Origin of the sequence: Clostridium pasteurianum BC1 (assembly GCF_000389635.1) — a bacterium.
GTDB classification, from domain to species: Bacteria; Bacillota; Clostridia; order Clostridiales; family Clostridiaceae; genus Clostridium_I; species Clostridium_I pasteurianum_A.
Genome location: NC_021182.1, coordinates 3,400,924 through 3,516,266, shown reverse-complemented (window position 1 = coordinate 3,516,266; position 115,343 = coordinate 3,400,924). Strand labels below are relative to the sequence as shown.

Here is a 115,343-nt window from a genome sequence, read left to right as displayed (position 1 = left end):
TAAAGAAGGAGAAATTATTAGTTTAAATGAGGCTTTTCAAAAGTATAATCTTATGTTGCTTGAACCTGGTAATATAACTCGTAAATATATTGATAAATATTTTTGTGATAATAATATAATTATAAAACCTGAGATAGAAATAAGTAGTATGGATTTTTTAATTGAATTTGCAAAAATAGGTTTGGGAATTACTGTGGTAATAAAAAATTTTATTGAGAAAGAACTTGAAACTGGAGAATTAATAGAAATTCCTATTAAACCAGCAATACCTGAGAGAACTATAGGTATTGTTTCTCATAAGAAATTACCTTTGTCTATTGCTGCACAGACTTTTGTAGATTTCTGTTTAAAATAGATTTTAACTAATAGTGCATATAGAGTTTTTCAAATACTAGATTATCTTTTTTATTTATTTTTGATATACTATTTGTCATATAACTAATTTTCATTTGGGGGATTATTAATGAATATTCAAATCTTTGGTGTAAAAAAATGCTTTGATACTAAAAAAGCTGAGAGATATTTTAAAGAAAGAAAAATAAAGTATCAGTTTATAGATTTAAATGAAAAAGCTTTAAGTAAAAGGGAATTGCAAAGTGTACGGGCTTCTGTGGATATTAATGAATTGATTAATATAAAGGCTAAAGAATACAAAAGCCTAAATGTAGAGCAGATAAGAAATAATAATGTAAAAGAGGAAATTCTTCTGAATAATCCTAAATTATATAAGACTCCAATAGTACGTAATGGAAAACAAGCTACAGTAGGTTATGTACCAGAAGTATGGAAAGCTTGGGAATAGGAGAGTAATATGGATTTTAAATTTTTTAAGGTAGAAATATTTATACCAGAAGAATATGTGGAGAGATTAAGAGAAAGCTTAAATAACATAGGAGCACTGACTATAGGTGGTAATTATGATAATTGTATGGCTGTATCTAAAGTTACAGGTTATTGGCGACCTTTAAAAGGGGCTAATCCATTCAATGGTGAAGAAGGAAAGTTATCAAAGGCAGAAGAGTGTAAAGTTGAATTTTCTTGTAAGAATGAAATTTTAAAAGAAGTTGTAGCAGTAATAAAGAGAGTACATCCTTATGAAGTACCAGTTATAAATGTAGTCCCCAATTTTATAGAATAAGTTGTGATTTTCTGGATTAATTATCAAATTAAAGGTTAATTAAAAGAGAATAGTTATATTAAAATTTTAGGAGGAGTTATATTGTCAACGAAAAAAATATTATCAAGATTTTTATTTTGGGTTGCAGCTGCAATGATTTTTAATATTGGAATTTATTTATTTATGGGACAAGTAAAGGCACTTGAATTCTTAGGTGGATATGTAATTGAACAAAGTCTTAGTATGGATAATTTATTCTTATTTTTAATAATTTTTTCTAGCTTTGGAGTTAAAGTTGAATATCAAAGACGTATATTAAACTATGGAATATTTGGTGCAATTATATTAAGATTAATATTTATTATATTAGGTGTAGCTATAGTAGATAAGTTTCACTGGATATTATATGTATTTGGTATTGTACTTATTATAAGTGGTATAAAGATGATATTGAAAAAAGAAGAAGACAATCAAATTGATTTTAAGGAAAGTAAGTTGATAAGAGTACTAAATAAAATTATACCTGTTAAAAATAATATTGAAGGAGAAAAATTCTTTGTAAAAGAGAAAGGTATACTCTACGCTACCCCATTATTTGCAATATTATTTTTCATAGAAGGATCAGATATATTATTTGCTATCGATTCAATACCTGCTATTTTTTCAATATCTACAGATACATTTATAGTATATAGTTCAAATATTTTTGCCATATTAGGACTTAGAAATTTGTACTTTTTACTTGAGAAACTGCAGGAATCCTTTAAATATGTTAAATATGGTGTTGCAGTAATACTTACTTTTACTGGCATAAAATTATCCATATTGTTTTTCCATATTGAAATATCCATATTAATATCAATACTTGCTATTGTGGGAATTCTGGCAATAAGTATACTGGCATCTGTATTTACTAAAGAAAATGGAGCTTTTGAATAACAAAGGTTATCTTCTGAATATATTTTGTTTCAAAACAGAAATAAGATTTTTTACCCAATATTAATACTAATAAAATCATTTAAGTATATGAATTTTATTAGTATTTTTTATTTTGAATAGTAAAAATTATTTTTTACAAAAGTGTTAATATTTTTTTAAATTATTGCTAATTAATTCTTGACAGAAACTTCTAAGTGTTTTATACTTTACCATAAATAACAAATATGTTTACTTGGTATTAAATATTTATAGGGGGTTATTTTATGTCAGAAAGATTTTCTTCTAAAGGAAGTGGATGGTCTGATCTAGTTAAAAAGGAAGATTGGTGGGCAGTATGGATTGGCTTAGCTTTTGTAGTACTTGCAATTATTCTTTGGTTATTTGGAAGTTCAATTAAAATATTTACTGCCAAGATTCCTAAATGGACTAATTTTGGGACTCTATTTTCTGCATTGGGAAACAATAGTGTTTCTATTCTTCTATTATTCTTAATTTTTCTAGTTCTATTTACCATTGCGATTTTATTTTTGAATTACAAATTTATTGATTTCTTACCAGGATTTATAGTTATATTTATATTAGGAGTTATAATTAATTCCTTCAGTGCGTGGCAGTGGGCACAAAATTATAATTTGGAAGCACCACTTGTGGCTTTAGCTGTAGGACTTATAATCAGTAATGTATTTTCAATTCCAAAGTGGCTTGAAACTGCACTTAGAACTGAACTTTATGTGAAAGTAGGAATTGTTTTATTAGGTGCTACATTACCAATTACTCTAATAATACAGGCTGGTCCCACTGCTTTTTTGCAAGCAACAGTAATTGCCATTTCTACATTTTTGATAATTTATTTTGTGGCTACAAAAGGTCTTGGATCAGATAAACGATTTGCTGCTACATTGGGAGCTGGTGGATCTATTTGTGGAGTTTCTGCGGCTATTGCCGTTGGTGGAGCCATAAAATCAAAAAAAGAAGAGGTTTCTGTATCTATTTCAATTGTAGTAATTTGGGCTGTATTCATGATTTTTGCCCTATCAATATTTATAAAAATAGCAGGTATTCCAGCTGGACCAGCTGGGGCATGGATTGGTACTTTTGAATTTGCAGATGCAGCAGGAGTTACAGCTGCAAGTGCTATTGGTGATAAAGCACTTACTACTTTTACTTTAATGAAAGTAATAGGTCGTGATATGTTTATTGGAATTTGGTGCTTTGTTTTATCCATAATTTCAATTACAAAATGGGAAAAAAGAGAAGAAGGTACAAAACCAGATGCGGCAGAGATCTGGCACAGATTTCCTAAATTTGTTCTAGGTTTCTTTATTGCATCCATTTTGCTTACAATTCTTCTTGCCAGTGTTTTACCAAACACAGCAACTGTAATCAATAAAAATGTTATAGCACCTATTAAAGAAATAAGAACATGGGCGTTTACCTTCTGCTTTTTATCAATAATAATTCTGTCTTTTTTACCTACAAGTTTCCAATTATCATGAGTATTCTGTAAAATTTCTACCATAGTAGCAATTCTTTTTAATCTAGTGCTTAAAAAATCACCCAAATTTTCAATTGATTCAGCTGTTATTTTGTTTGTATTAAGTATTGTATTTAACGGCGGTTCTTCGCTAGGTTGCCATTCTCTCTTTTCAAAGAAACAGAATATGAAACAAACATTTTGTACACATACATTATTATCATTAATCAAAGATACTCCCTCATTTCACATAGTAATTACTTATTATAGTACATCAATTTTATTGTCAATGCATCAAATATAGTTATATTATTCTAGTTTTTAGCTGAGTCAATATATAAATGTATATATTCTATTTATAGTATTAATTTGATATAATTAAAACAAAATGCATTTTTATTAGTACTTTAGTATAATTATGTATTTAATTTTATGCTATTAAAAATGCAATAAATTACTATAAATAATTAATTTATAATTTTCATAGTATGATTTTAATAACAAAATTATATATTTTCAAATTACCATTTTCATAAATGCTTATTAAGTTTATAATATATAGTTGTTACAATTAAAAATTCAAATTATTATTAGTGAAGTAAATCTATATAATAAAGGACATAATAATTTATAATAGGTAACAACTGTAACATGGCCTCTTTTAAGGGGGTTCATAACAGCGGTACATCCATGGGATAATTAATCTAAGCTTAGTGAGTGTATAAGCTCTCACTAAGTAAGGCTTATTGATAGTATTATTTGACATAGAATAGGAAATACAGGGGGGTTTTACATGTTTAGTGGAATTAACGATATTAACATTCATAATGCTAATATTTTAAGTCAGGCATTACCTTATATTCAAAAGTATAGTGGAAAGACTGTGGTAATAAAATATGGTGGAAATGCAATGATAAACGAAGATTTAAAAAATACAGTTATTAGAGATATAGTTCTTTTAAATTGTGTGGGAATTAAAGTTGTAGTTGTACATGGCGGAGGACCTGAAATAAATGAGTATTTATCAAAAATAGGTAAGAAAAGTGAATTTGTAAACGGACTTAGAGTTACAGATGAAGAAACTATGGAGATAGTACAAACGGTACTTGCAGGAAAGGTTAACAAGGATATAGTATCATTAATTGATAAAAATGGTGGTAAGGCAGTGGGATTATGTGGAATTGATGCTAATCTTTTAAAAGCAAGAAAAATAGAATTGCAAAATGGAATTGATATTGGCTACGTGGGAGAAATAGTTGATGTAAATGATTCTATTATACAACATTGTTTAAATGGAGGTTACATACCGGTTATTTCTACAGTGGCTTTGGGTCAGGAAGATGGAAAGCCCTATAATGTGAATGCAGATTTAGCTGCTGCAAAGATAAGTACTAAGTTGAAGGCAGAAAAATTTATTTTAATTACAGATGTACCTGGAGTATTAATGGATCCAAATGATGAAAGTACACTTATTTCAGAACTTAAAGTTGAAAAGATACCCCAATTAATTAACGATAAAATTATTTGTGGAGGGATGATTCCTAAAATTGATTGTTGTGTTGAAGCAGTTAATGGTGGAGTTAAAAGAACGCATATAATAGATGGAAGAGTACCTCATTCACTTCTGTTAGAGATATTTTCTCATGAAGGTATAGGAACAATGATATCGTGAACATAATAGAAAATAACAAGTAAATATTTTCACTTGTTTTATACCCAACTGATTATTGGCTCAAAATAAAGGAGTATCAAAAGCATCTTATTCAAATTAGAATTAGATGCTTTTTTATTGTTGTAATATTTTGAAAATATATTCAATATAATGAATAAAATAGAATTATAGAAATACAAAGTATTAAAAATAAAATTTTCAATCTATTTAATAAAGTATAATTTTATCAAAAACAATAAATAATAATATAGACAATAAATGAAAAGAGAGGTTTATTAGAAGATGGTCAGGGAAAATGAAAACTTTATTGACTTCATTGATTACACTAAGGAAAAAGATTACATGATGAATTTAATAACATATGCAATATCGCCTACAATAGCTGGGTATAAGCCATCTTCTATAATTACCATATCGAACAATTATAAAGGTATGTATGATTTATGGTATAAATATGGGGATGAATATATAAATAACATAAATTTAAAGGTATTTGAAATTACAAGAAAAGAGAAGCTTATCATATTGTTATTTTACAATGAAAAATTGTTGGCAGAAACTTTATTTCGTGAGGATAATATGGAGCTTTTGATGAAATTTGGGTATTCCAATATAATGTCTTTAGATATGTGTTTACAACTATTGAAATATAGGTATGAGGGGATAGCTTGCCCTCATGAAGTAGGGATTTTTTTAGGAATACCTGCTAAGGATGTAGAAGCCTTTATAAATTGTAATGGGAAACAATGTGTATTATGCGGATATTGGAAGGTTTATCATGATAGAGAAAAGGCTCTTAAAATCTTTGAAAATTATGACAGAACAAAAGAGAATGTTGTAAAACTATTAAAGAAAAAAATTGAACCAATTAAAATGATTGAAATGCTAGTTGATGAAATATCAGTAAAGGTATAGGTAAAACAAAATTTATTTTATATTTTCTCACTTTTGTTTATATGATTGAGGTGTCACAGTAGTTAGTTACTGGACAAAAATGAACTGCAATTACTTCTATAACTGCAGTTCATTTTTTATTAAGATTCATTTTTTTAGTTTTTTACTTTTATTAGAACAAAAATTACTTTCTGTGCAGTGACCACAACCACAATCACAGCTGCCAGAGGATTTTTTCTTAATACTTCTAATAAACAAAAATAAAGCTGCTGATGCTATAATAATGGCTATAATTATTTCTATTATATTTTGCACAAGATCACCTTCTAATTGGAAGCATCAATAAACTCTAATGAATTTATTAATTTCCACATAATTAAATTTTTTAAATTGATAGTCTGTTTAGCTAATTAAATTCAAAAGAGATAAAAGTTACAACTATATTATAGTATATTACATAAACAAACTACCTATTCTGTATATTATGAAAGACACGATCCAAGCTAGAGAAATTTGATAGACTATTGAAAAGATAGTCATTTTATTTCCATATTCCTTTTTCATAGTTCCTAAAGCTGAAATACAAGGTGGATATAATAATACAAAAACTAAGAATGCATAGGCAGTAACTGGAGTAAATAGTTTAGGAAGTAAGTCTGATAAATTTGCTCCATATAATACTCCCATAGTACTTACTACTACTTCTTTTGCAGCTAATCCACTAATTAATGCAACGGAATTTTGCCATGTTCCAAAACCTAAGGGTTTAAACAAAGGGGCTATTATATGACCTAAGTTAGAAAGAAAACTGTATTGTATATCTACTTTACCGGAAAAACCAAAATTTGATAAAAACCACACTATTACAGAAATTGAAAATATTATTGTGCCGGCTTTTTTTACAAAACCCTTACCTTTTTCCCAGGTATGAAGCAGAAGACTTTTCAATTCGGGTATTTTGTATTCAGGAAGTTCTATTATTAAAGGTTCTTCATCCTTCTTAAATAAAGTACTTTTGAATAATATACCTATTAAAAATGCAATAATAATTCCAAGCAAATACAGTGAACCAATTACAAGTCCTTGATGCTTTGGGAAAAAAGCAGCTGTAAGCAGTGCATAAATAGGTAATCTTGCATTACAAGACATAAGGGGAATCAACAATGCAGTGAGCTTTCTATCTTTTTCACTTTCAAGAGTTCTTGCAGACATTATAGCTGGAACACTGCATCCAAAACCGATAATTACAGGTATAAAAGCTTTACCTGATAGTCCCATCTTTCTCATTATATTATCCATTAAAAAAGCAGTTCTAGCCATGTATCCGCTGTCTTCTAAAATGGATACACAAAAGAATAAGGTAAGTATTATTGGAAGGAATACTATAACGGATCCAACCCCTCCTACTATTCCATCAACTATCAATGAACTGAACCAGGGGCTAGAAGAAGCTAATGCAGAATGAAGCAGTGGAATTAAAGAGTTATTTACCAAACTATCAAGTAAATCCTGAAGTGGTTGTCCAACCCAAGAAAATGTAATCTTAAAAATTAAACATATAATTCCTATAAAAATTGGGTAAGCCAAAACCTTATTTAAAAATATACTGTCTATTTTTTCAGTAGCAGATTTATTTGCTTGTGATGATTGTTTTGTACATTTACTTAGCACAGTTTCAATATAATTGTAGGTTTCTTTTTCAGAGTTAAAATTATAATTATTTTCATCAATGTTTGAAAAATCACTCTTTTTTAATAAATCTATAACTCTATCTATATCTTTATGCTTTGAAGCAACGACAGGTACTACTGTTACATTAAGTTCTTTTGATAATTTTTCATAGTCTATAGAAAAGCCTTTTTTTATAGCTACATCAATCATATTTAAAACTAATATTATAGGTTTTTTAAATTCCTTTAATTGCATTGTAAGATATAAATTTCTATCTAGATTAGAAGCATCTACTATATTTACAATTACGTCCACATTACCATTTAATAAAAAGTTCTTTGAAACTTTTTCTTCATTAGAGTAGGTATCCATAGCATATATACCTGGTAGATCAACTATCTTAATGGATTCATTTAAAAATCCTTCTTTTTTTTCAACGGTTACGCCAGCCCAATTACCCACATATTGGTTTGAACCAGTAAGAAAATTAAATAAGGTAGTTTTGCCTACGTTAGGGTTACCAATAAGTGCGGCAGTTAACATTTTAAGCCTCCCCTAAAGAAATATTTTTTGCATCGTTTTTTCTAATTGCTATATTAAAACCTCTAACACGTATCACAAGAGGATCCCCAAAAGGAGCAGAGGTTTTCATTTTCACTTCAGTGCCTTCAATAAAACCTAAAGCAAATAATCTTTTTGCTAGTCTTTCATCTCCAGTTATTCCTTTTATAATTCCCTTTTCACCAGGTTTTAAATCAAATAAACTCATATCAACAACTCCTCTAAATGAAAATCATTATCAATTATAAATACATATTATCATTATTTTAAATTGTTGTCAATGGCAAATGGGAATAAAAATCATTTAGTATAAATAAAGTTAATAATTATTATCTGCTATTGACAAAATAAATTTTATATTCTATCATTTGAGTTAGTTTGATAATAAAATTAAAGACAAAGAAGAGGAATAGTAGAAATATAAGTTCTTTAAAAGAGAGGGAATGTGAGCTGAAAAATTCCTTAAGGAGCCATTTTGAACCTGCCTTTGAGTTCTGCACTAGTAGGTTGCAGCGGGTAATTACCGTTAAAAATAAGAGTGAGTAGTTTTAATTAATTTATTAATTAGGGTGGTACCGCCGATATAGTCTCGGTCCCTTTTAGGGATTTGGGGCTTTTTTTATTTATTAAGAATTAAAGCTTTTAAGTTAAAGGTTTTTAATAAAGCTATATAAAAACAATATTTATTTACACTAGCACTTTTTTTATTAAAAGTGAAAAGGATTTATATTTAGCTTAGTAAGTGAATAAATACTAAAATATTATGAAATAGATTTAATTAAGGAGGAAAAATTTTATGTCAAAAAATAATAATAAGAGAGTTGAACAAATCACTTCCATGGATGTGGATTTTGCACAGTGGTATACAGATATTGTTAAGAAGGCAGAGCTTGCAGATTATTCCAGTGTTAGAGGGTGTGTTATTCTTAGACCATATGCTTATGCTATCTGGGAAAATATACAGAAATATTTAGATGGCAAGTTCAAAGAAAAAGGTCATGAAAATGTTTATATGCCTATGCTTATTCCTGAAAGTTTACTCCAAAAGGAAAAAGACCATGTAGAGGGTTTTGCACCAGAAGTAGCTTGGGTTACAAAGGGTGGAAATGACGAGCTTACAGAGAAACTATGTGTTCGTCCAACTTCAGAAACATTATTTTGTGAGCACTATGCTAAGATAGTTCAGTCCTACAAGGATCTACCAAAATTATATAATCAATGGTGTTCTGTTGTAAGATGGGAAAAAACTACAAGGCCTTTTTTAAGAACATCTGAATTCCTATGGCAGGAAGGACATACAATACATGCTACAAAGGAAGAAGCGGAAGCAGAGACTATACAAATGCTTAATATTTATGCAGAATTTTGTGAAAATATGCTTGCTATACCAGTAGTTAAGGGTAGAAAAACTGAAAAGGAAAAATTTGCAGGGGCAGAAGCTACTTATACTATTGAATCCTTAATGCATGATGGTAAAGCACTTCAGTCAGGAACATCACATTTCTTTGGTCAAAACTTTGCAAAGGCCTTTGGAATACAATTTGCAGATAAAAATGAAAAACTAGAATATGTAAATCAAACTTCCTGGGGTATGAGTACACGTATAATTGGAGGAATTATTATGGTGCACGGTGATGATGAAGGTTTAAAGATGCCTCCAAGAATAGCACCAACTCAGGTAGTAATAATACCAGTAGCTCAGCATAAGGCTGGAGTTATTGAAAAGGCAACTGAATTAAAAGATAGAATATCTAAAGTAGCTAGAGTTAAGATGGATATTAGTGATAAGACACCAGGATGGAAGTTTAGCGAATATGAAATGAAGGGTATTCCAGTAAGATTAGAAATTGGGCCTAAGGATATAGAGAAAAATCAAGTAGTACTTGTTAGAAGAGATACTAGAGAAAAAATCTTTGTATCAATGGATGAATTGGAAACAAAGATACCAGAACTTTTAGAGGATATACACAATTCTATGCTGACAGCTGCTACAAAGGCAAGAGAGGAAAAGACTAGTACAGCAACTACAATGGAAGAGTTCAATGATAAAGTTGAAAATAAAACTGGATTTGTTAAAGCTATGTGGTGCGGTGACAAAGAATGTGAAGATAAGATAAAGGAAGTTACAGGAGCAACTTCAAGGTGTATACCTTTTGAGCAAGAGGAACTTTCAGGTACTTGTGTATGCTGCGGTAAAAAGGCTAAACACATGGTGTATTGGGGAAGGGCATATTAATATTAATAATTTGATTTATTTAGCGAGGCTTTAAAGTCTCGCTAAGTTTATATATTACAAAGAAATTATCGCTAGTAATATTTATTTTAATAAAATTCAGCCATGTAAGCAGTTTAGTAAATTTTTTATAATAATTAATCGATCAATAAAAAATGTATAGAGATGAATTCTTAGAGCTTACCCCTTAATAGACAATAATAGAATAGGTTAAAATATATTGTTGTTAGGTAAAATATTTTTTATTGAAGCTTATGCTTATATAAAATATGATAAAATATAAAAAGGATATATGATTAAATTGGAGTAAAAATCTAGTATGGTGAACAAAATATAGAAGAAGGGGGAAAGTGCTGCCAAATGGGATTAGCACTTATGAAAGATTATGGATGAAATTAGTACATGGTTAATGGAGCAAAAGATTAATGGGATTATTGAAAGCCTAGGAAAAAACAATATGGAAGGTTACTATGCCAGGGACGAAAGGGAAGTACTAGATATAGTTAAGACACTTGTAAATAAAGGTGAATCTGTCTCTGTGGGTGGCTCCATGACACTGTTTCAAACTGGAATTATTGATTATTTACGTAATGGTGATTTTAAATTTTTAGATAGATATAAGCCAGGCTTAACTCGTGAAGAAATTACTGATATCTTTAAAAAGAGTTTTTTAACTGATACTTATTTTGTAAGCAGTAACGCTATAACGGAAAATGGTGAACTTTATAATGTAGATGGCAATGGAAATAGAGTTGCGGCAATGCTGTATGGCCCGGATAAGGTTATAGTAATTGTGGGTAAGAATAAAATTGTTAAAAATGTGGATGAAGCAATTCAAAGGAATAGAGAATATGCAGCACCTGCCAATGCAAAGAGACTAGACAAAAAAACTCCTTGTACAAGGGTTGGACACTGCATGGATTGTAAGAGTGAAGACAGAATTTGTAATGAATACACTCTTATAAGAAGACAGGGTAAAAAAGGAAGAATAAAAGTAATAATTGTAGGAAAAGAATTAGGTTATTAGATTATGGGGAACATTGATATTGTTACTTATTCATTGCTTGGACAACACATAGATTCCAATGAATATTATGTAGATTCAGAAGCTTTTACAAATGAAGTTATATTAAATGGGAAACCAATTATGAATTCAATTATACTGGATTTTAAAAATTACATTAAAGAAAATAATATAGAAAGTCTAAGAAGTAATGAAGAATATCTCTTGGAGCTTTTGACCTTAGCTATTCTTTGGCAGCTATACAGTGATGATGCCTTTGAATTATCTGAATTACCTAAAAGGATAATTAAAAAATTAGTAGAGCTGAGAAAGCAAGGAGGAAATATTAAAGCTGGAGTAGATTTTATAAGAGGTATACTTTCAACGATTTTTTTATCACCAAATAGCAACTATAAATCCACTATAAATTTATCTTTAAAAAATTTTAAAAGATTTATATCTTGGTTATCAGCCTCAGGAGAGTTTGACGAAGAAGTGAAAAGGTTCGTTAGTTGGGAAAAGTATTTTTCTACTTTAGAATTAAAAAAGTTAGATGAGATTTTTCTTGCCACCGCTGCCTATGTATTGTGGTTTAGTGCAAGAAGTGAAGTTGCAATAGGAAAGTATACACGCAATGTAAACTATTTTCTTAAGAATAAATATCCTAAACATAAATTTAAGGAGGATATTATTCTATGTGGGAGACAAAGGGTGGAGTATCATTTAAATATGGTAGGAGCAGAAATAATGAATAGAGCTTTTAGAAACGACTTTTTGAAAACTAGAATAAAAAAGCTGCTTCTTCCCATATGTATGAGATATAATAATGAAAAAAATTGCAAAGCTAAACATACGGAAGAAGGTTATGTTTGTGGAAGTTGTACTGCTGAATGCAGAGTTAGTAAGCTCACTGAAATGGGTGAAAAACATAGATTTGAGGTCTTAATAATACCACATGGTTCTTCTGCTTTTAGAGAGGAAAAGGTTAAATATGGAGAAATTGGTATTGTCGGAGTTGATTGTGTTCTTAATCTAATGAGTGGTGGCTGGAAAGCAAGGGATTTGAATTTAGTTCCACAATGTGTAATTTTAGATTATTGTGGCTGCAAGAATCATTGGAGTAATGAGGGAATTGTAACAGATATCAATATAGATCAATTAAAGAAAGTATTAGATATTAATTAATAATAGAAAATTATATAAAGAGCGATTAAGTTGCTTTTACTAAGTAAACCTATATGCCCACATGAGGAGTATCAATAGGAGATAGTGTTCTAAAAGTATAACTTTTGGTGATACTATTATTTATATTAATGGTATTGATTATGTTAAGTAATAGAAATAGATGTTGAAACGCTAATATTTAAATTAAGTTTCAGCATCTATTTTAAATATAAGCCTTTTAATATAATATATTATCAATGCTATTATTGGGATAATCACTGTAAGCGGAAGATGGATATATGTTATTGTTAATGTTTGCCCTATATATATGTGCTGAGGGTAATTTTTTGCAATTAGCATAGCAGTAAAAAAAACAACTACACTAAAGGGTAAAGCTAAGTATCTTGTATCCTTTATTTTTACCATCTTAGAAAAACCTAGCATTGAACCATACATAAAAAAACTTACTTTAATAAAGCCTCCAATCATCATAATTAATATTACAAATATATCAACTCTATCAAAGGTTTCACCTATATGCATTAATCTAACAGTCCTTAAAAATGGGAAAAGGCTGTTGGATGCAAAATTTACTCCCAGTACAGATATAAACATTACAGTATTTAATGTTAAAAATATACCCATGAATATAATTGATAATAATGAAATTTTTCTTACTTTTGAGGTCTCTTTAACATATGGAAAAAACATAGCCATTATTAAAGTTTCACCATAGGGAAAGGTTATAAGTTTCCAGCTTTCTTTTATAACAGGTACAATGCCATTATGAAGTATTGGTTTAATATTGTAAAACTTCAGAGTACCTTCTGTTCTGTAAAGAAAAAGCCACTCCAAAATAAAAAAGATTATCCATATATATAAAAACAAATTTGCAGAACGAAACATATTTTCTAAACCCAGATATGCAGCGTATCCGCTGACTAACATAATAGATAATAGAATTATAGTAGAAGATACTTTGGGCATTGATGAAATTAGTATTAGATCAGTAAAATCTCTTGCAACTCGCGCAGCTTCATAGGCAAAGAAAAGTATATAAACAATACTTATAATGTATCCCAGTATTTTCCCAAAAATTTTTGGCATATAGGTTACTATAGTATCTTTAGGATATTTTTTCCATAAACTTGTATATATAATTTGCAACATTATTCCTGGTATTATGTAAATAAGCATTGCTATCCATGCATCCTGTTTAGCTTCTGGCGTTATTAAAAAAAGTATCGCAGTGCCTAAAGGTGCCATAACAATTCCTGCAAACAATTGATATACTGATATTTTTGCTTTCATAGTAACTCATTCCTTTTCATTGTACTATTCTTAATAATAATTTAAAATTAAACTTCATAGAAAAACTATTTTATAGGTTTAGAAATAAGTCCCGGTCTTTTAACGCTGGAATTCACATTTATTTTAACTTTGATGTTAGGGAAAATACTATCCCAATTTTTTTCTATTTTATTCCAATAATTAGGATTATCTCTCTTTATTACTCCACTAAAATCAAATATATCTGATTTAAATTGTTTCTGTGCAGCATATACTGCAAGTTTAGCTTCTTTTGCTATAGCTTCGCTTTGTAAATTGCTAAGCTTATCCATAACCGTGTAGTCTTTCATGGGATCTAAGTTTTCTGTCATTTCACGAATATTCCCTTCCTCATTAATATTTACTTCCATTATAAGAGCACTATCTTTTATTATGGGTTTAATTTTACTTTTAGCAGTTAGTATTTCAAAATTAATAATTTTATTGTCTGGTAAACGTACTAGTATAGTACCTGTTTTAACCTCACCTCGTATCCACTGCATTCCTCTAGTTTGGTACTTATCCATAAAACCTGTCAATTTATCTTTATTAAATACAGCAGTACCTGACAAATTAAAGATATTACTGATAGTGTCTTTTTGTAAATTTATAACTCCTAATATTGGTGCTGATGTTTTATTATATAATGCATTAGCAAAATTTAATCTAGATATTACTGGCATATATCCATAATTACGCTGAAGTTTTATTAAACTTTCAACAACATTTGCTGGAATTTTATTCTCACTAGTAACAGTACTTATTATATCTGAAGCTTTACCCATTGTAACGAGCAAAATGTTATCTTCTCTAGCATCGGTGTGTCTTAGTAAAGAATCAACTAATAAATTTAATCCGGACTTTGCAAGATCATTTCCAATAACAGTATATTTACTATGGCTGAAAAATAAATTTTTCCCAAGTTTAATAGATAATTTGCTGATTGCATCATGTGGTGTATTGCCCACCATATTATAAACTAATACATCTGATGAAATTTGTTGGCCACCTTTATTTTGGCCATTCATAGAACCTGATGAATCACTTTGTGAATTTAAAATTTGAACAGTTGTTAAATATTTGTTATCTTCTGTTAAATCAAAACCAATAGCAAGAACTACAGCTAATTCATTTAGCTCCTTTTTTGCTTCACTGCAGCCCACTAAAGAAATGGTAAAAACAATTATTATTAGGATTGATGTTATTCTTTTCATAGTTCATTCCCTATTTTTTTCTTTAAATTTTTTCTCAATAGGATTAAATGATTTTCTTTTTTTGGATTTTTTACCTGTTATTATACTAGATCGTTTAGTTTTACTCCAAATAGGACGTCTCATAATTAAATCGCCAAATTCACTTTTAACAAATGGAGCTAAAGGTTCCATGTATGGTACCCCAAATGAACGAATAGATATAAGTTTTAATAAAAAAATTATTACACCGGTAATTAGCCCAAGTAATCCTAAGGAACCTCCAAGAAATAAAAAGATAAATCTTGGCAATATAGTTGCTGTATACATGTTTGTGGAGGGTATTGTAAATGCAGCTATAGATGTAGTAGCTATTACTATTACCATGGCTGTACTGGCTAATCCCGCTTGCACTGCTGCCTGACCTAGTATAAGTGCACCTACTGTACTTATTGCTTGACCAACAGCTCTTGGCATTCTTACCCCTGCTTCTCTTACTAGTTCATATACTGTAAGCATTAAAAAACTTTCAAATAAAGAAGAATAGGGTACAGCAGATCGAGCTTTTATAAGACTTATCAAAAGTGACGTTGGAATAACCTCCTGATGAAAGGTTATTATTGCTACAAATAAACCAGGTAATAGTATGGAAAAAGCAAAACCTAAATATCTAATATAGCGATTAAATGTAGCATATATATAACTTACATAAAAATCTTCAGTAGATATAAGGAATTCTGTAAATATTGCTGGAACAGTTAAAACTACAGGAGTTCCATTAGCAAAAATTGCAATCCGACCACCTAACAACTTAGCGACTATAACATCAGGTCTTTCTGTGGAAAAGATAGTTGGAAATTTTGTTATTGGATCATCTTCTATATATTCTTTTATGGTGTTTGTTACAAACAGCGCATCCACATCAATCTGATTTATTCTTTCTTTCAATTCATTAACTATTTTAATATTTACTATATTAGAAAGATACATTATTGCAACATCTGTCTTTGTTTCTCTACCCAGTATAAATTGTTCTATTTTTAGATTTGGACTTTTAATTTTTTCTCTAATTAAGACTATATCTGTAGATATATTTTCTGTAAAACCCTCCCTTGGTCCCCTTATTACAGTTTCAACGACTGGTTCTTCAATATTTCTACTGGGAATATTTTTTAAATCAATTACTATTGCTTTGTCTATTTCATCAATAAATAAAACTACTTTTCCATCTAGAATTTTATTTATAATTTTATCCATAGAAGAAAGTATATCTTTATCATTTATACCCAGTATATATTTAAAATACTCTGGATTTGATATATCATAAGGGGAATATTCATTTCTACTTATTAATTTTTTTATGACTACTTCTTCCATAATATTTATATTAACCATTTTATTTATATAAAAAAAAACTGCTCCATGCTTTGGGTTATTTGCTATTTTTATTTCCCGCATAATTAAATCTGGAAATTTATCTAATATCTTTTTTATATTTTCTACATTTTTATTTAGCTTTACTGAGACCTGTATATTTTTATAATCAAATTCTTCATTGGCCATATACATTTCCCTCTCTTATCAGAATTCTTCTTTCCAGTAATATTTTGTGAATATAAGGCACATTTATTCATAATTTTTAAAATTAGAGTGAAAAAAAGTTTAGGATTGATATTGAAAGATTAAAAGTCATTGAAAAAAATCAAAGCACTATCGAAGATATATTTTTAATTCATATCAAACTAATCTAGTAACTTTAAATGAAACCATAAAAGCTGATAAAGTGGGAGAAGGCGGAAAGGTATTTGCCGTGGCAGCAGAGGAGATAGGTCACTTGGGAGAAAATGCAAAAATAGAGTTAGTAATAAATTAAATTTTTATTACTAACTCCATTTTTAGATGAAAGATGAACATTAACGTTTTTTATACTAGTTATTTAACTTCAGTAGCGTTATTATAGTTTACTTTAAAATTTTCACCCTTTTGCATTAGAATGTGTCCTGAGGAATATTCTTTTCCATCCACAGTAAGTCTTACTTCTTTTACATTAAAGTAGTCCCCAAGAGTATTAACAACACTTGTAAGTACTCCATTTTCTTTTGAAGTTCCAGCATTCATCTCAGTAACAAATTCTTTTGAAAAATCTGCATAGACCACATTCTCATTATAATTTAAATATAATTTATTTATCTTTGTATTATTACTTATTAAAGGTAATGTACCATCTATAAGTGTTTTTCTGAAGTTGGCTTGGAAAATATTTTTTATATCCTCATTAGTTTTTAAATTTACTGTATTCTTTTTATACATAATTGCTACATCGGTATCTGTAATTTTGGGATAATAAAATTTTATAGTTTGAACTACAGGTGAATTTGGTATACTATTTTTTAAAGAAGTAACGATATCAGAACCTGCAGAAGTGAATACAGTTTTTACGAGGCCAATATTAACTACATAATAGTCTTTAATAGTAGAATTATTGTCAGTGGTAGTAACTTCCAAAGCTTTATATTTTCCAGAAGGGGTATCTACAGCTATATCAGTACCAGTTATAGATCTTTTTCTTCCATCTGCGAGAGTCCAACTAGTGCCTTTTTGTAAGGGTTCTTTTAAAATTACTTCATTAACATTGCTTTGTAAAGAGGTTAAATCATCTCTATAATAAAATTCACCTTTTGAAACTATTAAGGTAAGCTGTCCGTCTCCATATTTAAGAACTTGCCCAATGGTAGTACCAGCATTTATACTTCTTAATTGCAGCTTGTTTCCTTTTATAAAATCTACATAAACATCTTTAGAAGCATACTCATTTCCGCTGCCTTTATAGTTTAATCTCATGTTTTCCTTAAAAGGATAGTAATTTTTTATAGTATTGTTTGTCTTTTGTGTAGTATCATTACTAGTGTTATTCTGAGTATTATTATTGATAGTGCTATTGAAATTTGTGTTATTAGCATTATAAGTTATTTTGTTACAACTATTAAATAAAACAGCTGAAACTATAAATATGAGGAAAATGAAAAGGCCAAAAGTAGTTTTATATTTTTTCATGTAGAACTCCCCCAATCTAACATTTATTATATTAATAGTATATCACAATATAGGTATTATAAAAAATGATATAAAGAAAATTCTGAAAATTGGCTTTTATAGAACCACATTTTAAGCATATTATTTCTTTTGTGGTACTATTAAAAATAGCAGAATTCCTTTAGTATTTTATTAAGAACTAATAAGATAGCTAGGAGGAATAACTTTGAAAGTAATTTTTCTTGGAATATTAGCATCATTATTTTTTGCAGTTACTTTTGTACTAAATAGACAAATGAATGTTTCAGGTGGGAGTTGGATCTGGAGTGCTGCATTAAGATATATATTTATGTTGCCAATGCTACTTATTATTGTAGTAGCTAAAAATCAATTCTACAATGTAATGAAGGATATAATAAAGAGACCTGTAAAGTGGGTACTTTGGAGTACTATAGGATTTGGGCTGTTTTATGCTCCACTAACCTTTGCATCTATTTATGGTTCTTCATGGCTTATGGCAGGGACATGGCAAATAACAATAGCAGCAGGAGCTATCTTGTCTCCCTTATTCTTTAGAACTATTCATATTAAAAAGGAAGTATTAAGGATTAGAAATAAAATCCCTAAAAAGTCTTTATTAATGTCTCTACTAATTTTATTTGGCATATTTTTAATGCAGATTCAAAATGCAAAAGATGAATCAATTTTTAAAACTCTCATAGGAATAATACCTGTAATTATAGCAGCTTTTGCATATCCTCTTGGAAATCGTAAGATGATGGAGGTTTGCGGTGACAAATTTAATACATTTCAAAGAGTATTTGGTATGACTTTAGCAAGTATGCCCTTTTGGATAGTATTATCTATCGGTATTTGCAATATCATCAGTTGGTTTAGCAAGTAGTGGACAAATAATATAATCTCTAATTGTTGCACTGTGTTCAGGAGTTGTTGCTACAATATTATTCTTTAAGGCAACAGACATAGTAAAGAATAATATGAGTAAATTAGCTATAGTTGAGGCAACTCAGTCTGGTGAGGTTATATTTACGCTAATTGGAGGATTACTATTGTTTCATGATAAAGTGCCAACTGCTATAGGACTTATAGGAATAGCATTTATAATAATAGGTATGATATTGAATAGTCTTATCTCTATATAAAAAGCATATATTTTATTAAGCTTCAGATTATTGAAAAGATGATATAAAAGGATTTAGAAAATTTATTTTATAGTTAGTTGATTATAATTTATAATAGCCTTAGAAAAATAAAAATACGTTAGCTGTTTATCAAGCTAACGTATTTTTATATAGATAAATATTATTTAATCTTCAGAAAATCTAAAACTACATTTTTAATATCTTTTTTATCACAAACAGTATTGTGTACCTTCGGTTTAGTATCGATATCTCTAATACCCTGTGGTATAGCATAATGTGCTATTTTACTTAATTCTTTTATTAATTCAAATTCATTTACATCATCATATTTCTTATCTATAGAACTCATTACAGCCTTAGGGAATTTAAAAGGACTTGCAGTAGATAATATTACTGTTTTAGTATCATCCTTAGTATTCTCTTTATACTTTTTATATACTGAGTAAGCTACTGCAGTATGAGTATCTATGGCTTCTTTGTGAGTTTTGTAAAGCTCTGTAATAGCCTCACAAGTTTCAGTTTCAGAGGCATATCCAGCATAGAAGTCCTTAAGTTTGTTTTTCATGTCTTCATCTATAGAGTATTCACCTTTAGTTGATAAAGCATCCATTAGAGATTGTATCTTTTCTGGATTTTCACCACTAATAAAATAAAGGAGTCTTTCTAGATTGCTTGAAACTAATATATCCATTGAAGGAGAGTTAGTAACATAGAATTCTCTATTTCTATCGTATTTCCCTGTATTTATGAAATCACATAATACTTTGTTTTTATTTGAAGCGCATATTAATTTATCAAGAGGAAGTCCCATGGATTTAGCAAAATATCCTGCAAGGATGTCTCCAAAATTACCAGTAGGCACTACTACATTTATTTTATCACCTTCACTTATTTCACCTTTTTTATATAAGTCTAAATAGGCTGAAAAATAGTATACCACTTGAGGAATAAGTCTTCCGATATTAATTGAATTTGCAGAAGAGAACATAAAACCTTTTCCGTCAAGTTGCTCTCTCATTTTATTGTCAGTGAAAATTTCTTTAACAGCTTTCTGAGCATCATCAAAATTACCTTTTATAGCAACTACAAAAGTATTATCACCATCATGAGTAGTCATTTGAAGCTCTTGAACTATACTAACACCAACTTCAGGATAAAAAACTATTATCTTTGTGCCTTCTACATTATTAAAACCTTCAAGAGCTGCTTTACCTGTATCTCCAGAAGTTGCAGTAAGAATTAAAACTTCTTTGTCAATACCTTGCTTCTTTACAGAAGTTTTTAATAAATGTGGGAGAATAGATAATGCTACGTCCTTAAAAGCTAGAGTAGGACCGTGGTGGAGTTCAAGAAAGAAATCATCACCAATTTTTTTTACTGGAGCAATTTCCTTAGTATCAAATTTATCATCATAAGCTTTGTCTATGCAGCTTTTAAGCTCTTCTTCAGTGAAATCAGTAAAAAATTTACTCATTACGGTATAAGCTAATTCTTTGTAATTAAGTTTTGAAAATTCCTTTACATTAAAATCTATTTTAGGGATGAAGCTAGGTACAAAGAGACCTCCATCCTCTGCAATTCCTCTTAGTATAGCCTTAGAAGCACTAACGGGATCACCATGTCCTCTTGTACTTTTGTATATTAAATTATCCAAGATGTTTCCTCCTCAATATTTCTTTTTGCATGTCTTAAGGCATCGTAAATAAATAACCAGCCAGTATACTGCACATCTTTTGCTTACTATTTATTTTTAGATACCTAAATAAATTTTTCAACTCTTATTAGATTTTTAATTTCGTCTACTACTTCTAATTTTTTTAGATCTTCAATTGATTTCATAATATTTCCTTCTAAAGTATCATGAGTGATAAACACTATACGTACAATATTATTAGCATCCTTTTCACCCTTTTGAATGAAGGAAGATATACTTACATCATTTTTACCTAATATAGTAGAAATTTGACCTAAAACACCACTTACATCTTTTACTGTAAGTCTTAAATAGTATCTAGAAGTAAATTCTTCTCTAGGAAGTATAGTTTTTTGTAAATCAGCATTTTCAACTAATGAAATTGAACGCAGTGTCATATCATTTCTTAAAATAGATATTATATCACTAGCTACAGCACTACCTGTTGGAAGAGAACCGGCGCCTCTTCCATAGAACATTAAATCGCCTACAGCATTTCCCTTTATGAGAATAGCATTAAATGAATCATTTACGTTTGAAAGAGGATGATTTAATGGAATCATAGTAGGATGTACTCTAAGCTCAAGAGAATTACCCCTTTCTTTTGCAATAGCTAAGAGCTTTATTGTGTAGCCAAATTCCTTTGCATTCTGAATATCATGAGAAGAAATCTTTGAAATACCTTCTCTGTATATATCATTTACATTTACATTTATTCCAAAGGAAAGTGAAGTTAATATTGCAAGCTTATATACAGCATCATAGGATTCAATATCTGATGTAGGATCAGCTTCTGCATATCCTTTTTCCTGAGCTTCTTTAAGAGCTGTTTCAAAGTCCATGCCTTCAAGAGACATTTTAGTAAGAATATAATTAGTAGTTCCATTTATTATCCCTACAATCTCTTCAATTTTATTTGCAGTAAGACTTTCTTCGATACCCTTTAATATAGGAATACCGCCAGCAACACTACCTTCATAATAGAAGAGCACACCTTCCTTTCTGGCAAGATCTAGTAACTCTTTGCCTTGGATTGCAATAAGCTGCTTGTTTGCAGTTACCACATGCTTTTTACTTTTAATAGCTCTTAATATATAATCAGCAGCTGGATCAACGCCACCCATTAATTCAACTATTATTTGTATGCTATTGTCATTTAATATCTCTTCAATATTATCAGTTAATATTTCATTAGGAACTTCTATTCCTCTATCTTTATTTATGTCGTTTACAAGAATTTTAGTTATTTCAATTTCACAGCCAGAACGGCGAATTATTTCTTCAGTATTATTTTTGAATATTTCCCAGACACCTTTACCTACGTTACCTAAACCTAACAAGGCTATTTTAACTTTATTCATAGTATTCTTTTCCCCTTTAATTTATTTATTATTAGCATACTGTTACTTCAGTACCATTACAATCAGGCTGAAGTAGTTTTATCTTCCAGGTAGCTTCTGTAGTTTCTAAATATGATTGCATTTTATTTAAAAAATTAGTGTTGTTCTTATCTAGTACCACCATTAAAGTAGAGCCTGATCCACTGATAAATTCCCCTAAGGAGCCAAGTTCTTTTGCTGTTTCAAAGATATCTTTTAAACCATTTATGGATTCACCTCTGTAAGGCTGGTGTATTTTATCCTGAAAGCATGTTCGTAACTTTTTGAAATCTTTATTATAAAATACAGAAATTAACAAAGCTGCTCTAGAAATATTAAAGACACAATCCTCCTTAGTGTATTCGCTGGGTAAAACTTTTCTACCATTTGAAGTACTCATTTTAAAATCTGGTATTAATGCCGCAAATATAAGATCTTCTGGCGGATCTATTTTAGAATATACCACCTGATTATTTTCTACTAATGAAACATCAAGCCCACCTTCCAGTGCAGCAACTACATTATCTGGATGACCTTCTATTTCCGTAGCTAGATTTAGAATTTCCTGTTTTGACATAATATTATTCATAATATGATTAGCAGCTTTAAGACCAGCGGCAATACAGGTTGCACTGCTGCCAAGACCTCTTGAAAGCGGCACATCAGCTTTTATTACGTTTATATAAAGTCCTTTAAATTTATAATTATACTTATCAAAAGCTTTCACCATACTATTATATATGAGGTTTTCACTTAAAGGGATTGAAGAAGGTTCTCCAGCTTCTAAAAATATTATATCCTTATCAGTTTCTTCAATTTCAAATTCATTATACAGGTTTAATGCCATACCAAATGAATCAAAACCAGGTCCCATATTAGCTGTGCTAGCAGGAACTTTAATTTTAAGCATATTTTCATCTCCTATTCCATTGCAATCAAATCAGCCTTAATAACATTTTCAGTATTTTTTATGTCCTCTAATAATTGTTCAAGTTTTATTTTTAGATTATATGTATCGAAAGTAATGCTTACATTAGCAGTATTATTAATAGGTATATCTTGATTTATTGTAAGAATATTAGCATGATTTTCAGCCATTTTATCAAGTATTCTTGAAAGAGTGCCAGTTTTATGACCAATAAGTAGATAAATGGCAACTTTGTTACTTTTCATGGATTCAGAAACAGAAAATACATAATCCTTATATTTGTAATAAGTACTTCTGCTAATTCCAACAATTTTTACTGCTTCACTTATGTCATGGACTTTTTTTACATTTATGAGATCCTTAACTTGTATTACTTTTTCAAATATATCAGGAAGTACCTTTGTATCTACTAATAAATATTTATTTTTCATAAGTTTTAATAAATACCTCCTACTGCTAAAATAATTATTAGAATATTAATTTCTGTCAAGGCTTAAATAATTATTTTAAATACAGTTTTTATTTTAAATGTCTTTCTATAAAAAACAAGTGTTTCTCTATTAAGGATTCCATTGTTATATTATCATAGCTAAACTTATATTACAATGTTAATAACTAAATTTTAAGTAAGATAAATTTATTTTAAGAATAAATAGCAATTTTATAATTATGTTCTAATTTAATTATCAATAAATTTATCCGATGACTAGCCTCTGTAATATTCCACCGTACTCTGTGAAAGCGACCAAATACAAAATAAATTTTGTTTTGTCTGCTTTTCTAAAGCTGGAGATAACAGCGACACGTCCCTGGATAATTCATCTAAACTCAGTGGGAATACAAACTCCCACTGAGTAAGATTCATTGATATTATGAGTATATTTTAGAAAGGTATTAAAAAATATTAGAAGTCGTTATCCAGGGACGTAGCAACTCTAATACTCCCACTTGAATAAGATGGGAGTATTAGAGTGGGTAGTCATGGGACAAACATCCATAGGTAAAAGATTTATTTAAAAAAGATGGGATATAAATAGCAATTTAAATTACACAGTTCATTGACAATAGATAATATTTAAGCAAAATAGCTATTTTACTAGTGAAGATAATCTATTGCAATATATAGGTATTGTTTTTTATAAATAGTGTATGATATTACCTAAGAAAATGTGAAAAGTAAAATAATGATATAAAAAAATTTTGTTAAATTTATACATACTATTGATAAATATACAAAAAATGGAATATAATATTTTAAATGGGTAAATTTAAGCAAGATTTATTTTGGGTATACTCTATTTTGTATTAAGGAAGTGATAGTTTGTATAGTGACAATAGTTCTATTATTAGGGTAACAGATGACAGTTTAATAAGGGACTCCTTCGAAACGTACGAACAGTTTAAAGAACGTATCGAAGATCTTAAATCAATTAGTATAGGTAAAGCAGAGGTATTAGCTAGTACTTATGACACCCAGTCAGGTATTTGCTACATTAATGTAGAGTTTTATAAATGGAATTCTATAGTCAGAATTAATTGCAGCTATTTATATTTCGTTTTTCAAGATGAAGGAATTGATATTGCTGAAAGCTTTAATGATCGATATACAATAAGAGCTAAATTAAAGGTAAAAGGTGAAAAAGTTTATGTGGATACAGAGAGTATGGAAATATGCATAGAAGATATGGAACTAAAAGTTCAGACTATAAGCTTTTTAAAGGAGCCTTTTGAAACCTATAACGAGTTTAAGGATAAAATAGTAAATATTAAGGACATGCCCCTAGGTAAAGTTACAGTAGAAAGAGAAAATTATGATATAAATACAGGTGTTTTTGAAATAAAAATAGATTTTAACACTTTTAAAGAAGTAAAACTTCCCAATATAAACTTATTCTATATGGTTATAAATAAGGGTGAAGCAGCGGAGTTCTATAAAAATAATAATTCATGTACTCTATATGGCGGACTAAATTATATAAATGGACAAATATATATAGATATTCAAGGAATCTATATACTATGGAAAGAAAATAAAATTAGTGTACATGCTGCATTCTTCGATAATATATTTTTTGATACAGCAGAAGAATACACAAATCAAATAAAAAACTTAAGTTTGTTGTCAGCAGGTAAGGCAAGTTTAAATGTGGATAAATATAATAAAAGTGCGGAAATTTTCCCCATATCTATAGAATGGAAGGACTGGATAATTGAATATGTTTCAAATATAAGAGAAACCTATATTGAATCCAATGTCAGACTTTCAAGGGAGCTCTATGAATCTGGGGATAAATATCTAGTTTATGTAGTATTAAGATACGATAATAATATTATAAATGTAGATAGGATAAAACTGATAAATTTTAATGGGGACATAGAAGTTAAATTTAAGACTATACAAAAATCCATAAGTAATACTGTATTTGAAGAATGTTCACCTATAGTAGATGTTATTGCTTATGATGCCAATAATGATGAAGAGGACTATGCTATTAATGAAAAATTTGAGTTTATTGATGGAATTGCATTAATGAAAGTTAATGGCAGTTATACTTATGTAGATTCTCAGGGAAAAAGATTGGGACTTATAAATGAAAGATTAATGAGATTTATAGATAGTAAAGGAAAATATGGGTACCTGGATAAAGAGAATAGGGTAACTATTATCAAGCCGTATTTTGATTATATAGGGACTTTTAATGATAATCTTGCCAGAATAAATATTAATGATAAATGGGGATATGTAAATGAAGACGGGCAAGTGATTATAGGTCCTACATATGAACTTGCGAGAGATTTTCATGATGGTTTTGCAGCAGTAAAAGTGAAATCTATTATAGGAAACAAGTGGGGATATATAAATAAACTTGGTGAAATAGTTATAAAGCCTAAATTTGATGAAGTAGGAGAATTTTGCAATGGAGTTGCCTATGTAAAAGTTAAAAGTATTTTAAAGGGAATCAAAGAAGGCTTTGTTTATAAAAATGGTGAATTTCATGATTGTTTAAAAATATAAACAGAATTTTAGATTTAACTAAAGTTTTTATTTAAAACATTGTAAATAAAATAATAAAATTAGAAGAGTGCTGTAATCTAGTAAGACTTACAACACTCTTGTTTTATATAATTTGCATCTGTGTAAAAGGCTAATAAATTATCTAGGTAAATTTAAAACTATAGCTTTAGGTCTACTCATTGCTTCAATGCTATAACGTATACCTTGAGTACCCATACCAGAAGATTTAACACCTAAGAAAGGAAAGTGATCAGGACCTCTCTCAGTTTTGTTGTTAATCTGTACAGTACCTACTTCAAGCTTTTTAGCTATATAAAAGGCATCATCAATATTTCTTGTAAATACAGAAGACTGAAGGCCATATTCAGACCTATTTGCAATAGAAATGGCTTCTTCTATATCCTTAATGCGTATTATAGGTAACACTGGTCCAAAGGGTTCTTCCCAAGCAAGTCTCATGTCTGTGGTTACATTGTCAAAGAGGGTAGGGTAAATTAAATTTCCCTCTCTTTTATTTCCCAAGATAAGTTTAGCACCTTTAGCAAGGGCATCATCAATTAAACTCTGCACAAAATCTGCTGCTTTAGAATCAATTAAAGGTGTTATATCAACTCCATCTTCAGGATTTCCAACCTTTAGCTGATTAACTCGTTCTTCTATTAATTTTATTAATTTATCAGCAACTTTATCTATTACTAAAACTCTTTTAACAGCTGTACATCTTTGACCAGAATAACTGTAAGCTCCTGAAACAATGTTTTTAGCAGCTAATTCTAAGTCTGCATCCTCAAGAACTATAGCAGCATCTTTTCCGCCAAGTTCCATCAACATAGGTATCATGTTAGCTTCTTTTGCAATATGTTTGCCTACCTCCGTGCTACCTGTAAAATTAATAAAATTTACATTCTTGTGTGTAACTAAATAGTCGCCAATTTCAGAGCCTCTACCAGTAACTGTATTGAGAACGCCTTTAGGAAGACCTGCCTTATTAAATACTTCTGCTAAATATAATGCACTGATAGCACCTTGTGTAGGTGGTTTTAATACCACACTGTTGCCAGCTATAAGGGCAGGGGCAATTTTTGAAGCAGAAAGATTAACAGGGTAATTAAAAGGAGAAATTGATAAAACAACACCTAAGGGAACTCTTGTAACAAAGGATAATTTGCTTTTATTAAAACCAGGAAAATTATCTCCTCCTATGGTTTCTCCTTCAATATGTTTTCCTTCACTGGCAGTAAATTTTATAAAATCAACAGTTCTCTTAACTTCTGATACAGCTGATTTAGAGTCTTTGGCAATTTCAGCTTGCATTATTTTAGCAATCTCTTCTACATTTTCTTCTAAAAGTTCTGCAGCTTTAAAAAGTACTTCTGCACGTTCATTTATCGGAGTTTCTCCCCATTTAATTTGAGCGGCTTTTGAATTTTCAAGGATGTCATTTACTTCTTCTTGGGAAAGAGATTGAATTTCACCAATTACAGTTTCATCTACAGGCGATTTTAATTGTATGGTTTTTCCACTTTTACTTTTAACCCATTCACCATTAAATAGGCTTTTGTAATTTTTACCTTCCGATATATTTTCAAACATAAACATACCACCTCTCATAATTGTAAATGTTGATCTTACAGCTTTAATTTTATTTTATTATTTTAAGGTATTTATTATTATATAAATTATAAAATTTAATATAATTTATAATATAAATATTTATTATTATATAATAATCATAATAAATAAAACTATTTTTTGCAAGTGATGAATTAAAATTTAGTTTATGTGTTATTGACAAGTATTATAATAAATAAAATATAATATTACAATATTAGAAATATTATCACATAATACATATGAAATAGTGAAATTATACTATAATTTTTTATTATTTAAAAATTAAGGACTTTGTAGAGACAATTGCAACTAAACTATATTTGCAATTGTGGGAAATATTAGATATACTTTTATTATAGGATTAATAAAAGAGGCGATTATTGTGGTTGGTAGTAAAAAAGAGACTAAAAGCCATATTGGCAATTTAGTGAATTCAATAACAAAATATATTTCTAAGGGAAAAGAAGAGGAATTACGTGAGAAGGTATCTAATGCTATAAAAGAAGAAATTTTTTCAAAAGATATAGAGATACGTTTAAATGCAAGGGATTTTTCAAGTATAGGACTTTTAGATAATTCTACAGAAGAGTTAGCTTTTTTGTTTTCAACTATATTTCCTGTACTTATAGATGATAATGGATCAAGATTTAGATTGTATAAACACAAGATAGAGATAGCGTTATCTGGAGAGATGGATGATAGATTCATATATATTCTTTCAGATGGAAGATTAACTTCAGGAGAGTTTAAGTGTTATAGACTCTATGATGACGAGTATGTATATATAGTGAAAAGAATAATTCAAAATATACCTAGATTACGTGAAAGATTAAAATTGACATTAAAGGATTTAGACAAGAGTATTGACGATACTATTACAACTAAAAAGCAATTATCAGAACAGCATTTGGATAAAGCTAAAGAAAATGCTGGTTTGTTGCTGAAAATGCTAGGTAATTAAAAAATATATTGACAACTCTAAAAAATCCTGTATAATTACAGTAAAAGTTACTTTTAATAAATCTATGATCAGAAGTAGTAAATATGAGAGTTTAATTAAAGCGAGTTTGGAAAGGTGAAAGCCAAATATTGTAGCTTATATTGAATGGGTCTGTGAGATGCAATGTGAAATTTTAGTAGCAATAGCCGGTGGTCTACCGTTAAAGAGACAGGGTATCGAAATTTTATTTCTGTATCTGTTAAAGAAAAGTTTTGTAATTAGGTGGCATAGCGAAGGTTAACACTTCGTCCTTAAAAGGATGAAGTGTTTTTTATTTTACATTATTGTATCTATCGGATGACTAATGGCTGCTGCAGCCCCATATTCATAAGTGGGATGTAACAACAGCATGTCATGGGTAATTAGTAATGTATAACTCAAATGCTTACACTTATAATATAAAATTAAAATGGGTGGCACCACGGTCACTTCGTCCCATATTAGAGATGAAGTGACCTTTTTTATTGTTTAATTATTTATTAAAGGAGAAGTGAAAGTTATGTTCAATTTAAATGAAAAGGAATTTTATGAACAGAGAAAACTAGATAAAACCTTTCCTATTACTCTTAAATTTAATGGCGATGAGTTAACTCCAATAGCCTTATATTATAATCTAAAGGGAAGAAAAAAATTCCTTCTTGAAAGTGTTTATTCTGAGAAAGAAATAGGGAGATACTCTTTTATGGGTGTTGACCCTTACATGACAATTAAAAGTTATAAAGATGAAATTACAATATCTAAAGCTGGTAGTATTGAAGTTGTTCACGGGAAAGTGTTGGATTATGTAAAACAGTATGTAAATATAGATTATAATTCCGAAGTTTTCAATATTCCCTTTACAGGAGGGGCCATAGGGTACGTGGGTTATGATGTTGTAAGACAATATGAAAAACTTCCAGATAATAATATAGATGAATTAAAAGTTCCTGAAGCAAACCTCATGTTCTATAAAATCTTTATATGTTACGATCATTTTAAACATGATATAAGTGTTGTTTACAATGTATTTCCAGAGGACAATTCTGACTACAATAAAATAGCAGAAACTCTTGATAATGTAAAGCAAAGCATAATCAGTGGTAATGTATTACATCCTCTTCAAGAAGTGAACTTAAATAAAGAATTTGAATCCAATGTTACAGAGGAAGAATATTGCGAAATTGTAGAAAAGGCAAAGGGATATATAAGAGCAGGGGACATATTTCAAGTTGTTCCATCACAAAGACTAAAATTTAAAAATTCATCTGAACCATTTGATGTATATAGAAGATTGAGGTCTAAAAATCCATCGCCGTATCTTTTTTATATAGATTTTGAAGATTTTCAGATAGCAGGATCTTCCCCAGAAAGTCTTGTTTCTGTAAAAGATAATAGAGTTATAACAAATCCTATAGCAGGAACAAGACCAAGAGGTAAGTCAGCAGAAGAAGATGAGAGACTTAGAAAGGAACTTTTAGAAGATGAGAAGGAAAAAGCAGAACATTTAATGCTTGTGGATCTCGGTAGAAATGATATTGGAAGGATAAGTGAATTTGGTACAGTAAATGTGGATAGATTTATGGAAATAGATTTTTACTCCCATGTTATGCACATAGTTTCCATGGTATCTGGTGAATTGAAAAGAGAATTGAACTGTTTTGATGCTTTAAGTTCCTGCCTGCCTGTGGGAACAGTATCAGGGGCTCCAAAGGTAAGAGCCATGGAAATAATAGATGAACTTGAAAATGTGAGAAGGGGAATCTACGCAGGGGCTGTAGGATATTTTTCTCATAATGGGAATATGGATACCTGTATAGCTATAAGGACTATAGTTTTTAAAGACGATTATGCCTACGTTCAATCTGGTGCAGGTATAGTATATGATTCCGATCCTAAAACAGAATATAGAGAAACTCTTAACAAAGCCATGGCTATGAAAGAGGTGATTTAAGATGATACTTATAATAGATAATTATGATTCTTTTACTTATAATTTATATCAATATGTAGGAGAGATACTTACATCTCGGGAAAATATGGGAAAAATTGCACCTTTGGAAAAATTTACACCCATGGGGTGTGAAGTTAAGGTTGTAAGAAATGATAAAATTAAAGTTGAGGATATAGAGAATATGGATTTAGATGGAATAATACTTTCGCCTGGACCAGGTACTCCGGAAAAAGCTGGAATTTGTGTGGATGTAATAAAAAAGTATGCTGGTAAAATACCAATTTTAGGGATTTGTCTCGGACATCAAGCTATAGGATATGCCTATGGAGGAAATATAGTGAGAGCAGAAAACATAAAGCATGGTAAAACTTCTGATATAAAACACAATGGTGAAGGAATGTTTAAGGGAATAAATAATCCTCTTAAGGTTATGCGTTATCATTCTTTGGTGGTGGATAAGGACACTTTTCCAAAAGAGCTTACTATTACGGCAGAAAGCATGGATGATGGAGTTGTTATGGCGCTTAAACATAATAAATATGATATTTATGGATTGCAATTTCATCCAGAATCAATAATTACGGAACAGGGAAAAACTATGATTAAAAATTTTGTGGAGGGGATATGTAATGTTAAAGGAAGCAATAAAGAAAATAAGTAATAAAGATAACTTAAATGAGGAGGAAGCTTATTCTTCTGTAAATGAAATCATGAAGGGGGAAGCGCTTCCATCACAAATAGGAGCATTTTTAGTAGGACTTAGAATGAAAGGGGAAACCGTTGAAGAAATAACTGGAGCTGCAAGAGCTATGAGAGATAATGCTTCTGTTGTTAAATTGGAGTCTGAATATGTTATAGATACCTGTGGAACTGGTGGAGATGGAAGCAAAACCTTTAATATCTCTACAGCAGTGGCAATAATTGCAGCTGCAGCAGGAGTTAAGGTGGCTAAGCATGGCAATAGAGCGGTTTCCAGCAGCAGCGGCAGTGCTGACGTACTTCAGGAACTTGGCATTAACATAGATGTAGAACCTGAAAAGGCAAAAAAATTAATTGATGAAAAGGGAATGGCATTTTTGTTTGCTCAGAAATATCATTCAGCTATGAAAAATGTGGGACCTGTAAGAAAAGAACTTGGAATAAGAACTGTATTCAATATACTGGGACCACTTACAAATCCAGCCTTTGTAAAGGGTCAGGTACTGGGCGTTTATAGCAAGGAATTAACTCATACTCTTGCAGAGGTGCTTTTGAAATTAGGTAGTGAAAAGGCTATGGTAGTTCATGGTGAAGATGGATTAGATGAAATTACAACTACTACAACTACTTATGTAAGCGAGATTAGAGAGGGTAAGGTTGTTGATTATATTATTGAACCTGAAAAGCTTGGTATACCATTAGCAAAGGTGGAAGATATTAAGGGCTCTTCAGCTAAAGAGAATGCTGGTATAATAATAGATATATTGAAAGGAAAAAGTGGAGCTAAAAGAGATATAGTAGTTTTAAATACCGCAGCAGCACTGTATGTAGGAAAAGTTGCAGAAAACTTGGAACAAGGTATAAAACTCACTGAAGATATTATCGATTCAGGTAAAGCATATAAAAAATTAAATGAACTTGTAGAATACAGTAAAGAGGTGTAAAAATATGATTTTAGATGATATTGTTGCCTACAAAATAAAACAAATAGAAGAAGAGAAAAGAGAATTGCCTCTTAAGGAATTTGAAAATAAAGTTCAAAACGTAATTACTAGAGATTTTAAAGCTGCTTTGAATAAACCTGGAATTAATATAATATCAGAAATAAAGAAAGCATCTCCTTCTAAGGGAATAATAAAGCCAGATTTTGATCCTGTAGCTATAGCAAAGGTCTATGAAAAAATAAGTATAGATGCCATATCAGTACTTACAGAAAAGAAATTTTTCATGGGCAGCGATGAATATATAGGACAGGTTAAAGGTGTTACCTCAAAGCCAGTACTTCGTAAGGATTTTATAGTAGATGAATATCAGATATTTCAGGCGAAAAATATAGGTGCAGATACTATTCTTCTTATAGTTGCAGTGCTTGGAAAAAAATTAAAAAACTTTTATAAACTAGCTAAGGAGCTTGGACTTAATTGTCTTATAGAAGTTCACAGCAGAGAAGAACTGGAGATAGCCTTAGAGGCAGAAGGAGAAATCATAGGAGTTAACAATAGAGATTTAAGGGATTTTACAGTAAATTTAAATACTACTGAAAAGTTTATGAAATATATTCCTAAGGAAACTATTACTGTTTCTGAGAGTGGAATCAAAACTCCAGAAGATATATTGTATTTAAAGTCCATTGGAGTAAATGCAGTACTTATTGGTGAAACCTTCATGAGAAATATAGAGGATATTCAGGCTGTTGAAGATTTTATACTAAAAGCTAAGGGAAAATAATTCACCACAGGGGTGTAAATTTTTCCAGATTGCGAAGCACTGATATAGAAATGGGGGCTTTTATGACTAAGATAAAAATATGTGGATTGAAAAGATTACAGGATATAGAATATGTAAATGAACTTCTGCCTGATTATGTAGGTTTCGTATTTGCTAAAAGTAAAAGACAGGTTCATATGGAAAAGGCTGAAGAGCTTATATCTAAATTAAATACTGGCATAAAAACTGTAGGAGTCTTTGTAAATGAAGATATAAAAAAGGTAAAGGAAATAGCTGAAAACTTAAAATTAGATGTGCTGCAATTTCATGGTTGTGAGGATAAGGAATACTTTTTAGAATTAGATAGATTTACTTTGTGGAAATCCGTATCTATAGAAGCAGAGATAAGCAAAGATAAGGCAGTTAGCAATTATGGAAAAGTTGATCTAATAAACAATAGTGAATATCATAGTAATTCTAAAGGTGCCTTTTATAAATACAAAATAGATGAATATCAAAGTAATTTGGATGGAATTAACAAATATAATATTGAAGCTGTAGTTCTGGATAGCAGCGTTAAGGGTACAGAAGGTGGAACGGGTATTAGTTTTGACTGGAATGTTATTTCTAAACTTAATATTGAGAAAAACTTAATATTAGCAGGTGGATTAAATACAGATAATGTAATTGAAGCCATAAATAAAGTTAAACCCTTTGCTGTTGATGTATCCAGTGGAGTAGAAACAGATGGGGTAAAGGATTTTAATAAAATAAAAACATTTATAGAGAAAGTGAGGAATATTAAATGATTGGAAGATTTGGAAAATTTGGAGGGCAGTATGTGCCAGAAACTATAATGAATGCAGTTGCAGAGTTAGAAGTGGAATATGATAAAGCAAAGAAGGATGAAAATTTTATAAAAGAATTTAGGTACTATTTAAAGGACTATGTGGGAAGAGAGTCACCTCTTTACTATGCTGAAAATTTAACTAAAAAATTTGGAGGAGCCAAAATTTATCTTAAAAGAGAAGATCTTAATCATACAGGAGCACATAAGATTAATAATGCTTTAGGTCAGGTTCTACTTGCAAAGAGAATGGGTAAAAAGAGGGTTATTGCAGAAACAGGAGCAGGACAGCATGGTGTCGCAACAGCAACTATAGCAGCTATGTTTGGATTAGAGTGTGAAATATTTATGGGAGAGGAGGATATAAGAAGACAAGCACTTAACGTGTTTAAGATGAAAATACTAGGGGCAAAGGTTACTGCAGTTACTTCAGGCACTGGAACTCTTAAGGATGCTGTAAATGAGACTATGAGAAATTGGGTTACAAGTGTAGATGATACCTTTTATGTTGTAGGAACAGTTATGGGGCCTCATCCTTATCCAACTATGGTTAGAGATTTTCAAAGGGTTATTGGGGATGAAGCTAAAGAACAAATATTGGAGAAAGAAGGAAGATTACCAGACTATATTATTGCATGTATAGGCGGCGGAAGTAATGCTATGGGCATATTCTATCCTTTTGCAGAAGACAAAGAAGTTAAACTTATAGGAGTAGAAGCAGCTGGAAAGGGAATTGACACAGATGAGCATGCAGCCAGCATAACTAAGGGCTCTGTGGGGGTTATTCACGGAATGATGACTTATGTACTTCAAGATGGTGATGGTCAAATAATTCCAGCTTACTCCATATCAGCTGGGCTAGATTATCCTGGTGTAGGACCAGAGCATGCATATTTCAATGACATAGGAAGAGCAGAGTATGTATCTGCCAATGACAAGGAAGCAGTAGATGCCTTTGTGGAAGTATCAAGGGTAGAAGGTATAATTCCTGCACTGGAAAGCTCTCATGCTTTGGCCTATGCTATGAAGTTTGCACCTACACTTGATAAAGATAAAATAATCATTGTAAATGTATCTGGTAGAGGAGATAAGGATATAAACACTATAGCTAAGGTAATGGGGGTAGAACTATAATGAATAGAATTGAAGCTAAATTCAATGAATTAAAAGATAAAAATGAAAAGGCAATGATTCCCTTTGTAACAGCGGGAGATCCTGATCTTGAAACTACTATTGAACTAGTAAATGCTATGGAAAAGGCAGGAGCAGATATTATTGAACTTGGAGTTCCCTATTCTGATCCTCTTGCAGATGGACCTACAATTCAGGCTTCTTCTCAAAGATCACTTAAAAATGGAACAACTATAGCTAAAATAATGGATACGGTAAAAAAAATACGTTTAAGTACTGAAGTGCCTCTAGTTTATCTGGTATATTATAATTCAGTATTCAATTATGGTATTGAGAGATTTATAAAGGATTGTAATGAAGTTGGTATAGATGGTGTTATAATACCTGATCTTCCTATAGAGGAGAGAAAAGATATACTAACTTTAGGGGATAAATACAATGTTGCTCTTATACCATTAATAGCACCTACATCTAAAGAGAGAATAAAAAATATAGTTAAAAATGCCAGCGGCTTTATATACTGCGTATCAACTAATGGTGTTACAGGGGCTAGAAATGAAATAAAGACTGATTTAAATGAATATATGAGTACTGTGGCTCAATATGCAGAGATACCTAAGGCTTTAGGTTTTGGTATTTCCAGTGCAAAAATGGCAAAGGAATTAAAAGCTTACTGTGATGGAATTATAATTGGAAGTGCCATTGTAAAAAAGGTAGCTGAAGCAAAAGGTAAAGATGAGACAATCAAAAATGTTATGGATTTTGTAAAAGAAGTGAAATCAGTACTTAAAAACAATTGAATAGTAGGAAAAAATGTTACTTGAAGATATAAAATCTTAATGAAATAGAACACATCAGTTTCATTGTGATTTTTAATCATAGTCCAATAGTCTAAGATAACTGCTTTTATTTGGAGCGACAAGGTTATCTTAGACTATTTTTTTATTTTAAATGCATACAGAAAAATATTTATGAAAATGGATATTATAGGTATTGAAGTTTTTGTATGGTGAATAGTTACATAATTTAGAATTATATAAAAATAAAATTGTTAATCAAGTAAAAATAATATTGATAAATTAATAAATATAGTAATTATTTTTTATTAATACTATAGTATTTTACAAAATAACATGATATAATATGAAAAACTACAAGAGTATATCAGAATATATGAAAAGCTATGAAAGATTATATAAATAAATTGATAAAATGAATCATAACATGGTATTTTGTAGCAAATAGTATAATCATGTGTTTAAATTTTAGAAAGCAGGAGGATTATTTTATGAAAAACATGCAAGAGAAATTATTTAACAAATCAAATTTAGTTATTTTAATTTTGGTATTACTAATTACTGCACTATTTGCTGGTTGCACCCCTAATAAAGCGCCTACTTCATCGGACAATGAAATGGTTACGTATACAGATATGGCTGGGAATTCAGTAAAACTGAAAAAAAATGTTGATAGAATCGTTTTATTAAGAAGTAAAGATGTTTATTTGCTGGCATCTCTTCTTGGTGATGACCTTCCAAAGAAACTTGTTGGCTGGGGACCTGATTTGAAAACAGATGATACTGGTGCTTATAATAAATTCTTAGATAAATATCCGCAGCTTGAAAAAACTGCAGTAACAGGTAGTGTTTATGACCAAAGTATTGATCCTGAACAGATATTAAAATTAAAACCTGACGTAGTAATTATTGATAAATCATTTAAGGATTCTCCATATATTTCAAAGTTTAAAGCAGCTGGACTTCCAATAATGTTTACAGATTTACAAAGCGCTCCATTTGATGGTCCACAAAAGAGTTTGGAACTACTGGGTCAAGTGTTAGGTAAAAAGCAAAGAGCTGATGAAATAGTAAAGTATGCTAATGATCGCATAAATAATGTTTTATCAAAAATAGAAAAATCAAATCTTCCGGCTCCATCTGTATATATTGAAAATGGAGGTTCCGGACCAAATGGCAATCAGCTTGGTTCAACTTATGGTGGAACAGGAAATCCTAAACAGTATATATCTTGGGGAGCAGTGTTAAATAAATTAAAAGTTAATAATGTAGCTGATGGTGTGATAGCAGTACAGCAAGGACCAATGAGTGCGGAGGGACTATTAAAAGCAAATCCTGATATAATTGTTATAACTGGTCAGGATTGGGTTATGCCTGGTAGTATGAAAATAGGATTTAATGCAAGTGAGGCTGGTTCTCAGGCATTATTAAAAGGATATTTAAACCGTCCGGGTTGGAATACACTATCTGCTGTAAAAAATAAAAAAGTTTACAGCGTATGGCATAATACTGCACAGATTACTAACTTTGCAGCCATAGAAGCTTTAGCTAAAGATTTTTATCCTGATGAGTTTAAAGATTTAAATCCAGAAAAGGATTTAGAAGAGTTTTATAGCAAATTTATGCCAATAAGATACAGTGGTGTTTGGATGTTAAGTTTAAAATAATAATTAATGTGGAATTTGACTTTTTAAATATATAGTCAAATTCCACATTAATTAAATAAAGCAGTTGGATATGAAACGAATTTTGGGAAATCGGGCACAGAAGAAAATAAGATAGCTACCTTTGAAAGCTGGTGTAAAAATGGTGCAGTAGTAAAATCTTTAGATGAGTTTTTTTCTACACAGGATAATTAAATAATGTGTTATTAAATAACAGGAGGTTTTATTATGACGAATGAAACTACACAAGCAAAAAAAACTTTTAATACTCGTGAACTCTACAACAAAATAATTAGAAAAAGAATATATTTTATAATATGTTCATTAATGATATTATTATCATTTTTTACTATTGATATAATGACAGGGGCTTCCTTACTTTCTATTAAAGAGGTATTATACACTATATTTTTTTCATCCTCCAGTGATTATCAAACTTATGTAATAGTATGGATAATGAGAATGCCTGTTGCTGTAATGGCAGTAATTGTAGGAGCATCTCTTTCAGTTGCAGGTGCTGAAATGCAGACTATTTTAGATAATCCTATGGCAACTCCATATACTTTGGGTATATCGTCTGCAGCTTCTTTTGGTGCTTATTTAGCGATCGTTATTGGAAAGGGGATAATTCCTGTACGTGAGGATTTAATTATTCCAATTAATGCATTTGTATTCTCACTAGCATTATCTTTACTCATTTATTTTATAGCAAGGGTAAAAAAAGGAACTTCTGAAACGATTATTCTTGCTGGAATTTCATTTTCATTTTTATTCAGTTCTCTTGCATCAATTTTAAATTATATTGCAACTGAAGAAAGCCGCCAAAAAATAATTATGTGGTCTTATGGAAGTCTATCAGCATCAAAGTGGTCTACTGTTATTATAGTATTTATAGTATTTATAGTCACTGTGCCATTATTATTAGTAGATTCTTGGAAAATAACTTCTTTAAAATTGGGAGATAGTAAAGCAAAATCTTTAGGTGTAAATGTAGAAAGAATAAGGCTTAAAGTGTTAGTTATTGTGTCTCTTATAGCAGCAACCTCTGTTTGTTTTGTTGGAACTATAGGCTTCATTGGTTTAGCAGGCCCCCATATTGCAAGATCGTTTGTAGGAGAAGATCACAGATATTTTATACCGTGTTCTGCTTTAATAGGAGCTTGTATACTTTCTATTTCTTCTGTACTTAGTAAAGTATTGGTACCAGGTGCAATTATAGATGTTGGATTGATTACAGCTATTATAGGAATGCCATTTTTATTATCAATTGTACTAAGGAGGAAGAACTATTAATGGAACTTGAAGTGAAAAATTTGTCCTTTGGCTATAAGAATAAAAATATACTTAAAGATGTAAATTTAAAGTTTCAGCCAATGATCACAGCCTTAATAGGCCCAAATGGAGCTGGCAAGTCAACGATTATAAAATGTATATCAGGTATTGAGAAACCTAAAGGTGAATTGTTCTTTGATGGAAAAAAAATTCAACGTTCACATAAAGAATTCTGTTCAGAGATTATAAGTTACTTACCTCAAACTTCTTCGGGTGATATTTCTATTACAGTATTAGAAGCAGTTCTTTTAGGTATGATTAATACTTTGTCTATTAAAGTAAGTGATGAACAATTGGATAAAGTTAGAGATATATTGTGTGATTTGGGAATACAAGGCCTAGCAGAGAAGAAGCTTAATGAACTTAGTGGAGGACAGAGGCAAATTGTATTTTTAGCTCAAGCTATAATTAAGGAACCAAAGATTCTTATCTTAGATGAACCCTTGAATAATTTAGATATTCATTATCAATTTGAGATACTTAATTTAATAAGTAGATTATCCAATGAAAGAAAAATAATAACTATAATTGTGATGCATGATCTTAATATGGCGGCAAAATATGCTAAGCGTGTTGTTTTAATAAATGAAGGTGAAGTTTTGGCAAATGATAAGCCTGATAAGGTATTAACTACAGAGATTATCCGTAAAGTATATAATGTAGAATCAGAAATATCCATAGATGATAATGGAATTCTGTCAATTAACTTCATAAATACTTCGAATTATGCACAGGGTGGTAGAAAATAGTTAGCTAGAAAATCTTGTGTCATAATATCTTTATCCCTGCTTGTGCTGAAGATGGCATGATTAGTTAATATGATAATTTCAAAGATTTTTTAAGATACATCTATTATTAATGGAGGTCAAAATTTATGAGAGAATATTATAAAGAACACTGTTATTCTGGGATATACCCTTCAAGGATAATGCACAACATGGGAGTAAGTGGTAAAATATCAGGAGCCATGAATGTCATAAGTGAAATAGCCGATGCAGTTCCTATAATTCATAGTCCCAAAGGATGTGGATTTCATTATAAGTATGTGGCAAGGAGGAGATATTTACCTTCTTATAAAACTCAATGCAGTAATTTAGAGGAAGAAGATATTATTTTTGGAACAGAAAAGAAGCTTAAACAGGCAATCTCAGAAACTATAGATAATTATAATCCTAAAATGATAGCCATTATACCCAGTGTATGTACGGATATATTAGATGTGGAAATGGATAAGTTTATTATAGATGAATTCAGAAAAAAAACGGATTGTAAAATCGTATTTATTAAATCGGAAGTATTCTCACATATTGATAAGTCATCTTCCAAGAAAAACAATAAGGAGAGGATATTACATTGGAAGGAACCTGAAAAGCAGGGTGGAATAAACAAAGGATGTGGTGTAGATGAAGCTATGTCAGCCTTTGTAGATCAGCTTATGGAAAAGCAGCAGGTACAGGATAAAACCGTTAATATTGAAAGCTTTGCCTGGGGTGGAAATGACAATTTAAAAGAAATAATTTTAATTTTAAAAAACATAGGAATAAAAGTAAATACAGTAATGCCAAGCTGTAATACTGAAGATATCATCACAGCACCCAGGGCAAAACTAAATATTGTAAGAAGGATCTCCTGGGCTAAAAAGATGAAGATGGCTTTTGGTACAGAGTATTTTCATGTAAATACCTTTCAGCCCTATCATGGGTTAAAGGGGATTGAAAAATTTTATATGAGCATAGCTGATTGTTTTGATATGGGTTTAGAGGCCAGTAAAATCTTAAAAGACATGGAGCAGCAGGTGTTTACAGAAATAAGTGAAGCTAAAAACTTCATAGGAAAATATATTTTTGCTTTGTATAGTGACTCCTTTTTATCATTGCCATATATTATAGAGGCTTTAACTAACGATTATGGAGTAAAGCTTAAGTATATATGTATAAATATTGATGATAGTAAACTGGAGTATGAAGATGCGGACAAAGATATAGTGGAAAATACAATAATAAATATTAAAAAGGCAGCTAATGATACTGGAAACAATACAATTATTTATATTAATTCTAAAAAAGAGGATTTAAAAAGAATTTTTCAAGATGTGGATATTGTAATTAATGGTATTGAGTTTCTAACTTCTTTTAAGGGGTTAAAGACCGTGGATTTAGGGAAAATGTTTATTCCAATAGATTTTAATAATTTTAAGAATAATGTGTGCAATTTTGCCAGTAAAGTTAAAAGGGGTAAAAGTCAGGAGAGTTTAATACTTTCAAAATTCAATTATGATAGTTTACTGTACCCTACTATTGGGGAAAAAGGATCTGTAACTTCTGAAAAGATGTGGCATAAAATGTGGAATTTGAGGAGATGATTAAAATGCAACCTTCTACAGCATGTAATTTATTTGGTGTATATAGAGGTGCCATAAGCGTTAAGGATTCTTATGTGCTTTTACATACAACCATTGGATGCAATTGGGGTACCTCCATATTTCATATGCCATCTAGGCTGAATGATATAAGACAAGCTTCTACTGTAATATACAATGAGGATGTTGTATTTGGAGGATTAAAAATATTTAAAAAGGCTATTGATAACGTTATAGATATGCATAATCCTAAAGTATTATTTGTTATTTCCGGATGCGTGTCAGGAGTATTAGGTGAAGATTTTGAAGCAGAAATAAAAAAATATTCAGAAAACAGAGAAATTGTATATATAAAAGCTCCTGGATTTGTTCTCAATATGGAAGAAGGTCAAATTGAAGGAATAAAGTCAATGCTGGATTTAATGAAGTATGGACGAAAGAAAGAAAAATCAATAAATCTTATAGGACTGCTATCTGATGATTATATGATAAAAGCTGATATTAACAATATAAGAAAAATGCTTGGAGATAAAATAAACATAAATTCAATAATACCTTTTGATACTATTGAAAATATAAAGAAGGTTATCTGCGCTGAATTAAATGTGGTTTTTAAAGGATTTGAAGCCATAGGAGATTTAATGGAAAAAGAGTTTAATATACCATATATAATTGTTGAATATCCTTATGGGATTGAGACCAGTAAAAATTTTGTGAAGAAAATATTTTCTTTTTTTAATTTAGAATATGAAGATACCTTAAAGGAAAAGGAGCAATTTACCATGTCAGTCCTTAAAAATGTTTATGATTATGTAAGGCATTTATATTCTATACCCTGTGCTGTGTTTGGAGATGCTTTAAGAGCTGCTGCGCTGAGAAGTTTTCTTGAAGATGAACTTGGAATGGACGTACAGGTATATTGTGAACGTGGAAATAAGGATATGAATGAGTTTAGAGAGCTTGTAAAAAATTCTGATGCATCAATATTATTTGGATCATCTTTTGAAAGAGAAATTGCAGAAGAATTTGAAATATCATTCATAAGATACGTATATCCTGTATTTGATTCTATAAGTATTGGAAATAGAGGATATGCAGGTTTTGAAGGTGTAATCAATTTAGTAGAAGATTTAATAAATTCATTTATGACTATGGACTATAGAAGAGAAAGACAGTATATGTAGTGATTTTTTTAATCCGTTGAAACACAGGGCTTCATTGGTATCTTTTTAGAAATAAGTATTAACAATATTGCAAAAAAACAAATATAATTGCTTGAAATAGTGAATAATTTCATTTTGATTTTATTAAAAATGCTTTTTTAGATTAGTGTAAACTGTTTAAGTATTTAAACAATATTTTTAGGAGGAAAATTGATATGCGTAAATTTTTTAGTATTATTTTAGTAGTTTATTTAGGGGTGTTTCTCGTAGGGTGTAGTAATACTTCTGCTAATAAAGGCACCAGTGATTCAAAGACAATACAGAAAAAGGAAGTAATATTAGGTATGACAACTAGTATAGAGGACAGTGGATTATTAGATGTTATAATCCCAGCTTTTGAAAAGGAAAGTGGTTATAAGACCAAAACTGTTTCTGTTGGAACAGGTCAAGCATTAGCCTTAGCTGAAAAAGGTCAAGTTGATGCATTGTTAGTAAATTCACCTGCTGCAGAAAAACAAGTAATAGAGGAGGGAATTATTGTAAATCGTAAATTAGTAATGCATAATGATTTTGTTATTGTAGGATCAGAAAGTGACAAGGCAAAGATAAAGGGAATGAAAGATGCTGTAGCGGCCTTTACAGCTATTGCAAAAACTCAATCTGAATTTGTATCAAGATCAGATGACTCTGGTACTAATAAGTTGGAAAAAAAATTGTGGAGTGATGCTAATGTTAAGCCACAAGGAGCATGGTATATTGAAGCGGGTGCTGGTATGGGGCAAACCTTAAAAATATCTAATGAAAAGCGGGCATATACCTTAGCTGACAGAGCAACCTATTTAAATGATAGAAAAATATTATCACTACCAGTATTGGTTGAAGGGGATAAAAAGCTGTTGAATTTGTACTCAGTATCAGAGATTAATCCCGCAAAATTTTCTAAAGCAAACAGTGAGGGTGCTAAAGCTTTTAGTAATTTCTTGTTGTCAAAAAAAGGTCAAGAATTAATTGCTAATTATGGAAAAGATAAATTTGGAGAAGTACTTTTTTACTCAGATGGTGGTAAATCTGATAAAGATTATGGGATTTAGAAAAAGCTATGGATATGATTATTAGAGGAATTGTTCATGCCTTTGAACTTTTAATAAGTGGTGACAGAGATATTTTAAATATTGTTATGGTTACACTGAAGGTTTCAGGAACAGCCACACTCATAAGTGTGATTATTGGAGTTCCGTTTGGCACTTGGATGGCATTAAAGGAGTTCAAAGGTAAGAATGTATTAAGTAGCTTGGTTAACTTTGGAATGGGATTGCCTCCTGTAGTGGTTGGATTGATAGTAAGTTTAATTTTATGGCGTTATGGCCCTTTAGGAGATATGCAAATTATGTATACAGTACCGGCGATGATTATTGCACAAAGCTTGGTTGCTATTCCAATAATAATAGGATTGAGTTTTGCTGCAATTTTAAATATTAATCCTAAATTACGTTTGCAGTTGATATCTCTTGGAGCAGAACCTTTTCAGGTAAGCATAATTCTTATTAAGGAAGCTAAATTAGGTCTAATGGCAGCGGTTATAGCTGGATTTGGTCGCGTAATTTCAGAGGTTGGGGCATCTATGATGGTTGGAGGTAATATAAAAGGCAAAACCAGAATATTAACAACAGCTATTGTATTAGAAGTTGATAAGGGAGATTATGATATTGCCATAGCGGTTGCACTTATTTTACTACTTATTACCTATATAATAGTAGCGTTATTAACTTTTCTTCAGCATAACGAAAGGAGTAATTATTAATGGAAGAAAGTATATTAAGCATGAAAAATGTTATAGTAAATAGAAAAGCCAGAAAAAATGTGCTTAATATTGATAACTTTTCAATGAAAGCGGGAGAAATTATTGCAGTAGTTGGACCGAATGGGTCTGGGAAAAGCACTCTTTTTCAGGTGATTAATTTATTGATTCCTTGTAATGGAGAATTAAAATTGTTTGGAGAAAGTGTTAAAAATAGCAATAAAATTAAGCTTCGTAGACGGTGTTCCTACGTTTTTCAGGAAATGCTATTGCTGAAGGATACTGTATTCAATAATGTAGCAAAAGCTCTACAGTTTAGAAGACTTTCTAATATTGAAATAAATGAAAGAGTCCATAGGGTTTTAAGAGAGTTTGAATGTGAACATCTTGCTGAAAGACAATCGTATTGTCTTTCAGGTGGAGAAGCACAGCGCGTATGTATTGCACGTGCAATGGTAACAGAGCCTGATCTCTTACTTTTGGATGAACCTTCTGCTTCGTTGGATGCAGGAATGAAAAGTGAAATGATTAGACATATAAAAAAAGTAGCAGAAGAAAAAGGAATAGCTGTTATTTTGGTAAGTCATAATTTCTCAGATGTACTGCACTTTGCGGAAAGGGCAGTAGTTATGTTTGATGGTAAATTTGTTCAGGATGAGATACCAGAAGTTCTTATGAGAAGGCCTGCAAATGAGAAGATAGCAAAATTAGTGGGTATTGACAATATTCTTTCATGCAATATAGATTATGAAAATAATTCTATTAGCCTAGATAATGGAATAAAATTTTCATATCCATATAATATGAAGAAAAATGTAAGAAATTTATGTATACCTGGTGAATGTATAAAGATTTATGATAGTGATTTTTCAACAAATGAAGTTTCTAAGATTGTATTGGAGGGAAGTATTAAAAAGATACTACCAGATATAGGCAGCTATTATGTTATTGTTCAATGTGAAGGGCAAAATATAAATGTGAGGGTTTCTAGGGAGTATATAATTGATAATAATATAAAAGAAGGTAAGTCTGTTAAAATAACTTTTTCATCCTTTGATGTTCATATTATATAATAAAATCAATATAGTAATGTAAAAAAAGTTCAAATAAAATATTACAAATGTTAACTTTTTTTATTAAACTTTTGACTATCCAAAATTTATAGGGGATAATATATATTATTAATTACAAGATAGGAGATGAATGCTATGAATACTAAAATAGGTGTATTAATAGGCAAGAATAACGAAACTACTACTATATATGAATCCGGTATTGTAATGGTTTATGAAAAGAAAGAAAAGGAATGGAATGTAGTAAGTGAAATTATTTTTAATATGAATACAGCAGAAGGAATGCAAGCTGTTCATAAAAAGGTAGAGAAACTTATAGAGAGTTTAGAAGATTGTAAAATTTTTATTGCAAAAAGGGTAGAAGGAGTTCCTTATACTGTATTGAAAAAAGCAGGTTTTACCATAGCAGAAGCAGAAGGAAAGCCTAGTGAATTTTTAGATGAGTTTTTAGAAATTTTTGAGGAAAAGAAAAGAAAGAAGTTAGAAGAGGAAGCTAAAAATATACAAAATACAGAACCAGTAGAGTTAGGTGAACCAGGGAACTATTTTATAGATTTAAAAAAGATTCAAGAGGAGAACCCTGGTATCAGTTCAAAAAAAGTATTGCTTCCATTTTTGAATAACAAAACATTTTATGAACTTAAGGTTTCATGTAGTCATATACCACCTTGGTTTGAAAATGAATTGGGAAATTTAAATATGAAGATGAGTTCCAATAAAATAAATGGAGATATTTATGAAGTAACTATAAGTCATAAGGTTTGCAATGAATAGAAAATAATTTTAAAGTATTAACTGCAAAATAAAAAAACCGTAGATTAAGGTTAAAATCTACTGTTTTTTTTATTGATCATTTTATTTAGGAGGCATTGCCTTTAAAATTCTCTGTGCATTATCGTCAGTTAGATTGTAATTAAGAAATTTTTTATAGAAATTTTTTGTTTCGCTGAGCATATCTAAGTTCTTAAATTTATCTGGTTGTATAGTCTTTGCAGCCCATTGTACTTGAAGTGCTTCTTCTGTGCCATAGCGATTCCATAAGAATGCACCATCTGGATTTAAAAAGACTTTACCATTTTTAACTGCTGAAACATCTTTTAATTTAGGGTCCTGTATAATTTTATCTATGGATTTAATATTTTCGCTTACAATGATGATATCTGGATTCCACTGAAGTATTTGTTCTGGGGAAACTGTTTGTCTATTACCTTTTACGTCTTTTGCCGCATTTATTCCTCCGGCAACGTTAATCCAGTCATTAATTATTGTATTACTACCATCTGCTGCAAAGGGCTCAGCATTGGAAAGATGTAAAACTTTAGGCCTTTGATTCTCTGGTATTTTTGATGTGATATTTTTGATCATGTTTAATTTACTATCAAGATATGTATTGTAAGTTTTAGCTTTTTCAATAGCATCTCCGCCAAGTATTTCTCCAGTCAAAGTAAAGCATTTTTTCATTGATTCAAAATCAGTAAAAGAAAGTTGAACTACAGGTAAACCCATTTTAGAAAGCTTGTCTACATTTTTGTCTGCTGTTGGAATAAATACTATATCAGGCTTTTTACTTACTAATTCTTCTATATTTAAATTAGCTATAACACTGTAAACGGCTTTATCTAAAGTTGGAATTACTTTAAACAACCATGGCCTTGATTGAGGAGTGAATGTAGTAGTAACAATTTTATTTCCAGCTCCAAGTGTCTGTAAAACTTCAAGATGTGCTCCCCATAACTCAGCAATATTGTCTATTTTAGCGGGTATTTCAACTTGTTTTCCAGCTGAATCGGTTATGGTCTTAGGTTTTTGAGTATCTGTTTTTGAAGCGTTTATTGTGGCATTTGTTGCAGTAGTACTTTTACAGGCTGCAAGTGAAATGATTAGTATAAGTACACTTATACTACAAATAATTTTCTTTAGCATTTAAATCATCCTTTCAGGTAATAATTTTTTTTAAGATTTATATTTACATATTTTGTGACTTGAAAAAGTATGAATTTGTTTTATTGATAGATTATGTACTGTGTGCTGAAAAATAAATACTATTATGCATAAAATATAATCCTTTCTATTGTATTTTTGTACAAATCATATCGTTATGTAACATAATTTATTTAATTTATCCATTTTGTAACGTTTTGTATGGTTATATATTATATTATATTGTGTTTTTATTAAAAGTCAATAAATTTTTGGATTTTATTTAAAATATATTAATAAAACAAATAATATTTTGATAAATAATCAAAGAATATATTGCAATTTGGAAAAAGTAATATTATAATTTAATAAAAGTAATATTGTAATTTAATATAAAACAATATATATTCATACATAAATAAATGAATGAATAAATAATTCTATTAGGAGATGATAGTTATGTTTGATCAAATAGCAGTTTTAACAGGAAAAGATGGAGAGACTGGTAGTATATATGAGCCGGGAATGGTGGTAATATATGAGAAAGAAGGAGAAAATTGGATTGTTAAAAATAAAATTATTTTTAATGTAAATACATCTAAGGGAATGGGAGCTGTTCGTGAGAGAATGGTATTGCTTATAGAGAGTTTAGGTAATTGTAGTGTATTTTTAGGAAGAAGAGTGGATGGAATCCCTTATAGTGTTTTGAAAAAGTCGGGATTTACTATTGCAGAAGCAAGTGGTAATCCAGAAGAACTTTTGGATGAGTTGCGTGAAATGATGATAGAAAATAAAGAAAAAGCAGCTAAGAAGAAAAAGGTTGAAGATGTATCAATAGAGCCTGTAGCTTTAGACCAGGAAGGAGCCTATTTTATAAATCTTGAAAGAGTACAAAATAGTAATCCTGGTATTAGTTCAAAAAAAGTACTGTTGCCATTTTTAAGGAATAAGCCTTTTAAGGAAATAAAAATTTTTTGCAGTCATACTCCTCAGTGGCTTGAAGGTGAATTATTAACTTTGAATATGAAACTTGAAGTTAAAGAGTTGGTTAAAGGTGAATTTGAAGTAAGGATATACAATCAAAATCAAGCCTGTGATGAAAAGTCTGTGATCAATAAATAGAAAATATATGTTTTGAAGAACTGAAATTTGTGAAGGAGTCCAGAAAAATTATATTAAAGATAATATAAAAAACACTATGAAATTCATATAATTTTAATTGAGTTCATAGTGTTTTTTACATTATTTATTTTTTACTTATGTACATGCTAAAATATTAGATTTGAAGTCTCTTCACAACTTCACCATTTTCAAGTGAGTCCACAATTTCTTCAACATCATCAGCAGTTACATTACCATACCAAACACCTTCTGGATACACAACAACGATTGGTCCCTGGCTGCATATTCCGAAACAACCTGTATTGTTTACCATTATGTCACCTGATAAATCTCTGCCGTCTAATTCTTCCATAAATTCTCCTACGATGTCAACAGAATTTTTTGAATAACAGAAACCTTGTTGTTTTCCATTTAATCTACAGCTAGTACAAACGAATATGTGATGCTTTGGATTTACCATAATAATTACTCCTTACTATAATTAATAAAATTTATTAATACTAAATGAAATACTACATTCACATTTAGTATTAATGATATTATAACATAGACATAATATTATTAACAATATTATTATTAATATTGTTAATAATATTCCATATTGTTTATAATTCAGCTACTATTTTGCCAGTTTCAGAAATATCATATCCACCCAGACCTTCCAGTTCTGTTTTAAAGTTTTCAGAATTTACAATTTCCATAACAGCTTTGGCAAAAGGTTTATTCAAATCTTCTTTTTTTATAACTAATTCATATCTTTCTGGCTGTAGTGGGATAAAATCAATATTTTTAACCTGAAGTCCAGTTTTTTCATTGCCCAAAGCTAGATCTGCTCCTCCTCTGGATACAGTGCTTGCTACAGCTAAGTGGGAAAAACATTCTCTTGAATAACCTGGTATTGAATTATTGTCGATTCCAAGCAAACGAATATGTTCGTCTAAGAGGATTCTGGTTCCAGATCCTTTTTCTCTATTGATAATAGAAATATCTTGTCTCTTTAAATCTTCCCAACCTTTTATATTTTTAGGATTTCCCTTTGCTACATAAAAACCCTGTATTCTACAGGCTAAGTGAAGTATTATAGTTGGTACTCCAGGAAGCATTCTTCTGACAAAAGGTATATTGTATTCTCCAGAATCACCATCCCAAAGATGAACAGTTGAAATGTGAATTTTTCCAAGATAAAGTGCAAATAGACCATTATAGCAACCGGTATAAGATCTTAAAATACGAGATCCGCGGAGATTGAATTCTAAATAACGGGATAATATATCTAAGATTACGTCTTGACCGCAAATGACGAAATCTCTTGATGAAGTTGATTCGTATAATGGCGGTGAAAGTGTTTCGAGAGATATTTGATTGTCATCTACAGTATTATTAAGTTGATTAACCTGGTTAAACTGTACAGTCTTTGATTTATTTTTATATGCTTCAACATCTTTAAAATCTACTCTAAGTTTCTTTCCAACTTTATATGCATTTAATTCCCCGCGTTTTATCAATTCATATACTGTATTTTTAGCTATCTTTAGTATATCTGCTACTTCTTGTGGGGTTAAAGCTGTATCTTGCAACATTTTTAGTTCTCCTTTCGCAAAACATTAATAGATGTAAAAAAAGTAGTATAAAATATTTGACCAATATTTCAAATAACTTAAGTAATATGTATAATGCTGTACATATTTAGAGTATAACCACTTTTGAATTAATAATAATAAAATATTAAAAACAAAAAATTCATAAATATTAAGATAATTGTAATATAAAATCATTGAAAATACAAATGTTATTGATAAAACCTATAAAACCTATAAAAACTATTAAATAAGATAATTTAAGAATAATAAAAGAAAGGAAGCGCAGTAGATATTTTATAAAACTATTGAAGTATTTTAAATATTAGGATTGTGGTTACTTAATGGAAAGTATACCTAATAAAGATTATTAATGTGTATTTAAAAGGTTAATGTTAAGAAATTATGGAGTGTATGGCAAAAAAAATTTATTTATTGGAGTATTAGATAAAAATAATATTAAATCTTAATAAATAAAAAAATAAGTAAAAAGTAAAGGGTTTAATTGTGTATTTACTTTTTACTATTAGATTTAGGAATGATTTGAGATTAATTATCTATTTAATGCAAAATGCATAATAGCAAATTTATATAATTGTTTTAAAAAGTTACAATAAATATAAAGTTATAATAAGTAATAAAAATCATTATAACGGAATTCAATGTTATTATATAACATAACATAACGATAGTCAACGTTAGAATGCTAAAAAATACTTTAGAATTTGATAGTATTTCGAATTAATGTAATAAAGTCTTTGAAAAATATATCCAATAAACAATTTAGGGATGCAGATCCATAAAAAGATAAAAGTTCTATGAAATCAATATATCATAGAACTTTTATCTTTTTATGTATATTAGGGGAAAATTAATTTTAAATAAAAAAATGGAGGATAAAATAGTAAAAAACTAAATCATCTCTCCTTTAGGAAATAATGTTCTTAAACTGGTTATCTATTTAATGCAAAGGTTGCATAATAGCGATTAAATTTTTAAATTTTATGATAAATGTATGAATTGATACGATTTATCTTAAAATCATTATACATTGGAAGCAAAACATAGTCAACTGGAAAAATAAAAAAATAAATTATATTCTTGGTTACAAATTATATTAAATAATATAGTTTTGCATAAAAAATTTTATATTAAATTTAATTTATCATTTTATGTAAATAAATTTTTCTAATGATGATCCGGGATGTAATTGTTATCATTTTAATATTTTATTATTTATATAAAGAAAATTTGTATAAATTAATAAAAAAAACTATAAAAATATTGACAATTGATAAAAACTAAAATATAATTAGACAAAACAGTACAAAATATATTGTTTTGGAAGGGTGTATTCCAAATGATATTGAATTGTACAAAAGATTTAGGAGGAATGATTAAATGAGACAAGTAGCTATTTATGGAAAAGGTGGAATTGGTAAATCAACTACAACACAAAACTTAACATCAGGTCTTCATGCAATGGGTAAGAAGATAATGGTAGTTGGTTGTGATCCTAAAGCGGATTCAACAAGATTACTTTTAGGAGGACTAGCACAAAAATCAGTTCTTGATACATTAAGAGAAGAAGGAGAAGACGTAGAATTAGATTCCATATTAAAAGATGGATATGGTGGAATCAGATGCGTTGAATCAGGCGGTCCAGAACCAGGAGTTGGATGTGCAGGAAGAGGAATAATAACTTCAATAAACATGCTTGAGCAGCTTGGAGCTTATACAGATGATTTAGACTATGTATTCTACGATGTACTTGGAGACGTTGTTTGTGGTGGATTCGCAATGCCAATCAGAGAAGGAAAAGCTCAGGAAATATATATAGTAGCAAGTGGAGAAATGATGGCTCTATATGCTGCTAACAACATTTCAAAAGGTATCCAAAAATATGCTAAGAGCGGTGGAGTTAGATTAGGTGGTATCATCTGTAACAGTAGAAATGTTGCAAACGAATATGAACTACTTGATGCATTCGCTAAAGAACTTGGAAGTCAGTTAATACATTTCGTACCAAGAAGCCCAATGGTAACAAAAGCTGAGATAAATAAACAAACTGTTATAGAATTTGATCCTACTTGTGATCAAGCTAATGAATACAGAGAATTGGCAAGAAAAATAGATGAAAACAAATTATTTGTAATACCAAATCCAATGACTCAGGAAAGACTTGAAGAAATATTAATGCAATATGGTCTTATGGATCTATAAGATTATTGTATCATTATAATAATGAATTTATTTCTCATAGAAATTTGAGAAACGTATTATATAAAATAATATTCATTTAATTTAAACCACATTATATTAGAAACCATATATAAATAAAAATATTAGATTGATTCTTGATTCATAAATATTAATCAATGAAAATGGAGGTATAGAAATGCCATTAAAGTTATTTAAATGTGATGAAACAATACCTGAAAGAGAAAGACATGTTTATATAAAAGAAGAGGGAGAGGACTTAACTCAATATTTACCTGCATCCAACACTAACACTATTCCTGGAACTTTATCAGAGAGAGGATGTAGTTACTGTGGAGCTAAACTAGTTATCGGTGGTGTTCTTAAAGATACTATTCAATTGGTTCACGGACCTATAGGTTGTACTTATAATACTTGGCACACAAAGAGATATCCAAGTGATAACAATAACTTCCAGTTAAAATACGGATGGTCAACAGATATGAAAGAAGGAAATGTCGTATTTGGAGGTATGAAGAAATTAAAACAATCTATAAATGAAGCTTTTGATGCATTTCCTGAAGTTAAAAGGATGATGGTCTATGTAACTTGTGCTACTGCTTTGATTGGTGATGATATAAAGTCAGTTATTAGAGAAGTTGAAGAGGAACGTGGAGATGTGGATTTGTTTGCTATACAGTGTCCAGGATTTGCTGGAGTAAGTCAGTCTATGGGACATCATGTATTCAATATAGATTGGATGAAGGAAAAAGTAGGAACTTTTGAACCTGAAATAAAGAGCGAGTACACTGTTAATATCATTGGTGACTATAATATCCAAGGTGACACTTTTGTAATGAATGATTACTTGGAAAGAATGGGAATACAGGTAATAGCCCACTTTACAGGAAACGGAACTTATGATGCTTTAAGGGGTATGCATAGAGCTAAATTAAATCTTACAAACTGTGCTAGATCTGCAGGTTATATAGCTAATGAACTTAAGAAAAAATATGGAATTCCAAGACTTGATGTCGATACTTGGGGTTATGATTACGCTAAAGAAGGCTTAAGAAAATTAGGTGCATATTTTGGTCTAGAAGAAAAAGCTGAACAAATAATTGCTGAAGAAGATGCAAAATGGGGAGAAAAGAGAAAGTGGTACAAAGAAAGATTAGCTGGCAAGAAGCTTTGTATCTGGACTGGTGGTCCTAGATTGTGGCACTGGACTAAAGCATTAGAAGACGATTTGGGTATGGAAGTAGTAGCTATGTCTTCTAAATTTGGTCATCAGGAAGATTTTGAAAAAGTTATCTCCCGTGGAAGAAAAGGTACTATCTACATTGATGATGGAAATGAATTAGAATTCTTTGAAGTTTTAGAAATGGTTAAACCTGACGTTGTTCTTACAGGACCTAGAGTTGGTGAAATGGTTAAAAAATTACAGATACCTTATGTAAATGGGCATGGATACCATAATGGACCTTATATGGGATTTGAAGGTTCTGTAAATATGGCTAGAGATATGTACAATGCTATAAATTCTCCTCTTTGGGGATTATCTAAAAAAGATATCAGGCAGGAGGTATAGTTATATGGAAAAGAAAATTGATGAAATACTTGAATTTATTCAAGAGAGATGTCTGTGGCAATTTCATTCAAGAGAATGGGATAGAACAGAAAATATAAATGGAGTTTTTGATTTGCTACCTAAATTATTGGCTGGAGAAAAGATTTCTACTAAAGAATTAGAACCTAAAGAAAAATGTTTCTATGCAGATGCAAAAATTCTTTCAGATCAATTACAAGAGAGATTTTCTTTCGTAAAGGAAATGGATGAAAAAGAAAAAAGTGAGTTATTAAGTGGCGTTAAAGAAAAGCTTGTTGATGTTGCTATAACAAAATGTAGAAATGAGGAATTGAGAACCCCATTCTATTAAAATTAAAATTTATACTTATTTATATAAGTTGCAATACCTAGTTTAAATATGCTAATCATGCAACTTATATATTCTAAAAGGCTAATTTTCCTAATATATTCGAGAGGTGATAAAATGTCTGTTTCAATAATAAAAAGAGATCGTACAGGTGTAATAAATCCTATTTTTAACTGTCAGCCTTGTGGGGCTCAATATGCAAGTATAGGAGTTAAGGATTGTATAGCTTTAGTTCATGGTGGACAAGGATGCTGTACTTTCGTAAGACTTATGTTTGCTCAACACTATAAAGAAAATTTTGATATTGCATCTTCTTCATTACATGAAGACGCAGCTGTTTTTGGTGGAGTTCAAAGAATTGAAGATGGTGTAGAAACACTTATTAATAGATATCCTGATTTAAAAGTTTTACCTATAATTACTACTTGTTCAACAGAAACTATAGGTGATGACGTTGAAGGTACTATAAGAAAAATAAAAATGGCTTGGAAGAAGAGTCATCCAGATTGTGAAGTTAAATTAGTCCCAATGCATACTCCTAGTTATACTGGAAGCCAGGTTAGTGGCTATGATGTAGGCGTACTTGCATTTGTAACTGAACTCGCTAAGAAAACTCAACCTAATGGTAAGTTAAATGTGTTTACAGGCTGGATAAATCCTGGAGATGTAACAGAAATTAAGAGTATATTATCTCAAATGAATGTAGAAGGCAACATATTAATGGATGTAGAAACTTTTGATGCTCCAATTATGCCTGATAAATCTGCTTTTGCTTATGGTAATACAACTATAGAAGACATAGCTGACAGTGCTAACTCTGTTGGATCTATAGCTGTTTGCAAATATGAAGGTGGAAGTGCTGCTACATTCTTAGAGGAAGAATTTGAGGTTCCTGCAGTATTGGATTCAATGCCTATTGGAATAGCAAATACTGATAAATTCATTCAAAATATAAGCAAACTTACTGGTAAGGAAATACCTGAATCTTTAGTTATTGAACGTGGAAGAGCTATAGATGCAATGGCTGACCTTGCGCATATGTTCTTTGCAAATAAGAGAGTTGCTATTTACGGAGATCCTGATTTAGTAATGGCACTTGCTGATTTTTGTATAGAATGCGAATTAGAACCTGTTCTTCTTCTTTTAGGTGACGATAATAAGAAGTATGCTAAGGATCCTAGACTTACTGATTTAGAAAAGAGAGCTAATTGTGATATAGAAGTTATTTGCAATTCTGATTTGTGGGAGCTTGAAAAGAGAATAAAGAATGAAGGTCTTAAATTAGATTTAATCATGGGACATTCAAAGGGAAGATATATTGCTATTGATAACAATATTCCTATGGTTAGAGTAGGATTCCCTACTTTTGACAGAGCTGGACTTTGGAAGCATCCTCTTGTAGGTTACAAAGGTGCAGAATTCCTTGCAGAAACTATTGCAAATACTTTATTTACAGATATGGAAAACAAACATCAAAAAGAATGGATATTGAATGTTTGGTAATTAACAAAATATCATTTGAAAATTAAAAATTAACAAATCTAAGCTTATTGTATAGCCAAGTTTTAATTTAAAACTTGGCTATACATATAAGATTTATAAAATTGAAAACAGAAGTTATAAATAAATATAACTTATAAAATATAACTTATAAATTATAAAATAGGGGGTATGTATTATGGCTATTACAAAGGAAAGTATAGAATTTCATGGAACTCTAAGTGAATTATATAAATTGGCTAAAGAGGGAAAGATAAAAACAAATTTGCAGGGAAGCCATACACGTCCATGTAAATTTTGGACTGCTACTAAGGTTTTGAGTGGAATTAAAAATGCAGTTATACTTACCCATGGCCCCAGTGGCTGTGCTTATGGAGTAAAGCAGGCATATAAACTTACAAACTGTCGTAACAGTGGAGCTGCCTATGAACCAGTTGTAAGCACAAATATAGGTGAAAAGAATGTTATATATGGTGGGGAAAAAGAATTGGTAGGAGCCCTTAAGGAAGTTGATGAGAAATATAAACCTGATGTTATTTTTGCAGCAACAAGCTGTGCTACAGGAATTATAGGTGATAATGTAGATGAAATTATGGAGAAGATGGAACCGGAATTAAATGCTAAATTGATGTCTATACACTGTGAAGGCTTTTCAGGAGAATATAGAAGTGGTTTTGACCTTGTATTTAAACAGATAGTGAAGCTTATGGATAAACCTACTATTGAAAGTAGAACCGAAATGGAAAATACTGTTAATATTGTGGGCGGAAAAATGGGTGCTGAAAGAACAGAAGTAGATACAGATGTAAAAGAGTTAATAAGACTTATAAAAGGTATGGGTGCAAAGGTTAATTCTGTAATTGCTGGAGACTGTACTCTAGATGAACTTAAAAAAGCTCCTAGTGCAGCTGTTAATTGTGCACTATGCCTTGATATAGGATATGCTATTGGTAAATCTATGGAAGAAGAATTTGGAACACCTATTAATTCCACAATACTTCCTTATGGTATTGCTGCTACAGAAAGATGGATTATGGGAGCAGCTAAATATCTAAATATGGAAGAAGAGGCAGAAGCCTTGATGAAAAGAGAATATGCCGCAATAAAAGATGAATTTGAAGAAAGTAAGAAATTTCTAGAGGGTAAAATTGCCATTATAGAAGGACACGACGCTGTGAAGTGTTTGTCTATTGCACATATGTTGAAAAGTGATTTTGGAATGAGACCAATTATATTTAATTTCCATCCTTGGAGTACAGAAGCAAGACAGACAAGTATAGATTATCTATTGGAAACCGGCCTGGATCCTGAAATATTGATAACAAAAGGTACTCTTGCTTTTGGTAAATATGAATCAATGAAGCAGACAGAAGATGAACTATTGGCCTTTCTTGGGGGCATAGATTCAAAATCTGTAGTGTATTTTGGCTCCTCCTTAAGTTTCCCTAATATTCCTTTGGTAGACTTAAATGCCATATTAAATCGTCCTAGATTTGGTTATAGAGGGGCATTGAAAGTAGCAAAATGTATTAATACTGCATTAAGTTATTCTTCTAGACCTAGAAGTTCTCTATTTAAGAAAATAGTATTTCCAGAAGATTCAGGCTTGGCATCTGCTCAGGCTCTAACACCTAAATTAAGTCGGGATTTACCTGATTGTACTGTATATGCCCATAGAAGGAGGAGAGGCCAATGTATGATGAATTAAGCTTTGAGCAATGCAATCACAGTAAAGATCCAGTTGTAAGTTGTGCTTTGGAGGGAGTTGCCAGCATAATAGCTGGTATAGAAAATGCAAGTATTGTAATTCATTCACCTCAAGGCTGTGCAGCTACAGTAGGAGCAGCCTATGATGCTCATGAAATTGATTTTACAAAGCGAAAGATAGGATGTACACGTCTTTTTGAATCAGATGTAATAATGGGAGCTTCGAAAAAATTAAAAAACTTAATAAAAGATGCGGATAATACTTTTAATAGTAAAGTAATATTTGTGCTGGGGACTTGCGCTGCTGATATAATTGGGGAAGATTTAGAAGGCATATGCAGAGAAATGGAAGATGAGGTTAAAGCAAAACTAATTCCAATTATGGCAGGTGGTTTTCGTGGAAATAGTTATGACGGCATGAATATAGGTTTGAATTCACTTATACCATTTATAAAAAAAGCAGATGTAAGGAATGAAAAGAGTGTAAATATTATTGCACCTCAGGCTAATTTAAATCCTACCTGGTGGGCTGATTTAAAATGGGTAACGGGCGTTTTGAAAACTTTAGGTATCAAAGTTCAGACTGTATTAGCTAGAGATATATCTATTGATGAAATAGAAAATGCGGGATTGGCATCTGCTAATATTATTTTGAGCCATGATGTTGGATATGAATTTGCGCAAAGTATGGAAAAAATTCATGGTGTTCCATTAATTCTTGATGATATACCTTTACCTATTGGCTTAAAAAATACGGCTACATGGCTTCGAAGATTAGGTGAATATTTTAATGTAAGCGAAGAAGTGGAAAAAATAATAAATCCTGGTGAAGAATATGTTATAGATATTCTCAGAAAAAGAGCTTTAATGATGATTCCACGTTATCATAACTGTAGAATAGCTTTATCTGCTGATGCTACCATGGGTATTGGATTGTTAAGAATGCTATTTGAGGAATTGGAAATGATTCCAGAGACAATACTTATTAAATCTGATGCTCCTCAAATACGAGATTTATTAAGTAAAGAGCTGGATTCTCTGGGATTAAAATCTAAAGTGGCATTTGCAGTAGATGGATATCAGATAAAAGAGAGCTTAAAAAATATAGATGTAGATGCTGTATTTGGATCTTCCTGGGAAAAGTATATGGCAGAGGAAGTTGGAATTAAAATTGCTTTTGATGTATTAGCACCAACAAATATGGATGTCTATTTAGATAAAGCTTACTTTGGATATATGGGAATGTTGAATATTTTGGAAGTGGTTGCAAATGATTGGGAGAAAGCATTTCGCTCCAAGGAAATTAGTAGACAAAGAGATGTGTAAATTAAAACTACCGCTAGGCAAGCTTACATGGCACAGTGGTAGTTTTGTTATAACAAAAAAATATTGCTCAAATTATAAACTTGAGCAACATATCAAATAAAATAATAATCAAATAATTTAAACCTAATACAAATTATCATATATTTATTTAATTGTCAATTTTACGCGTATCTAAATCTAAACCTAAGCTTTCAATTTAAAATATCATATATAATACTTTTACAATTAAATTTGTCATATTAAATTAATTTATGTACATTAAATATTGTGCAGGTTAGAAAGGTGATTTTATGAAAGTTATGAATAATATTCAAGTAAAACATAAGGAAGCAATATCTATTCCGGCTTTAAAGGTTAAAAAAAGAGAAAATAAAAATCTTGTATTGATGGTATTGACTATCATATCTGTAGCTATTTTTTTAGTATCCTTTACTATTGGTAGATATGGAATTCCCTTATCTCAATTATTTAATATTGTAATAGGAAAACTTTTTAGCCTGCCAGTTACATGGACTAGAAGTGAAGAGATGGTATTATTCCAGGTGCGTATTCCTAGAATTTTTGCAGCTGTATTAATAGGAACTGCACTGTCAGCATCTGGAGCAGCTTATCAAGGTTTATTTAAAAATCCTATGGTTTCACCGGATATTTTGGGAGCTTCCTCTGGTGCTGGAGTAGGTGCAGTTATAGGAATAATGTTATCATTTAATAGTGTTGCCATACAATTTATGGCATTTATTATGGGACTTGCAGCTGTAATTCTTACATATAGTATAAGTTCTATCATTGGGAAAAATAAAACTTCAATTGTTCTTTTAGTATTAACTGGAATAGTAGTTTCAAATATATTTACAGCTATTATATCCATTACTAAATATGCAGCAGATCCGGATAATAAGCTTCCTGCAATTAGTTTTTGGCTTATGGGAGGTCTTTCAACTATTGATAATAGTGATCTTCTTATGTTTCTTGTACCCTTTATAATTGGTATTATTCCACTTATTATTTTAAGGTGGAAAATAAATATATTGTCTTTTGGCGATGAAGAGGCTAAGGCTTTAGGGGTTGACACTCGTAAAATTAGGATAATTATTATTGTGTGTGCTACTATGCTTACAGCGGCATCCGTGGCTATTGCAGGAATGATTTCATGGATTGGTCTCATAATTCCTCATATTGCACGTCTCATAGTGGGACCTAATTATAAGGTGCTTTTGCCTGTATCAATAATTATAGGAAGTAGTTTTTTATTATTGGTTGATGATTTTGCACGTAATATGTTCGCTATGGAGGTACCACTTGGTATATTAACTTCTATTATAGGTGCTCCGTTATTTTTGTACTTGCTGATAAAGGGCAAAAAAGCCTGGTCATAAAATATATATAGAAGGAGTACTTGATTATGCATGCAAGACCTAAATATCATGTTCTTATTTGCAATGGTACTAAATGTAATAAAATTCAGGATGGAGTATGTTATCAAAAAGGATCAGAGGATATAATTTCAAAATTCGATAAATTAATTGCTGAATATAATATGTCCAATGAAATACTAGTATCAAGTTGTGGATGTTTCAGAAATGGAATAACTAATAAAGGACCTAATATGGTTATATATCCGGAGGAAATCTGGTATAGTGGAGTTAGTATAGATGATGTAGATGAGATTATAGAGGTTCATCTGAAAAGTGGAAAAATAATAGAGAGACTTTTATCAAAATAAAAAAGTATTTCATATAATTATAGCAGCATCTACAATTACTGTTGATGGCAAGAATACATTAGAATAAAAGGTACTATCAAAATAATTAAAGGATGTATTCTGATACTACCTTTTATAAGTTTATAAAGATTTACAGGAATTGAGCCTTAAAACAAGCTTTGTTAAGTTTCTGCTATGATATGTCCCATTTCACTAGTGTCATATCCACCTATACCCAATATTTCCATCTTAAATTCTTTTGATTTAAGAATATCAAGAATGGCTTTTACTGTAGGGTGATTTATATCATCTTTTTTTATAATTAGATCATATTTTTCTTTCTGTATGGGAATAAAATCAATTCCATCAACCTGAGAAGAAGCCTTTTCATTACCAACACCTAAATCCGCACCACCACGAGCAATTGTGCTGGCAATTGCTAAATGGGAAATACATTCGTGATTATAGCCATTTATATTTTTACCTGAAATATTCATTTGTCGCAGATGCTCATCCAATAAGATTCTAGCACCACTACCCTTTTCACGATTTACAATAACAATATCTGATCTTGAAAAATCGTTCCAATCTTTTATACCCTTAGGGTTCCCATTTGCAACATAAAAACCTTGCATCCTTCCAACCAATCGTATTATAACAGCTGATACTCCGGGCAGCATTCTTTCAACATAAGGGACATTATATTCACCGGTTTTTCCATCCCACATATGTGCTGTTGCTACCTGAACTTTTCCGCAATACAATTCATATATGCCATTATAACTGCCTTCATAGGATCTTAAAACACGTTTTCCAGTAGGGTAAAATTCTAGATATCTACATAAAATATCTAGAATAGGATCTTGACCAGATATAACAAAACTGTATTCATCCATAGGTTCATCATTTTGTGACATTGCATCAGACAATGCTGGAGATATTAATATAGAAGAATTTGAAAAATCTGCAGTGGGAGTTTTTATGTTTTTTGTTTTGTTTTTATAGGCTTCTACATCTTTTAAATCAACACGAACTTTTTTTCCTACTCTATATGAGTTTATTGCATTTTTTTTAATTAAATCATATACAGTACTTTTTGAAATTTTTAATATATCCGCAACCTCTTGAGGTGTGAGCGCTGTATCTATATCTATATCCATATACCACAGTTCCTTCCATGATTGTTTTATCCATTTAAGAATAATCTTTCGAAATATAGTTTTATTAAATTAACTACTATTATATAAGATAATTATAAATCATTATAACATATATTATATGTTATTTTATATAGAATAATATTACATGTAATAAAAAAGTTAAAGAAATTAATAACTTAACTTAAAATAAACTATTGCCATAGAATAATTTATTAAATATGAAAATTATACATTTATAATTTAACTGGTGATGATGTAAATAAAATGCTCAATTCACAGCCATCGACTAATTAATATATAATTGAAGGATTAAAAGGGCGTTACAAAATAAAAGTTTTGTACATACTTTTTCTACATTGAAGTCAAAAGTGTTTTTTTATATCAAGAGATAATTATTAATACATTGATATGTTATATTTGAGAAAATTAATAATTTGATAGAAAATATGCTAAATTTATTGACTTTTGTTAAAAAATTACATATAATGAAAAGGAAGTATAAAATAATTAAATAATTATATGAAGAATAGTTATTGCGTTTAGCGACAACCGGGTTTGTGTAATTTAAAGGAGGAATATTAAATGAGACAGCTAGCTATCTACGGAAAAGGTGGAATTGGAAAATCAACTACTACACAAAATCTTACAGCAGGTTTAGTTGAAAGAGGTAAAAAAATAATGGTGGTGGGTTGTGATCCAAAGGCAGATTCAACAAGATTGCTTTTAGGTGGTCTTGCACAAAAGACAGTTCTCGATACATTAAGAGAAGAAGGGGAAGATGTTGAACTGGATTCAATATTGAAAGAGGGATACGCTGGAATCAAATGTGTTGAATCAGGTGGTCCAGAACCAGGAGTTGGATGTGCAGGAAGAGGAATAATAACTTCAATAAACATGTTAGAACAACTTGGAGCTTATACTGATGATTTGGATTTTGTATTTTATGATGTACTTGGAGACGTTGTCTGTGGTGGATTCGCAATGCCAATCAGAGAGGGAAAAGCTCAAGAAATATATATAGTAGCAAGTGGAGAAATGATGGCTCTATATGCAGCTAACAACATTTCAAAAGGTATCCAGAAATATGCTAAGAGTGGTGGGGTTAGACTTGGCGGTATTATTTGTAACAGCAGAAAGGTTGCAAATGAATATGAACTACTTGATGCATTTGCTAAAGAACTGGGAAGTCAATTAATACATTTCGTACCAAGAAGTCCATCAGTAACAAAAGCTGAAATAAATAAGAAGACTGTTATAGAGTATGATCCAACTTGTGCTCAAGCTGATGAATATAGGGAACTTGCAAGAAAAGTAGATGAAAATGATATGTTTGTCATACCAAAGCCAATGACTCAGGAAAAATTAGAACAAATATTAATGGAACATGGTCTTATTGACTAGTATAGGAGTCTATATAAATAGTTACCCATATAAACACTTCAATAAATCATTAATATAAAACTTTTCCATAAAATAAAAGGATGACTTAAAGTTGTCCTTTTATTTTATGGAAAATTATTGGATAAATAAATTTTAGGTTTTACTAAAAGCTGATATTTTTATTAATTTCATAATATAATAATTTTTCAGTATGTAGGAGGTAAGTCTTTCAGCTTTAAAAAACAATAAAAATAATGTAGAAGCACTCATATTATATTAGTAATATTAGAAAAAGCCTATGCTTTACAATAAATTAGCAATACCTTTGTGAATAAATGAAAATATGGATTTATCATTAAATATAGTATGAATTTTATTAATTTGTATTTATAAATTAATAAAATGATAATATTGCTAATAGCTATATTTACTGTATGTTTGATAAAAATCAATCAAAATATCGTTTTCATTAAACTTTTAATAAAAAATATAAAAAAACTTTGCTAAATTATCAAATTTTCTATTGTATTAATTATTATGTTGTGATATATTTTCATTAAGCTAAAAAACAACATAAGTTTAGCAGAAAAATATAGCATAAAACTTAATTAATTTTTAATTTTTAGGAGGAATGTTTAAATGAGACAGGTAGCTATTTATGGTAAAGGTGGAATAGGTAAATCAACTACAACACAAAACTTAACATCAGGTCTTCATGCAATGGGTAAGAAGATAATGGTAGTAGGTTGTGATCCTAAAGCAGATTCAACAAGATTACTTTTAGGAGGACTAGCTCAGAAATCAGTTCTTGATACATTAAGAGAAGAAGGAGAAGACGTAGAATTAGATTCTATATTAAAAGATGGATATGGTGGAATCAGATGCGTTGAATCAGGCGGTCCAGAACCAGGAGTTGGATGTGCAGGAAGAGGAATAATAACTTCAATAAACATGCTTGAACAACTTGGAGCTTACACAGATGATTTGGATTATGTATTCTACGATGTACTTGGAGACGTTGTTTGTGGTGGATTCGCAATGCCAATCAGAGAAGGAAAAGCTCAAGAAATATATATAGTAGCAAGTGGAGAAATGATGGCTCTATATGCTGCTAACAACATTTCAAAAGGTATCCAGAAATATGCTAAGAGCGGTGGAGTTAGATTAGGTGGTATCATCTGTAACAGCAGAAAAGTTGCTAATGAATATGAACTACTTGATGCATTCGCTAAAGAACTTGGAAGTCAATTAATACATTTCGTACCAAGAAGCCCAATGGTAACAAAAGCTGAAATAAATAAACAAACTGTTATAGAATTTGATCCTACTTGTGAGCAGGCTGAAGAATACAGAGAATTAGCAAGAAAAGTTGATGGAAACAAATTATTTGTTATACCAAAGCCAATGACTCAAGAAAGACTTGAAGAAATATTAATGCAATATGGTCTTATGGATCTATAAGATTGTATATAAATTTATTTAATTATAATGAGGGGTGAATTTCGTGAGCGAAAAATTAAAAGACGAGATTTTAGAAAAATATATACCTAAAACTAAAAAGAGCAGAAACGGTCATATAGTTATAAAAACTGAAGAAACACCAAATCCTGAAATAGTTGCTAACACAAGAACAATACCAGGAATAATTACAGCTAGAGGATGTGCTTATGCAGGTTGTAAGGGTGTTGTTATGGGACCAATAAAAGATATGGTTCATATAACTCACGGACCTATAGGATGTTCTTTCTATACTTGGGGTGGAAGAAGATTTAAGGCAAGACCAGAAAATGGAGATGGCTTAAACTTTAACGAATATGTATTCTCAACTGACATGCAGGAAAGTGACATAGTTTTCGGAGGAACTAACAAATTAACAGAAGCTGTACATGAGGCTTATGAAATGTTCCATCCAGCAGCTATAGGTATTTATGCAACATGTCCAGTTGGTCTTATAGGTGATGATATACTTGCAGTTGCTTCAACAACAAGTAAAGAACTTGGAATTCCAGTTCATGCTTTCAGCTGCGAAGGTTACAAAGGGGTATCCCAATCAGCAGGTCACCATATAGCAAACAATACTGTTATGGCTGATATCATTGGAAAAGGAAACAAGAAACAAGAAAAGTATTCTATAAACATATTAGGAGAATACAATATCGGTGGAGATGCTTGGGAAATGGATAGAGTCCTTGAAAAAATAGGCTACCATGTAAATGCAACTTTAACTGGTGATGCTAGTTATGAAAAAGTTCAAAATGCTGATAAGGCTGATTTAAATCTAGTACAGTGTCATAGATCCATAAACTATATTGCTGAAATGATGGAAACTAAATATGGTATTCCATGGATCAAATGCAATTTCATTGGTGTAGATGGAATAGTTGAAACACTTAGAGATATGGCTAAATGTTTTGATGATCCAGAACTTACTAAGAGAACTGAAGAAGTTATAGCAGAAGAACTTGCTGAAATTCAAGATGATTTGGCTTATTTCAAAGAAAAACTTAGTGGAAGAACAGCTTGTCTATATGTTGGAGGATCAAGATCCCACACATACATGAACATGCTTCAAAGCTTTGGTGTAGATACTTTAGTAGCTGGATTTGAATTTGCTCATCGTGATGATTATGAAGGTGACGAGATTCGTCCTACAATAAAAATTGATGCAGATAGTAAAAACATTCCTGAAATAACTGTTACTCCAGATGCAGAAAGATATCGTATTGTAATTTCAGAAGAAAAGGCAAAAAAACTTAGAGAAGACGGTGTCCCACTATCTTATTATGGCGGTATAGTTAAAGATATGGGAGATGGAACTACATTAATCGATGATATGAATCATCATGATATTGATGTAGTAATAGAAAAATTACATCCTGATATGTTCTTTGCTGGAGTAAAAGAAAAATATGTTATCCAAAAAGGTGGAATATTATCAAAACAGCTTCATTCATATGACTATAATGGTCCATATGCAGGATTTAGAGGTATAGTTAATTTCGGAAAAGAGCTTGTTAATGGTGTCTATACACCAGCATGGAAGCTTATAACACCACCTTGGAAAAAAAGTGCTTCAGCAGAAAGTAAAGTTGTTGTAGGAGGGGAAGAATAATGTTAGATGCAACATCAAAGGAAATAGTAGATAGAAAAGCATTAAGAATTAATCCAGCTAAAACTTGTCAACCAGTAGGAGCAATGTATGCGGCTTTAGGTATACACAATTGTCTTCCTCACAGTCATGGTTCACAGGGTTGTTGTTCTTACCATAGAACAGTACTTTCAAGACATTTTAAAGAACCAGCAATGGCTTCTACAAGTTCATTTACAGAAGGTGCCAGCGTATTCGGTGGTGGTTCTAATATAAAGACAGCTGTTAAGAATATATTTGCAATGTATAATCCAGATATAATAGCTGTTCATACAACTTGCTTATCTGAAACATTAGGAGACGATTTGCCTACTTATATCAGCCAAATGGAAGATGCTGGCAGCATACCTGAAGGTAAATTAGTTATCCATACTAATACACCAAGCTATGTTGGATCACATATTACTGGATTTGCTAACATGGTACAGGGTATAGTTAAATATTTAGCTGAAAATACTGATAAAAAGAATGGTAAAATAAATATAATTCCTGGATTTGTTGGTCCAGCTGACATGAGAGAAATAAAGAGATTGTTTGAAGCTGTAGGTGTTCCTTATACAATGTTCCCAGATACTAGTGGAGTATTAGATGGTCCAACTACAGGTGAATTCAAAATGTATCCAGAAGGTGGAGCAAAGCGTGAAGATATAGCTGATTCAGGAAATGCAGATCTTACTTTTGCACTTGGAAGTTATGCCTCAGAATTAGGTGCAAAAGAATTAGAAAAGAAATGCAAAGTTCCATTTAAAACATTAAAAACTCCTATTGGTGTTAGTGCTACAGATGATTTATTAATGGCTTTATCTGAAGCAACAGGCAAAGAAATACCAGCATCAATAGAAGAAGAAAGAGGTCAATTAATTGACTTAATGATCGATAGTCAGCAGTATCTTCAAGGTAAAAAAGTTGCATTAATTGGTGATCCTGATGAAATTATTGCACTTAGCAAATTTATAATAGAATTAGGAGCTATACCAAAGTATGTAGTTACTGGTACTCCTGGTGCTAAATTTGGAAAAGAAATCAATGCTATGCTTGCAGAAGCTGGTATAGAAGGCAGCAAAGTTAAAGCTGAAGGTGACTTCTTTGACATACACCAATGGATAAAAAATGAAGGTGTTGATCTATTAATATCAAACACTTATGGAAAATTCATTGCAAGAGAAGAAAATATTCCATTTGTTAGATTTGGTTTCCCAGTAATGGATAGATATGGACATTATTACAATCCAAAAGTTGGTTACAAAGGCGCAATACGTTTAGTAGAAGAAATAACTAACGTTATTCTTGACAAAATTGAAAGAGAATGTGCAGAAGAAGACTTTGAAGTAGTAAGATAAATTTTAGCTATTTACAAGCCTACTGCTAGTCTCATTAAGTATAAAAATTGTATTTTGATAAAAATATAATTGCCCAATTACTTTTATAAAAAATTGGCAGTGGCTATATATTGATAAATGCCCCATAGATTCAGGACGATTGCGGTATCGTCCTGAATCAAATTTTAATATAGGTAATTTTATAGGGTAATGTTATAATGATTAAAATTTTGGAGGTGCAGTTATTATGGAAAATAAAAAGAAGGATTTTTGTTATGATGATTCTACAATTGATGAATGCTTGGAATTAGTAGACAAGAATGAAGAAATTGTTGATGGCATTGAATACAAACCTGTAGTTCAAAAAAAAAAATTAGAGGTTATAGAACAAAGAGAAGAATCCGTTTATTACAATAAGAAAAGTGAAGGCGGATGTGGTGAGGGAGAATTCAAATGTGATTCAGCTAGTGTATCAGGTTCTGTAAGTCAAAGAGCTTGTGTGTACTGTGGAGCCAGAGTTGTTCTAAATCCAATAACTGATGCCTACCATTTGGTACATGGACCTATTGGTTGTGCCAGCTACACTTGGGATATAAGAGGAAGTCTAAGCAGCGGAGAAGAAGTATACAGAAACAGTTTTTCTACAGATTTAAGAGAAAAGGATGTTATATTTGGAGGAGAGAAGAAATTAACAGCAGCTATTGATGAAATAGTAGAAGCACATCACCCAAAAGTAATTTTTGTTTACTCCACTTGTATTGTAGGAGTTATAGGTGATGATACAGATGCAGTGTGTAAAGCAGCAGAAATAAAATACGGTATAAGAGTAATACCAGTTAAATCTCCTGGGTTTGCAGGAAGTAAATCTACTGGATATAAAGCAGCTTGCGATGCTCTTATGAAGCTTATGGGAGATAAAACTACAGATGAAAAGATTGATGGAATAAATTTCTTAGGCGATTTCAATTTAGCTGGAGAAATATGGATTGTAACTAATTATTTGAAAAAATTTGGTATAGATGTTGTAGCTAAGTTAACTGGGGATAGCAGCTATGATGAAATAATGAATGCCCCAAAAGCTAAACTTAATATAGTTCAATGTGCTGGATCTATGATGTATTTGGCAAAGATGATGGAAGAAAAGTTTGGAATACCTTATATCAAGGTTAGTTTCTATGGTGTTGAAGATACAAAGAATTCATTACTTAAAATAGCAGATATTTTAGGTACTGAAGATAAAATTAAGAAAGCAAAACAGTTCGTTTTAGAGGAAGAAAGTAAAATTGAAAAGGAACTGGATTATTATAGAGATAGATTAAAGGGAAAAAGAGCGGCAATATTTGTTGGTGGTGCGTTTAAAGCAATATCCCTAATAAAGCAATTTAGAAATCTAGGTATGGAAACCGTAATGGTTGGAACACAAACAGGTAAAAAAGATGATTATGAAATCATAAAAAGCATTACAAATGAGGGTACTGTAATATTAGATGATGCAAATCCTTATGAATTAGAAAAATTCATATTAGAACAGGGTGCAGATATATTGGTTGGCGGTGTTAAGGAAAGACCACTGGCTTATAAATTAGGTATAGCTTTCTGTGATCATAATCATGAGAGAAAGCATGCTTTAAGCGGTTATGTAGGATCATTAAATTTTGCTAAGGAAATTGATTCAACGATAAACAGTCCTGTTTGGAATTATGTTTAAAATATAAGTGGAGGTGATTATATTGAATAGTCGAAATTTTGTGAATTTAAATGTTAATCCATGTAAGATGTGCATGCCAATGGGTGGTGTTATGGCCTTTAAGGGCATAGAGGGAAATATGGTGATTTTACATGGCTCTCAAGGCTGCAGCACATATATTAGAAGGCATATGGCAACTCATTACAACGAGCCTATTGATATAGCTTCATCTTCGCTAACAGAAAATGGTACAGTATATGGTGGAACTAAGAATTTAAAATCAGGTTTAAAGAATATGATTAAGATGTATAATCCTAAAACTATAGGGGTAATGACAACTTGTCTTGCTGAAACTATAGGTGAAGATATAAAGAGGATTATATATGAATTCAGAGAAGAAGAAAAAGATAATAAAGAATATGAAAATATCAGAATAATAACTACTTCAACTCCTGGATATGGTGGAACACAGGCAGAGGGATATTTTAGAGCTTTGAGAAGTATTGTGGAACAAGTTTGTAAAAAACCTGAAACTGATGTGAAGAGTAAAAAGATAAATATAATTTGTGCAAATATAAATCCTGGAGATGTCAGAAACATACAAGAGATACTTGAAACTTTTGGAGTAGAGTACACTATGCTTCCAGATGTATCCAATACTTTGGATTCATCTCATAATGAGCAATATACAAGACTGCCTAAGGGTGGAACAAAGATAGAAGATATTGAAGAAATGGGCAGTGCAGCTGCTACTATAGAAATGGGTATGGCAGTACCAGATGATTATTCACCTGGACTGTATTTAAAAGAAGAATTTGGAGTACCCCTTTATAAATGTAATATTCCTATTGGACTTAGGAATACTGATGAATTTATGACTATAATTTCGAAAATAACTGGTATTGAGATGCCAGATAAATTAAAATTACAAAGAGGAAGATATCTGGATGCAATGATAGATAGCCATAAGTATAATGGCGAAGCTAGAGCTATCATTTATGGAGAACCAGAGCTTGTACTATCTATAGCTAAAACCTGTGCAGAAAATGGGGTATTAGTTAAACTTATTGCTACAGGATCAAAAAATAAAGAACTTAAACAACAACTGGAAAAAGAATTTGAAAGGCAGCTGGAAAAAGCTGTAATTTTAGATGATACTGACTTCGAAACAATAGAATCTTATGCTAAGGATTTTAATATAAATGTTATGATTGGAAATTCAGATGGAAGAAGAATGGCAGAGAGACTTGGTGTAAAAATAGTGAGAATAGGCTTCCCGGTTCATGATAGAGTTGGGGCTCAAAGACAAATATTCACAGGATATAACGGATCTGCATTTTTTATAGATTGCATTGCAAACACAATTCTTGAAGATAAAGAAAATACATTTAGGAAAGATTCTTATGACAAATTTTTCATTCCAAAAAAAGAAGGGGAAGATAATATGGAGCCAGTAAATAAACCAAAATCAATAGTAGAAGAACAAGTAGAAGAATTAGTGAAAGAAGAAAAAGTTCTTACAAATGAGGAGAAATCATGTACACATCCATGTTACGGCGATAATGCTCATAAATTTGCAAGAATGCATATACCTGTAGCACCAAAATGTAATATAAGCTGTAATTATTGTAGTAGAAAATATGACTGTGCTAATGAAAGCAGACCGGGGGTTACAAGTCAAGTACTTACTCCTGAACAGGCTTTAGAAAAATTTAAAGCAGTTAAAGCTAAGTTTAAAAATTTAACTGTTTTAGGTATAGCAGGACCGGGAGATGCACTAGCTAATTTTGATGCTGTTAAAGAATCTATAGAATTAATAAAGAAAGAAGATCCTAATATTACCTTCTGTATTTCCACAAATGGTTTAATGCTGCCATTTTTCGCTAATCAATTAATAGAATTAGGAGTATCTCATGTTACAGTAACAATGAATTCTGTAGATAAGAAAATAGGAGCTCAGATATATAGAGATGTTAACTATCTTGGAAAGAGATATACAGGAGAAGAAGCTGCTGAAATACTTATGAATAATCAGCTTTCAGGACTTAAATATCTATGTTCTAAAGGTGTTGTCTGCAAGGTTAATATTGTAATGATTAAGGGTATAAACGATACTCATATTCCAGAAGTCGTTAAAAAAGTTAAGGAATGCGGAGCATTTATGACTAATATTATGAAGCTTATACCTGTAAAAGAAAGTGCTTTTGGTAACATGCCTGAAACTTCTACTAAAGAATTAAATGACTTAAGAAAAGAATGTGAAATAGATATGAAGCAAATGTATCACTGCAAACAGTGTAGAGCAGATGCAATAGGTACACTAGGAAATGATTGTTCTGCTGACTTTTCAGATATAGTCCCAGCAGGAGATTGTAAATCAGGCTGCAGCAGTTCAGTAGTTGATGCATATCAATCTAAAGTTGAAGTTTCAGAGGAAACTCCAGTTAAAATGTCAAAATATAAATTTGCCATAGCATCTAAATCAGGTGTTGACATAGATCAGCATTTTGGTCAAGCTAAAGAATTCCAAATTTATTCTTATGAAGGAGGAGATATTAAATTTCTAGAGAGCAGGCATGTGGATAAATATTGTTCAGGCTCTGAGGAGTGCGAGGAAGCTGAGAATAAAATTTTAAAAATAGTAAACACTATTCATGACTGTGATGCTGTTCTTGCGCTGAGAGCGGGAATTGAACCAGTAAAGACTCTAGAGTCAAAAGGTATCAAGCTTATACAAATGTATGATTCAATTGACAAGGGAATAAAACGTGCTGTAGAAGAAATGTCAGCACTAAGTGGGAAGGAAGAAAAGGATGAAAGAGTCACTATTTAAAGGGTGGAAATTAACACTACTAGTTCTTAGTATTTTGATAGTAACTGTATTTACTGCAGCTTGTGGAAACAGTACTTCTGAAAATAATGCAGCTAATAATACAGCTTCTGGAAGTAAGGAACCTCCTAAACAGATTACTGTATTTGCAGCAGCCAGCTTAACTGAAAGTTATACTGAAATAGGTAAGCAAATTGAAAAGGATAAAAATATTAAGGTTACATTTAATTTTGCAGGTAGTCAGCAATTAGTTGCTTCTATTAATCAGGGAGTTAATGCAGATGTATTTGCATCAGCTGATACAAAAAACATGAAGACTTTAACAGATGCTAAAAAAGTTGATAAAGATGTTATTTTTGCTAAGAATCAGCTAGTTATAGCAAAAAATAAGTCCAGTAATGCATCAATAAATTCTTTAGCAGACCTGGGTAAGGATGGAGTGAAACTAGTAGTAGGAGATAAATCTCTACCAGCTGGAAACTATTTCTATAAAGCTTTAGATGCTGCTAAAGCTGACAATGCAATAGACCAGGCTACTTATGACAAGATAATAAAAAATATAAAGAGCCAGGAATTGAATGTAAAAGATGTTGTAAGTAAAGTAAAACTTGGAGATGCAGATGCTGGTGTTGTCTACAAGACAGATGCAAATAATCAAAAAGAATTACAAGTTATAACTGACAAGGAATTTTCAAAATTACAGGTAGATTATCCTATAGCAGTAGTAAGTGATTCAAAGAATAAGACAGCAGCTCAAGAGTTCATTGATTATGTTACTACTGGTAAAGGAAAAGATATTTTAAAGCAATATGGTTTTTCAGTAAAGTAATTTAATATATCTAAAATGTATTTAAGGAAATAACAGGTCAAAGTATAATATATTGATTTGTTATTTTTTTAATTACATATAATATATTTTATTATGACTATTTTATATAGTGTAGCAATATATAAAATGTGATATAATAATGACGTTAAGAGTAAATTTATTATTTAATATACTGTTGTATCATAATTCTACTGATTAATAAGATTATATTAATTAATAAAATGATATTAATTAATATAAAATAACATTAAAGAATATAACTTTAATTATTTTGCAAATGTACATATTAGGAGGTAATATTATATATGGAGAATAATGAAAAAGTACTACAAAATTCCAATAATATATCTTCTCATGGTGATGAAAAGACTAAATTTTATTTTTTTGAGAAAGTATTAGCTCCTGTTTTTTTTATTTTAGCTGTTATATATTTATTGATGCTTATATTTCCAATACTTTCAATGATGAAGTATTCAGGAGGATCCTATATTATTCAGACACTTTATAACTCAGATAATATAAAGACTGTGATTTTAAGCTTTACTACTTCTCTAATAGCACTCATATTTACTTTTATTATAGGAACTCCAACAGCTTTTTGGATACATTTTGTGAAAAATAAAAATATATCCAAGATATTAGATATATTTGTAGAAATTCCTATAGTATTGCCACCAGCAGTAGCTGGTATTGCTTTGCTGCTAACTTTTGGTAAAAACGGTATTATAGGTAGTTTCTTAACCAGTCATGGAATAAATATTATATTTACTTCTACAGCGGTAGTAATTGCACAATTTTTCGTGTCTTCTGCCCTTTATGTAAGAGTTCTTAGGGATTCTATCAAATCAGTGCCAATTGAACTTTTTGAAGTAAGTTATGTATTGGGGGCAGGGAAAATTGAAACAATTATTAAAATTATGCTGCCAATGCTTAAAAAATCAGTTATATCTGGACTTATTTTAGCCTGGATAAGGTCACTAGGAGAATTTGGTGCCACTTTAATGTTTGCAGGAAATATCATAGATAAAACAAGAACTATACCACTTCAAATTTATACTTATATGCAGGATGATATTAAAATGGCCACAGCTTTTGCCACGATTTTGTATATAATGACTTTTGTGTTGTTATTAGTAGTTAGACTTAGCGTTAAGGATGATGATTAGTAAGAAGGTGTTTATATGGCTATTATAGTTAATGAAGTTAAGAAGAATATTATAGATAGAACTATACCAGAGTTGGTGAAAAAATTTACCAATCTTAGTAATGAAGATGCGGCATGTTTCTTAGAACTATTGGCCAAGGTCGGTGTAGATTTATTTGAAATTGATAAAGCTACCATAGATAAAATAGATAAGTTACCAATTCATTTAGAGTATATTTATAGGATTAAAGCTGTAAAAGATATAGAATGTTTGAATAGGTATAATTTTAAATATGTAGTTTTAGATTATAGAACTGCTTTAGGGTGCTCAGAGGAATTTAAAGACAAGCTGAAAGAAAACTGGATAATATTGCAAATAGATATTAAGGATTTAGATAAATTATATATGGATGAAAATAACAAGATATTTTATATATATAAAATATGCTGTTTGAGAATAAATGATGTAAATAGAATGGATTTTGAAGGCAGAGATAAATTGATAAAAGATATAAAAGCAAATTTTTCTGTATTAGTGGATTTCTGTGCTAGTAATAAATATTATATGGCTACGTCCATAATTATAGATGCCTGTATAGAAGGTAGTGATTTTATTACTACTGAATTTAACAGTAAGAATTATGCCTCAATGGAGGAAGTGATTTTAGCACTTAAAGTAATTAAGAATGGTGAAGTATGTGGTGATTTAAAATTAATAAGTGAACTTACTAATATATATGAGAAAATCACTGGAAAAAAGATTTATTCAATGAAGCCTATATTGGGAGAAGATATTTTTAAATACGAATCCGGAATACATGCCGATGGTATAGCTAAAAATCCTAAAAATTATGAGCCCTTTAATCCAGAACTTATAGGAGCACATAGAAAATTGTATATTGGAAAACACTCGGGAAAAAGAGCTTTAATAGTAAAATTTAAAGAACTTAAATTAGATTATAGTAATATTGATATGGACTTATTTTTAGAAAATGTAAGGGAAAAAAGTATAGAAATGAAAAGAAATGTTTTAGATGAAGAGATAGTTAAAATGTATGAAATATGTTTAAGTAAAAGGGATAGTAACCATTAGGTTAAGATATCTAATTAATAGAAATTATTGAAGGTGATGGTTATATGGGTATTAATATAGTAGATACTACATTAAGAGATGGAGAACAAAAAGCTGGTATAGCTTTAAGTGTAGATGATAAAGTAGAGATAGCTAAGCTTATCAGTGAAATGGGAGTATATCAAATAGAGGCGGGAATACCTGCTATGGGCGGCGATGAAAAATTAAGTGTAACAAAAATTGCAGCTTTGGGACTTAAGAGTAAAATAGCAGCCTGGAATAGAATGAGTACTGAAGATATTGATACTTCCATAGAGTGTGGAGTCGATATAATTCATATATCTTCACCTGTATCAGATCTACAGATAAAATCAAAATTAGAGAAAGACAGAACCTGGATTATAGAAAATTTAAAAAAGTCTGTTGCCTATGCAAAAGATAAAGGTTATGATGTAACTGTAGGTTTAGAAGATTCTTCTAGAGCAGATCTTGATTTTTTTATTAAATTATGTAAAATGGTTTATGATTTAGGTGTTGAAAGAGTAAGATATGCGGATACTGTAGGGATTATGGAACCTAAAGAACTTTTTAACCAGATAAAAAGAATAAGAAATGCAGTGCCAATAGATATAGAAATACACATTCATAATGATTTTGGAATGGCAATTGCCAATTCTTTGGCAGCAATTGAAGCTGGGGCAAAATATGCCGATTGTACTATTACAGGTATGGGAGAGCGGGCAGGCAATTGTGATTTTTCAAAATTTGCCAAGGTCATTTATGAACTTACAGGTGAAAAATTGTGGCATGGAAAATTTGAAGATTTAATTGAAAAAGAACAGCAGATAAAAAAAATAATAAAGTTGGATCAGTAATCTTTTAGTTTATTGGTCTAACTTTATTATTTTGTGGTATAATAAAGTTGTATATGAAATCGTTAGCATTAATGTATTATTATGTATAAATTGCAATCTAGATAATATAGATTTTATTGCAGTGATATGTAACTGGACAATTTAATCTGGATTTAGTGGTAGTATCAATTTGTAACTGAGCTTAGATTTATTCATATTTAAGGCGTATGAAACTAAATAGTAAGTCAAAGATGCGACGTATATTTTGAATCCAACAAGGAAACATGTTCCGAAGATAGTGGGCTATCTAAGGGTTTTGTTGGCGTGGTAGGATTCAAAATAGACTAGCATACTGACTAGTTATTTATTGAATATACCTAAATTAATTATATGGAGGTAAGCATTATGATTGACATTCCTTATTCAACAAAAACACTGAAAATAAATATAGAAGATAAAAATTTAAAGGGGATATTGGTATCTAAAGCGGAGGATTACAAAGTTAATGGCTCACAGGAGCATATAGTAAATAGAGCACTTGATAACTGTATAGGAAGCAAAAGCTTAGAGGAACTGGTAAAAGATAAAAATAACATGGTTATTATAACTAGTGATCACACAAGGCCGGTTCCCAGCAGTATTACTATGCCTATTTTACTTAATAGGATAAGAAAGATAAATCCCAATATTGATATAACTATACTTATTGCTACCGGGTTTCATAGGCCGACAAATAGGGAAGAAATGATAAATAAATTTGGGAAAAATATAGTAGAGAAAGAAAAAATTATAAATCATATTTCTACTGATGAAAGTAGTTTAGTAAATGTTGGTGTATTGCCCTCAGGCGGACAGCTTTTATTGAATAAATTAGCAGTGGAAACAGAATTATTAATAGCAGAAGGCTTTATTGAACCTCATTTTTTTGCAGGATTTTCAGGAGGAAGAAAAAGTATTTTACCAGGTATAGCATCGGCAAATACTATAATGGCAAATCATTGCTCAGAATTTATTAATAATGAGTATGCTAGAACTGGAGTAATAGACAATAACCCTATTCATAAAGATATGCTGTATGCTGCTGAAAAGGCAAAATTGGCATTTATTTTAAATGTGGTTATAGATGCTGACAAAAATATCATAAATGCTTTTGCTGGTGATAGCAAGCTGGCTCATGAAGCAGGTTGCAAATTTCTTATGAAGCTTTCCAGTGTAAAAAAAATAGATGCCGACATTGTAGTTTCCAGTAATGGAGGATATCCTTTGGATCAAAACATATATCAGGCAGTTAAGGGGATGACAGCGGCTGAAGCTACCTGTAGAAAAGGTGGAGTTATTATTATGATAGCAGCCTGTAATGATGGTCACGGTGGTGAATCCTTTTACCATACTATTGTCAATTCAAAAGGTCCCAAGGAACTTCTTGAAAGAATATTAAAGGTCCCTAGAAATAAAACTATACCAGATCAATGGGAAATTCAAATTTTAGCAAGAATTTTAAGTAACTACACTGTAATTATGGTTACAGATATGTGTGATGCTAATATGATAAAAGATATGCATATGGAGCATGCCTATAATTTTGAGGATGCTTTAAAGAGGGCCTATGATATAAAGGGTAAGGATGCAGAAGTGGTAGTTATTCCCAATGGGGTGGCTGTAGTTGTGAGAAATGATTAATTGATTCATCATAGTGAGAAAGGACGAATTAAAGTATTGATTAGTTGCTTCTTTGAAGATGACTTAATATATGATATAATTTTAATGAAATAAAATTATTTTAAATGCATATTTAAGGGGGATTAATATGAGTATTGATAAATTAGGTAAACAAAAAAAAATTGCATTAGTTGCTCATGATAATAGAAAAGAAGATTTAATAAGTTGGGCAGATCAGAATAAAGATATTTTATGTAAACATTTTCTGTGCGGAACTGGTACTACTGCAAAGCTTATTTCTGAAAGAACTGGTTTAGAAGTAAAGGGTTTTAAAAGCGGACCTATGGGAGGGGATCAGCAAATTGGTGCAAGCATAGTTAATGAAGAAATAGATTTTATGTTCTTTTTCTGGGATCCATTAACATCACAACCCCATGATCCAGATGTAAAAGCTCTTCTTAGAATTTCTGTTCTATATGATATTCCTATAGCTATGAGTAGATCTACAGCGGATTTCTTATTAAAATCTCCTATTATGGGTGAGGAATATGATAGACATGTAATAGATTATTATAATAGAATAAGAAAAGATAATTTTTAGATGTATAATTCAATTTTAATCTAATGTGGGGAATTCTCCTATCCTCTATAGGTGGGAGATGGATAGTACATTAATATAAATGGTTGGATACTATTTATATTAAATTGTACACTTCATTTATGCCGATAAACATGTCGCAGTAAAGTGAACTCGTTTCAGCAAGCTGAAACATCGGTAAATCAGGTGGGGAGTCTACCCCACCTGATTGGAAAATCCCACCTTCGCTTAGAGGTGGAGGTCTGAGCCTTTCAGTCAGGAAAAGATAAAATGGATAATTGGTGAAGTTTACATACATAATGCTTTGATAATATAAATATTTTAATGCGATGTTTGATTTAATAAGGCATATGAAAATAAATAGTAAGTCAAAGATGCGACGGATATTTTGAATCATACAAGGAAACAGGTTCCGATGATAGTGAGCTATCTGAGGGTTCTGTTGACGTAGTAGGATTCAAAATAGACTAGCATACTGACTAGTTATTTATTTGAATGTGCCTAAGTACTGATAAATTTTATTTAAGTACATATTGATTCATGCATCGCATTATTTATTTTTTATATTGTGATATCTTTACATATGTTTAATATTTACATAAAGAAAAAATGGTATTCTGAACATATTGAAAAAATTATTGGAGATGTAATGTTAATGGAAAGAATATGTAAATACCTATATGTAATATCTCTAGATGGATTATCTACCTTAGACTTTGAATATATAAGTACTTTATCAAATTTTAAAAGTTTTATAGACTCATCAGCCTATTGTAAAAATGTCTATAGTGTATACCCTACACTGACATATCCAGCTCATGCAAGCATTGTTACAGGTAGGTACCCTAAAAATCATGGCATAGTAAATAATACATTACTACAGTTAAATAGAAAATCTCCTGATTGGTATTGGCATAGTAAAAATATAAAGGGAGATACAATTTATGATTTAGCTGTGAAAAATGGAATGGTAGTAGGTGCCTTGTTGTGGCCAGTAACGGCAAAAGCTAAAATACAATATAATATGCCAGAAATTTTTGCTAATAGACCTTGGGAAAACCAGATAATAGTTTCATTATTTAATGGAAACCCTATATTTCAGTACCAGTTGAACAAAGAATTTGGACATCTAAGAGATGGAATAAAACAACCCAATCTTGATAATTTTACCCATCAATCATTACTATATACCATAAAAAATAAAAATTTAGATTTAACTTTAGCCCATTATACGGATTTAGATAGTACAAGACATAAATATGGATTTTATTCTGAGGAAGCAAAGCTTGCTTTGAAAAGGCATGATAAGAGGATTGGAGAGATAGTGCAGACTCTTAAAGATAAGGGAATATATGAAGAAAGTACAATTATACTTTTAGGAGATCACAGTAGTATAGATGAGAATAAGATAATTGATCTCAATGTACTTTTAAGGGAAAAAGGATATATTCAGGTGGATGGTAAAGGAAAAATATTAGACTATAAAGCCATAGTTAAAAATTGTGACGGTTCAGCCTATATATATACAAAAGGTGTGGATGAGGGGATGCTGAAGGAAATCCTACAAAAATTCAATGACAAATATGACTGTATAGAGGCAATTTATTCAAGAGAAGAAGCTATAGATTTTGGAGCAGATCCTGAATGTTATCTTATGCTTGAAGCAAAGGAGGGATACTATTTTCAAGATGGGATAGCTGGAGAAATAATAAAAGAAGTAAATAGTGATAGTATAGAAAATGGTGAGGGGTATACTCTTTCTACTCATGGATATTCACCCTTCAAGAATGACTATACTACTGTATTTATAGCAGCTGGTAGGGGGATAAAAAAGGGAAACATTATTGAAAAAATGAATCTTGTAGATGAAGCACCAACTATTGCTAAACTGTTAGGATTAGAAATTCAAAATGTTGATGGAAAAGTTGTAGATGATTTAATTGAAGAAGGGGCTGTCTCAAAAGGAATAAATATTCATTAAATTTGAGAATATCTTCATTATTTTATTCAGAAATCAGATTTTAATAATTATTTTTAATAGTAGAATAATCAAAAGCTGTTTCGCAATACATAGATATACATTGCGAGACAGCCTCATTAGTAAGGAGAAATTTTATGAAAAAATATAACAATGTGGAAAAAAGCTGGATATTATACGATTGCACTATATCAACTTATAGCATGATAATTATAACTACTATACTTCCAATATATTTTAGAATGATATTTGAAAATACAGGAGGATCAACGGCCATGGCCACGGCCTATTGGGGTTATTCAAATTCCATAGGTAGATTATTAATAGCAATTGCTGCACCTATACTTGGAACTATAGCTGATTATAAGGGATACAAGATGAGCTTTTTTAAGGTGTTCTGTATTGCCGGAATAGTTTTTACTGCTCTTATGGCAGGGGTGCCAGATTCTGCATGGATTTTGCTATTAGTAATTTTTATATTAAGTACCATAGGAAATTCTGGCAGTAATATATTTTATGATGCCTTTTTAGTTGATGTAACTTCAAAGAAGAAAATGGATATGTTATCTTCCATTGGCTTTGCAGCCGGATACTTAGGAAATATAGTGGCCTTTGCTATATGCATGAGTATAGTCATATTGGCTGGAATGCATATAATACCAATATCTGTATCAGAGGCATGTAAAATAACTTTTATAATAACAGCGGTATGGTGTACCATATTTTCCTTGCCTATGATCAAAAATGTAAAACAGGTTTATGGTATTGAAAGAGAGCCTAAAATCGTAGTTAACAGTTTTAAAAGATTATTCTTTACCATTAAAAATATAAAACAGCATAAAAATTTATTGATATTTTTAGTTGCCTATTTCTTTTTTATCGATGGAGTAAATACTATAATAACTATGGCTACTTCCTTTGGGGCTGATCTGGGTATAAGTTCAACAACTATGCTCATCGTATTATTATTTACAATGATAGTGGCATTTCCATGTGCCATTATATTTGGCAAACTTTCTGAAAAATTTGGAGGAAAGAAAATGTTGTATTTTGGAATAATAATATATTCAATTATTTGTATTTATGCAAATTTTGTTCATAATTCGGTAGGTTTTTGGATTTTAGCCATGCTAGTAGCAACTTCCCAGGGTGGAATACAGGCATTAAGCAGATCCTATTTTGGAAAACTAGCACCTAAAGAAAAAAATAATGAATTTTTTGGATTTTATAATATATTTGGAAGGTTCGCAGCAATTTTAGGACCTTTTATGGTTGCATTAGCCACTCAAATTACAGGAAAGACTAGTAAGGGAATCTTTAGTATTTTGATTTTATTTATTATAGGAGGATTAATTTTAACTAGAGTTTCAGATAAAGACAGTGAAAGTACTGAAGAATATCCAAATGAAAATCTAGCTGTTAGGGAGTAATATTATATCTGTGCATTTGTGTATAAATAAAAATATTTATTATAATTCATTAAACTTCACAACAATCTCATTTGTTTATTAAAAATCAGATTTTAACGATTATTCTTAATAGTAGAATATTTAAAAAGCTGCCTTGTTATGTATAAATATGCATTATGAGACAGCTTCTTAGTTTATTTTTAGATTTATCCGATGACTACCCACTCTAATACTCCCATCACTCTATGAAAGCGATTCACAGAAAATCAAAGATTTTTGTTCTCTGCTTTTCTTCAAGTGGGAGTAAAGAGTGGCTACGTCCCTGGATAACGATTTACCCTAAAGGACAACGAGTTCTAAGTACCAAAAATACTGATACTTAGAACTCTGTTTATGATTAGCTGATGTAATACCTTAGATTAAAGGTATTGGTAAAGGTAATATGATTACAGATAAGTATTTTAAAGTTTAAATTAAGAAAAAAATTATATTTAAATTTTAGAATTTCGTTGATAAGGTATTGATAGCTGGTATAATTTACAATAAAATATTTATAATACTATATATGATGAAATTTCATTCATGGCTGGTATAATATATAATAAAAAACTGCATTTAGGTCAGGTAAATATGGAAGTATAATTGTAAAATTTCTTAGGAGATGATCATAATAATGAAAAAAATTGTATTGGCAGGAGGATGTTTTTGGGGAGTAGAAGCTTATTTTAATAATATATCAGGTGTTATGAAAACAAAGGTAGGATATGCTAATGGAAATACAGAAAATCCAAACTATGAGGGGGTTTGTACACATAGCACAGGATATGCAGAGGCATGCTATATAGAATATAATGAGGAAAATATTACTTTAGAAAAATTATTAGAAGCATATTGGATAATTGTAGATCCTACTGTAAAGGATAGGCAGGGAAATGATATTGGTAACCAATATCGCACAGGAATTTATTATATAGATGAAGAAGATTATAAAGCTATATTAAAGTCAGTTGAAAGAGAACAAGAGAAATATGATAGTAATATAGTTACTGAAATTTTAGCTTTAAAAAATTTCTATGATGCAGAAGAATATCACCAGAGGTATTTACAAAAAAATCCCAATGGATATTGTCATATACCAAGGGAATTGTTAAGGTGAAAAGGGTTAAGGAGATATAAAATTAATGGGAAAAAAAGTTTATGCTATTAAAGAAGGATATGATTTTCAGGAGAATAGGAGAATCGAAAATAGAATAGTAAATACCTGGGCAGAATGTCTTAAATATGTTAAAGGTGTTAAGGGTGCTGTATATAAGAGCTTTGAAGATATAAATAGTGCAAAGAACTATTTGAACGAAAAAAGTAAACTGTTAAAAAAGGGAGTTGACGTCTACCCGACAGATTGCTTGCACATTTATGTAGATGGAAGCTACAATAAGGAAACTGAAAGATATGCCTATGGCCTAGTTGCAGTGAGAGATAATATAGTAGAGTACATTGAAAGTGGAGTATCAAAGGACAATTCTCAAAAAAGTATAAGACAGATAGCGGGAGAATTGGAAGCTGCTTTAAAAGCTGTTGAGTACGCATTAAGAATAGGAGATAATAAAGTAGTTATATTTCATGATTACGCTGGGATCTCTTATCATGCCACAGGATTTTGGGAGACAAGAGAGGAATCTTCTATAAGGTATCATAATAAAATAAATGAATTAATAGATGAAGGCATTGATGTAATATTTGTAAAAGTGGATAGCCATACTGGAGATTTCTACAATGAACTTGTAGATGAAAAATGTAAAGAAAAAGTAAATATTAAATCTGATAAAGTTGTAGAAAAGTGGCTTCTCCATAACAATTTAAAGGTAAAAGATGATAATATTAAGGAAGAGATATTGGCAATTGCCCCTAAGGGAAAAAATAATATAGAGGTTGTGAAAGGTAATAATGCTGAAAGGGAAACATTTAAATTTAGTAATATTATAAATAACTATAAAAGTGACAAAGAAGAGACTAAAAAATTTATAGCTAATTTATCCGATTTACAAAAAGTAAAATTTATTACTTATTTATTAGATAAACATGATTCTTAAAAATAGTTTTATTATAATTCAATAAGTATAGGATTAAGTGGAACAATATAAAAAATAATATTATTGAAAAATTTTATTTTATTTGAGTAATATTTTAAAAATTGCATAATATAAATTCAAAGTATTAATCTTACTTTCATAAAGGGGTGTATATATTATGCGTGGAAAATTTATAAAGGGAATAACAACAGGAGCATTAATTGGAGCGGCAGCAGGAATGCTTATTGCGCCAGGCCTAAATAGAAATACTAGAAAGAAGATTAGAACATCAAGACGATTTATTAGTAATGCTGCTGAAGATATTTTTGACAATGTAAGGCATTGGATAGATTAATTAAAGAGACTATCTCAAATTGTATTAATATGCATTTGGGATAGCCCTTTTATTTTCATATGCCTAAATCATTAACTCTATTAAAATATTTAAATTGTTATTATGATTTATTTTGTAAATATTAAACGAATTATGATATAATAAAATATAATTAATTTTATTATATAAGTTGCAATTAAAATTGTTCATTTAATAAATAACATTTAGTTAGCAGCTACTTAAATGCAATAAATATTAAGGCACATTCAAATAAATAACTAGTCAGTTGCTAGTCTATTTTGAACCCTACTATGTCAACAGAACCCTCAGATAGCTCACTATCATGGTCACCTGTTTCCTTGTAGGATTGAAAATATATGTCGCCTCTCTGACTTACTATTTATTTTCATATGCCTTAAATTGAAAATATATGCACAGGCAAAGGAAGATAAAATATGGAGATACTGTCTTTAGGTGAGAAGATTAAAAGAAGAAGAAAAGACCTTAATATGACCTTAAAAGATTTAGCAAGAGATAGAATTACTCCAGGCCAAATAAGTCTTGTAGAATCTGGAAAGTCAAATCCCAGTATGGATCTCTTGGAATATTTAGCACTAGCTTTAAATACATCTGTAGAATATTTAATGGAATCTGAAGAAACTCAAGCAGAGAAGGTTTGTGTTTACTATGAAAATATTGCAGAAGCACATATTTTAAATAATGAGTTTAAATTAGGAGAACAATTTCTTGAAAGTGCTATGTATTATGCAGAAAAATATAAGCTAGATTATAGAAAGGCAAGAAATTTATATCTTCGTGCAGTAATAAGTATGACGGAAAAAGAAATGGGCTTGGCACAGCAATATTTTTTGGCTGCAAATGCAATATTTATAAAACTTAATTATCAAGAAGAGGTTGTTAAAACATATTTGAAATTAGGAACAATAACATTAAATTTGAATGCATATCATTCTTCCTGTAGTTATTTTCAACAGGCAGAGAAGGTTTTTCAGGAGAATAATATAGGAGATGACTTTTTATTAGGCCAAATATATTATTTTACAGCATTAATATATTTTAGATTAGATAATATAGACAAATCTATAAATTATAGTTATCTTGCCAAGGAAAAGTTTGAAGAAATTAATAATATTAAAGAATATGCAAAAACACTTCTGTTACTTTCAAAGGAGTACATTAAGAAGGAAGATCTAAATAATGCCATAAAATATTCTAAAAAATCTCTTGAAGTATTTAGAGAAAATTCGGAAAACGAGTATATAGGTGATATTGAAAATGATTTAGGAAGATTATTTTATGAGTTTGAAAACATTGAAGAATCTTTTGCCCATCTTAATAGGGCTAAGGAAATAAGAATTGATAACAAAAATGCTATTATTGAAACATTATCTAATATATGCGAAAATTATATAAAATTGAAGGATGTAGAAAACTCTAGAAAAACTCTTGAGGAAATTTTGAGTAATGTTTCTGACGAAAGCGATAGTAATATTATAAAGTATTATTTATTAAAGTATAGGGTGGATATTCTAGATAAAAATATAAAACATGCAGAAGAAACTTTATTAATGGCTTTGCAGTATGCAGAAAATATGTCCTTAACAGAACAAATAGGAGAGATTTCTATTATTACAGGAAAATTTTACATAGACAATGGTGATGATAAAAAGGCTGCCCAATATTTGAATCATGGAGTGGAAACATTTAAGGAACTTGGAATAATAAAATACTTATAATCAGAGATAGGTGCGTGTATAACATGGAGATACTATCTATTGGAGAGAAAATTAAAAGGTCTAGAATATATAAGGGATATACCTTAAAGGACATATGTGGGAAAAAAATATCGGTTTCCAAAATGAGTTGTATAGAAAATGGGAAAATAAAACCAGATAATTGGATATTGGAATTAGTAGCCTCTAAATTGGGAATTAATATTGAATATTTAAAGAAAGATGTAAGAGAACAGTTAGAATTCAATTTAGAGAAAATTAAAAATGGACATAATAAAACTGATCAGGGAGATGTTTTAAGGTATAATTTAGAATATGCAGAGGAATATAAATATTATGATATAGCCTTTGAATTCATGCATATGCTTTTTAACTACTATTTAGACATAAAAGATACCAAGTCCTGTCAAATTAATACAGCCAGGCATTATAATTTATGTAGAAGATCTGGCAATGAAAAAAATAAATTATTATATTATATGGATATTGGAAGATATTTTTATGCGGAAAATGAATATTTTCAAGCTGCAAATTACTATAATAACGTAAGAAAAACTTTAACAGAAAAAGAATGTAAGGATTATGATTTTCTCAGTAATGTAATTTATGAAGAAGCAAATTGTCATTTTATGATGAAGGATTGTGAAAAAGCTTATGAAATTCTCACAAGGCTTGTTGATATAATAGATTTTATTCATGATGGTGAACACAAGGCTAAAATTTTTAATTTATTGGGTATACTTTCTATTAAAATGAATAATGGAAAATTTGAAGATTTTGAAAAAAAATCCTATGAATTATGTAAAAATCATAAATCTCTTAAAGCAGAATTTATTTATAGCTATGGATGTGCAATGTTAGAAACAGATATTAGTGATAAGGCTTATAAATATGTAAATGAGTCTATAGCCTTATATCCTACAGATAATAAGAAAAATTTTGTTCATTTTATGATTAATGTAATTGAAACTTTAATTGAAATAGATAAAATTTCACAGGCACAGGACATATGTGATAAAGTATTGAATTATTCGATAGATTTGCATGAAGATATGTTTATTGAAAAGTCTTACTATTTTAAAGCATTGATAATGTATAAGGAAAAAAATATTGAAATGAGCGAGATGTATATGAATTTGTCTTTAGATATTCTCATGAGAATAGGTAATAAAAATCAAATCAAGAATAGATATATGGAGATGGGTATTTTATATTTTGAAATGAATAATACTTCTGAATCAATAAAATATTTTAGTCTTGCTTTAAACTCAAATAAAAGAGTTTAAATTTTATTTTAAGCTTAAAAATATTTATACATTTTAATATATAATTCGATTATTTACATATAACAATAAAAGGTTATCTTGATTAAAAAAAGATAGCCTTTTATTGTTATATGTATGCTTAATTCCTATGAAAAGTAGTATAATATATTATATAAAGAGTAATAAAATTATGCATCTTTAGATGTACTATTCATTTTAAATTTTTACTAAGGAGATGAAAACTATGAATGTAGAAAGGTTAACCACAAAAGTTAAGCAAGCCATAAATGATTCTCAACTTGTAGCTGTAAGATTTAATCATCAAACTATAGATTCTATTCACCTTTTTATGGCTTTAGTTTCTCAAGAAGATGGCCTTATTCCAAATATTTTTAGTAAAATGGGAGTGGATATTCAGAGCCTTATAAGGGATATTGAAGGTGAGTTAGATAAAATGCCTAAGGTATTAGGCGAGGGAGCCCAAAGCTCTTCCGTTTATGCAACCAGAAGATTTGAAGAAATATTTATAAAGGCTGAAAAAATATCTAAGGATTTTAAGGATTCATATGTAAGCTCAGAGCATGTTATGATTGCCTTAATGGAATCAGATAAAAATGATACTGTGGTGGCTATACTCAATAGGCATAATATAGTCAAAAAAGAATTTCTAAAAACTTTAGCTGAAATTAGGGGAAATCAGAGAGTAGAAACTGAAGACCCAGAAGGTACCTATGACGCCCTTTCTAAATATGGAAGAAATTTAGTGGAAGAAGCTAAAAAGCATAAATTGGACCCTGTTATAGGTAGAGATGAGGAAATAAGAAGGGTTGTAAGAATACTTTCCAGGAGAACAAAAAATAATCCGGTTTTAATTGGAGAACCTGGCGTTGGAAAAACAGCTATAGTTGAAGGGTTAGCAGAAAGAATTATAAGAGGAGATATTCCAGAGGGATTAAAAAATAAAATTATTTTTTCTTTAGATATGGGATCTCTTATTGCAGGTGCAAAATATAGAGGTGAATTTGAAGAAAGACTTAAAGCTGTTTTAAAGGAAGTTCAAAATAGTGAAGGGAAAATAATACTATTCATAGATGAAATACACACTATAGTAGGAGCAGGGAAAACAGAAGGAGCAATGGATGCAGGAAATTTAATAAAGCCGCTTCTTGCAAGGGGAGAGCTTCATTGTATTGGTGCAACTACCTTTGATGAGTATAGAAAATATATAGAAAAGGACAAAGCTCTGGAGAGGAGATTTCAGCCTGTCATTGTATCAGAACCTACTGTTGAAGATTCCATTTCTATTCTTAGAGGTTTAAAGGAAAGATTTGAAATACATCATGGTGTTAGAATACATGATTCCGCTATTATAGCAGCCGCAAAGCTCTCAGATAGGTATATCACAGATAGATTTTTACCAGATAAGGCAATTGATCTTGTAGATGAAGCTGGTGCTATGATAAGAACTGAAATTGATAGTATGCCTACAGAAATGGATATGCTCAAGAGGAAAATATTTCAAATGGAAATTGAAAAAGAAGCATTGTCCAAGGAAAAAGATGAGGCAACTAGAGAAAGACTTAAAACATTAGAGGAAGAACTAAGTAATCTTAAAGAAAAAGATAAAGAGATGACTTCAAAATATGAAAATGAAAAATCACAGATAATAGAAGTTAAAGAACTAAAAACTAAACTTGATGAAGTGAGGGGTCAGATAGAAAAAGCAGAACGAGAATACGATTTGAATAAGGCCGCTGAATTAAAATATGGAACAGTACCTAATCTTGAAAAAGAAATAGATGAAAAAGAGAAATTAATCAAAGGGAAAACTGAAAATGCACTTTTGAAGGAAGAGGTTACAGAAGAGGAAATATCACAAATTGTATCTAAATGGACTGGAATACCTGTATCAAGACTTGTAGAAGGGGAAAGAAAAAAACTTCTTAGACTTGAAGATGAATTGAGAATGAGAGTAATAGGTCAGGATGAAGCAATAAAAGCTGTATCTAATGCAGTAATAAGAGCGAGAGCTGGACTTAAGGATATAAAGAGACCTATTGGTTCTTTCATATTCCTTGGACCAACAGGAGTAGGTAAAACTGAACTTGCTAAAACCCTTGCAAGAACTTTGTTTGATACAGAGGAAAATATTATAAGAATAGATATGTCAGAGTATATGGAAAAATATTCTGTATCAAGACTTATTGGAGCACCTCCAGGATATGTAGGATACGAAGAGGGTGGCCAACTTACAGAAGCAGTAAGAAGAAAACCTTATAGCGTAATTTTATTTGATGAAATAGAAAAGGCCCACGATGATGTATTCAATATATTTCTTCAAATTTTAGACGATGGTAGGCTTACAGATAATAAAGGCAAAACGGTAGATTTTAAAAATTGTATTATAATTATGACATCCAATATAGGTAGTAACTATCTTCTGGACAATAAAGGAGAAATTGGTATTGATGAAAATATAAAAAAATATGTAATGGATGAAATGAAGGCCAGATTTAAACCGGAATTTCTTAACAGGCTGGATGATATAATAATGTTTAAACCTCTGTCAACTAATGAGATAACTAAGATTATAGATATATTCATTGAAGATATAAGAAAAAGACTTAATGAGAAGAATATTAAGCTTGTTATTACAGAAGAAGCTGAAAAGCTTATGGCAAGAGAAGGTTATGACCCAATTTATGGAGCTAGACCGTTAAAGAGATACATTGAAAACACTTTAGAAACAGAAATAGCAAGAAAAATTATTGGTGGAGAAATATATGAAGGTACAGCAGTAAAGGTAGATGGGAAAGACGATAATATAGTTATTGAAAAAATGAATTGATTTAGTTGATTCGTTCAATTTGGAATTGTGAGAAAAGACGAATTATGCAATTTACCCCAGGGGTGTATGCAGTTTGCAATTTACCCCTGGGGTGTAATTTTTTCCAATTTTAGTTTGTCATTTTCATAGAAGTATACTTACTAAGAATTTTTTACATTACCTGTTTCTCTTCCTATGATAAATTCCTTTGCCTTTAACTCTAAATCATTGTCAATAGGTTCTAGATTTATTTCACCGTATTTTAGTTCTAAAGCGGTTTTTATTAATCTATCTGCAAGTTCGGGATTCTTGGATAAAAGTGAACCATGAAAATAAGTACCATAGGTATTTTTATATATACAGCCTTCAAATCCATCGGAACCATTGTTGCCATAGCCCTTAATAACTTTTCCTAAAGGTTTTAAGTTATTTATATAAGTTCTACCAGAATGATTTTCAAAGCCTACATATATTTCATTGGTTTCCTCATTTTTTATTACTGTATTGCCTATGAATCTAGTATCTCCTCCATCTGTGTATATATCTAATATGCCAAGGCCTTCTAATTTTTCACCATCTGGCGTAGTATAATATTTTCCTAGAAGCTGATAGCCTCCACAGATAGATAGAAACACTTTGCCGCTGTTTATGTACTGAGAAATTCCTTCTTTTTTAGTTTTAATTAAGTCATTAGATACTATAGACTGTTCATAATCCTGGCCGCCTCCAAAAAAGACTATATCGTACTCATCAGGATCAAAATTATCATTTAGGGATACATTAAATATATTTATTTTTATATCTCTCTGTTCAGCTCTATATTTTAAAATTAGTATATTTCCAATATCACCATAAACATTTAATAAATCAGGATATAAATGACATATATTCAATTCCATAGAATTCACCACCAATTAATATTTATTTTATTGATTATTAGCTGTTATAAGATTTTTACTACCATAGTTTTTTAATTACACCTTTAGTATGAAGAAATTTTCTAAAATCAATCATAGCAGTATAAGTAGCCAGTACATATACAATATTACCATCACAATGTTCTATGTTTTTTAATATTTCTTCGTAATTTTCTCCGATTACAAATTTGTTATGATCAATGCCTGCAATTTTTAAACGTACTGCTATATCATACAATCTTATTCCGCCAACTATGGTTTTTTTAATATTTAGTTTACTTAGAATTTCAAAGTTTACATCCCAAATCCAGGAAACATCTCGGCCATCTGCGTAATTGTCATTTAAAAGAATACAAATATTTATATCTCTGTTGTCCAAAGAAACAGTATTTAATGCCTGATCATATCCAGCTGGATTTTTAACTAGTATTATTTTTAATTCCTTGCCATTAATATTAATGGCTTCCTGTCTGCCAAAGCTGCTTTTAATATTCTTAAGAGAATTAGCTATAACAGAGTTTTCAATGCCTAGGAGTTTTGCAGTAGAAAGTGCACATAGTCCATTATAAATATTATAAACACCAGGTTGATTTATGTAGTATTCTGAGTTATTTATACACACAAGAGAGCCTGAGGTTGAGAGCTCTTTTATCTCATCAACATGGTAAGTAAGTTCTGGTCTTTTGTAGCCGCACTTGCTGCAATAAAATTTTCCTAAATGATTATAGGTAATAAAATCATAAGAATAGGCATTTTTGCACTTTTTACAGAACTTAGCATCTGCATTTATATCCACATTCTTATTTTCGTTTGTAGAACAGTTAAATCCATAATAGAATGTTTTATTTGGAACATCCAAATCACCAAGTAAGGACTCGTCACCATTAAGCACTAAAGTAGCTTCAGGCACTTTTATCACACCATCCATTATCTTGTTCAAGGTTGTGTAAACTTCGCCATATCTATCAAGCTGATCTCTAAATAAATTTGTTATTATAATAATTTCGGGAATCAAATATTCAGTTATAAGTTTAACGTTTGCTTCATCCACTTCTATAACAGCATAACAATTACCCTTAGCTTTAGTAAAACGAAAATGATCTATAAAGCAGGAGGTTATGCCTGATTTTAAATTAGCTCCTGTGTTATTAGTAATTACTTTTTTACCGCTTTCCTTGAGCATATTATAAATCATATTGGTGGTGGTTGTTTTACCATTTGTTCCAGTTACAAGTACAACTTTATAATTTTTTGTTACTACATTCAGAATATTTCTGTCCAGTTTCAAGGCTACTCTTCCAGGAAAATTTGTACCACCCTTGAATAATTTTTTAGACAATATAATAATTACTTTTGAAATTAAAATACTAAAAAATGAATTGATTTTAATTTTAAACACCCCCATAAAATAAAAACACAGAGTATAGCTATAATTATTGCAGAAATTTTAATTAATAAACAGTACATAAAGTAGTTTTTAATATATTTTTAATGATTAAATTCCATTGCTTATAGTATCACAATTAATTTATGTTTACAAATAGTATAAACAGCATATATAAATGTACCATTAATATTTTAAGTGTAATTATCTCACAAAAAGTATATTTAATAAAATATATATACTAAAGATTTCACATTGAAACCACTATAAATGGTATAATGGAAATTAATTTACAGCTTTTGTAGTTTAATAATAAGTATTAATTTATTAGTTATTTACTAGGACATATGAAATTTTTGTAAAGAAAAGTGATTCTATTTTTTATAGATTGAAAAATTAAGTGGTTGGAGTTAATATATAAGTTGTACATATGGTTTTAAATAGAAAAATATGGACTAAGAGGAGGTTTTACATGTATCCTTTAAAATTTGAAAATTTATATTACGAAAAGATTTGGGGTGGGAGAGATTTAGAAAGACTAAGAGATAATTTGTCGGATGGGAAAATTGGTGAAAGCTGGGATGTAGCTTGCCATGAACATGGAATGAGTATAGTAGCTAATGGAAAGTATAAAAATTTAAGCCTAGATAAACTAATTAAATTAGAAGGAAAAAATATATTAGGAGATAAAATAAATCAAGAAAAGTTTCCACTTTTAATTAAATTGATTAATGCCAAAGATAAATTATCTGTACAAGTTCATCCTAATGATGAATATGGGAAAAGAGTTGAGGGTGAGCTTGGAAAAACAGAAATTTGGTATGTTATTGAAGCTTTTGAAGGTGCTAATTTAGTAGTTGGAACTAAAGAGTGTACAAAGAAACAGTTTCAGAAAGCCATAGACACTGGAAATTTTGATGAATATCTAAATAAAATATCTGTTAAAAAAGGTGAAGTTTATTTTGTAAAAAGTGGATTAGTCCATGCTATAGGACAGGGTATAATAATAGCTGAAATTCAGCAGAATAGTGATACTACCTATAGGGTATATGATTACAACAGGGGAAGGGAATTACATATTGATAAGGCATTAGATGTAATTGATTTTAGTCTTAAGGGTGAACAAAGCAGAGGCCTAAAGGTGGAAAATGAAGATTATAATAAGACTTTTTATTCACTTTGTGATAAATTTTCTTTAGAACTTTATGAAATAAAAAGTGGACTTCAAGAAGAAAGTGATAGAGAAAGATTTTATATATTCACTTGTGTTGAAGGCGAAGGTGTTATATTTTTTAATGGTGGAGAAGAAAAAATAAAATATGGGGATAGTATATTGATTCCTGCATATTTAGGGAAATATGAAATTAGAGGAAAGCTAAAGGTTTTAAAATCTTATGTTCCAGATGTAAAGAAAGTTGAACAGGAAATAATTGGTGTGGTAGAAATGTAATAATGCATTCGAGAAAAAGTAACAATTGGGTATCATTTTAAATATGAATAAAATTGAAATGGAGTGATTATATAAATGTCGATGAATTTTTTATTGATTATAAAGGTAATTATACTTGGAATTGTAGAAGGTGTAACAGAATTTTTACCTATTTCATCTACCGGACACTTAATAATGTTCAATGACCTTCTTAATTTTAAGGGAGAGTTTAGCAATTTATTTGATATAGTAATACAATTAGGTGCAATACTTGCAGTAGTAGTGCTGTTTTGGGACAAACTTCTAAAATCGCTTAAAACAGTTGTAGATCCAAGCTTCAAAAGTTTTGGATCTAAGCTTTGGAGAAATCTAATTATAGCATTTATTCCATCTGGAGTGGTGGGAGTCCTTTTTCACCATTTTGTAGATAAGCATTTAATGAAGGTATTTCCAGTAGCATTGGCATTATTAGTTGGTGGTATATTGATGATATTAGTAGAAAATAAGTTTAGAAATAATAATAAAACTAATGATATATCAGATGTAACTGTAAAGCAGGCATTTATAATTGGATGTTTTCAGTGTCTTTCTGTAATTTGGCCAGGATTCTCAAGATCAGCTTCTACAATAATGGGTGGATGGATAGTAGGCTTATCAACAGTTGCAGCTGCTGAATTTTCATTTTTTTTAGCAATTCCTACAATGATTATTGCAACGGGATATACTCTTTTAGGAAATCTATCTGTACTAACAGGAATGGAAGTTATTGAAATAGCTATTGGATTTATAGTATCTTTTATAGTTGCTCTGTTAGTGGTAGATAAATTTATGAATTTCTTGAAAAAAAGATCTATGAGAATATTTGCTATTTACAGAATTATATTTTCAATTATATTTTTAATATTAGTCTTTACTAAAGTAGTATCAATATAATATGTAATTTATAAGTAAAATCTGTGATTAATTTTCACAGATTTTTATTATTTTTTGCATATATTTTTTCTATAAATGGAATATTAAATCTATACATTTGAGTTGAGGAGCGATTGGTATGAAATTAGAAAATAAAATTGAAGAAATTATAAATAATGGGAAATGGATTAAAAATGATATTGGAATGGGAAGAGTTCAGTGTATAAAGCCTGTAAAAGATTCCAAGGAGATGTTAGTTATAATAGTATCTGATACATTGAGTACACCTATATCCTGTAGAGTTGAAAAAATTATTATAGCAAATGGAGAAATTATAGTTTTTTATGATGGTGAATATATTCAAAGAGTGGAGAAAGATGAATATGACAGGTATAGAAATTTTTTAAATGAAAATGAATGGGATGCTATTTTTAGGCATGATCCAGTTAAACACTTATATGAAAATCATATGATAAGTGAAGAAAAGGGCCTTTATGCGGAAATGCATGAAACATTAGAAAAATATATGCAAAGCGGATATGATACAGAAGCTAGTGAATTTCTGTGTAAAAAGTATAATTTATAAAGTATATTTAAACAAAAAACTCTTTGGGCAAATGGGGGTAGCTTGGTAAAATACTGGCGTTAGTTGGTACATATCAAGAAGCATCCACCTCAAAGCGCAGCATAGGTGGTAGGAGTATGCCAATTAATATATACAGTAAAATTATCCACGCGTGTCCTTATGCGATAAATGGAGAAATAGAAGCAAAATTAAAGGAATATGTAGTTATTTTTGTTATGCTAGGAAAGATATGAATAAAAAAATTTTTCATTCTGATAGAATAATCTTCGTCGCTTGAAACAACAATTATTAATAAATTAAAGTTTTAATATCTAAAACAAAAGTTTATTAATAATATTAAGGTATAATGCTATCGCAATTATTGTTGTTCAAAACATGACAAAATATCAGTAAAATTTATAAAAAAAATTATTGACAAATTGTACTGATGATGATAAACTATAAAAGTCGTCGATTGATGATGGAAATTGATCTTTGAAAATTAAACAGAGTATAAGAATAAAACAAACCAGCAATTCTTTAGATTTTAAGAAATTGAAATCAAGAGTAACAAATTCTTCAGTAAAATGGAGAAGGCATCTGAAAATAAATAATAAGCAAAGATGCGACGTATATTTTGAATCATACAAGGAAACAGGTTCTGATGATAGTCAGTGCTATCTGAAGGTTCTGTTGACGTAGTAGGATTTAAAATAGACTAGCATACTGGTTATTTATTTCTTTGAAGATGCCGCAAAGCGATGAGCTAATATCAAACTTATAAATTGAGAGTTTGATCCTGGCTCAGGACGAACGCTGGCGGCGTGCTTAACACATGCAAGTCGAGCGAGAAACCTTCGGGTTTCTAGCGGCGGACGGGTGAGTAACACGTGGGTAACCTGCCTCAAAGAGGGGAATAGCCTCCCGAAAGGGAGATTAATACCGCATAATATTACAGCTTCGCATGAAGCAGTAATTAAAGGAGTAATCCACTTTGAGATGGACCCGCGGCGCATTAGCTAGTTGGAGAGGTAACGGCTCACCAAGGCGACGATGCGTAGCCGACCTGAGAGGGTGATCGGCCACATTGGAACTGAGACACGGTCCAGACTCCTACGGGAGGCAGCAGTGGGGAATATTGCACAATGGGCGAAAGCCTGATGCAGCAACGCCGCGTGAGTGATGACGGTCTTCGGATTGTAAAGCTCTGTCTTTTGGGACGATAATGACGGTACCAAAGGAGGAAGCCACGGCTAACTACGTGCCAGCAGCCGCGGTAATACGTAGGTGGCAAGCGTTGTCCGGATTTACTGGGCGTAAAGGATGTGTAGGCGGATACTTAAGTGAGATGTGAAAGCCCCGGGCTTAACCTGGGGACTGCATTTCAAACTGGGTATCTAGAGTGCAGGAGAGGAAAGCGGAATTCCTAGTGTAGCGGTGAAATGCGTAGAGATTAGGAAGAACATCAGTGGCGAAGGCGGCTTTCTGGACTGTAACTGACGCTGAGGCATGAAAGCGTGGGGAGCAAACAGGATTAGATACCCTGGTAGTCCACGCCGTAAACGATGAGTACTAGGTGTAGGAGGTATCGACTCCTTCTGTGCCGCAGTTAACACAATAAGTACTCCGCCTGGGAAGTACGGTCGCAAGATTAAAACTCAAAGGAATTGACGGGGGCCCGCACAAGCAGCGGAGCATGTGGTTTAATTCGAAGCAACGCGAAGAACCTTACCTAGACTTGACATCTCCTGAATAGCGTAGAGATACGTGAAGCCCTTCGGGGCAGGAAGACAGGTGGTGCATGGTTGTCGTCAGCTCGTGTCGTGAGATGTTGGGTTAAGTCCCGCAACGAGCGCAACCCTTATCATTAGTTGCTACCATTAAGTTGAGCACTCTAGTGAGACTGCCCGGGTTAACCGGGAGGAAGGCGGGGATGACGTCAAATCATCATGCCCCTTATGTCTAGGGCTACACACGTGCTACAATGGTGAGAACAACGAGATGCAATACCGCGAGGTGGAGCCAAACTTGAAAACTCATCCCAGTTCGGATTGCAGGCTGAAATTCGCCTACATGAAGTTGGAGTTGCTAGTAATCGCGAATCAGAATGTCGCGGTGAATACGTTCCCGGGCCTTGTACACACCGCCCGTCACACCATGAGAGCTGGTAACACCCGAAGTCCGTGAGGTAACCTTTATGGGGCCAGCGGCCGAAGGTGGGATTAGTGATTGGGGTGAAGTCGTAACAAGGTAGCCGTAGGAGAACCTGCGGCTGGATCACCTCCTTTCTAAGGAGTAAGCATGGTAGGATAACTACTGTGATATGGTTGTTTAGCTCTTATCTCTGTTTAATTTTGAGAGATCAATATCTCTTAAATGTACTTTGAAAATTGCATAGTGAAACAAAAAGTAAAGTAAAATAATAAAACAAATATCCTTTGTATAATTAATCTTTATCTTTAATAAAATGAAGATTAAAACAAAATAAAAGACTAAACTCGAAAAGCTAACGCTTAAGAGTATAACAGGTCAAGCTACAAAGGGCGCATGGTGAATGCCTTGGCACTAGAAGTCGAAGAAGGACGCGACAAGCTGCGATAAGCTTCGGGTAGGCGCAAATAGCCTGTGATCCGGAGATTTCCGAATGGGGCAACCCACATGTCTTAACGACATGTACTTTATACTGAATACATAGGTATATAGAGACATACCCGGGGAACTGAAACATCTAAGTACCCGGAGGAAGAGAAAGAAATATCGATTTCCTTAGTAGCGGCGAGCGAAATGGAATGAGCCCAAACCAGGAACTTTGTTCCTGGGGTTGTGGATAGATCATTAAAGCCTAATATCTTAATCGAAGAGTTCTGGAAAGCTCTACCGTAGAAGGTAACAGTCCTGTAGATTAAAAGAGAAAATGGCCGGATCTATTCCAGAGTACCACGAGACACGTGAAACCTTGTGGGAAGCTGGGAGGACCACCTCCCAAGGCTAAATACTTTCTAGTGACCGATAGTGAAGCAGTACCGTGAGGGAAAGGTGAAAAGAACCCCGGAAGGGGAGTGAAATAGAACCTGAAACCGTGTGCCTACAACCGGTCGAAGCACTTTTTATGTGTGACGACGTGCTTTTTGTAGAACGAGCCAGCGAGTTACGGTATGCAGCAAGGTTAAGCACTTCTGGTGCGCAGCCGAAGGGAAACCGAGTCTTAATAGGGCGACTAGTTGCATGCTGTAGACCCGAAACCGGGTGACCTATCCATGGCCAGGTTGAAGCGGAAGTAAAATTCCGTGGAGGACCGAACCACATTGGTGTTGAAAAACCATGGGATGAGCTGTGGATAGCGGAGAAATTCCAATCGAACTCGGAGATAGCTGGTTCTCCTCGAAATAGCTTTAGGGCTAGCGTCGATTAATTGAGTTATGGAGGTAGAGCACTGAATGAGGTAGGGGCTGACAACAGTTACTGAACTCTATCAAACTCCGAATGCCATATACTTTTATTTCGGCAGTCAGACTGCGAATGATAAGATCCGTAGTCAAAAGGGAAACAGCCCAGATCATCAGCTAAGGTCCCTAAGTGTAAGTTAAGTGGTAAAGGATGTGGGATTTCTAAGACAACTAGGATGTTGGCTCAGAAGCAGCCACTCATTTAAAGAGTGCGTAATAGCTCACTAGTCAAGAGATCCTGCGCCGAAAATGTCCGGGGCTAAAACTTACCACCGAAGCTATGGGCTCGTAAGAGCGGTAGAGGAGCTTCCTGTATGGATTGAAGTCGTACCGTAAGGAGCGGTGGACTATACAGGAGTGAGTATGCTGGCATAAGTAGCGAGAACTAAGTGAGAATCTTAGTGGTCGAAAACCTAAGGTTTCCTGAGGAAGGCTCGTCCGCTCAGGGTTAGTCGGGTCCTAAGCCGAGGCCGAAAGGCGTAGGTGATGGATAATCGGTTGATATTCCGATACCACCTTTTTCCGTTTTGAGAGATGGGGTGACGCAGAAGGATAAGATGTGCGCACTATTGGATGTGCGTCTAAGCACTAAGACGTGCAGGTTGGCAAATCCGCCTGCTTAGTTGAGGTGTTATGGGGAGCTAATTTTTAGCGAAGTATCTGATTTCACACTGCCAAGAAAAGCCTCTATCAAGGAATTAAGGTGCCCGTACCGCAAACCGACACAGGTAGGTGAGGAGAGAATCCTAAGACCATCGGAAGAATCGTTGTTAAGGAACTCGGCAAATTGACCCCGTAACTTCGGGAGAAGGGGTGCCTACTTAACGTAGGCCGCAGAGGATAGGCCCAAGCAACTGTTTAGCAAAAACACAGGTCTCTGCTAAAGCGTAAGCTGATGTATAGGGGCTGACGCCTGCCCGGTGCTGGAAGGTTAAGGGGATCCGTTAGAGTAATCGAAGCGGTGAACTTAAGCCCCAGTAAACGGCGGCCGTAACTATAACGGTCCTAAGGTAGCGAAATTCCTTGTCGGGTAAGTTCCGACCCGCACGAATGGCGTAATGATTTGGGCACTGTCTCAACAACGAATCCGGCGAAATTGTAGTGCAAGTGAAGATGCTTGCTACCCGCGATTGGACGGAAAGACCCCGTAGAGCTTTACTGTAGTTTTAGCATTGAGTTTCGGTATTGTCTGTACAGGATAGGTGGGAGACTGGGATACAGCGGCGTCAGCTGCTGTGGAGTCGTCCTTGGGATACCACCCTGACAGTACTGGAATTCTAACCGGAGGCCATGAAGCTGGTCACGGGACATTGCTAGATGGGCAGTTTGACTGGGGCGGTCGCCTCCAAAAAGTAACGGAGGCGCCCAAAGGTTCCCTCAGCGCGGTTGGAAATCGCGCGTAGAGTGCAAAGGCATAAGGGAGCCTCACTGCGACACAAACAAGTGGAGCAGGGACGAAAGTCGGGCTTAGTGATCCGGTGGTTCCTCGTGGGAGGGCCATCGCTCAACGGATAAAAGCTACCTCGGGGATAACAGGCTGATCTCCCCCAAGAGTCCACATCGACGGGGAGGTTTGGCACCTCGATGTCGGCTCGTCGCATCCTGGGGCTGAAGTAGGTCCCAAGGGTTGGGCTGTTCGCCCATTAAAGCGGCACGCGAGCTGGGTTCAGAACGTCGTGAGACAGTTCGGTCCCTATCCGTCGCGGGCGTAGGAAATTTGAGAGGAGCTGTCCTTAGTACGAGAGGACCGGGATGGACTGACCTCTGGTGCACCAGTTGTCACGCCAGTGGCACAGCTGGGTAGCTATGTCGGGATGGGATAAACGCTGAAAGCATCTAAGCGTGAAGCCCACCTCAAGATTAGATTTCCCATAGCGTAAGCTAGTAAGACCCCTGAAAGAACATCAGGTTGATAGGTCAGAGGTGTAAGTGCAGCAATGTATTCAGCTGACTGATACTAATAGGTCGAGGGCTTGACCAATATTTAAATAAATTACTAAAGTGTATATTAGTATACAATATTATATTTTACTTTTACCCTTTACTATGCAATTTTGAGAGTACATTTTAATTCTTAATTTTAACTCTCAATTTAATATATCCAGTGTCTATGACTTAGAGGTAACACCCGTTCCCATTCCGAACACGAAGGTTAAGCTCTTATGTGCTGATGGTACTGCAGGGGTAGCCCTGTGGAAGAGTAGGTCGATGCTGGGTTTTTAATGATCCGCGATAGCTCAACGGTGGAGCACTCGGCTGTTAACCGATAGGTTGAAGGTTCGAATCCTTTTCGCGGAGCCATTTTTATTTTTTGAATGTATTTTATTAATGTTATTTCAAAAGGAATTTTGTGTACATATTTGTAATTAAACTACACTATAAAAATCATACAATTTAATTGATTTTTATAGTGTTTTTTTATTTTAGATGTAAACTGAATAATTTGGAGGTCCAGTGATTTTAAAGTATACTTTATATGTTAAATTCCCAGCCTATTTATCAATATTAAATTATTTTTATAAAAATCTGTGGGATTTTAGTAATATCTATCGTCAATATATATGAATAAAAATTAAATTATATTGGGGGTAATTTAGATGAGAAAGATAGGAACACTAACCTTAGCATTAAGTTTAATATATTATGGAATTTGGATGGCATTGAGAAATATGAATCCTTCACTTGCAAAAGATATATTTCTATGGTGGCCAGTTATATTTGTGTTATTGGGAATAGAGGTATTGTTTAATTTGAGAAAATCAGAAAACATAAGAAAAATGGGCTTCAATGTAGGATTAATATTTATGATATTAGTATTTTTTATAACTAACTTATTTTATCAAAGATACAATAATCCATTTAATTCCATTGTCAATATTAAAAATAATTTAATTGATTCTAATTGGGATATAAATACAAAATCAATTCATACTACTAAGATTATTGCAATAAAAAACAATAAATTTCAATTCCAAACTGCAAATGGTAATTTAGATATAAAAAGATCTGGAGACAATAATGTGAAATTAGATTTGAATGTGAAGGTAAAAGAAGATAGTGGCATAAAAAAGTATGATATAAATGAGCAGAATGAAAATGATTTAACAAAAGTGGATATAAATGAGGATTATATAAAAGGTGTAGAGGGAACATTATTTATTCCAGATGGAGCAGATGCTAATCTTGTAATAGACAATTTGAATATAAACTCTAGGGATAATCTTACAGATACAGTATTAAATATAGATTCTAAAAATGGAAAGTTTGTTGTGAGTAATGTTGCACATCTAGGAATTCAAGCATTAAATGGAGAGGTAAGTGTAAATGATGTAAAGGATACAAGCTTAAAGGTTGATAATGGCAAATTAAATATTGCAGGTAATATGGAAAATGTAGATGTTAATATGAAAAATGCCAGTGTAGATATTGATAATAGTACATTTAAAAATATTAATATAGAGGGAAATAATGGGGCTGTGAGAGTTAATACTAAGGATAATAATGTTGATGCAAATTTAACCTGTAATATAGGAGAATGTAATTTCAATGGAGAAAAAATAAATCGTGGCACTTTGACAAAAACTACAGGTAATGGAAGTAATAAAATTAAAGCTAGTGTAGACATAGGTTCTGTAAAAGTTAATAGTCAGGAGTGATAAATTTTGAGTGAAGATGAGGATGGAATAATTAATGGCATAAGAGCAGGAGATGAGAATTGTTTTATAAGGCTAGTGGATACGTATAAGAAGAGAGTTATAGCTCTGTGTTATTCTTACACGGAGGATAGCCATGAAGCTGAAGATTTATCACAGGAGGTATTTATTAGTTTTTATAAAAGTGTAAATAGATTTAGAGGAGATTGTTCTATTTCTACTTACATATATAAGATAGCAGTGACAAAATGTTTAGATTTTAAGAAGAAGAGAAGTATGAAATCAATGTTAAAAGAAATATTTAAGGATAAAGGTAAAGAAGATGAATTAGATGAAAAAATTTTTATAAGACAATGTATAGATGAATTACCTAAAGAGATAAAAATTCCTGTAGTTTTGTTTTATTATGTGGGACTTAATCAAAAGGAGATAGGAAAGGTGTTGAATATAAGTCAAAAGGCAGTAGAAGGAAGGATATATAGAGGAAAGCAAAAACTAAGAGATAAGCTTTTAAAGGGAGGGAATATAGTATGCAGCAAAAGCCAGATTATTTAGACAATCTTATAAAAAAATCTGCAGGGGAATTTAATGTTTCACAGGATTATAATGATAATTTAATGAGTAAATTAAAAAGTCAAGATAAAGTAAATAAATCCCCAAAATATAATTTTCTATATAGAAATCGTGCAGCTGCATTAAGTTTTATTTTTAGTGGAATTATTATGACTGCAATAGCCACAACTAACGTTGAGGCTAAAATTATAAATTTAGAAAGTAAAGTGAGAACACAAGCTTTGATTTTTCAATATGAATATAATTATAAATTTGACTCAGTAAGAAATATAATAGGAGAGTGGTTTTAATGGAAAGAAGAAGTGGATTTGTTACGTTTTTGGTGTCACTTATTCCTGGAGCAGGATATATGTATTTTGGATTGCTTAAAAAGGGATTAGAAGCTATGATATTGTTTTTTTTAATACCAACAATATTAAGATATGTGGGTATGAATTTTATTACTCCTGTATTTTGTGTACCATTTTGGTTATATACCTTTTTTAACACCTACCATATAGCTCACAAAGTTGATAGGGGAGAAGTTTTAGAGGATGAGAGTTGGTTTACAAAAGATAGCTTTGGCTTTAGTTCAGGTAATGTTATAAACAATAATTTTTTCAAGATTATAGCTTGGGGACTGATAATAATAGGAATTCTAGCTGTAGCTAACAAGATATTTGTTCAGTTCCAGGTGCTTTATGTATTAAGATCTTATATTGTACCAGTAGTTTTTATAATAATAGGATTATATCTTCTATTAAGAGATAAAAATAAACTTAATTGATAATTGAAAGTTGATAAGAAGATGGCGAACTAAAATTGGAAAAAATTACATCCTTGGGGTGAAAGAGTCTGTCAATAATTTTGTGTAAACTGCCATAAGAAATTTTAAATTAGATGTTTTTATGAGAAACTAGGTTTGGTATTAGAAATATAAAAACCTAGTTTTTTATATTTATTATATATTTTTACAGTAAAGCATTATAGCTATGACTAGAAGATTATAGGTAAATTTAAAAAATTACAGTTTCAAGCCTATCACTAAAATATATAGATAATTGAGCTAGTATTTGAGCCCATCCACGTATAGATTGGGTCCACTTTTTGCTTATATCCATTGTTGCTAGATAAAGCATTTTAAGTAAAGCATCATCTGAAGGAAATACGCTTTTACTCTTGGTTACTTTTCTTAATTGTCTATTATAGCTTTCCATTGCATTGGTAGTATATATTATTTTTCGTATCTCTGGCGGGTATTTGAAGAATGTAGAAAGTTCTTCCCAATTAGCTTTCCATGAGCGGATAGCAATAAGATATTTATCTCCCCATTTTTCTTCAAATTTAGCTAGCTCCGCTAAGGCTGCATCTTCTGTTGCAGATGTATATACTAGTTTTAAATCTGCATTGAATGCTTTTAAATCTTTATAAGATACATATTTAGAAGAGTTTCTAATTTGATGTATTATGCATCTCTGAATCTCAGTACGAGGATAAATCGCTTTAATAGCTTCTTTAAATCCATTAAGACCATCAACACAAGCTATAAGTATATCATTAACCCCTCTATTTTTAAGTTCATTTAATACTAAGAGCCAGTATTTTGATGTTTCATTAGCTCCAATCCAAATTCCCAAAACTTCTTTAATACCATCTAAGTTTACTCCAATAACTGCGTAAGCAGCCTTGTTTATGACTCTATTATCCTGTTTAACTTTATAATGTATGGCATCCATAAAGATTATAGGATAAACGGCTTCTAATGGTCTATTTTGCCATTCTTTAGCTATAGGAGTAATTTTATCTGTTATACCAGATATTAGTGTAGGCGAAGCCTCAAAACCATATATGTTTTCTAAGTGAGTAGCAATATCTCTGGTAGTCATTCCTTTTGCATACATACCAATAACTTGATCTTCAATTCCAGATATATCTGTTTGATTTTTCTTAACAACCTCCGGTTCAAAACTACTGTTTCTATCTCTTGGTACATCAAGTTGAAATTCTCCAAGATCTGAAATTACCTTTTTAGAGCTTCGTCCATTTCTACTATTAGATGTATTTTTATTTTTGTAGTCATATTTAGAATATCCCAGATGGTCATCAAGCTCCGCTTCTAACATTTCTTTAAGCGTATCGGCGAATAGATCTTTCAATGTTTCTTGAACATCTTTTGCACTTGTAGGCTTTGTTTCCTTAATAAGTTGTTTAATAAGTTCCTTTCTTGAAAAAGACATAATCTGTGCACCCTCCATTTAATAAGAATAATTATATCATCTTTATGGAGTTTACACAGATTATTTTACACTCTCGGGTGAAAATATTACCATTCATTAGTTCGCCCTTTCTTACTATGATAAATAATGGCTACTATAAGATTCATCTTAATCTCTGCATCAATGAGTATCAATTTTTTTTATATTATTTCCATCACTTGTAATTACTATATCACCATTTAAATCTGTTCTATATATTTTACAATTGATATTATTAAGTTTATCTAAAGTGAATTTATGTGGATGGCCGTAATCATTATTTTTACCACAGCTTATAACAGCAACTTTAGGAGAAACTTCCTTTAAAAAATCTTCACTAGAGGAACTACTGCTGCCATGGTGTCCTACCTTTAATACATCAGAGGATATATCAAAACCATCATTTATTATCTTCTTTTCATCTTCCTGTTCTGCATCTCCAGCAAAAAGAAATTTGGAATTTTTATATGTTATTTTTAATACAACAGAATAATTATTTAGATTATCATAAGAGGCTTTTTTAGGAGATAATATTTGACATTCTACATTTTCCCATAGGTTTATATGATCACCTGGATCTAATACAGTTATTTTCATATTTCTATTTTTCAACGTACTTATAAGATTTCTAAAAATAGAAGTGGTAGGAGGATTATATATTTTGGGACCAATGAATTCATTAATTTTAAAACTTTTAACAACAGCTTCCATTCCTCCAATATGATCTTCATGGGGATGGGTTTCTATTAGGTAATCCAGTGTAGTGATACCTTGAGTTTTTATATAGGATACAACCTTATCCTCAGCATCCTTAGGACCAGCATCAATAAGGAGGTTTTTATTATTAATCTGAACTAATTCGCTGTCACCTTGTCCTACATCTATATAATGTACTATTAATGTATCGGAAGGATAATTGATTTTTACTATAGAGGAATTTGTAGACAGACGGCTTATCACATTGATTATAGAAAAATTATAAGTTTTGAATAAAGAAGACATGAAGATGGACATAAATATAAGTAAAGGAAACATGTATATGTAAAATCTTTTTAACCTTAGCTTCATAGGTGCTCCTCCTGTGGTATATAGTTGTATTGCTTAAAATGTATTATAATTATTAACAATATTACAAATAATAATCAATTGAAGCATAAAATTAATTCAGTAAATTTCTATGTTAAATATGTATTAATTAATTAAGCAATAGTTTACTTGAAAAATATGTGACCAGTTAGTATAATTAAACTGCGTAGTACAATAATACATCTGAAAATAAGTAGTAAGTCAATATTCTTAGTAGGGTGACTAGTATTTATTTATGATGCCTAAAAGAAAGAGGTAAACTTTATCATGTTTTTTTTGAAATATATTTATATTGCAATATTACTGTTTCTAACCTTATTTTTAAGAATATATTTATTTGTTATAAAAAAGATAGAATCTCCTGAAAAGTATGATAATGCAGTATTCTGGATAGTAAATGGTTGGGCAGCTTATGTATTGAAGGTTATAGGGATAAAGGTAGAGTTAAAGGGAATAGAAAATTTGCCCAAGGGTAATTGTCTAATTGTGTCAAATCATCAGGGAAATGCAGATTTTTTAGTACTTATGTCAAGACTTAATAAACATATGGGCTTTCTCGCAAAAAAAGAAATACTTAAGCTTCATATAGTAGGCGCATGGATGAAATCTATGCATTGCGTATTTATAGACAGGGAAAATATAAGAGAATCCTTAAAGGCAATTAATGAAGGTATTGAAAATTTGGAAAAGGGTTATAGTATGGTTATCTTTCCAGAAGGTACAAGAAGTAAAAGTCATGTACTTGGAGAGTTTAAGAAGGGCAGTATGAAGATGGCTACTAAATCATCTGTACCAATAGTACCAATTGTCCTTGACAATACTTTTAAAGTTTTTGAAGAGGGTAATGGAAAGCTTAGGCAGGCAGAGGTAACTATGTCAATATTGGAGCCTATAGATATAGTTAAATTGACAAAGGAAGAAAAAGCTAAGTTGGCAGAAATAGTAAGAGAAAAAATCCAGAATGAATTAAATACTTTAAGAAAAAGATAATAATGAAATATATAATTTTGCAATAAATAGTTCATTATAATATTTAACAATATGAAATTTTAGAAAAAACCTCTTTATATTTACGAAATTAATAAATATAAAGAGGTTTTTTGAAATTTAAAAAATGACAAAAAATTCATAGTTGCAATAAATGAATTATATATTGCATTTGAGTAATTGTTAATGCTGATTTTGAAGGCAAAGTTTCATGTATAAATATCCATTATATAATATTAGAAAGTTAAAAAATAATTGATTCAATTAGGAACAATATTTTATGAATTAAATACAATATATATAATATATATGAAATATTTATGATGCAGTTATGCAAATGCTGAAATATTTAGGGTTACAATTATGAAAAACTGTGGTAAAATATTTGAGTAAATATGAAAAAATCATTATGCATTTATAATATTTATTCATAAAGCTTCACAAAATTCGATAAAAGTAGTAAAATAATTAGTAAATTATAATTTGTAGAAACAAATTACTGTTATTACTTAAGTGAATTGAGGAATGCCCTTACTTGCAATTTTACAATTAATAAGGAGTGATAGTATGAAAGGTTTTGAACCTAATTTTGATAAAAATGATAACGGTGCTGGTTTTAATATAAAGGATGTTAAAGAACCCAATCTATATAGAGATTTATTTCCCTATTCAGAAATACCAAAGGTGAAGTTTGATGGAGAATTAGTGCCAATAGATTTACCAGAGGATATTTGGATTACGGATACCACTTTTAGAGATGGTCAACAGTCTATGACTCCATTTAAAGTAGAACAAATAGTAAGACTTTTTAATTATTTACATGAACTTGATAATAATTCTGGTATTATAAGACAGACGGAGTTTTTTACTTATACTAATAGAGATATTAAGGCCCTTGAAAAATGTATGTCTTTAGGATATGAATTTCCGCAAATTACTACATGGATAAGAGCTAATAAAGATGAACTTGCTAGGGTAAAGGAATTAGGGGTAAAGGAAACAGGTATGCTTATGTCCTGTTCTGACTATCACATTTTTAAAAAATTAAAATTAAACAGAAATGAAGCTTTTAATAAGTACATTGATGTAGTAGAAAAGTCTTTAGAATATGGAATAGTTCCAAGAATACATTTGGAAGATATAACAAGAGCTGATTTCTTTGGATTCGTAGTTCCTTTTGTAAATAAACTTATGGAATTATCTAAAGAATCAAAAATACAGATAAAAATAAGGGCCTGTGATACTTTGGGTATGGGAGTCTCTTATGCAAGTACAGCCCTTCCAAGAAGTATTCAGAAAATAATTAATGGTCTTAGAATTTACTGTAATGTACCACAGTCATCTCTAGAATGGCATGGTCATAATGATTTTTACAATGTGGTATCGGGATCAACAACTGCGTGGCTATATGGATGCTCCAGTGTAAACACAACCCTTTTGGGAATTGGTGAGAGAACAGGAAATTGCCCATTAGAAGCTATGGTTATGGAGTATGGTCAAATTAAGGGAAATACAAAAAATATGAATTTGCATGTAATTACTGAAGTAGCAGATTATTTTTCAAAAACTATGGGATACGATATTCCAATAAGAACACCTTTTGTGGGAAGTGATTTTAATGTTACAAGAGCAGGTATTCATGCAGATGGAATGTTAAAAGATGAAGAAATATATAACATTTTTGATACTAATAAAATTTTAGATAGGCCCATAGTAGTAGCAGTTAATGAATATTCTGGCCTTGCTGGAATTACTGCCTGGATAAATACTTATTTTAAACTAAGCGGTGATGATAAAATTAGTAAAAGAGATGAAAGAGTGGCAGAATTAAGAGACTGGGTTGAGTCTCAATACGAGAATGGAAGAACTTCTGCTATAAGCAATAAGGAACTTGAATTGGTAGTAAAGAGAACTTTTACAGAGCTTATGTATGTAGAAGGAAGTTGTGTGGGCTATAATAAGTAGATTTCCTGATAGAAATCCGTTCGAGCATTCTTAAAAAGAAAATAATGGAAGCACGTCCATAAATAATTCATCTAAACTGAGTGGAGAAATAAATTTACACTCAGTAAGATTTATTTATAATTAATTAAGCTATGTGGAATTAAAATATTATGATGAAATCAATTTGGAGGTAAAAAAATGGGTCTAACAATTACAGAAAAAATTATAAAAAATCACTTAGTTTCTGGCGAAATGGTAAAGGGTTCAGAAATAGCAATAAAAATTGATAGAACACTAACTCAGGATTCTACAGGAACTATGGCATATTTGCAATTTGAAGCATTAGGCATAGATAAAGTTAAAACAAAACAATCTGTAGCATACATTGATCATAATATACTTCAGACTGGTCCGGAAAATGCAGATGATCATTTGTATATACAAACTGTTGCTAAAAAACATGGAATTTACTTTTCAAGACCTGGAAATGGTATTTGCCATCAAGTAAATTTAGAAAGATTTGATGTTCCTGGCGATACACTTATAGGATCAGATAGTCATACACCAACTGCAGGAGCTATGGGTATGCTTGCTATTGGTGCAGGTGGACTTGATGTTGCTGTTGCTATGGGTGGCGGTGAATATTATATTAACATGCCTAAGGTTGTAAAGATAAATTTAACAGGTACATTTAATCCAATGGTATCTGGAAAAGATATTATTTTAGCAGTACTTAAAAAATTTACTGTTAAAGGTGGAGTAGGAAAAGTATTTGAATATGTTGGAGAAGGCTTAAAGGGAATATCTGTTCCAGAAAGAGCAACTATAGCTAATATGGGAGCAGAACTTGGTGCAACTACTTCGATTTTTCCAAGTGATGAAAGAACTCTTGAATATTTAAAGGCTCAGGGAAGAGAAAAAGATTTCATTGAATTAAAACCAGATGAAGATGCAGTTTATGATGAAGAAATGGATATAAATCTAGATGAACTAGTGCCATTAGCAGCTTGTCCACATAGTCCTGATAATGTAAAATCAGTTAAAGAACTTAAAGGAACAAAAGTAAATCAGGTTGCCATAGGAAGTTGTACAAATTCTTCTTATCTAGATATGATGAGAGTTGCAAATATTTTAGAGGGAAATACAGTAGCTGAAAATGTATCTCTTGTAATTTCACCGGGATCAAAACAAGTTTTAAATATGCTTGCAGAAAATGGAGCACTTGCAAAGATGATAGCAGCTGGAGCTAGAATTCTTGAATCTGCTTGTGGACCTTGTATAGGAATGGGTCAGTCACCTGCTACTAATGCAATTTCACTTAGAACTTTCAATAGAAATTTTGAAGGAAGATCTGGAACGAAATCAGCACAGATTTATATTGTGAGTCCTGAAACAGCAGCAGTAGCAGCTATAAAAGGATACATAGAAGATCCAAGAGTTTACGAAGCAGATCTAGATATAGAAATGCCTAAGTCATTTTCAATAAATGATAATTTAATTGTTCCTCCAGCAGAAAATGGAGAAGATGTTGAAATAGTAAGAGGTCCAAATATAAAGCCTTTCCCAAAGGCGAAACCACTGTGTGAAAAAGTAGAGGGTAAGGTGCTGATTAAAGTAGTAGATAATATTACTACAGACCACATAATGCCTTCAAACGCAAAACTTTTACCTTATAGATCCAATATACCTCATTTAGCAGATTACTGTTTAACACCTTGTGATGCAGAGTTTCCTAAAAGAGCTAAGGAGAACAATGGTGGTATCATAGTGGCTGGAAGCAACTACGGACAAGGATCTAGTAGAGAACATGCTGCTCTTGCACCACTATATTTAGGAGTAAAAGCAGTACTTGCTAAGTCATTTGCTAGAATTCATATGGCAAATTTAATTAACAATGGAATATTGCCACTTGTTTTTGAAAATGAGGCTGACTATAATAATATAGCTGAAAATGATGAACTATTAATAGAAAATGCTATTGATCAGGTTAAGAGTGGAGTAGTAAAAGTAAAAAATATAACTAAAAATGAAGAATATAAGATGTTATTAAATATTTCTGAACTTCAAAAGGAAATACTAATTAGCGGCGGAAGACTTAATAACATAATAAAGAATAGATTATAGAAATGAGGATAAGATATGAGTAAGGAATATAAAATAACCCTTATACCTGGTGATGGAATAGGACCAGAAGTTACTGAAGCGGCAAGACTTGTTATAGAAGCTTCCGGCGTAAATGTAAACTGGGAAGTAGTTGAAGCTGGAGAAAAGGTAATGGAAGAATACAATACTCCACTTCCAAATTACGTTTTAGAGAGTATAGAAAAAAATAAAATTGCTCTTAAGGGGCCAATAACTACACCAGTGGGTAAAGGCTTTAGAAGTGTTAATGTGGCATTAAGACAAAAGTTTAATTTATATGCCAATGTAAGGCCAGTTAAAACTTATCCAGGTGTAAAATCAAGATATACAGATGTTAATTTTGTAATTATTAGAGAAAATACAGAAGATTTATATGCAGGTATTGAGCATAAAATAGGTGATTATGCAGCAGAAAGTATAAAGTTAATTACAAGACCAGCCAGTGAAAGAATAGCTAAATTTGCTTTTGAATTAGCTAAAAATGAAGGTAGAAGAAAAGTTACTGCTGTTCATAAGGCAAATATAATGAAGTTTTCAGATGGATTATTCTTAGAGTGTGCTAGAAAAGTAGCAGAAGAATATAAAGATAGTGATATAGAGTTTGAAGATGTAATTGTAGATGCTATGAGCATGAAACTAGTGCAAAATCCTGAAAGATATGATGTATTAGTTTTACCGAATCTCTATGGTGACATACTTTCAGACATGGGAGCAGGTCTTGTGGGAGGTCTTGGAGTAGTACCAGGAGCAAATGTTGGTGAAAACATAGCTGTATTTGAAGCGGTTCATGGTTCAGCACCAGACATAGCAGGAAAAGGTCTAGCTAATCCATTAGCTACAATATTATCTGGAGTTATGATGTTAAGGTATCTAGGAGAATTAGAGGCAGCTGATAAAATAGATGCTGCAGTTACAAAGGTACTTGAAGATGGAACTAAATTAACACAGGATTTAGGTGGAGCTGCTAATACTAGTGAGTTTGCAGAAGAAATAATAAAGAATTTATAAAAATAAAAGGGTAGCTTGACTACTCTTTTAGGGAACGTACATAGATTTCTGTTAATCAAATCTATGTACGTTCTTTTTATGTGTATATAGCTGTTAATAATGGGAATAACATCATTAAAATATTTTAATATATATGTTGCAATAATTATATTCCTAATAAAATATTTATTTCATTTAAGTAGATGCGTTATCTAAATGTTATTTATTAAGTGATCAATTTTAGTTGTAACTTATATAATGGATAAGATTTAAACATGTATAATGGGAGATATGTTAACCTAGAATAGTAAAATTATTTTATAAATATAGTATATTTATAAAAAATACTGTATATTTATAAAACAATATTGCATATTTATAAAAAAAGATATATAATAACATGTATGAAACATAGAAACAATAACTAAATAACTTGATAATTATGCCTATAGATAATTTCTACATTCATATGAGTCTATATTAGATATTTGGGTAAATTATGCTGGAAACTGTATAATTAATAGAATATAATAAGTTACAGCATTAATAATTAAGTTGAAATTGTATATTTATAACGTGAAAGGATGGTTTCATTATGAAAGATAAAGTTGTTTTAGCCTATTCAGGAGGATTAGATACATCTATAATAATTCCATGGCTTAAGGAGAATTATGATTTAGATGTAATTGCAGTATGTGTAGATGTAGGTCAAGATGAAGATATGAATGCAGTAAAAGAAAAAGCAGTGAATTCTGGTGCTTTTAAAATATACGTAGAAGATGTAAAAGAAGAATTTGTAACAGACTATTTATTTAAAGCCATAAAATCTGGTGCAGTATATGAGGGGAAATATCTTTTAGGAACATCTTTTGCAAGACCATTAATAGCAAAAAAACTTGTGCAAATAGCACATGAAGAAGGTGCTAAATACATATGTCACGGTTGCACAGGAAAGGGAAATGACCAGGTAAGATTTGAAACAAGTATCGCAGCATTAGATCCTTCAATTAAAATTATAGCTCCTTGGAGAATATGGGATATAAAATCAAGAGAAGATGCAATAGACTATGCTGCAAAAATGGGAGTGGAAGTTCCTGTTACAAAGGAAAAAATCTACTCAATGGATAGAAATATCTGGCATGCAAGTCATGAAGGTGGAGATCTTGAAGACCCAAGAAATGAACATAAAAGAGATATGTACGTAATGACAACACCACCTGAAAAAGCTAAAGATGAATCTACTTATGTAAGTATATATTTTGAGCAGGGAGTTCCTAAAAAAATTGATGGTAAGGAATTAGCACCTGTAGAATTACTAGAGCTCTTAAATAAATTAGGTGGAGAAAATGGCATTGGTGTTATAGACTTAATAGAAAATAGACTTGTGGGAATGAAATCAAGAGGAGTATATGAAACTCCAGGTGGAACTATACTTTATTCTGCTCATAATGAATTAGAATATTTGACATTACAGAAAAATACTTATCACTATAAACAATTGATAGCTCAAAAATATGCAGAACTTGTTTATGATGGATTATGGTTTACAGATTTAAAAGAAGCTCTTGATGCATTTATAGATAAGACTCAAGAACATGTAACGGGAATAGTAAAGCTTAAGCTTTACAAGGGAAATATTATGGTCGCCGGAACAGATACACCTTATGCCCTTTATGATGAAGGAATATCTTCATTTGGTGCCAGTGAGCTATATGATCATAAGGATGCAGAAGGTTTCATAAAATTATTCAGTCTACCTTGCAAGATAAAGGCTATGAAGGTTTCAAAGGAAGGTAAATAGTTATGAAACTTTGGGGCGGAAGATTCAAAAATGCTGAAAGTAAGCTGATGGAGGACTTTAATAGTTCCCTCAGTTTTGACAAAACTTTATATTATGAAGATATAATCGGTAGCATTGCACATGTAAAAATGCTTGTTAAATGTGAGATTATTTCTGAAGAAGATGGTAATAAAATCATTGAAGGCTTGGATTCTATTCTTAAAGATATAGAAGAAGGTAAACTTAAAATTGAAGGAGACTATGAAGATATACACAGCTTCATGGAAGTGAATTTAATTGAGAGAATAGGTGATGCAGGCAAGAAGATGCACACTGCTAGAAGTAGAAATGATCAGGTTGCTTTGGATATGCGTTTATATTCAAAGAAAAGGGCTCAGGAAGTAGTAGAAAATTTGAGTCGGCTTCTAGGTACAATAAAAACATTAGCAGAAAAAAATGATTATATAATGCCCGGGTATACTCATATGCAAAGAGCTCAGGTAGTCACTTTTAAGCATCATATGATGGCTTATTTTAATATGTTTTCAAGAGATAAAAAGAGAATTGAAAATTCCATAGAAATAATGGATGAAAGTCCTCTAGGCTGCTGTGCACTAGCAGGAACTACCTATAATACTGATAGAGCCTTTACTGCTAAAGAACTTGGCTTTAAGGGGCCAGTAAATAATTTCTTAGATGGAGTTAGTGATAGAGATTATATTATAGAATTGACTTCTGACTTTTCTCTAGCTATGATGCATTTAAGTAGGCTCAGTGAAGAGATAATCATTTGGAGCACAAAGGAATTTGACTTTATTCAATTAAGTGATGAATTTTCTACAGGAAGCAGTATTATGCCTCAAAAGAAAAATCCGGATGCAGCAGAGCTTATAAGAGGTAAAGCTGGTAGAGTTTATGGAGATCTAGTATCTATATTAACAACTATGAAGGGTCTTCCTCTAGCATATAATAAGGATATGCAGGAAGACAAAGAGGGATTCTTTGATGCATTGAATACTGTATTAAGCTGTATTAAAATTATGAATGGAATGCTGGCTACTCTTAAGGTGAAAAAGGATTCGCTGCTTAAAGCTGTAAAACATGGTTTCTTAAATGCAACAGAAGCAGCAGACTATTTAGTTAACAAGGGCATGGCTTTTAGAGACGCCCATAGAGTCATTGGTGAAATTGTATTATACTGTGAAGAAAAGAGTTTACCTATAGAGGATTTAAGCATTGAACAGTTGAAAGAATTCAGTGGTTTATTTGATAAAGATATATACGAATTCATAGATTATGAAAATACTCTTCATAAGGGTATAAAAAAACATATGAGATAATGAAATTTTAATAAACAGATTTCTAAGTATTGTATTTACGATACTTAGAAATTGTTATCTATGTATGCAACAAATCTTTACTCCA

92 protein-coding genes, 1 tRNA gene, 3 rRNA genes, 1 pseudogene and 1 other annotated feature (1 of these 98 running past the window's edge) are annotated in these 115,343 nt (G+C 31.1%); of the genes and pseudogenes, 76 read left to right on the top strand and 21 right to left on the bottom strand.

The genetic code is table 11. The annotated features are described in order from the left end of the window. The 7 genes from CLOPA_RS16620 to CLOPA_RS16590 all read left to right on the top strand — a co-directional run. On the top strand, nt 1-355 hold the end of the coding sequence (locus CLOPA_RS16620) for a LysR family transcriptional regulator (protein ID WP_015616592.1). Its footprint begins 527 nt before the window's first position; 355 of the gene's 882 nt are visible here — the last part of the coding sequence; its start codon lies off the left edge, out of view; the stop codon is at nt 353-355. Between the two features lie 108 nt (nt 356-463). Beyond that, complete coding sequence (locus CLOPA_RS16615; protein WP_015616591.1) at nt 464-802, top strand: arsenate reductase family protein; 339 nt, start codon at nt 464-466, stop codon at nt 800-802. Between the two features lie 9 nt (nt 803-811). Continuing rightward, nucleotides 812-1,138 (top strand): divalent cation tolerance protein CutA, encoded by a 327-nt coding sequence (cutA, locus tag CLOPA_RS16610; RefSeq protein WP_015616590.1) that lies wholly within the window; start codon nt 812-814, stop codon nt 1,136-1,138. A gap of 81 nt (nt 1,139-1,219) precedes the next feature. Beyond that, nucleotides 1,220-2,056: a TerC/Alx family metal homeostasis membrane protein gene (locus tag CLOPA_RS16605; RefSeq protein ID WP_015616589.1), complete on the top strand. Its 837-nt coding sequence runs from the start codon at nt 1,220-1,222 to the stop codon at nt 2,054-2,056. 263 nt (nt 2,057-2,319) lie between these two features. Beyond that, nucleotides 2,320-3,552: a YeiH family protein gene (locus CLOPA_RS16600; protein ID WP_015616588.1), complete on the top strand. Its 1,233-nt coding sequence runs from the start codon at nt 2,320-2,322 to the stop codon at nt 3,550-3,552. A 771-nt stretch (nt 3,553-4,323) separates the two neighbouring features. Further along, nucleotides 4,324-5,202 carry an acetylglutamate kinase gene (argB, locus tag CLOPA_RS16595; RefSeq protein ID WP_015616587.1) on the top strand — a complete coding sequence of 293 codons (879 nt, stop codon included), beginning with the start codon at nt 4,324-4,326 and terminating at the stop codon, nt 5,200-5,202. Nucleotides 5,203-5,484: 282 nt separating this feature from the next. Beyond that, nucleotides 5,485-6,117 carry a DUF3793 family protein gene (locus CLOPA_RS16590; RefSeq protein WP_015616586.1) on the top strand — a complete coding sequence of 211 codons (633 nt, stop codon included), beginning with the start codon at nt 5,485-5,487 and terminating at the stop codon, nt 6,115-6,117. A 126-nt stretch (nt 6,118-6,243) separates the two neighbouring features. Here the strand turns inward: CLOPA_RS16590 and CLOPA_RS24495 are convergent, their stop codons facing one another. The 3 genes from CLOPA_RS24495 to CLOPA_RS16580 all read right to left on the bottom strand — a co-directional run bounded on the left by CLOPA_RS24495 (nt 6,244) and on the right by CLOPA_RS16580 (nt 8,536). Further along, complete coding sequence (locus tag CLOPA_RS24495) at nt 6,244-6,411, bottom strand: FeoB-associated Cys-rich membrane protein (protein WP_015616585.1); 168 nt, start codon at nt 6,409-6,411, stop codon at nt 6,244-6,246. 138 nt (nt 6,412-6,549) lie between these two features. Beyond that, the gene (feoB, locus tag CLOPA_RS16585) at nt 6,550-8,310 is read right to left on the bottom strand and encodes a ferrous iron transport protein B (protein WP_015616584.1); all 1,761 of its coding nucleotides are present in this window, start codon (nt 8,308-8,310) and stop codon (nt 6,550-6,552) included. A gap of 1 nt (nt 8,311) precedes the next feature. Beyond that, nucleotides 8,312-8,536 carry a FeoA family protein gene (locus CLOPA_RS16580; protein WP_015616583.1) on the bottom strand — a complete coding sequence of 75 codons (225 nt, stop codon included), beginning with the start codon at nt 8,534-8,536 and terminating at the stop codon, nt 8,312-8,314. A 182-nt stretch (nt 8,537-8,718) separates the two neighbouring features. After that, nucleotides 8,719-8,929: a binding site (T-box leader), on the top strand. Between the two features lie 195 nt (nt 8,930-9,124). On the opposite strand from CLOPA_RS16580, the gene proS reads away from it, so the two are divergent. The 3 genes from proS (at nt 9,125) to CLOPA_RS16565 (ending at nt 12,749) form a co-directional block, all read left to right on the top strand. Then, nucleotides 9,125-10,564, top strand: a complete 1,440-nt coding sequence (gene proS, locus CLOPA_RS16575) for a proline--tRNA ligase (protein WP_015616582.1) — start codon at nt 9,125-9,127, stop codon at nt 10,562-10,564. A 382-nt stretch (nt 10,565-10,946) separates the two neighbouring features. Further along, nucleotides 10,947-11,588 (top strand): lactate utilization protein, encoded by a 642-nt coding sequence (locus CLOPA_RS16570; RefSeq protein ID WP_015616581.1) that lies wholly within the window; start codon nt 10,947-10,949, stop codon nt 11,586-11,588. A gap of 3 nt (nt 11,589-11,591) precedes the next feature. Then, nucleotides 11,592-12,749, top strand: coding sequence for a DUF116 domain-containing protein (locus CLOPA_RS16565; protein WP_015616580.1), 1,158 nt, complete (start codon nt 11,592-11,594; stop codon nt 12,747-12,749). 183 nt (nt 12,750-12,932) lie between these two features. Here the strand turns inward: CLOPA_RS16565 and CLOPA_RS16560 are convergent, their stop codons facing one another. The 4 genes from CLOPA_RS16560 to CLOPA_RS16545 form a co-directional block, all read right to left on the bottom strand. Beyond that, complete coding sequence (locus CLOPA_RS16560) at nt 12,933-14,039, bottom strand: GerAB/ArcD/ProY family transporter (protein ID WP_015616579.1); 1,107 nt, start codon at nt 14,037-14,039, stop codon at nt 12,933-12,935. Between the two features lie 65 nt (nt 14,040-14,104). Next, nucleotides 14,105-15,271 carry a Ger(x)C family spore germination protein gene (locus tag CLOPA_RS16555; protein WP_015616578.1) on the bottom strand — a complete coding sequence of 389 codons (1,167 nt, stop codon included), beginning with the start codon at nt 15,269-15,271 and terminating at the stop codon, nt 14,105-14,107. Between the two features lie 3 nt (nt 15,272-15,274). Beyond that, nucleotides 15,275-16,810 (bottom strand): spore germination protein, encoded by a 1,536-nt coding sequence (locus CLOPA_RS16550; RefSeq protein ID WP_015616577.1) that lies wholly within the window; start codon nt 16,808-16,810, stop codon nt 15,275-15,277. Nucleotides 16,811-17,179: 369 nt separating this feature from the next. Next, complete coding sequence (locus CLOPA_RS16545) at nt 17,180-18,301, bottom strand: GerMN domain-containing protein (RefSeq protein WP_015616576.1); 1,122 nt, start codon at nt 18,299-18,301, stop codon at nt 17,180-17,182. A gap of 205 nt (nt 18,302-18,506) precedes the next feature. Here CLOPA_RS16545 and CLOPA_RS16540 point away from each other — a divergent pair. Then, nucleotides 18,507-19,443, top strand: a pseudogene (locus CLOPA_RS16540) (DMT family transporter). 160 nt (nt 19,444-19,603) lie between these two features. Here the strand turns inward: CLOPA_RS16540 and thrC are convergent. The 5 genes from thrC to CLOPA_RS25240 form a co-directional block, all read right to left on the bottom strand. After that, nucleotides 19,604-21,097, bottom strand: a complete 1,494-nt coding sequence (gene thrC, locus CLOPA_RS16535) for a threonine synthase (RefSeq protein WP_015616575.1) — start codon at nt 21,095-21,097, stop codon at nt 19,604-19,606. Between the two features lie 104 nt (nt 21,098-21,201). Further along, nucleotides 21,202-22,497 (bottom strand): homoserine dehydrogenase, encoded by a 1,296-nt coding sequence (locus CLOPA_RS16530; RefSeq protein ID WP_015616574.1) that lies wholly within the window; start codon nt 22,495-22,497, stop codon nt 21,202-21,204. A gap of 31 nt (nt 22,498-22,528) precedes the next feature. Next, on the bottom strand, nt 22,529-23,425 hold the full coding sequence (thrB, locus tag CLOPA_RS16525; protein ID WP_015616573.1) for a homoserine kinase: 897 nt from the start codon (nt 23,423-23,425) through the stop codon (nt 22,529-22,531). 11 nt (nt 23,426-23,436) lie between these two features. Beyond that, on the bottom strand, nt 23,437-23,874 hold the full coding sequence (locus CLOPA_RS16520) for an ACT domain-containing protein (RefSeq protein WP_015616572.1): 438 nt from the start codon (nt 23,872-23,874) through the stop codon (nt 23,437-23,439). A 275-nt stretch (nt 23,875-24,149) separates the two neighbouring features. Then, nucleotides 24,150-24,308 (bottom strand): hypothetical protein, encoded by a 159-nt coding sequence (locus tag CLOPA_RS25240; RefSeq protein WP_155241930.1) that lies wholly within the window; start codon nt 24,306-24,308, stop codon nt 24,150-24,152. Between the two features lie 456 nt (nt 24,309-24,764). Here CLOPA_RS25240 and CLOPA_RS16515 point away from each other — a divergent pair, with 456 nt between their 5' ends. After that, complete coding sequence (locus tag CLOPA_RS16515; RefSeq protein ID WP_015616571.1) at nt 24,765-26,459, top strand: WG repeat-containing protein; 1,695 nt, start codon at nt 24,765-24,767, stop codon at nt 26,457-26,459. A 138-nt stretch (nt 26,460-26,597) separates the two neighbouring features. On the opposite strand, the gene CLOPA_RS16510 is transcribed toward CLOPA_RS16515, so the two are convergent. Further along, entirely contained in the window at nt 26,598-28,052 is a 1,455-nt protein-coding gene (locus CLOPA_RS16510; protein WP_015616570.1) for an NADP-dependent glyceraldehyde-3-phosphate dehydrogenase, read from the bottom strand. Nucleotides 28,053-28,401: 349 nt separating this feature from the next. Here CLOPA_RS16510 and CLOPA_RS16505 point away from each other — a divergent pair, with 349 nt between their 5' ends. From CLOPA_RS16505 to anfO (CLOPA_RS16425), 17 genes are all read left to right on the top strand, one after another. Continuing rightward, nucleotides 28,402-29,034 carry a hypothetical protein gene (locus tag CLOPA_RS16505; RefSeq protein ID WP_242834212.1) on the top strand — a complete coding sequence of 211 codons (633 nt, stop codon included), beginning with the start codon at nt 28,402-28,404 and terminating at the stop codon, nt 29,032-29,034. Between the two features lie 538 nt (nt 29,035-29,572). Then, entirely contained in the window at nt 29,573-31,003 is a 1,431-nt protein-coding gene (gene trpE / locus CLOPA_RS16500) for an anthranilate synthase component I (RefSeq protein ID WP_015616568.1), read from the top strand. 1 nt (nt 31,004) lies between these two features. Then, nucleotides 31,005-31,664 (top strand): anthranilate synthase component II, encoded by a 660-nt coding sequence (locus tag CLOPA_RS16495; RefSeq protein WP_015616567.1) that lies wholly within the window; start codon nt 31,005-31,007, stop codon nt 31,662-31,664. Beyond that, on the top strand, nt 31,633-32,646 hold the full coding sequence (trpD, locus tag CLOPA_RS16490) for an anthranilate phosphoribosyltransferase (RefSeq protein ID WP_015616566.1): 1,014 nt from the start codon (nt 31,633-31,635) through the stop codon (nt 32,644-32,646). The genes CLOPA_RS16495 and trpD overlap by 32 nt, the downstream gene beginning before the upstream one ends. A 4-nt stretch (nt 32,647-32,650) precedes the next feature. Next, nucleotides 32,651-33,430, top strand: coding sequence for an indole-3-glycerol phosphate synthase TrpC (trpC, locus tag CLOPA_RS16485; protein ID WP_015616565.1), 780 nt, complete (start codon nt 32,651-32,653; stop codon nt 33,428-33,430). 62 nt (nt 33,431-33,492) lie between these two features. Next, a complete protein-coding gene (locus CLOPA_RS16480; protein WP_015616564.1) occupies nt 33,493-34,218 on the top strand; it encodes a phosphoribosylanthranilate isomerase in 726 nt (241 codons plus the stop codon). Continuing rightward, nucleotides 34,215-35,390, top strand: coding sequence for a tryptophan synthase subunit beta (gene trpB, locus CLOPA_RS16475; protein ID WP_015616563.1), 1,176 nt, complete (start codon nt 34,215-34,217; stop codon nt 35,388-35,390). Before CLOPA_RS16480 ends, trpB begins: the two co-directional genes overlap by 4 nt. After that, entirely contained in the window at nt 35,390-36,187 is a 798-nt protein-coding gene (trpA, locus tag CLOPA_RS16470; protein ID WP_015616562.1) for a tryptophan synthase subunit alpha, read from the top strand. Before trpB ends, trpA begins: the two co-directional genes overlap by 1 nt. Before the next feature lie 488 nt (nt 36,188-36,675). Further along, complete coding sequence (locus CLOPA_RS16465) at nt 36,676-37,851, top strand: ABC transporter substrate-binding protein (RefSeq protein WP_015616561.1); 1,176 nt, start codon at nt 36,676-36,678, stop codon at nt 37,849-37,851. Nucleotides 37,852-38,076: 225 nt separating this feature from the next. Beyond that, complete coding sequence (locus tag CLOPA_RS16460; RefSeq protein WP_015616560.1) at nt 38,077-39,141, top strand: FecCD family ABC transporter permease; 1,065 nt, start codon at nt 38,077-38,079, stop codon at nt 39,139-39,141. After that, nucleotides 39,141-39,929 (top strand): ABC transporter ATP-binding protein, encoded by a 789-nt coding sequence (locus CLOPA_RS16455; protein ID WP_015616559.1) that lies wholly within the window; start codon nt 39,141-39,143, stop codon nt 39,927-39,929. Before CLOPA_RS16460 ends, CLOPA_RS16455 begins: the two co-directional genes overlap by 1 nt. 125 nt (nt 39,930-40,054) lie before the next feature. Beyond that, nucleotides 40,055-41,542, top strand: a complete 1,488-nt coding sequence (locus tag CLOPA_RS16450; protein WP_015616558.1) for a nitrogenase component 1 — start codon at nt 40,055-40,057, stop codon at nt 41,540-41,542. A 5-nt stretch (nt 41,543-41,547) separates the two neighbouring features. Continuing rightward, nucleotides 41,548-42,723, top strand: a complete 1,176-nt coding sequence (locus CLOPA_RS16445; RefSeq protein WP_015616557.1) for a nitrogenase component 1 — start codon at nt 41,548-41,550, stop codon at nt 42,721-42,723. Between the two features lie 194 nt (nt 42,724-42,917). Continuing rightward, the gene (locus CLOPA_RS16440) at nt 42,918-43,793 is read left to right on the top strand and encodes a substrate-binding domain-containing protein (protein WP_015616556.1); all 876 of its coding nucleotides are present in this window, start codon (nt 42,918-42,920) and stop codon (nt 43,791-43,793) included. Nucleotides 43,794-43,801: 8 nt separating this feature from the next. After that, nucleotides 43,802-44,503 carry an ABC transporter permease gene (locus tag CLOPA_RS16435; RefSeq protein WP_015616555.1) on the top strand — a complete coding sequence of 234 codons (702 nt, stop codon included), beginning with the start codon at nt 43,802-43,804 and terminating at the stop codon, nt 44,501-44,503. Beyond that, the gene (locus CLOPA_RS16430) at nt 44,503-45,573 is read left to right on the top strand and encodes an energy-coupling factor ABC transporter ATP-binding protein (RefSeq protein WP_015616554.1); all 1,071 of its coding nucleotides are present in this window, start codon (nt 44,503-44,505) and stop codon (nt 45,571-45,573) included. Before CLOPA_RS16435 ends, CLOPA_RS16430 begins: the two co-directional genes overlap by 1 nt. A gap of 135 nt (nt 45,574-45,708) precedes the next feature. Continuing rightward, a complete protein-coding gene (gene anfO / locus CLOPA_RS16425) occupies nt 45,709-46,347 on the top strand; it encodes a Fe-only nitrogenase accessory protein AnfO (RefSeq protein WP_015616553.1) in 639 nt (212 codons plus the stop codon). An 81-nt stretch (nt 46,348-46,428) separates the two neighbouring features. Here the strand turns inward: anfO (CLOPA_RS16425) and CLOPA_RS16420 are convergent, their stop codons facing one another. After that, the gene (locus CLOPA_RS16420) at nt 46,429-47,496 is read right to left on the bottom strand and encodes an ABC transporter substrate-binding protein (RefSeq protein ID WP_015616552.1); all 1,068 of its coding nucleotides are present in this window, start codon (nt 47,494-47,496) and stop codon (nt 46,429-46,431) included. 456 nt (nt 47,497-47,952) lie between these two features. Between CLOPA_RS16420 and anfO (CLOPA_RS16415) the strand changes: the two genes are divergently transcribed. Then, a complete protein-coding gene (anfO, locus tag CLOPA_RS16415; protein ID WP_015616551.1) occupies nt 47,953-48,615 on the top strand; it encodes a Fe-only nitrogenase accessory protein AnfO in 663 nt (220 codons plus the stop codon). 154 nt (nt 48,616-48,769) lie between these two features. Here the strand turns inward: anfO (CLOPA_RS16415) and CLOPA_RS16410 are convergent, their stop codons facing one another. Both CLOPA_RS16410 and CLOPA_RS16405 read right to left on the bottom strand, forming a co-directional pair. Beyond that, nucleotides 48,770-49,075, bottom strand: coding sequence for a 2Fe-2S ferredoxin (locus CLOPA_RS16410; protein ID WP_015616550.1), 306 nt, complete (start codon nt 49,073-49,075; stop codon nt 48,770-48,772). Nucleotides 49,076-49,220: 145 nt separating this feature from the next. Continuing rightward, a complete protein-coding gene (locus CLOPA_RS16405; protein WP_015616549.1) occupies nt 49,221-50,195 on the bottom strand; it encodes a substrate-binding domain-containing protein in 975 nt (324 codons plus the stop codon). A gap of 1,398 nt (nt 50,196-51,593) precedes the next feature. Here CLOPA_RS16405 and nifH (CLOPA_RS16400) point away from each other — a divergent pair. The 8 genes from nifH (CLOPA_RS16400) to CLOPA_RS16365 all read left to right on the top strand — a co-directional run bounded on the left by nifH (CLOPA_RS16400) (nt 51,594) and on the right by CLOPA_RS16365 (nt 60,584). Continuing rightward, entirely contained in the window at nt 51,594-52,415 is an 822-nt protein-coding gene (nifH, locus tag CLOPA_RS16400) for a nitrogenase iron protein (RefSeq protein ID WP_015616548.1), read from the top strand. Nucleotides 52,416-52,590: 175 nt separating this feature from the next. Beyond that, nucleotides 52,591-53,982: a nitrogenase vanadium-iron protein, alpha chain gene (gene vnfD / locus CLOPA_RS16395; RefSeq protein WP_015616547.1), complete on the top strand. Its 1,392-nt coding sequence runs from the start codon at nt 52,591-52,593 to the stop codon at nt 53,980-53,982. Between the two features lie 4 nt (nt 53,983-53,986). Beyond that, entirely contained in the window at nt 53,987-54,331 is a 345-nt protein-coding gene (locus tag CLOPA_RS16390; protein WP_015616546.1) for a Fe-only/vanadium nitrogenase subunit delta, read from the top strand. Nucleotides 54,332-54,445: 114 nt separating this feature from the next. Further along, a complete protein-coding gene (locus CLOPA_RS16385) occupies nt 54,446-55,831 on the top strand; it encodes a nitrogenase component 1 (RefSeq protein WP_015616545.1) in 1,386 nt (461 codons plus the stop codon). Nucleotides 55,832-56,006: 175 nt separating this feature from the next. Next, nucleotides 56,007-57,536 carry a nitrogenase component 1 gene (locus CLOPA_RS16380; protein ID WP_015616544.1) on the top strand — a complete coding sequence of 510 codons (1,530 nt, stop codon included), beginning with the start codon at nt 56,007-56,009 and terminating at the stop codon, nt 57,534-57,536. Beyond that, nucleotides 57,521-58,861, top strand: a complete 1,341-nt coding sequence (locus CLOPA_RS16375) for a nitrogenase component 1 (RefSeq protein WP_015616543.1) — start codon at nt 57,521-57,523, stop codon at nt 58,859-58,861. Before CLOPA_RS16380 ends, CLOPA_RS16375 begins: the two co-directional genes overlap by 16 nt. Nucleotides 58,862-59,151: 290 nt before the next feature. Beyond that, nucleotides 59,152-60,237, top strand: coding sequence for a FecCD family ABC transporter permease (locus tag CLOPA_RS16370; protein WP_015616542.1), 1,086 nt, complete (start codon nt 59,152-59,154; stop codon nt 60,235-60,237). A 26-nt stretch (nt 60,238-60,263) separates the two neighbouring features. Next, on the top strand, nt 60,264-60,584 hold the full coding sequence (locus CLOPA_RS16365; RefSeq protein WP_015616541.1) for a (2Fe-2S) ferredoxin domain-containing protein: 321 nt from the start codon (nt 60,264-60,266) through the stop codon (nt 60,582-60,584). A 161-nt stretch (nt 60,585-60,745) separates the two neighbouring features. Here the strand turns inward: CLOPA_RS16365 and CLOPA_RS16360 are convergent, their stop codons facing one another. After that, entirely contained in the window at nt 60,746-61,723 is a 978-nt protein-coding gene (locus CLOPA_RS16360) for a helix-turn-helix transcriptional regulator (protein ID WP_015616540.1), read from the bottom strand. A 582-nt stretch (nt 61,724-62,305) separates the two neighbouring features. On the opposite strand from CLOPA_RS16360, the gene nifH (CLOPA_RS16355) reads away from it, so the two are divergent. The 20 genes from nifH (CLOPA_RS16355) (at nt 62,306) to clpB (ending at nt 89,900) form a co-directional block, all read left to right on the top strand. Next, the gene (nifH, locus tag CLOPA_RS16355; RefSeq protein ID WP_015616539.1) at nt 62,306-63,124 is read left to right on the top strand and encodes a nitrogenase iron protein; all 819 of its coding nucleotides are present in this window, start codon (nt 62,306-62,308) and stop codon (nt 63,122-63,124) included. A gap of 618 nt (nt 63,125-63,742) precedes the next feature. Beyond that, a complete protein-coding gene (gene nifH, locus CLOPA_RS16350) occupies nt 63,743-64,564 on the top strand; it encodes a nitrogenase iron protein (protein ID WP_015616538.1) in 822 nt (273 codons plus the stop codon). 43 nt (nt 64,565-64,607) lie between these two features. Next, on the top strand, nt 64,608-66,215 hold the full coding sequence (nifD, locus tag CLOPA_RS16345) for a nitrogenase molybdenum-iron protein alpha chain (protein ID WP_015616537.1): 1,608 nt from the start codon (nt 64,608-64,610) through the stop codon (nt 66,213-66,215). Then, nucleotides 66,215-67,591 (top strand): nitrogenase molybdenum-iron protein subunit beta, encoded by a 1,377-nt coding sequence (gene nifK, locus CLOPA_RS16340; RefSeq protein ID WP_015616536.1) that lies wholly within the window; start codon nt 66,215-66,217, stop codon nt 67,589-67,591. The genes nifD and nifK overlap by 1 nt, the downstream gene beginning before the upstream one ends. Before the next feature lie 226 nt (nt 67,592-67,817). After that, nucleotides 67,818-69,278 carry a nitrogenase iron-molybdenum cofactor biosynthesis protein NifE gene (gene nifE / locus CLOPA_RS16335; RefSeq protein WP_015616535.1) on the top strand — a complete coding sequence of 487 codons (1,461 nt, stop codon included), beginning with the start codon at nt 67,818-67,820 and terminating at the stop codon, nt 69,276-69,278. Nucleotides 69,279-69,300: 22 nt separating this feature from the next. Continuing rightward, a complete protein-coding gene (gene nifB, locus CLOPA_RS16330; protein WP_015616534.1) occupies nt 69,301-72,090 on the top strand; it encodes a nitrogenase cofactor biosynthesis protein NifB in 2,790 nt (929 codons plus the stop codon). Then, nucleotides 72,071-72,916 (top strand): molybdate ABC transporter substrate-binding protein, encoded by an 846-nt coding sequence (gene modA, locus CLOPA_RS16325; RefSeq protein WP_015616533.1) that lies wholly within the window; start codon nt 72,071-72,073, stop codon nt 72,914-72,916. Before nifB ends, modA begins: the two co-directional genes overlap by 20 nt. Before the next feature lie 305 nt (nt 72,917-73,221). Continuing rightward, nucleotides 73,222-74,082 carry an ABC transporter permease gene (locus tag CLOPA_RS16320; RefSeq protein ID WP_015616532.1) on the top strand — a complete coding sequence of 287 codons (861 nt, stop codon included), beginning with the start codon at nt 73,222-73,224 and terminating at the stop codon, nt 74,080-74,082. A gap of 15 nt (nt 74,083-74,097) precedes the next feature. Further along, entirely contained in the window at nt 74,098-75,153 is a 1,056-nt protein-coding gene (locus tag CLOPA_RS16315) for a homocitrate synthase/isopropylmalate synthase family protein (protein ID WP_015616531.1), read from the top strand. A gap of 44 nt (nt 75,154-75,197) precedes the next feature. Next, complete coding sequence (locus CLOPA_RS16310; RefSeq protein WP_015616530.1) at nt 75,198-76,007, top strand: isopropylmalate/homocitrate/citramalate synthase; 810 nt, start codon at nt 75,198-75,200, stop codon at nt 76,005-76,007. A gap of 384 nt (nt 76,008-76,391) precedes the next feature. Beyond that, on the top strand, nt 76,392-77,666 hold the full coding sequence (larA, locus tag CLOPA_RS16305; protein ID WP_015616529.1) for a nickel-dependent lactate racemase: 1,275 nt from the start codon (nt 76,392-76,394) through the stop codon (nt 77,664-77,666). 127 nt (nt 77,667-77,793) lie between these two features. Continuing rightward, entirely contained in the window at nt 77,794-78,246 is a 453-nt protein-coding gene (locus CLOPA_RS16300) for a methylglyoxal synthase (RefSeq protein WP_015616528.1), read from the top strand. A gap of 652 nt (nt 78,247-78,898) precedes the next feature. Beyond that, entirely contained in the window at nt 78,899-80,224 is a 1,326-nt protein-coding gene (locus tag CLOPA_RS16295; RefSeq protein WP_041710935.1) for an ectonucleotide pyrophosphatase/phosphodiesterase, read from the top strand. A 134-nt stretch (nt 80,225-80,358) separates the two neighbouring features. Next, a complete protein-coding gene (locus tag CLOPA_RS16290; RefSeq protein ID WP_015616526.1) occupies nt 80,359-81,651 on the top strand; it encodes an MFS transporter in 1,293 nt (430 codons plus the stop codon). A 652-nt stretch (nt 81,652-82,303) separates the two neighbouring features. Beyond that, nucleotides 82,304-82,786, top strand: coding sequence for a peptide-methionine (S)-S-oxide reductase MsrA (gene msrA, locus CLOPA_RS16285; RefSeq protein WP_015616525.1), 483 nt, complete (start codon nt 82,304-82,306; stop codon nt 82,784-82,786). A 25-nt stretch (nt 82,787-82,811) separates the two neighbouring features. Continuing rightward, nucleotides 82,812-83,720, top strand: a complete 909-nt coding sequence (locus CLOPA_RS16280; RefSeq protein WP_015616524.1) for a viroplasmin family protein — start codon at nt 82,812-82,814, stop codon at nt 83,718-83,720. A 157-nt stretch (nt 83,721-83,877) separates the two neighbouring features. Then, complete coding sequence (locus CLOPA_RS25235) at nt 83,878-84,054, top strand: YtxH domain-containing protein (protein ID WP_015616523.1); 177 nt, start codon at nt 83,878-83,880, stop codon at nt 84,052-84,054. Nucleotides 84,055-84,488: 434 nt separating this feature from the next. Further along, nucleotides 84,489-85,790 (top strand): helix-turn-helix domain-containing protein, encoded by a 1,302-nt coding sequence (locus tag CLOPA_RS16275; RefSeq protein ID WP_015616522.1) that lies wholly within the window; start codon nt 84,489-84,491, stop codon nt 85,788-85,790. 23 nt (nt 85,791-85,813) lie between these two features. Beyond that, nucleotides 85,814-87,073: a helix-turn-helix domain-containing protein gene (locus CLOPA_RS16270; RefSeq protein ID WP_015616521.1), complete on the top strand. Its 1,260-nt coding sequence runs from the start codon at nt 85,814-85,816 to the stop codon at nt 87,071-87,073. A gap of 223 nt (nt 87,074-87,296) precedes the next feature. Next, complete coding sequence (gene clpB, locus CLOPA_RS16265; protein WP_015616520.1) at nt 87,297-89,900, top strand: ATP-dependent chaperone ClpB; 2,604 nt, start codon at nt 87,297-87,299, stop codon at nt 89,898-89,900. 140 nt (nt 89,901-90,040) lie between these two features. Here the strand turns inward: clpB and CLOPA_RS16260 are convergent, their stop codons facing one another. Further along, entirely contained in the window at nt 90,041-90,778 is a 738-nt protein-coding gene (locus CLOPA_RS16260; protein ID WP_015616519.1) for a type 1 glutamine amidotransferase, read from the bottom strand. 58 nt (nt 90,779-90,836) lie between these two features. Further along, the gene (locus CLOPA_RS16255; RefSeq protein WP_155241929.1) at nt 90,837-92,195 is read right to left on the bottom strand and encodes a Mur ligase family protein; all 1,359 of its coding nucleotides are present in this window, start codon (nt 92,193-92,195) and stop codon (nt 90,837-90,839) included. 457 nt (nt 92,196-92,652) lie between these two features. On the opposite strand from CLOPA_RS16255, the gene CLOPA_RS16250 reads away from it, so the two are divergent. From CLOPA_RS16250 to CLOPA_RS16200, 12 genes are all read left to right on the top strand, one after another. After that, nucleotides 92,653-93,630, top strand: coding sequence for a type I phosphomannose isomerase catalytic subunit (locus tag CLOPA_RS16250; protein WP_015616517.1), 978 nt, complete (start codon nt 92,653-92,655; stop codon nt 93,628-93,630). Nucleotides 93,631-93,705: 75 nt separating this feature from the next. After that, the gene (locus CLOPA_RS16245; RefSeq protein ID WP_015616516.1) at nt 93,706-94,542 is read left to right on the top strand and encodes an undecaprenyl-diphosphate phosphatase; all 837 of its coding nucleotides are present in this window, start codon (nt 93,706-93,708) and stop codon (nt 94,540-94,542) included. 118 nt (nt 94,543-94,660) lie between these two features. Then, nucleotides 94,661-95,107: a hypothetical protein gene (locus tag CLOPA_RS16240; protein ID WP_015616515.1), complete on the top strand. Its 447-nt coding sequence runs from the start codon at nt 94,661-94,663 to the stop codon at nt 95,105-95,107. 474 nt (nt 95,108-95,581) lie between these two features. Then, complete coding sequence (locus CLOPA_RS25230; protein WP_155241847.1) at nt 95,582-95,788, top strand: hypothetical protein; 207 nt, start codon at nt 95,582-95,584, stop codon at nt 95,786-95,788. 79 nt (nt 95,789-95,867) lie between these two features. Beyond that, nucleotides 95,868-97,374: ribosomal RNA gene (locus tag CLOPA_RS16235) — 16S ribosomal RNA — on the top strand. Nucleotides 97,375-97,613: 239 nt separating this feature from the next. Next, nucleotides 97,614-100,513, top strand: a 23S ribosomal RNA gene (locus CLOPA_RS16230). Between the two features lie 119 nt (nt 100,514-100,632). Further along, nucleotides 100,633-100,749 (top strand): 5S ribosomal RNA (gene rrf / locus CLOPA_RS16225). Together the 16S, 23S and 5S rRNA genes with 1 tRNA gene alongside form the textbook arrangement of a ribosomal RNA operon. Before the next feature lie 9 nt (nt 100,750-100,758). Then, nucleotides 100,759-100,833: transfer RNA gene (locus CLOPA_RS16220), tRNA-Asn, on the top strand. Nucleotides 100,834-101,129: 296 nt separating this feature from the next. Then, on the top strand, nt 101,130-102,188 hold the full coding sequence (locus CLOPA_RS16215; protein WP_015616514.1) for a LiaI-LiaF-like domain-containing protein: 1,059 nt from the start codon (nt 101,130-101,132) through the stop codon (nt 102,186-102,188). A 6-nt stretch (nt 102,189-102,194) separates the two neighbouring features. Next, entirely contained in the window at nt 102,195-102,740 is a 546-nt protein-coding gene (locus CLOPA_RS16210; RefSeq protein ID WP_015616513.1) for an RNA polymerase sigma factor, read from the top strand. Continuing rightward, nucleotides 102,716-103,048 (top strand): hypothetical protein, encoded by a 333-nt coding sequence (locus tag CLOPA_RS16205; protein ID WP_015616512.1) that lies wholly within the window; start codon nt 102,716-102,718, stop codon nt 103,046-103,048. Before CLOPA_RS16210 ends, CLOPA_RS16205 begins: the two co-directional genes overlap by 25 nt. After that, nucleotides 103,048-103,524, top strand: coding sequence for a hypothetical protein (locus CLOPA_RS16200; RefSeq protein WP_015616511.1), 477 nt, complete (start codon nt 103,048-103,050; stop codon nt 103,522-103,524). The genes CLOPA_RS16205 and CLOPA_RS16200 overlap by 1 nt, the downstream gene beginning before the upstream one ends. 229 nt (nt 103,525-103,753) lie before the next feature. Here CLOPA_RS16200 and CLOPA_RS16195 read toward each other — a convergent pair whose 3' ends face one another. Next, a complete protein-coding gene (locus tag CLOPA_RS16195; RefSeq protein ID WP_015614553.1) occupies nt 103,754-104,974 on the bottom strand; it encodes an IS256 family transposase in 1,221 nt (406 codons plus the stop codon). A 159-nt stretch (nt 104,975-105,133) separates the two neighbouring features. Further along, nucleotides 105,134-106,060: a ComEC/Rec2 family competence protein gene (locus CLOPA_RS16190; RefSeq protein WP_015616510.1), complete on the bottom strand. Its 927-nt coding sequence runs from the start codon at nt 106,058-106,060 to the stop codon at nt 105,134-105,136. Nucleotides 106,061-106,345: 285 nt separating this feature from the next. Between CLOPA_RS16190 and CLOPA_RS16185 the strand changes: the two genes are divergently transcribed. The 6 genes from CLOPA_RS16185 (at nt 106,346) to argH (ending at nt 115,258) form a co-directional block, all read left to right on the top strand. Then, nucleotides 106,346-107,068 carry a lysophospholipid acyltransferase family protein gene (locus CLOPA_RS16185; RefSeq protein ID WP_015616509.1) on the top strand — a complete coding sequence of 241 codons (723 nt, stop codon included), beginning with the start codon at nt 106,346-106,348 and terminating at the stop codon, nt 107,066-107,068. 564 nt (nt 107,069-107,632) lie between these two features. Then, on the top strand, nt 107,633-109,030 hold the full coding sequence (locus CLOPA_RS16180) for an isopropylmalate/homocitrate/citramalate synthase (protein ID WP_015616508.1): 1,398 nt from the start codon (nt 107,633-107,635) through the stop codon (nt 109,028-109,030). A gap of 177 nt (nt 109,031-109,207) precedes the next feature. Next, the gene (locus tag CLOPA_RS16175) at nt 109,208-111,133 is read left to right on the top strand and encodes an aconitate hydratase (protein ID WP_015616507.1); all 1,926 of its coding nucleotides are present in this window, start codon (nt 109,208-109,210) and stop codon (nt 111,131-111,133) included. A 15-nt stretch (nt 111,134-111,148) separates the two neighbouring features. Further along, the gene (locus tag CLOPA_RS16170; RefSeq protein ID WP_015616506.1) at nt 111,149-112,159 is read left to right on the top strand and encodes an isocitrate/isopropylmalate dehydrogenase family protein; all 1,011 of its coding nucleotides are present in this window, start codon (nt 111,149-111,151) and stop codon (nt 112,157-112,159) included. A gap of 574 nt (nt 112,160-112,733) precedes the next feature. Continuing rightward, nucleotides 112,734-113,939, top strand: a complete 1,206-nt coding sequence (locus tag CLOPA_RS16165) for an argininosuccinate synthase (RefSeq protein ID WP_015616505.1) — start codon at nt 112,734-112,736, stop codon at nt 113,937-113,939. A gap of 2 nt (nt 113,940-113,941) precedes the next feature. Then, the gene (argH, locus tag CLOPA_RS16160; protein WP_015616504.1) at nt 113,942-115,258 is read left to right on the top strand and encodes an argininosuccinate lyase; all 1,317 of its coding nucleotides are present in this window, start codon (nt 113,942-113,944) and stop codon (nt 115,256-115,258) included. The last annotated feature ends 85 nt before the right edge of the window (nt 115,259-115,343 follow it).

Coding starts and splice junctions, on each gene's coding strand:
- CLOPA_RS16615 (WP_015616591.1), top strand. CDS start 464: ATGAATATTCAAATCTTTGGTGTAAAAAAATGCTTTGATACTAAAAAA.
- cutA (WP_015616590.1), top strand. CDS start 812: ATGGATTTTAAATTTTTTAAGGTAGAAATATTTATACCAGAAGAATAT.
- CLOPA_RS16600 (WP_015616588.1), top strand. CDS start 2,320: ATGTCAGAAAGATTTTCTTCTAAAGGAAGTGGATGGTCTGATCTAGTT.
- argB (WP_015616587.1), top strand. CDS start 4,324: ATGTTTAGTGGAATTAACGATATTAACATTCATAATGCTAATATTTTA.
- CLOPA_RS16590 (WP_015616586.1), top strand. CDS start 5,485: ATGGTCAGGGAAAATGAAAACTTTATTGACTTCATTGATTACACTAAG.
- feoB (WP_015616584.1), bottom strand. CDS start 8,310: ATGTTAACTGCCGCACTTATTGGTAACCCTAACGTAGGCAAAACTACC.
- CLOPA_RS16580 (WP_015616583.1), bottom strand. CDS start 8,536: ATGAGTTTATTTGATTTAAAACCTGGTGAAAAGGGAATTATAAAAGGA.
- proS (WP_015616582.1), top strand. CDS start 9,125: ATGTCAAAAAATAATAATAAGAGAGTTGAACAAATCACTTCCATGGAT.
- CLOPA_RS16570 (WP_015616581.1), top strand. CDS start 10,947: ATGGATGAAATTAGTACATGGTTAATGGAGCAAAAGATTAATGGGATT.
- CLOPA_RS16565 (WP_015616580.1), top strand. CDS start 11,592: ATGGGGAACATTGATATTGTTACTTATTCATTGCTTGGACAACACATA.
- CLOPA_RS16560 (WP_015616579.1), bottom strand. CDS start 14,039: ATGAAAGCAAAAATATCAGTATATCAATTGTTTGCAGGAATTGTTATG.
- CLOPA_RS16555 (WP_015616578.1), bottom strand. CDS start 15,271: ATGAAAAGAATAACATCAATCCTAATAATAATTGTTTTTACCATTTCT.
- CLOPA_RS16550 (WP_015616577.1), bottom strand. CDS start 16,810: ATGGCCAATGAAGAATTTGATTATAAAAATATACAGGTCTCAGTAAAG.
- CLOPA_RS16545 (WP_015616576.1), bottom strand. CDS start 18,301: ATGAAAAAATATAAAACTACTTTTGGCCTTTTCATTTTCCTCATATTT.
- CLOPA_RS16530 (WP_015616574.1), bottom strand. CDS start 22,497: ATGAATAAAGTTAAAATAGCCTTGTTAGGTTTAGGTAACGTAGGTAAA.
- thrB (WP_015616573.1), bottom strand. CDS start 23,425: ATGCTTAAAATTAAAGTTCCTGCTAGCACAGCTAATATGGGACCTGGT.
- CLOPA_RS16520 (WP_015616572.1), bottom strand. CDS start 23,874: ATGAAAAATAAATATTTATTAGTAGATACAAAGGTACTTCCTGATATA.
- CLOPA_RS25240 (WP_155241930.1), bottom strand. CDS start 24,308: ATGAATCTTACTCAGTGGGAGTTTGTATTCCCACTGAGTTTAGATGAA.
- CLOPA_RS16510 (WP_015616570.1), bottom strand. CDS start 28,052: ATGTTTGAAAATATATCGGAAGGTAAAAATTACAAAAGCCTATTTAAT.
- trpE (WP_015616568.1), top strand. CDS start 29,573: ATGTTCAATTTAAATGAAAAGGAATTTTATGAACAGAGAAAACTAGAT.
- CLOPA_RS16495 (WP_015616567.1), top strand. CDS start 31,005: ATGATACTTATAATAGATAATTATGATTCTTTTACTTATAATTTATAT.
- trpD (WP_015616566.1), top strand. CDS start 31,633: ATGTTAAAGGAAGCAATAAAGAAAATAAGTAATAAAGATAACTTAAAT.
- trpC (WP_015616565.1), top strand. CDS start 32,651: ATGATTTTAGATGATATTGTTGCCTACAAAATAAAACAAATAGAAGAA.
- CLOPA_RS16480 (WP_015616564.1), top strand. CDS start 33,493: ATGACTAAGATAAAAATATGTGGATTGAAAAGATTACAGGATATAGAA.
- trpB (WP_015616563.1), top strand. CDS start 34,215: ATGATTGGAAGATTTGGAAAATTTGGAGGGCAGTATGTGCCAGAAACT.
- trpA (WP_015616562.1), top strand. CDS start 35,390: ATGAATAGAATTGAAGCTAAATTCAATGAATTAAAAGATAAAAATGAA.
- CLOPA_RS16465 (WP_015616561.1), top strand. CDS start 36,676: ATGAAAAACATGCAAGAGAAATTATTTAACAAATCAAATTTAGTTATT.
- CLOPA_RS16460 (WP_015616560.1), top strand. CDS start 38,077: ATGACGAATGAAACTACACAAGCAAAAAAAACTTTTAATACTCGTGAA.
- CLOPA_RS16455 (WP_015616559.1), top strand. CDS start 39,141: ATGGAACTTGAAGTGAAAAATTTGTCCTTTGGCTATAAGAATAAAAAT.
- CLOPA_RS16450 (WP_015616558.1), top strand. CDS start 40,055: ATGAGAGAATATTATAAAGAACACTGTTATTCTGGGATATACCCTTCA.
- CLOPA_RS16445 (WP_015616557.1), top strand. CDS start 41,548: ATGCAACCTTCTACAGCATGTAATTTATTTGGTGTATATAGAGGTGCC.
- CLOPA_RS16440 (WP_015616556.1), top strand. CDS start 42,918: ATGCGTAAATTTTTTAGTATTATTTTAGTAGTTTATTTAGGGGTGTTT.
- CLOPA_RS16435 (WP_015616555.1), top strand. CDS start 43,802: ATGGATATGATTATTAGAGGAATTGTTCATGCCTTTGAACTTTTAATA.
- CLOPA_RS16430 (WP_015616554.1), top strand. CDS start 44,503: ATGGAAGAAAGTATATTAAGCATGAAAAATGTTATAGTAAATAGAAAA.
- anfO (WP_015616553.1), top strand. CDS start 45,709: ATGAATACTAAAATAGGTGTATTAATAGGCAAGAATAACGAAACTACT.
- CLOPA_RS16420 (WP_015616552.1), bottom strand. CDS start 47,496: ATGCTAAAGAAAATTATTTGTAGTATAAGTGTACTTATACTAATCATT.
- anfO (WP_015616551.1), top strand. CDS start 47,953: ATGTTTGATCAAATAGCAGTTTTAACAGGAAAAGATGGAGAGACTGGT.
- CLOPA_RS16410 (WP_015616550.1), bottom strand. CDS start 49,075: ATGGTAAATCCAAAGCATCACATATTCGTTTGTACTAGCTGTAGATTA.
- CLOPA_RS16405 (WP_015616549.1), bottom strand. CDS start 50,195: ATGTTGCAAGATACAGCTTTAACCCCACAAGAAGTAGCAGATATACTA.
- nifH (WP_015616548.1), top strand. CDS start 51,594: ATGAGACAAGTAGCTATTTATGGAAAAGGTGGAATTGGTAAATCAACT.
- vnfD (WP_015616547.1), top strand. CDS start 52,591: ATGCCATTAAAGTTATTTAAATGTGATGAAACAATACCTGAAAGAGAA.
- CLOPA_RS16390 (WP_015616546.1), top strand. CDS start 53,987: ATGGAAAAGAAAATTGATGAAATACTTGAATTTATTCAAGAGAGATGT.
- CLOPA_RS16385 (WP_015616545.1), top strand. CDS start 54,446: ATGTCTGTTTCAATAATAAAAAGAGATCGTACAGGTGTAATAAATCCT.
- CLOPA_RS16380 (WP_015616544.1), top strand. CDS start 56,007: ATGGCTATTACAAAGGAAAGTATAGAATTTCATGGAACTCTAAGTGAA.
- CLOPA_RS16375 (WP_015616543.1), top strand. CDS start 57,521: ATGTATGATGAATTAAGCTTTGAGCAATGCAATCACAGTAAAGATCCA.
- CLOPA_RS16370 (WP_015616542.1), top strand. CDS start 59,152: ATGAAAGTTATGAATAATATTCAAGTAAAACATAAGGAAGCAATATCT.
- CLOPA_RS16365 (WP_015616541.1), top strand. CDS start 60,264: ATGCATGCAAGACCTAAATATCATGTTCTTATTTGCAATGGTACTAAA.
- CLOPA_RS16360 (WP_015616540.1), bottom strand. CDS start 61,723: ATGGATATAGATATAGATACAGCGCTCACACCTCAAGAGGTTGCGGAT.
- nifH (WP_015616539.1), top strand. CDS start 62,306: ATGAGACAGCTAGCTATCTACGGAAAAGGTGGAATTGGAAAATCAACT.
- nifH (WP_015616538.1), top strand. CDS start 63,743: ATGAGACAGGTAGCTATTTATGGTAAAGGTGGAATAGGTAAATCAACT.
- nifK (WP_015616536.1), top strand. CDS start 66,215: ATGTTAGATGCAACATCAAAGGAAATAGTAGATAGAAAAGCATTAAGA.
- nifE (WP_015616535.1), top strand. CDS start 67,818: ATGGAAAATAAAAAGAAGGATTTTTGTTATGATGATTCTACAATTGAT.
- modA (WP_015616533.1), top strand. CDS start 72,071: ATGAAAGAGTCACTATTTAAAGGGTGGAAATTAACACTACTAGTTCTT.
- CLOPA_RS16320 (WP_015616532.1), top strand. CDS start 73,222: ATGGAGAATAATGAAAAAGTACTACAAAATTCCAATAATATATCTTCT.
- CLOPA_RS16315 (WP_015616531.1), top strand. CDS start 74,098: ATGGCTATTATAGTTAATGAAGTTAAGAAGAATATTATAGATAGAACT.
- CLOPA_RS16310 (WP_015616530.1), top strand. CDS start 75,198: ATGGGTATTAATATAGTAGATACTACATTAAGAGATGGAGAACAAAAA.
- larA (WP_015616529.1), top strand. CDS start 76,392: ATGATTGACATTCCTTATTCAACAAAAACACTGAAAATAAATATAGAA.
- CLOPA_RS16300 (WP_015616528.1), top strand. CDS start 77,794: ATGAGTATTGATAAATTAGGTAAACAAAAAAAAATTGCATTAGTTGCT.
- CLOPA_RS16295 (WP_041710935.1), top strand. CDS start 78,899: ATGGAAAGAATATGTAAATACCTATATGTAATATCTCTAGATGGATTA.
- CLOPA_RS16290 (WP_015616526.1), top strand. CDS start 80,359: ATGAAAAAATATAACAATGTGGAAAAAAGCTGGATATTATACGATTGC.
- msrA (WP_015616525.1), top strand. CDS start 82,304: ATGAAAAAAATTGTATTGGCAGGAGGATGTTTTTGGGGAGTAGAAGCT.
- CLOPA_RS16280 (WP_015616524.1), top strand. CDS start 82,812: ATGGGAAAAAAAGTTTATGCTATTAAAGAAGGATATGATTTTCAGGAG.
- CLOPA_RS25235 (WP_015616523.1), top strand. CDS start 83,878: ATGCGTGGAAAATTTATAAAGGGAATAACAACAGGAGCATTAATTGGA.
- CLOPA_RS16275 (WP_015616522.1), top strand. CDS start 84,489: ATGGAGATACTGTCTTTAGGTGAGAAGATTAAAAGAAGAAGAAAAGAC.
- CLOPA_RS16270 (WP_015616521.1), top strand. CDS start 85,814: ATGGAGATACTATCTATTGGAGAGAAAATTAAAAGGTCTAGAATATAT.
- clpB (WP_015616520.1), top strand. CDS start 87,297: ATGAATGTAGAAAGGTTAACCACAAAAGTTAAGCAAGCCATAAATGAT.
- CLOPA_RS16260 (WP_015616519.1), bottom strand. CDS start 90,778: ATGGAATTGAATATATGTCATTTATATCCTGATTTATTAAATGTTTAT.
- CLOPA_RS16250 (WP_015616517.1), top strand. CDS start 92,653: ATGTATCCTTTAAAATTTGAAAATTTATATTACGAAAAGATTTGGGGT.
- CLOPA_RS16245 (WP_015616516.1), top strand. CDS start 93,706: ATGTCGATGAATTTTTTATTGATTATAAAGGTAATTATACTTGGAATT.
- CLOPA_RS16240 (WP_015616515.1), top strand. CDS start 94,661: ATGAAATTAGAAAATAAAATTGAAGAAATTATAAATAATGGGAAATGG.
- CLOPA_RS16215 (WP_015616514.1), top strand. CDS start 101,130: ATGAGAAAGATAGGAACACTAACCTTAGCATTAAGTTTAATATATTAT.
- CLOPA_RS16205 (WP_015616512.1), top strand. CDS start 102,716: ATGCAGCAAAAGCCAGATTATTTAGACAATCTTATAAAAAAATCTGCA.
- CLOPA_RS16200 (WP_015616511.1), top strand. CDS start 103,048: ATGGAAAGAAGAAGTGGATTTGTTACGTTTTTGGTGTCACTTATTCCT.
- CLOPA_RS16195 (WP_015614553.1), bottom strand. CDS start 104,974: ATGTCTTTTTCAAGAAAGGAACTTATTAAACAACTTATTAAGGAAACA.
- CLOPA_RS16190 (WP_015616510.1), bottom strand. CDS start 106,060: ATGAAGCTAAGGTTAAAAAGATTTTACATATACATGTTTCCTTTACTT.
- CLOPA_RS16185 (WP_015616509.1), top strand. CDS start 106,346: ATGTTTTTTTTGAAATATATTTATATTGCAATATTACTGTTTCTAACC.
- CLOPA_RS16180 (WP_015616508.1), top strand. CDS start 107,633: ATGAAAGGTTTTGAACCTAATTTTGATAAAAATGATAACGGTGCTGGT.
- CLOPA_RS16175 (WP_015616507.1), top strand. CDS start 109,208: ATGGGTCTAACAATTACAGAAAAAATTATAAAAAATCACTTAGTTTCT.
- CLOPA_RS16170 (WP_015616506.1), top strand. CDS start 111,149: ATGAGTAAGGAATATAAAATAACCCTTATACCTGGTGATGGAATAGGA.
- CLOPA_RS16165 (WP_015616505.1), top strand. CDS start 112,734: ATGAAAGATAAAGTTGTTTTAGCCTATTCAGGAGGATTAGATACATCT.
- argH (WP_015616504.1), top strand. CDS start 113,942: ATGAAACTTTGGGGCGGAAGATTCAAAAATGCTGAAAGTAAGCTGATG.